Origin of the sequence: Rhizobium indigoferae (genome assembly GCF_034554815.1) — a bacterium.
In the GTDB taxonomy this organism is placed as follows: Bacteria; Pseudomonadota; Alphaproteobacteria; order Rhizobiales; family Rhizobiaceae; genus Rhizobium; species Rhizobium leguminosarum.
Genome location: NZ_CP140635.1, coordinates 4,532,501 through 4,647,843, shown reverse-complemented (window position 1 = coordinate 4,647,843; position 115,343 = coordinate 4,532,501). Strand labels below are relative to the sequence as shown.

Below are 115,343 nucleotides of genomic sequence, written 5' to 3'. Positions count from 1 at the left end.
CGCCTCTCTTATAAGGCCGAATTGCGGGATGAGCTCTTCCGGCGGGGCGGAGCGGTTCGCCTTATAGGCGTCGTAGAGATCCTTGCGAAACGTCTTGGCGGAATAATCGAAGATGACGGCAAGATGTGTCGGCGTCACACCGACATCGGTATTGCGCGCATCCCTCAGCAGCTTCCACAGCATGTTGCAGAAACCGGACACGGCGCCGATCGGCAGGCCGTCGGTCTTGCGGGTCAGCGGCGGCAATGCATGAAACGCCCGGAAGATGAATCCGGAACCATCGACTAGGAAGAGGTGATCGCCTTTTTTCATGCGTGCATGGATAGCGCGGGCATCGGACGAGGTCCATATAGAGTTCGGCATAAAATTCGGCGCGCGAAAAGGATTATGGCGTTCGGAGCGTCACACAGCGCCGCGCGTCTTTTCGGACGCGCAAAGGACGCTGAGCACTTGGCGTTGCTGCATAATTTTATCCTTCCATCGATTCCGATCTCAGGAATTGTGCGGCAGCGATTCCAGCTCACCAAACTGTTACCGATTTGTAACGATCGCCCTCCCTTGAAAAACCACATTCTGAGCCACAAATCCATGTCACCGGCGCTTGATTGCGTCGCGGGTCTGATTACCGGCTTGTCCCCCGCCGCGTCAGGCTTGGACAAAGGCCTATCCCCCTCTCCGGGCCTTTGTCCCCACTTTAAAGTCGCCATGGCCAACCTCCAGGCCATGGCGACTTTTGTTTTTTCGAGGCACTCGAAATTATCATCACGGCTTGCATGTTAAGGAGCATCGTATGCGATTTGCTGCATTGTCTCCGGCATGGTTTTGAGCCTAACTTGCAATCATGGGATTTAACCGCATGGATTCGGGAGCCTACCTTGCCAGCCAGCTGGCGAAGGGTTTTGCCCGCTCGCTGCACCAGCGCGCGGTCGGGCTTGGTTTTTCTCCGGGCCAGTTCCCCATCCTGCTGGAACTCTGGGCCGAGGACGGGCTGACCCAGAAACAGCTTCTCGAGCGGGTCGATATCGAGCAGGCGACCATGGCCAATACGCTTTCGCGCATGGTCCGCGACGGGCTGATCGAGCGCCGGCCGCATCCGTCCGACAAGCGGGCGCAACTGCTCTTCCTGACGCCGAGGGCGCGCGCCATGGAGGCCGAGGCGATCGAGACCGCGCGTGAGGCCGACCTTGCGCTGTTTAAAGGTTTCCGGGTTTTCGAGCGCGAGCTGACGCTCGAATATATCCGCCGGCTGCTGGAAAACGCCAAGGCGCTCTGACCGCTGCATAATTTTATCCTTAAATCATAATCGATTTAACGATAAAATTATGCAGCAATTCAAAGTGTTACAGCGTTTTTTGCGCGTCTGAAAAGACGCGCGGCGCTGTAAGATCACTCGCCGGCACGCTGTGCGCGTCGCAATAGGGACACGCCGGTTTCGATCTGCATGGTCAGGACGTTTTCGTCGGCGGCAAGCTTGACGCTCGGCTCGATATCCGGCTTGCCGAGTAAAAGGCCCTGCACTTGCGTGCAGCCTTCCTCGACGACGATCCGGCGCTGTATCTCGGTTTCAACGCCCTCCGTCACGACAGGCATGCCGAGGCTATGACCAAGGCCGATGATGGCGCGCACGATCGAGCGTGCCGACGCATCATGTTCCAGCACGCCGGTGAAACTGCGGTCGACCTTGATCTTGTCGAAAGGGAATGAACGCAGGTTGGACAGCGAGGAAAAACCGGTGCCGAAATCATCCATGACGATGTGCACGCCGAGCTTGTGCAGCCGCAGCAGCGTCGTCATCACCCGGTCGCGATCGCGAATGAGGGCCGCCTCGGTGATCTCGAGTTCCAGCCGGCTGGGCGCAAGCCCGGTTTCGGCGAGGATCGACTCGATCCGCTCACAGAGGTTCGGCAGCATGAATTGCACCGGTGAGAGATTGACGGCGATCATCAGCGGCAGCGGCCAGCGCACGGCCTCCCTGCAGGCCTGCAGCAACACCCATTCGCCGAGTTGGACGATCGAGCCGCTTTCCTCGGCGATCGGGATGAAGATATCGGGCTCGGTCAGGCCGTAACCTGGCCGGTTCCAGCGCATCAGGGCCTCGTAGCCGCCGATCTCGCCGCTCTGCGCATCGAGGATCGGCTGATAGCTGACATGGATCTGGTTGCGGGAGATCGCATGGCGCAGTTCGCTTTCGATCTGGCGGCGGTTCCGTGCCGCCTTGTCCATTTCCGCGTCGAAGAAACAGACCTTGCCGCGACCGTCATGCTTGACGCGGTAGAGTGCAGTATCGGCATTGTTGCAGAGTTCTTCAGCGGCAGCGCCATCCGCGGGATAGAGTGCGATGCCGAGGCTGACGCCGACGGCTGTGGGGTCACGCGCCGTGTCCATTTCGGCGGCGAATTCGTCGAGGATATCAGCCGCAAGCTTCTGCGCCGCCGCCGGCTGTTGCCCGGCGGGCTGAATGATGGCGAATTCATCGCCGCCGAGGCGGGCGACCGTATCGCTCTCATCGGCCACGCGGCGCAGGATCGAGGCGACCTTGCGGAGAATGCGGTCGCCTTCGGCATGACCGAAGATGTCGTTGACGGCCTTGAAGCGATCGAGGTCGAGATAGAAGAGGGCAACCTCGCTGTTCTTTCGTTCAGCCATCTGCAGCGCCTGCCGGATGCGGGTGTCGAACAGCGACCTGTTCGGCAGATCGGTGAGCACATCGTGGTGGGCGAGATGCTCGATCATCTCCTCGGCCTGCCTGCGCTCGGTGAGGTCACGCACCGCCAGCACCTCGCAATTGTGCCCGCGATAGACGATCCTGCTCGCGGTCACTTCGACGGCGATCTCCCTGCCGTTCCTGGTGTTGAGCAGCGTCTCGCTGGGTCTGTTCTGCCCAGTTCCCTGAATAGCAGACAAAACAGCCGAGGGCGCCTTGCCGGCGAGATCGGCAAGCTTCCAGCCGGAAAGCCCCTGGAAGCGTTCATTGGCATCGATGATCCGGCCTTCCCGCAGGATCAGCAGCCCTTCCTGCGAGGCATTCGCAAGCCCCCTCAGATCCGTCAGGTGGCTTTCGATAAAGACCACCGCGAGGGCAATCAGAATGAGCGTCGTCGCCGCCACCACGACGATCACAGCAAGCAGGCTGGCGTCGAGCACCGTTGCCGGAACTTGCTTGCCGGGATCCGGCACGAGTGTGATGCTAGCCATCGAGATGAAATGGAGAGCGCAGATCGCGAGGACGAAAGTGATTGACGAGGCGAGGAGCCGCCTCAGTCCCTTCAATTGGAAAAAGGCGTGGAAGGCGGCGCCCGACAACAGCGCTCCTGCGAGAACCGCACTCAGCGTCATCAAGGGATCATAAAGGATGACCGCCTGCGTTTCGATCGCCTGCATGCCGGTCAGGTGCATAGAGGCGATGCCGAGCGCCATCAGGACGCCGCCGCGTATGCGAGAAAATCTGCCGCGGCTTTCCGAAGCGACGAGGATCGCCGCCCACGAACCGACAACCGACAGGAGGAAAGAAAGCGTCGTCAGGCCCAGTTGGTAGCCGATCGGCATGCCGCCGTCATAGGCCAGCATCGCGATGAAGTGCGTTGCCCATACGCCGGTACCGAAAGCGAAAGCCGAGGCGCCGATCCAGAGCTTGCGCCGCCCGGCATCGCATTCCTGGGCGCGGGAAAGCAGCAGCATAGCCGCCGTAGCGCCGACCAGGCAGACCGCGGCGGCCGCAAGCACCAGCCGCCAATCGTGGTTGTCCCGAATACATGTAATGACCGAAAACATCCGAACCTCGCACAGCTGAATTCGGTCAGGCTATTTAGGTTATGCTAAATAACGGTAAATTGAATTAGAATTCTCTTCTATATTATCCAGCAAATCTTCTTGATATTAGTCTATGCCCCGCCGGTCTTTCGCGCCGCCGATTTTTTGTTTTTCCGCCTCGCCTGCCTATCTGGTTTGGTCTATCGTCCGGCCGAATTTCAAAAAGGAGTCGAAAATGACCGATGTACGTCAAGTGCTTGCGCGCGCGGATCAGAATCTTCCATCGAGCCTCGACAAGCTGTTCGAGCTTCTGCGCATCCAGTCGATATCCACCGATCCCGCCTACAAAGCCGAATGCCGAAAGGCTGCGGAATGGCTCGTCGCTTATCTCGGGACGCTCGGTTTTACGGCCTCGGTGCGCGATACACCAGGCCATCCGATGGTCGTCGCCCATCATGCCGGCGCGTCCGCCGATGCGCCGCATGTTCTCTTCTACGGCCATTACGATGTTCAGCCGGTCGATCCGATCGAACTCTGGGAAAACGACCCGTTCGAGCCATCGATCAAGGATGTCGGCGAGGGCCGCAAGATCCTGACCGGCCGCGGCACCTCCGACGACAAGGGCCAGTTGATGACCTTCGTCGAGGCTTGCCGCGCCTATAAGGAGATCAACGGCGCGCTTCCCTGCCGCATTACCATTCTCTTCGAGGGCGAGGAGGAATCCGGTTCGCCATCCCTGAAGCCTTTTCTCGAAGCCAATGCCGCCGAGCTCAAGGCCGACTATGCGCTCGTCTGCGATACCGGCATGTGGGACCGCGACACGCCAGCGATCGCCGCAGCATTGCGCGGCCTCGTCGGCGAGGAAGTGATCGTGACGGCGGCGGACCGCGACCTGCATTCCGGTCTCTTCGGCGGCGCGGCGGCCAATCCGATCCATATTCTCGTCGAGGCTCTTGCCGGCCTGCATGACGAGACGGGCCGCATCACGCTTGACGGCTTCTATGAAGGCGTCGAGGAGACGCCTGACAACATCAAGGCGTCATGGGAGACGCTCGGCAAGACCGCAGAGAGCTTCCTCGGCGAAGTCGGCCTTTCCATTCCATCCGGCGAGAAGGGCCGTTCGGTGCTGGAACTCACCTGGGCCCGGCCAACCGCCGAAATCAACGGCATCTGGGGCGGGTATACCGGCGAAGGCTTCAAGACGGTGATCGCCGCCAAGGCTTCGGCCAAGGTTTCGTTCCGGCTTGTCGGCACGCAGGATCCGGCCGCCATCCGCGAGGCTTTCCGCAGCTATATCAGCTCGAAGATTCCCGCCGATTGCTCGGTGGAGTTCCATCCGCATGGCGGCTCGCCGGCAATTCATCTCTCCTATGATTCGCCGGTTCTGACCAAGGCGAAGAACGCGCTTTCCGACGAGTGGCCGAAACCCGCCATCGTCATCGGCATGGGCGGGTCGATCCCGATCGTCGGGGATTTCCAGAAGATGCTCGGCATGGAATCGCTGCTCGTCGGCTTCGGCCTCAGCGATGATCGCATCCACTCGCCGAACGAGAAATACGAGCTTATCTCCTACCACAAGGGCATCCGCTCCTGGGTGCGGATTCTTCAGTCGCTCGCTGCCTGATGGAAAAGGCGCACCTTCCATCAAGATGCGCCACGCAAAGTCGCGACAAACAAAAAGGCCGGTTCGACCCGGCCTTTCGTCATCCGCTCATCTCAGTGCCAGTTCATCCGTGGTCAAGGAGCAAGCGGGTATTGCAATGAGACTGCCGCCGAAAGGTTAACGGACCGTTAACAGTGCCCGCCCTTGCCGGAAGCACCACTCGCGGCTCAAGGGCGCTGACAGACATTTCGCCGTTCAAGCTACGTTCATCGCGAGCGACATATAAGCCATTGAAAGATAAGACGAATGATAACACCCTAAACACCTGCGGGCGATCCGTCTATCTTTTGTTTCAGTGGCATATGCCAAGGAAACGCGGCCCAGCGCTGCCTGAAAAACGTGCCAACAAGGACTGAGAAGCGTGAGAAATCTCTTTGTTAAAATCGCAGCGGTCGGCCTGCTTATGCTGGCGCCTGCCGTAGCGCAGGCTGCCGAGGGCTACTCGACGGCGAACGTCAACATGCGTGCGGGTCCGAGCACCCGTTATCCTGCCGTCGCGGTCATCCCGGCTGGTTCTTCCGTCGAAATCCGCGGATGCCTTTCCGACGTCAACTGGTGCGACGTGGAATTCTACGGCGGCCGCGGCTGGGTTTCCGGCCAGTACGTGCAGGCCTCCTACCAGCAGCGCCGCGTCTATGTCGGCCCGCAATATTACCGTCCGCTCGGCATTCCGATGATTCGCTTCAGCGTCGACAATTATTGGGACCGCTACTACCGCAACCGCGATTTCTATCGCGACCGTGACCGCTGGAGCCGCGGCCCGGACTATTACTATCGCGACCGCGACAATCGGGATCGCGATCGCGATCGGGATAACCGGGATCGCGACCGTAACTGGCGCGAGCGGGATGGCGACCGAGATGGGCGCGACCGCAATCGTGACTGGCGCGACGACAATCAAAGGGACGATCGGCAGAGGGGCGATCGGCAAAGAGGTGAACGGCAGAGGGACGACCGGAGAGGCGATGATCGCAGGCCCGACCGCAGGGACTTTGATTGCCGCCCCGGCGATCCCTCCTGCGACGAATGAAACAGAAAGGGGACGGCAGCGCCGTCCTCTTCCGAGGCTTGAAGCCAAGGGAAAACACCCAAGAAAAAGCCCGGCGCTCCCATGAGGGATGCACCGGGCCTGATGTCGATCGGCGCGTGTTGAGGGGAGACGGCCGATCATGCGCGGGACGTGAGGGGTTGTCCCGCTTGTACTTAAACAATCGCGGAGCCTATTGGTTCCGCCTCCTGCATAATTCCTTAAATCGGAATCGAATTTAAGGACGAAATTATGCAGTAATTCAAAGTGTTACAGCGTCCTTTGCGCTTCTCGAAAAGACGCGCGGCGCGGTAATCCACGTCGTATCGCACGTAACTCACGCCACGCACTTCGGGGCCTTTGTTTTCACGACGCGCGCCGCTTCGCCGGCGAGCGCAAGACAGGAACCGCGGGGGAAGCATCGATCCTCGAATGCGCTCACCGACAATTTGATGTGAAGCCATCGCGAGGCTCTTGTTTTGCAGGATTCTTTATTGCAGTTTTGTGAAGTTGCGGATTGATTTTAATCCGTTCGAGGCTGGACCCTGATGACGCAAGACTACCTGGCTTTCTTCGGGCTTTTCGCCCCTCGGGCAGCCGCCACAGATGTTACCGTTTGGCATAAACACAACCCTATCCTGCCTGTGCGCCTCACCGATGGGGCGAGCCTCAACCCTTCCGGCCAGATCTGGCGCCGCTTTCATCTGGGCGAGTGGGAATATAAGCAGGACCCGGAAACGCTCGACGATTACGAGGCCCGGCAGTTCTGAAGGCCAATGCTGTCTCCCGGCGCGATCTGCTTTACTTTCCATTATTAACACCCCGTTAAATCGCCGCATTTACAGTTCAGTCGGATGATCACGGCGGCACTCAAAGTGCTCCAGCGTCCTTTGCGCGTCTGAAAAGACGCGCGGCGCTGGAGAAGAGCACCGTTATGCGAAGCTGGCTTCGCGATCGAACATGGGGTGTGACCGGTCCGCGATGGCAGGCAGAGGCAGATCAGGCGACAGAATAGAACCGTCCTTCAGCGGCCGCCCGGCGCGCGACGATGACGAATTCTCGCTCGATGCCGACGATCGCATTGCCGGAGGCCGATCCCAGCGCCGCGGCGGCTCGAAACCCCCGCCGCAACGTGCAGCCCCCCGGCGGCGGCGCGAGCCGCGGGAGCGTGAAGGCGGCGGGTTTTTCGGATTCCTGCGCCGCGTCATCTACTGGTGCGTCGTGCTTTTCATCTGGGCGGGCATCGGCGTTGCCGGGCTTGTGGTCTATTATGGCTCGCGCATGCCGAGCGCCAGCACATGGGCGATCCCGGAACGGCCGCCGAATGTGAAGATTACCGCCGTCGACGGCAGCGTCATCGCCAATCGCGGCGCGACCGGCGGCGAGGCGCTGTCGCTCGAAAACATGTCGCCCTATATTCCGGAAGCCGTCATCGCCATCGAGGATCGGCGTTTCTATTCGCATTTCGGCGTCGATCCGCTCGGCCTCGGCCGGGCGATCGTGACCAACTTCACGGCCGGCCACATGGTGCAGGGTGGCTCGACGCTGACGCAGCAGCTTGCCAAGAACCTCTTCCTCTCTCCGGACAGGACGCTGGAACGTAAGGTGCAGGAGGTGCTGCTCGCGCTGTGGCTGGAGCAGAAATACACCAAGGACCAGATCCTTGCGATGTATCTCAACCGGGTGTTCTTCGGATCGAACGCCTATGGCGTCGAGGCGGCATCACGCCGCTACTTCAACAAATCGGCGCGTGACGTGAACCTCGGCGAGGCCGCGGTGCTGGCCGGCCTGCTCAAGGCGCCGTCGCGGCTTTCGCCGGCCCGCGATGCCGACGCGGCGAATGCCCGCGCCCAACTCGTGCTCGCAGCAATGCGCGAACAGGGCTTCATCACCGATTCCGAGGTCAAGACGGCGATGTCACAGACCCCGGCCTCGGCCAAGAGCTACTGGTCGGGCGCCGGGCACTATGTCGCCGACATGGTGATGGACGAGCTGCCGGGTCTGATCGGCGACGTCAAGGAAGACGTCATCGTCGATACGACGATCGACAAGTCGCTGGAAAAGAAGGCCGAGCAATCGCTGGTCGACGTGCTCGACAAGGAGGGCGGGAAGCTCGACGCCTCGCAGGCGGCCCTCGTCTCGATCGACGGCACCGGCGCGATCCGGGCGCTCGTCGGCGGCAGGGACTATGCGACGAGCCAGTTCAACCGCGCCGTCAAGGCCAAACGCCAGCCGGGTTCCTCGTTCAAGCCCTTCGTCTATGCCGCAGCACTCGAGAAGGGGCTGACGCCCTATTCGGTGTTCAACGACGCGCCGATCCGGATCGGCGACTGGACGCCCGAAAATTACGAGAAGAAATACAATGGCGAAGTGACGCTGGCGACCGCGCTGGCCAAGTCGCTGAACACGGTGGCCGCCCAGCTGGTGATGTATGACGGGCCGGATCAGGTGATCAAGCTTGCCCACCGGCTCGGCATCGAAAGCGAGCTGCAGCCGAACGCCTCGATCGCGCTCGGCACGTCCGAGGTGTCGCTGATGGAACTTACCGCCTCCTATGCCGCCTTCATGAACGGCGGCTACAAGGCGACGCCGCACGTCATTCGCCGGGTGACGACTGCCGAGGGCAAGGTTCTCTACGAAAATACCTATGACAGCCCGCCGCGCGTGCTCTCCGAGCAGATCGTCGCCGAGATGGATGCCATGATGATGGGCGTCATCGACAACGGCACCGGCAAGAGCGCCAAGATCCCCGGCTGGCAGGCGGCGGGAAAGACCGGCACAACGCAGAATTCGCGCGACGCGCTCTTCGTCGGCTTCACCAGCAATCTCACCACGGGTGTCTGGTTCGGCAATGACGACGGCAAGCCGATGAAGAAGGTGACCGGCGGCGGCCTGCCCGCCAAGGCCTGGAAGGAATTCATGATCGCCGCCCACAAGGGTCTTTCGCCGGCACCGCTCTTCGGCAACGGCCAGTTGATCGGCGATCCGAACAATGGTCAGCCGATGGCGCAGGCAGCCCCTGGTGATGGACAAACGGGCGATGGGCAGCTGGGCAGCGGGCAACCGATGACGGCCGAGGCGCCGCCGTCGACGATCGGCGGTATCATTTCCGGCGTCTTCGGCGGCGACGACAATGCAAACCGCTATCCGCAAGCGCCAGTCCGGCAGCAGGCGGCAAGCTCCGGCAATGGCCCGGTTCCGCCAGCAGACATTGCCGAAGGCGGCGGCTCGAACTATGAGGGCGTGGTGCCACCCGGGGATGTCGGAGGCGCGCAGACAACCTCTTCCGTCCAGCCGCGGCGCACGACGCTGCTCGATCTGATCATGGGCCAGTGAGATCTTTGCTGCACGTCCAACACAAGCCCAATGCTCTAAAGCGCATTGCGATCTTTCAGAGTCGCTCCTCGCGCTTTAGGTCTTTGTTTTACGCATGTCGTCGTCGCAAGACCGCTTCACAGTTTTGCGCGACATGCTCTAAAAATCGGCCGCTTTCCGGACATGGGGCGACCTCTTTCCCGGCTACTGTAAAAATTGAACGCAACACATTCGTTTTGCTGGATTCCGGGGCATTTCTCGCCTTGCAGTCCAGAAAACCGCTCCTTATATACGCCGCATCACCGCAATCACGATTGCGTAATCGCAAGTAGACCCATCCCGTAAGGGGCTGTCAGGGAAATGCCTTCTCGGGGTTCCGACAGCTTGCTTCAAGGAGAGAATGACATGGCAAAAGTAATTGGTATCGACCTTGGAACGACGAATTCCTGCGTCGCAGTCATGGACGGCAAGGACGCGAAGGTTATCGAGAATGCGGAAGGTGCACGCACGACCCCTTCCATGGTGGCATTTTCCGATGATGGCGAACGCCTCGTTGGCCAGCCGGCCAAGCGCCAGGCAGTCACCAACCCGACGAACACGCTCTTTGCGGTCAAGCGCCTGATCGGCCGCCGCTACGAAGATCCGACCGTCGAGAAGGACAAGCACCTCGTTCCCTTCACCATCGTCAAGGGCGACAATGGCGACGCCTGGGTCGAAGCCAATGGCAAGGGCTATTCGCCCGCACAGATTTCCGCGATGATCCTTCAGAAGATGAAGGAAACCGCCGAATCCTATCTCGGCGAAAAGGTCGAGAAGGCCGTTATCACCGTTCCCGCCTATTTCAACGACGCGCAGCGCCAGGCAACCAAGGATGCCGGCCGCATCGCTGGTCTTGAAGTTCTGCGCATCATCAACGAGCCGACCGCTGCAGCCCTCGCCTACGGCCTCGACAAGAAAGAAGGCAAGACAATTGCCGTCTACGACCTTGGCGGCGGCACCTTCGATATTTCGATCCTCGAGATCGGCGACGGCGTCTTCGAAGTGAAGTCCACCAACGGCGATACTTTCCTCGGCGGTGAAGACTTCGACATGCGTCTCGTCGAATATCTCGTTGCCGAGTTCAAGAGGGACAACGGCATCGACCTGAAGAACGACAAGCTTGCCCTGCAGCGCCTCAAGGAAGCTGCGGAAAAGGCAAAGATCGAGCTTTCGTCCTCGCAGCAGACCGAAATCAACCTGCCGTTCATCACGGCCGACGCCTCCGGCCCGAAGCATCTGACGCTGAAGCTGACCCGCGCCAAGCTCGAGAGCCTGGTTGACGATCTCGTCCAGCGCACGATCGCGCCGTGCAAGGCAGCGCTCAAGGATGCCGGTGTCACCGCTGCCGAAATCGACGAAGTGGTTCTCGTCGGTGGCATGAGCCGCATGCCGAAGGTACAGGAAGTCGTCAAGCAGCTGTTCGGCAAGGAGCCGCATAAGGGCGTCAACCCGGATGAAGTGGTGGCGCTTGGTGCTGCCATCCAGGCCGGCGTTCTGCAGGGCGACGTCAAGGATGTCCTGCTCCTCGACGTGACGCCGCTGTCGCTCGGCATCGAGACCCTCGGTGGTGTCTTCACCCGCCTCATCGAACGCAACACGACGATCCCGACGAAGAAGAGCCAGACCTTCTCGACCGCCGAAGACAACCAGCAGGCCGTGACCATCCGCGTTTCGCAGGGCGAGCGTGAAATGGCTGCCGACAACAAGCTGCTCGGCCAGTTCGACCTCGTTGGTCTGCCACCGTCGCCGCGCGGCATGCCGCAGATCGAAGTCACCTTCGATATCGACGCCAACGGCATCGTGCAGGTTTCGGCCAAGGACAAGGGCACCGGCAAGGAACAGCAGATCCGCATCCAGGCTTCCGGCGGTCTTTCCGACGCCGACATCGAGAAGATGGTGAAGGATGCCGAAGCCCACGCCACCGAAGACAAGAAGCGCCGCGAGGCCGTCGAAGCCCGGAACCAGGCTGAAAGCCTGATCCATTCCTCGGAAAAGTCGCTGAAGGATTACGGTGACAAGGTTTCCGAGGCCGACCGCACCGCGATCTCGGATGCGATCGCTGCGCTGAAGACGGCGTCGGAAGCGTCGGAGCCCGATGCCGACGACATCAAGGCCAAGACCCAGACGCTGATGGAAGTGTCGATGAAGCTCGGCCAGGCGATCTATGAAGCACAGCAGGCCGAAAGCGGCGCTGCTGGCGATGCCTCCGCGGAAGGCGGCGACAATGTCGTCGATGCCGACTACGAGGAAATCAAGGACGACGACCGCAAGAAGTCCGCGTAATCCGCGACGGCGTGGTTATGCTTCAACACCTGATCCGGCTGCTCACCATGGCAGCCGGAAAATCCATTTCCGGGGTTTAATCCTTAATGGCAAAAGCGGACTTTTACGAAACTCTGGGTGTAGCCAAGTCGGCGGACGAGAAAGAGCTGAAAAGCGCCTTCCGCAAACTGGCGATGAAATTTCATCCGGACAAAAACCCGGATGACAAGGACGCCGAACGGAAGTTCAAGGAAATCAACGAAGCTTACGAGATGCTCAAGGACCCGCAGAAGCGGGCGGCCTATGATCGCTATGGCCATGCGGCTTTCGAGCATGGCGGTATGGGCGGTGGTGGAGGCGGATTTGCCGGCGGCGGTTTCTCAGACATCTTCGAGGATATCTTCGGCGAAATGATGGGTGGTGGGCGCGCTCGCCAGCGCTCGTCGGGCGGCCGCGAGCGTGGCGCCGATCTTCGCTACAACATGGAAATAACGCTGGAAGAATCTTTCTCCGGCAAGACGGCGCAGATCCGCGTTCCCACCTCGATCACCTGCGACGTCTGTACGGGTTCGGGCGCCAAGCCCGGCACGCAGCCAAAGAACTGCGGCACCTGTCAGGGAACGGGGCGCGTGCGCGCGGCACAGGGCTTCTTCTCGATCGAGCGGACCTGCCCGACCTGCCACGGCCGCGGCCAGATCATTCCCGATCCCTGCCCGAAGTGCCACGGCCAGGGCCGGGTGACGGAAGAGCGTTCGCTCTCGGTCAATATTCCTGCGGGCATCGAGGACGGCACGCGCATCCGGCTGCAGGGCGAAGGCGAAGCCGGCGCCCGCGGCGGACCAGCGGGCGATCTCTATATCTTCCTGTCCGTCAAACCGCATGAATTCTACCAGCGCGACGGAGCCGATCTCTATTGCGCCGTTCCGATCTCGATGACGACGGCCGCGCTCGGCGGAACCTTCGACGTAGCGACGCTTGACGGCACCAAGTCGCGCGTAACCGTGCCTGAGGGCACGCAGGTCGGCAAACAGTTCCGCCTCAAGGGCAAGGGCATGCCGGTGCTGCGTTCGGTCCAGACGGGCGACCTCTACATCCAGATCCAGATCGAGACGCCGCAAAAACTCACCAAGCGCCAACGCGAACTGCTTCAGGAATTCGAGCAGCTTTCCTCCAAGGAGAACAATCCGGAATCGACGGGCTTCTTTGCCCGCATGAAGGAATTCTTCGAAGGCTGAGCCGCAATCGACACGCCCATTTCGAAAGCCGGGGACGGAAACGTCTCCGGTTTTTTTGTTCCAGGAATCCTGATTTGCGACATTCGCCGCCCGCGCCGGCCAATCTGTCCCGGATCGATACGGCGGCAGGCGGGAAGACGGCTTGCGTTAACGCAGCCAGATGATGCCGCTTGCAAGTTTTCCAAATGAATTCAGTCTCTGCGGTCAGCGCATAACTCCGAAGATCGGAATCTCCTTTTGGGGTTATGCACCAAATCAAAGCGATAGAGCGTCCTTAGCGCGGCGCTCTAGCGGGGGACAACCAAACCAAGGGTATCGACCATGGCGCCAGCCTTTTCCTCTCAGTCCGAAGACGTCGACGTTCTCGCCGGCGCCATCTACACTTGGTGCGCCGAGCGCAACATCAAGCTTCGCAGCCAGCAGGGCCTTTCAATCGCCAACATCGCGATCGACCTCTATCATGCCGGCCACCAGACGCAGGACGATCTGCTGATGGCGCTGCACGAATGCGAGATTCACTGAAGCGCGCGGCATTGAACCTGAACCGGGCGACCTGCTTCCCGGTCTTCGCCTTGAGGCACGTCGTCCTTCCAAAACCGCTGTACACCCGCATCGGTCCGAGATCATCCAGACCTTGAACAGGTCGTGCTTTCGGTGGGAATCCATTGCCCGCTGCATAGCTTCTTAAATCGGAACCGATGCAGGGATAAAATCATGCAGCAATTCAAAGTGCTAGAGCGTCCTTGCGGCTCTCGAAAAGATGCCCGCCGCTGTCGTGGAATCAAGCGGCGGTTTCGGCCACTTCGCCAGTCATGAGGGTGACGATGGTCTTGACCGCTTCCTTGCCTGCCGGTGAGTTCAGCTTGTCGTAGCTCAGCGCAAGCGCATAGGCGTCGGGGCTGAGTTCGACACGGCTGCCGAATGGTGACATGCCGGCGCCCTCGAAAAGAGCAGAGATCTCAACGTCGAGAAAAACCGCGATCTGATGCAGCTTGCTGGCGGAAACGCGGTTCGTTCCCTTTTCGTATTTCTGGATCTGCTGGAAAGTCAGTCCGAGTGCTTCGCCAAGCTCAAGTTGGGAAACACGGCGAAGGGCGCGAAACTGTCTGACGTTGCGACCGACGATAATATCAACCGGATCTGGCACTTCATCACTCTCTTATACATAAACGTTCCGTTTACCATATCGTCTGCACCAGATAACTCAACCCTGAAGTTGCAAAATTCAACCGACTTTTTTTGGGCTTTACGTTACGTCAATAGCCTTAAAGGATGGCAGCAAACCCTGAATATCCGGAGCTGGGAGGCATTGACAATAACTGTCGACAGTATCGGCTTGGCGATGTCAGACCATCTCCGGTGGTTGTATTTTTAGCAGAATTTCGAAAGTGTCATGGCTACCGTTACACTGGGAAGATGTCGGACACCAGGACTTCGGTCACGGGATCACTGGAATATATGTCCTGGGTGGCGCCAGCCGCCGCGTCCCTGACTTGCGGCAGCACCGACGGTACGATCCCACGGCCAAAAAGCTGCCAGCCTTGCCATCAGCGCCGCTTCGGCTTAGCTGTCACGCTTTACGATTCCGGACATTCGATGCCGCACAAGGTTTCTCTTTCCCGTCTGAAGCTGACAGACTTCCGCAACTATGCGGCGGCGGCCCTTACCCTTGACGGTCGGCATGCCGTACTGACGGGAGATAACGGCGCCGGCAAGACCAATCTCATGGAGGCCGTCTCCCTGCTTTCGCCTGGCCGCGGCCTGCGCCGCGCGGCTTATGGCGATATTACCCGGGTCGGCGCGGCCGGCGGCTTTTCGATCTTCGCCGCGCTCGACGGCATGGAGGGCGACGTCGAGATCGGCACCGGCATCGAAACGAGCGAGGAGACCATCGCCCGCAGGCTGCGCATCAATGGCACGACGGCAAAGACTGCGGACGAACTGACCGACCATCTGCGCCTTCTCTGGCTGACACCGGCGATGGACGGGCTCTTTACCGGCGCCTCCTCCGACCGGCGCCGCTTTCTCGACCGGCTGGTTCTGTCACTCGATCCCGCTCATGGCCGCCGCGCCAGCGATTTCGAGCGCGCCACGCGCAGCCGCAACAAATTGCTGGACGAAGGCCGCTTCGATCCGTCCTGGCTTGCCGGCATCGAGGAGCAGATGGCAAGCCTCGGTATCGCCATGGCGCTCGCCCGGCAGGAGATGCTCGGCCTCCTGACCCGGCTGATCGAGGAAACACGGGGGAGCTCGCCCTTCCCTTCGGCATCGCTGCAGCTCTCGGGCTTCATGGACGGTCAGTTCTCGCGCCCCTCGGTCGACCTCGAGGATGACTACGCGGCGATGCTGGCAGAGAGCCGCTACCGCGATGCCGGCGCAGGGCGCACGCTCGAGGGGCCGCACCGGGCCGATCTCATCGTGCATCACCGCGAAAAGGCTATGGAGGCGGAACGTTGCTCCACCGGCGAGCAGAAAGCGCTGCTTGTCGGCCTGGTGCTTGCGCATGCGCGGCTCGTCGGCAATCTCACCGGCCATGCGCCGATCCTGCTGCTCGACGAGATCGCAGCGCATCTCGACGAGAACAGACGCGCCGCGCTGTTCGACCTTATCGACGGGCTCGGCGGCCAGGCCTTCATGACCGGAACGGATCGCGCGATGTTTTCAGCACTCGGCGACAGGGCGCAGTTTTTCACGGTTTCCGACGGAAGGGTGTTCGAATGACGGAGGCGGCTTTTCCCGGCGTCGGGCGTCATGATAACATCGGCGCCATGGAACCGCTCAGCCCGGAAGAAATAGCGCGGTATCACCGCCACATCCTGCTCCCCGAGATCGGCGGCGCCGGCCAGCAGAAACTGAAAGCCGCCCGCGTTCTGGTGATCGGCGCCGGCGGCCTCGGTGCACCGGTCCTGCAATATCTGGCCGCAGCCGGCGTCGGCACGCTCGGTATCGTCGACGACGACCGGGTGTCGCTGTCGAACCTGCAGCGCCAGGTGATCCATGATTCCGGCACGATCGGCGAGCTGAAGACGGAGAGTGCCGCCTTCGCCATCGCCAGGCTCAATCCGCATGTCCGACTGATCCGCTTCGAGGAACGCTTTTCCCCGGAGGCCGCCCGCCGTCAGCTCTCCGGCTTCGATCTGCTGATCGATGGCTCCGACAATTTCGACACGCGTTATGCCGCCGCCGATGCGGCGGAAGAAGCGCGCATCCCGCTCGTCAGCGGCGCCGTCGGGCGTTTCGATGGTTCGCTGACGGTTCTCAAGCCCTATGAGACGGCTGAGGACGGAACGTCCAACCCTAGATATCGCGACCTGTTTCCGGAAGCGCCGCCGGCGGGTCTGATTCCCTCCTGCGCCGAGGCCGGCATCATCGGCGCGCTCACAGGCGTCATCGGCACGATGATGGCGATGGAGGCGATCAAGCTCGTCACCGTCACCGGCGAACCGCTGGTCGGACGGTTGCTGCTCTACGACGCGCTCTCGGCCCGCTTCGACACGGTTCGCTACAAACGACGCCGTACAACACAAAGACCAGCCGGATGACGATTATTCGTCTTGATCATAGCTTCACGCGCTGGGACGAACTGCTGACGCTCGTCCTTTCCGCCTTCGCCTCGATGAACGGCAGGATCGACCCGCCATCTTCGGCGCTCAAGCTGACGACGGAGTCACTGGCCGAAAAGGCCAGGGCCGAGATCGGCCATGTCGCCATCGACGGCGAAAAGCTGATCGGCTGCCTCTTCCTGCGGCCGGAGGCCGATTGTCTCTATGTCGGCAAGCTCGCCGTCCTGCCTGAGATGCAGGGCAAGGGCCTCGGCAAGCGGCTGCTGGCGATTGCCGAGGAAACGGCTGCGGCGCTCGGTCTTCACGCTTTGCGGCTGGAAACGCGGATCGAACTCACCGACAATCACGCCGTCTTTGCCGCCTGTGGATTTTCCAGAACCGCCGAAAAGGCGCATCCCGGCTTTGCCAGGACGACATTCGTCGAGATGCGCAAGGTCCTTGCGCCTCCAATCTGCGTCGCCTGATTTACAGCGTTTTTCAACGACCCGGCAGCACGCGGTTCGGCGGCCTGTGACCGTCGATGAAGGTGCGGATGTTGATGATGACCTTGTCGCCCATGTCGATGCGGCCTTCGATCGTCGCCGAGCTCATATGCGGCAGCAGCACGACCTTGCCCTCATTGGCGAGCTTGACCAACTTCGGATTGACGGCAGGCTCGTTCTCGAAGACGTCGAGGCCGGCGCCGGCGATCCGGCCCTCCCTCAGGCATTTGATCAGCGCAGCTTCGTCGACCACGTCGCCGCGCGCGGTGTTGACGAGATAGGCCGTCGGCTGCAGCAGCGCCAGACGGCGGGCCGAGATCAGGTGGAAGGTCGCCGGCGTCGACGGACAATTGATCGAAACGATGTCGACACGGGCGAGCATCTGGTCGAGGCTTTCCCAATAGGTCGCCTCCAGTTCGTCCTCAACAGCCGGATTGACGCGCTTGCGGTTGTGATAGTGGATCGACAGGCCGAAAGCCTTGGCGCGGCGGGCCACCGCCGTGCCGATGCGGCCCATACCGACGATGCCGATTCGCTTGCCGTGAATGCGCCGACCGAGCATCCAGGTGGGAGACCAGCCTGCCCATTCACCCGGCTTGTCGGTCAGCACGCGCGCACCTTCGCCGAGCCTTCTCGGCACCGCGAGAATCAGCGCCATGGTCATATCGGCGGTGTCTTCGGTCAGGACGTTCGGCGTGTTGGTAACGGTGATGCCCTTGCGCGCCGCCGCCTCGACGTCGATGTGATCGGTGCCATTGGAGAAGCTTGCAATCAGCTTCATCTGCGGTCCCGCCTGCTCGATCAACGCCGCGTCGATGCGATCGGTGACGGTCGGCACCAGCACGTCGGCGGTCTTGACCGCGGCGATAAGCTCGGGAACGGAACGCGGCGCGTCGTCGATGTTCAGCTCGGCGTCGAAGAGTTCACGCATGCGGGTTTCGACGGCATCCGGCAGCTTGCGGGTGATGTAGACCTTCGGTTTTTTCTTCGCTGTCATGGCTGCCTGTGGTGCCTTGTTCAGAGGTCTTTAACCAAGAGGGGTGATAATTTTCCCATTCCGGGCATTTTCTACCAGACCCGCACGCGAAGACAAACAAAACTCGCGGTGCAGCCGGGGAATGTCAAAGCCCGGACCGCGAGCAGGCCGGGCCTGCCCGCGAATTCGAGCAAACGGAAACTTCCATGAGCAGCAAAGTCCTGAAGTCCTTCCTCGCCCTTGCCATCGCACTGGCCGCATCCATGGGAAGTGTCGAATTCGCCCATGCGCAGGCGGCCAAGGGGCCAAGCGGACTGCCGTTGCCGCGCTTCGTCACGCTGAAATCCAAGCGCGTCAACCTGCGCATCGGTCCGGGAACGGATTACGCCGTTTCGTGGATGTACCTGAAATCCGGCCTGCCGGTGGAGATCATCCAGGAATACGACAACTGGCGCCGCATCCGTGATGCTGACGGCACCGAAGGCTGGGTCAACCAGTCACTGTTGTCCGGCCAGCGCGCGGCGATTGCCGCCCCGTGGATGAAGACCAAGGGCAAAGGCGTCTATGTCAATCTGCGCCGCGAGGCGCAGCCCTCTGCCTCGATCGTTGCCAAGCTAGAACCCGGCGTGATGATCACCATTGGCGAATGCAACGGCGACTGGTGCCGCGCCGAAACCGACGGCGCCTCGGGCTGGGTGGCGCAGTCGGAGATCTGGGGCGCCTATCCTGGTGAAGCCTTCAAATAAGCCCTGCCCGTTTGGCTGCCTCGGAAAGCGAGGTCATCGGGCGCGGGCCGATCTGCTGGATGACGATGCCGGCAGCCAGGCAACCGAGCTTGCCGCAATCTTCCAAAGAACGTCCCTGGGTGTAGCCATAGAGGAAGCCAGAGGCGAACAAATCGCCGGCACCCGTCGTATCCACAACTTCCTTGATCCGGATCGCATCGACGTAAAAACGCTCACGGCCCTTCAGGATGACGGCACCATTCTCGCTCATCGTCACAGCGGCGATTTTGCAATCGGCGGCGATCCTGTTCAGCGCCTCCTCGAAATCGTCGGTCTCGTAGAGCGACAGCGCTTCCTGGCGATTGGCGAAGACGATATCGACCTTGCCGGAGCGCATCAGATCGAGGAATTCGCCGCGATAGCGGTCGACGCAGAAACTGTCGGACAGCGTCATCGACACTTCGCGGCCGTTTTCATGGGCGATGCGGGCACAATCGAGGATGGCTTCCTTGGCGCGCGGCGGATCCCAGAGATAACCTTCGAAATACGTGACCTTGGCGTTGGCCACGACGTCGGTCTCGACGTCTTCCGGGCCGAGCTCGACGCAAGCGCCCAGATAGGTGTTCATCGAGCGCTCGCCATCCTCGGTGACGAAGATCATCGAACGTGCCGTCGGCGGGAAGGTGCCCTTGGGCCGGGTCTGGTAGTGGACGCCCTGGGCGCGGATGTCGTGCGCAAAGATATCACCGAGCTGATCTTCGGCGACATTGCCGAAATAGGCAGCCTTGCCGCCGAGGTTAGCCACGCCCGCCGCCGTGTTGCCGGCGCTGCCGCCGGAGGCTTCGAGCGCCGGTCCCATGCGCGAATACAAGAGTTCAGCGCGTTCGGCATCGATGAGGTTCATCGCCGCCTTGGTGATCTGGTTGTCAATGAGGAACTGGTCGTCGCAACGGGCAATGATATCCACGATTGCGTTGCCGACTGTCAGAACATCGAATCTTGTCATGAAATGGGGGGTCCCGGATTTTGTGATAGCCGGGGTTTGGTCTTAGCGAAATTTCCGCGGTTTGGAAGGATAAATGGTGGATGGCGCATCTATTTCTTCGCAAAAGTGCCGCCTATTCATCATGTCCCTGTCATCTTCCAAATCTAGAAATACTCGCAAGAAGACCGGCATGAGCAGCTTTCAGTTGCAGCCGGGCGCACGAGGGATGATCCCTTCGATCTTACCGGCGCGACGCTGACCACGGATGAACTGGCAGCTTCGTGATCCGGGTTTCCGGCAAGACCGGAGCGGAAAAGCGGGCTATGCCCGCTTTTTTTGTTTTGCCGATGCGCCTGATTGGACGGCGATTGCCTTTTCAATCCAAGCGGTTTGCTGCTACTGCATAATTCCTTAAATCGGAATCGATTTAAGGAATTATGCAGCAATTCAAAGTGCTACAGCGTCCTTTGCGGCTCTCGAAAAGACGCGCGGCGCTGTAGACGTCGAATACTCCCCCGCGCAGAGCAGCCTCCCCCATGTCAGCCATCATTCTCGACGTCCTTCCCATCTTCATCCTGATTCTCATCGGCTGGGTGATCGTCCGCAGCGGATTGATGGCGTCGAATGTCGGCGAAGCGCTCAGCGAATTCGTCTTCAAGATCGCCGTGCCGCTTCTGCTCTTCCGCACCATCGCCGAGGCGGATTTTCATGGCGCCTCGCCCTTCCGACTCTGGATCGTCTATTTTTCCGGCGTTGCCATCACCTGGACGGCCGGCCATATCGCGGCCACACGCCTCTTCGGCCGCGACGAACGGATCGGCGTGCTGGCCGGCGTTTCCTCGGCCTTCGCCAACAATATTTTCATCGGCCTGCCGCTGGTCGAGCGAACCGTCGGCGACGAAGGGCTGGTGGCGCTGTCGATCCTGCTTGCCGTGCATCTGCCGGTGATGATGGTCGCCGGCACGGTCCTGATGGAGCATGCCGAGCGCAAGATCGCCGGCAAAAGCGATCGCAGCATGGTGCTCGTGCTTCGCCAGATCGCGGTCAATCTCGTGCGCAATCCGCTGGTGATCGGGCTTGCGGCCGGCATGGCAATGCACCTTTCCGGTCTCACCATGCCGACGACAGTGGCAACGGTCGTCGGGCAGATCGCCGGCATTGCCGGTCCGGCGGCGCTGATATCGCTTGGCATGGCGCTGGAGAGATACGGCGTCTCCGGCAATCTCGGCATCGCCAGCGTCACCTCGACCCTGAAGCTGCTGCTGCTGCCCGGCTGCGTGTGGGCGGCGAGCCATCTCCTCGGTCTCAGTCCCGAATGGACGGCAGCGATCGTGCTGACTTCCTCCGTCCCGACAGGCGTCAACGCCTGGCTGATTGCCAATCGCTTCGGCGTCGGTCACAGCCTCGCCGCCTCGACGATCACGGTGACGACGGCGCTCGGCGCCATCACGGTCTCGCTCTGGGCCTATTTCCTCGGCGCCTAAAGCGCGTCGTAATGTCGTTAGCGCAAAACCGCTGCACAGTTTTGCGCGACATGCTTTAAGCGGCTCTCTGCACAACGAAAAGCCCGGCTTGCGGGCCGGGCTTCGATGTCATGCGATTGTCTGCCACGTCACTGCGTTGCGGCGTTCGGATCCGGCAGCGGCACCGGCGAATCGGCGAGCGTGTGCAGGTAAAGAATGACGTTGGCACGGTCCTGATCCTTCGCCAGACCGGCGAAGCCCATGGCGGTGCCCGGAACGTCCTTTTTCGGCGCCAGCAGGAATTTGTTGAGAAATTCGAAAGTCCACTTCTCGCTGCTGCCCTTGGAGAAATCCTTCATGGCAGCGGAATAGGCGAAGCCTTCATGCGAGGCGATCGGGCGATCTACGACACCAAAGAGGTTGGGACCGACCTTGTTCGGTCCCCCTTTGGTGCCGTCATGACAGGCCTGACACTTCTTGAAGACCGTTTCACCGGCCTTGGCATCTGCAGAAGCGAGCAATTGCGCGATCGGAACAGCAACGGCAGGCGCAGCCTCACCACCAGCGGCGGGCGCCTCTTCGGCAACGATCGCGAAACCTTCCTTTTCCGGTGCTTCGGAATGGAAGATCCCTTCGGACGCGATGGAGACCGACATCAGAACGAAAATCGTTCCGAGCAGCGCCCCCACGGCCGTATTGACGTATGAATTCATCTGCAATGCTCCCCTTGCAGCCGGCAGACCATAAACCGGACCATCTTGAAATCGCGCGGAACCTATGTCTTTTGGTTGATCGTTGCAACTGTCTAAATGGTCTTGTGCGTGAGACTTTTTGACACTTTTCAGCCCGGAATAGAAGGCCCGAACAATGAGTGATTCAAATTTAGACGGCGTGCTCGTATTGATCCCGGCGCGCATGGCCTCCACCCGGCTTCCGGGCAAGCCGCTCGCCGATATTTGCGGCCTGCCGATGATCGTCCAGGTGGCGCTACGCGCCAGGGAGGCAGCCATCGGCCGCGTTGTCGTCGCCGTCGACGATGATCGAGTGTTCGATGCCGTCGCCGCCGCCGGCTTCGAAGTCGTCATGACCCGCGTAGACCACCAATCGGGTTCTGATCGAATCTTTGAGGCGCTGAAGAAAGTCGATCCGGACGGAAAGGCGAAAATCATCGTCAACGTCCAGGGCGATCTGCCGACGATCGATCCCGAAACGGTGCGCGCGGCTTTGCGCCCTCTCGAGAACGAGGCGGTCGATATCGGAACGCTGACAACCGAAATCGACAATGAGGAGGACAAGTCCGCGCCGCACATCGTCAAGATCGTCGGCTCGCCGATTTCCGACGCCCGGCTGCACGCGCTCTACTTCACGCGGGCAACGGCCCCTTACGGCCAAGGGCCGCTCTACCACCATATCGGCCTCTATGCTTATCGGCGGGCGGCGCTCGAACGGTTCGTCTCGCTCGGTCCTTCGACGCTCGAAAAGCGCGAATCGCTGGAGCAGCTACGGGCGCTGGAAGCCGGCATGCGCATCGACGCCGAGATCGTTGACACGGTTCCGCTCGGTGTCGATACTCCGGCCGACCTCGAAAAAGCGCGGCGCATCCTCTCCGCAAAGTCGAACTGACGGAACCATCATGAACATCAAGACCAACAGGATCGCCTTCCAGGGCGAATTCGGCGCCAATTCCGATATGGCCAGCCGCGACATGTTTCCGACCATGGAGCCGCTGCCCTGTCAGACCTTCGAGGATGCGTTCACGGCGGTCGACAACGGCGACGCCGATATCGCGATGATCCCGATCGAGAACACGATTGCCGGGCGCGTCGCCGATATCCACCATCTGCTGCCGGAGTCGCGGCTGCACATTATCGGCGAATATTTCATGCCGATCCGCTTCCAGCTGATGGTGCTGCCCGGTGTCACCAAGGACGAGATCCGCACGGTGCACAGCCATATCCACGCGCTCGGCCAGTGCCGGAAGATCGTTCGCGCCAACGGCTGGAAACCGGTGATCGCCGGCGATACGGCAGGGGCGGCAAAACTCGTCAAGGAAACCGGCGACCGCTCGATGGCCGCCTTGGCACCACGCCTTGCCGCCGATCTCTACGGGCTCGAGATCATTGCCGAAAATGTCGAGGATACCGAAAACAATGTCACCCGTTTCGTCGTCCTGTCCCGCGACGAGGAATGGGCGCAGCGGAATTCGGCGGAAGAAAAGGTCGTCACCACCTTCGTCTTCAACGTCCGCAACATTCCGGCCGCGCTCTACAAGGCGCTCGGCGGTTTTGCCACCAACAACATCAACATGACGAAGCTCGAAAGCTACCAGCTCGGCGGAAAATTCGTGGCGACGCAGTTTTATGCCGATATCGAAGGCCATCCGAACGATCCGAACGTGCGCCGGGCGTTGGAGGAACTGCGGTTCTTTTCCGAGAAAGTCCGCATCCTCGGGGTCTACAAGGGGCATGCGATGCGAGGCCTGCTGTAAGGCAAGCCCCGCAAGTCGCCTGAATTATTTATCCGGCTCACAGACACGCAGCCGATGCCCATCCGGATCGAGCACGACGAAGGTCGGGCCGAAATCCAGTTCGGTCAGTTCCTGGGCGATCGGCAGACCGCGCTGGCGCCAGTCCTCATAATGTCTGGCGACAGCATTTTCTCCCTCGACCATGAAGGCCACTTCGCCGCGGTTGCCGATGGCGGAGGGCTGCGGTTCGACCTTGCTGCGCCGCCAGAGACCGAGCGTGAAGCCACCCTCGAGCGGAAAAGCGACGAAATTCGGCGCCTCCACGGCCGGTTCGCGATTGAGCAGGTTCCGGTAGAAACTGGCGCTTTCACCGGGGTCCTTGACGTAAAGAATGATGAGATTGGGGCTGGTCATTTCGGTTCTCCCGTTATTTAAGAATGGCGCCGCGAGAGGCCTCGTCTGCTGACAGATTATGGCAGCAGACTACCGAGGGCGTTGCGATCGCAACGCCCCGTTCTCGTCGGGCAGAGTGTTGATAAGGATGGGCGGCCTAAAGCGGTCGCGCATGTCGTTGTCGCAAAACCGCTGCACACTTTTGCGCGATATGCTTTAGAGCGGAAAACGGTCCTCGCAGCGCGGGTCGCGTCCGTCGATGAAGCCGAGGTCGCGCTTCAAGTAATCCGGTGTCGCTTCAAGGTCGAGGCCGGTGCGGTCTCCTCTGCGAAATCGGAAAATGTTCATGACCAGGTCCAGCAGGCCGGACGGCGCTGACTGGCGAACATCGGCAAAAGTCTCGGCCGAAATGACATCGGCAAAGGCCTCGGCCGCAAAACGGTCGTTGGTGAAATGAATGGCTGGAGGCGTTACCATGATCAGTACTCCTTCCTGGTGGATTGGCACTGATAATAACTCCATCTGCTGACAGTTTATGGCAGCAGCGTTCAGTTCTCCATCGGCACGTCCTGCGTCTCGCGCCATTCCTTGAGGAGCACCGTGCGGCGGCGCGGATAACGCCCCTCATGCAACGCCATATCGATGATGCGATCGGTGCGGAAATGGCGAAAATCCTGGCGCAGTTCGCACCAGGCCATGAGGACGCGCACATGCTCGAAATAGCCGAGCGCGAAGGGCCAGACGCGGCGGCGCGAAATACGACCCTGCTCGTCGCCATAATGCAGTTCGAGGATACGCTCCAGGCGGATCGCCCTACGGATGGCCGAGACATCGGCCTTGTCCTCGTCCCTGCGTTTAGGGCCGACGAAAAGCGCTGCCGAATCGATCATCTCGCGCATATCGGCCGGCAGCACGGCGGCAATCTTGGCCAGCGCGTCGGCGCCAGCGCCGGCAAGGCGCGGCTCGGCGGCGCGGGCAACCCAGCGCGAGCCGAGCACCAATGCCTCCAGCTCTTCTTCGGAAAACATCATCGGCGGCAGCATGAAACCGGGCTTCAGCACATAACCGATGCCGGCTTCGCCTTCGATCATCGCGCCCTGGGCCTGCAGGCTGGCAATATCGCGATAGAGCGTGCGCAGGCTGACACCGGTCTCCTCAGCGAGCACCGAGCCGGTCACCGGCCGCCGGTAACGCCGGAGCGTCTGGAGCAGCGTCAGCAGCCGTTCCGAGCGGGCGACCGGCATGGCGCTACCGCTTCCACTCCACCCAGTCACGCATCAGGCGGTGGGCGATCGCCCCTTTCGGCGGCGAGGCCTTGCCTGTCGCGCTCGGGCGTTCCAGCATCTCGATCGTTTCCTCGCGGGTGAACCAGCGGCAATCCTCCAGTTCCGTCTCGTCGCGGCTGATTTCAGTGGATTTCGCCTCGGCGTAACAACCGATCATCAGCGAATGCGGCATCGGCCAGGGCTGCGAGGCGTGGTAGCGGATGCGGCCGGTGCGGATGCCCGATTCCTCCAGCGTTTCGCGACGCACGGCGTTCTCGATGGTCTCGCCGGGTTCGAGGAAGCCGGCAAGACAAGAATACATGCCGGGCGCGAAATGCGGGCTGCGGCCGAGCAGGCAGAGGTCACGCTGCTCATCGACCGTCAGCATGATGACCACGGGGTCGGTTCGGGGGAAGATCATGTGCTCGCAGGCGGCGCAGACACGCTTGTAGCCGCCGATGTGGATCTCCATCGCCGAGCCGCAGCGGCCGCAGAAGCGATTGTCGCCGTTCCAGCGGATGAGGCTTGCGGCCTGGGCGAATTCACCGAGCAACACTTCGTCGATCAGCATTTCGCGAAACAGCGTGCGGCCGTCGGCAGGCTTGTACTGGCTGGTGAGGTCGTCGACATCGATGCCGACGGGAACGGCAAGGCGCGGCTCGCCGGTCTTGCGGTAGCCGAGAAGCACCGTTTCATCCCAATCCGGCTGCAATCCCTGCAGCTCATAGCGGGCAAAGAGCGGGTCGAGCACCTGGCCGTCATGCTTCAGCACCAGCTTATCCCCCGCGAAGGCGAAGATATGGGTGCCTTCCTTTGCCAGCGCCTTTTCGACGGATTGTTCATCGCGATGTTCGGAATCGCGATTGAGGTCGTTGGCGGCAAAGGCCGTGAGATTGCTGGGTTCCGGATGCGGCACATCCGAATCGAAAAGCGAATGACTCATGATGAAAGGGCTTCCCGCAGCTTCGCTATAAATTCGTCTCTCTTTCCGTCCTCGTAGGGCTCCGCGCGCCCGAAGCCCCAGACGGGACCCGGCCAGTTGGCATCGCCTTCGAAGCGGGCAATGATATGAACATGAAGCTGGCGGACGATATTGCCAAGAGCCCCGACATTGATTTTTGTCGCGCCGGTGATCTCCTTCAGCGCCTTGGCGACCAGCTCCGTCTCGAAGGCAAGCAGCACCTGGTCGAGCGGCGTCAGCTCGAAGATTTCGGTGATACCAGCCCGGCGCGGCACGAGAATGAGCCAGGGCCAGCGGGCATCCCTCGACAATCTCAGATCGCAGAGACCGGTGACCATGATGCTGACGCTGTCGTTTTCCAGCCGAGGGTCGAGCGCGAAACCTTTCAAAGGGCATTCTCCTCATGTTTTCCAACGACTAGCAGTTTTTTTGCATGTTGGCTTGCTTTTGATGACGATATTGCCGATATGTGCATCCGGGAGGTTGGTGGTGGACGAGCCACTCGCCAACCGGGTCAGGTCCGGAAGGAAGCAGCCCTAACGAGCCCGGCACGGGTCATCGTGCCAGCCTCCCACCTTCTCTCCACGAAGTGCCCGACGATCCGGGCGACAAGCAGGGCGATGAGCGACACCGAGCGACAATCAAAAGATGCCGCCTCGACGGGCACCGGATACCGGGTGCTGGCTCGCAAATACCGCCCCAAGGATTTCACGGACTTGATGGTCGGCCAGGAGCCGATGGTCCGTACCCTCACCAACGCCTTCGAAACCGGCCGCATCGCGCAAGCCTATATGCTGACGGGTGTGCGCGGTGTCGGCAAGACGACGACGGCGCGCATCCTGGCGCGGGCGCTGAACTACAAGACATCGGAAATCGACAAGCCGACGATCGACCTTCGCACGCCGGGCGAGCACTGCCAGGCGATCATGGAAGGCCGGCATGTCGACGTGATCGAGATGGATGCCGCCTCCCATACCGGTATCGACGATATCCGCGAGATCATCGAGCAGGTGCGGTACCGACCGGTTTCGGCGCGCTACAAGGTCTATATCATCGACGAAGTGCATATGCTGTCGACGCAGGCCTTTAACGGCCTGTTGAAGACGCTGGAAGAGCCGCCGGAGCATGTGAAATTCATCTTCGCCACTACCGAAATCCGCAAGGTTCCGATCACCGTGCTGTCGCGCTGCCAGCGTTTCGACCTGCGCCGCATCAGCGCCTCCGACCTCGTCGGGCTGTTCACGACGATCGCCGCCAAGGAAGGCATCGAGGCGGAAGCCGACGCGCTGGCGATGATCGCGCGTGCTGCCGAAGGTTCGGCGCGCGACGGCCTGTCGCTGCTCGACCAGGCGATCGCCCATGGCGCGGGCGTCGTGCAGGCGGAAGCCGTGCGCGGCATGCTCGGCCTTGCCGATCGCGCCCGGATCGTCGATCTCTTCCAGCATATCGTCAAAGGCGATGTGGCCGCCGCACTCGGCGAGTTCCAGAACCAATACGAAGCCGGCGCCAATCCGGTGGTGGTGCTGACCGACCTTGCCGATTTCACCCATCTGGTGACGCGGCTGAAATATGTGCCGGATGCGGCAAACGATCCTTCGCTCAGCGAGGTCGAGCGCACCAAGGCGGCGGAATTCGCCAAGGGCGTTGCGGTGACGACGCTGTCGCGCATCTGGCAGATGCTGCTGAAGGGCATTCCGGAAACGGAAGGCTCGTCGCGGACGGCAGGGGCCGCCGAGATGGTGCTGATCCGGCTTGCACATGCCGCGCATCTGCCGGCACCCGAGGATGCGGCGCGGCGGCTTGCCGAATTTTCCAGCGACAATGCCGGCCCCCGGCCCGCCTCTCCGCCGTCCGGCAATGGCGGCGGCAACGGAACACGGGTTTCCTATCAGAATAGTGTCGCGGCGCGCGCCGCGGAAGCCGCACCGAGCCCGCCACAGCCTTCGGCGCCGGTGGCGATGCTGCGTGCCGTGCCGAGCCGCCAGCCCGAGACGATGTCTGTCGGGCGGATCGAGCCAAAACCGGCGGAAGCCCTGAAGCCGCTCGTCCCGGTCAATACGGTCAATGATATCGTCAACCTCGCCACCGAGAAACGCGATCCGAAGCTGAAGGCGATGGTGCGCACCTTCCTGCGCCCCGTGCGGATCGAAGCCGGCCGGCTCGACGTCAGCCTGGCTCCCGGTGCGCCGACGACACTGCTCAACGAGCTTGCCGTCAAACTGAAGGAATGGACCGGCATCCACTGGATCGTCAGCCTCAGCCGCGACGAGGGCCAGCCGACGCTTGTCGAAGCGGAGGCCAGGACCCGGGAACAGCATGTGATCGACGCGCGCCAGGACCCTGACGTAGCGGCAATCCTTGCGCATTTCCCCGGTGCCAAGATCATTGACGTGCGCGTACGGGCGCCCGAACCGGAGGAGGAAGGCGAGGCGACGCCGCCGGCCGCCGCCGAATCCGAGGAAGGTGACATCCTGCCGGGCGACGACATAGAATTCTGAGGTTTCAAGAAGGAGCGAGACGATGCGCGACATCATGGGCATGATGGGCAAAGTCAAGGAAATGCAGGCCAAGATGGAGCAGATGCAGGCGGAGATCGCCGAGCTCACGGCCGAAGGCAAGGCGGGCGGCGGGCTCGTCACCGTCATCATCACGGGCAAGGGCGAGCTGAAGAGCCTGAAGATCGACCCGTCGCTGTTCAAGGAAGACGACGTCGAGATTCTCGAGGACCTGATCGTCGCCGCCCACAAGGACGCCAAGGACAAGGCCGAGGCGCTGGCCGCCGAAAAGACCAAGGCACTGACGGCCGGCCTGCCGATCCCGCCCGGCTTCAAGCTGCCGTTTTGATCTATACGCCGCCTATGCCCAGTGGTCAGCGCCCGGCTTCCAACAACGCTCTCAGCTTGTAGTGGATCGGTGAGGCGAGATATCGCGCCCAGTCCGCCTCCGAAAGCCGCCGGCCAAGGGTTTTCATCAGCTCCGGCATCGTCACCTTCTCTCCCGTAAAGAGCCGATGGTCGACCGGCATTCCGGCCTCGACCACACCGCCTTTGATGACGCGGCAATAGATGCCGGGACGGGCGGCGTCCGTATAGCGCTTGACGAATGTCGGATCGGCCATCCTGGCCGCGAAGGTGGCGCAGGGAATGCGGCATGACGTGACTTCGAGGACGAAATCGCCGGCGACGAAACGGTCGCCGACTGCGACGCGATTGTCGAGATGCGATATCACCATGTTTTCGCCGAAAGTGCCGGGCTCATAAGGCCTGCCGAGCTCCCTGCTCCACCAGTCGAGTGTCAGCGATCCCTCGACATAAACAGCCTGGTCGACGCCGCCATGGTGTTTGCGGTTGCAGATCGCATCGCCGACAAGACCTTCATCATCGATCATCACCGCGCCATTGACGGGTTGTTTGAAGATGCCGGTCTTGTAGCTTTTGCCCGGCAGTCTTTCGGGATTGCCGGTGCACAAGGCCAGGATTTTCATGGGACGGGCAATCCTTCCGCGATTCCGTTTCCGTTCCATATCAGTTAAGAACGGCGCATGGCAAAACGAGTCACCGGCCCCGAAATCGAAAAACTCATCCAGCTTCTGGCAAAGGTGCCGGGCCTCGGGCCGCGCTCGGCGCGCCGGGCGGCACTGCATCTGATCAAGAAGAAGGACCAACTTCTCGGCCCGCTGTCGAATGCGATGGGCGAGGCCTATGACAAGGTGAAGATCTGCTCGCGCTGCGGCAATGTCGATACGGTCGATCCCTGCATTGTCTGCACCGACACGCAACGCGATCAATCCGTCATCATTGTCGTCGAGGACGTCTCGGATCTCTGGGCGCTGGAGCGGGCGGGCGCGATGAACGCCGCCTATCATGTGCTCGGCGGCACGCTGTCACCGCTCGACGGGGTCGGTCCTGACGATCTTAACATTCGCGGCCTGATCGACCGGGTCGGCGAAGGCGGCATCCGGGAACTGATCATCGCAGTCAATGCCACGGTCGAAGGACAGACGACGGCGCATTACATCACCGACCAGTTGCAGGGGCTCGACGTGAAGATCACACGGCTGGCGCATGGCGTGCCGGTCGGCGGCGAACTCGACTATCTCGACGAGGGCACGCTTGCGGCGGCACTTCGGGCGCGGACGGTGATATGAGGGGTTTGTCTACGCCGAAGAGCACGGGGATATTCGCACTCGCGTTGGCGGCAGCTCTCCTGCCCCTCTCCTGTTATGCGGCCTCTTCGAAAGCCGATGTCGAGGCGCAGTTCGAGAAATGGGTGCAGAGCGACCTCTGGCCGGACGCGAAGGCCAACGGCATTTCGGAGAAGGTCTTTCAAGCCGCTTTCTCCGGCATCACGCTGAACTGGAACTTGCCCGATCTCGCTCCGCCGGGCTTCCCGCCGCCGAAGGAACAGAAGCAGACACAGGCCGAATTTTCCTCACCCGCTCCCTATTTCAACGAAGACCAACTGAAGAAGCTTGCCGCAACGGGACGCGGCTTTGCCGCCCAATATGGCTCGACGCTGAAGCGGATCGAAAAGACCTATGGCGTGCCGGGCTCGATCGTGCTGGCTATCTGGGGCCGGGAGACGGGCTTCGGTGCGGCGAAGATCCCGAATTCGGCGATCGAGGTGCTGGCGACCAAGGCCTTCATGTCGACGCGCAAGGAGATGTTCCGCACCGAGCTGGTGGCCGCACTCCATATTCTCGACGGCGGCGACGTCACACCTGCCGATTTCAAGGGTTCGTGGGCGGGCGCACTCGGCCAGCCGCAATTTATGCCGACGAGCTATCTGAAATATGCGGTGGATTTCGATGGTGACGGTCACCGCAATATCTGGACCTCGGTGCCCGATACACTCGCCTCGATCGCCAATTACCTGGTCAAAAAAGGCTGGCAGCGCGGCCGCGACTGGGGCTTCGAGGTGTCGATACCGGAGGCGGTCTCCTGCGCACAGGAGGGACCCGATCTGGCAAAGCCGCTGTCGCACTGGGCCTCACTCGGCATCGACCGCATCTCCGGCAAGGGCTTTCCTTCAGGCGAGATGAAGGCTGAGGGCATGATGCTGGTGCCGGCCGGCCGCGACGGACCGGAATTCATCGTCACCCCGAATTTCTACATCATCAAGGAATATAATAATTCCGATCTCTACGCGCTCTATATCGGCAATCTCGCCGACCGGATCGCTTATAATGGCGCCGCCTTCCAGGGCAGATGGGGCGATGTCGGCAAGATGCTGCGCTCGGATGTCGCCGCCATGCAGAAGGCGCTGGAACGGCAGGGCTATGATGTCGGCGGTTCCGACGGCCTGCCGGGCTACAAGACGCGGCGCTCGATCGGCCAGTGGCAGGCAAAGAACGGCATGAAGCCGACATGTTTTCCGGAGGCCACGATGAAGGGCAAGCTGAAGTAACCGGCTTCAGAGAATGCGTTTCAAACCTTCATGGCTGGCGACGAAACCGAGCTTCTCGTAGAAGCGGATCGCATCCCCCCGCGTCTTGTCCGATGTCAGCTGCACGAGGCCACAGCCACGCTCGGCGCATTGGGCGATCGCCCATTCGATGAAGTGCGAGCCGAGGCCTGAGCCGCGAAGATCGCTTGCGACACGCACGCTTTCGATCTGGCCGCGCCACATGCCCGTCCTCGAAAGACTGGGAACAAAACTCAGCTGCAGGCAGCCGACGACCCGATCGGCCGCATCGGTTGCGACGGCCAGAAGCTGATTGGCGTCCGCCTCGATCGCCGCGAAGGCCGAGAGATAACGCGCGTCGACGGGATCCGAAACGATCTCCCTGGTGCCGCCGAGATCGTCATCGGCCAGAAGCCGGACGATGGCAGCAAGATCGGACGGGCGGGCGAGCCTGAATTTGTACATGCTTGATCTATGCATAGCTGGTCTCAATGATGCAGATCGATCGGCGCCTTGTGGAAAACGTCGTCACCCGGTGGAATGGCCTGGCGTTCGATCATCCGGTGGACATGCAGCGGACCTTCACCGCGGTGAAGCGCACGAAGCCTGTCGGTGTTTTCGGCATCGGCCTGCGTGCGCCGCTGGTTGTGTCTTATGTATTCGACCCAGGTCGGCGTGTGGTAGGTTTCCGTCCAAAGGCTGGGGTTTTCGAGATCACGCATCAGCGCCCAGTTGCGGGCGCCGTCGCGGATGCGGATACGGCGGCGCTCGCCCATCAACTCCATGAACTCGGCAAGGTCCTCATCGGCAATCTCGTAATCGACCTGGATGACGATCGGCCCGCTGCGTGGCGTGATATCGAGACTGAGAGCCGGCTCGGTGAAGCGGTTCAGCGGGTCGAGATTGAGCGAGGCGAAGGCCGGCATCGAAAAACGCAGGCCGATGGCGATGCCGAGCAGCATGACGACGGATGACATCAGCAGCGCATCGGCAACGCCATAGCGATCGGCGGCAATGCCCCACAGCCAGCTGCCGCCGGCAATGCCACCGAAGGTGACGGTCTGATAAAGCGACAGCGCCCGGCCGACCACCCAGCGCGGCGTCGAAAGCTGAACGATGGTGTTGAAGAGCGAAAGTGCGGAGACCCAGCAGGCGCCGGAGACGAGCAGCCCGGCAGAGGTGAGGACGGCACTCGGGCTGAAGGCTGCGATGACAGCACTCAGTGCAAAGCCGGCAAAGGAGAGGCGGATGATCATCTCGCTGGAAAGCACCTCGCGAAGCCTGGCATTCAGCACGGCGCCGCCGATCGCGCCGATGCCGAAGGCGCCGAGCATGAAACCATAGGTCAGCGGCCCGCCGGCAACGAGATCGAGGGCGACGACCGGCAGCAGCGCCAGGATCGAGCTGGCGCCGATGCCGAAGAGCAGCCCTCTGACGAGAACCTTTTCGAGATTGGGCGACATCGAGACGTAACGCAGGCCGGCGAAGATGGCGCTGCCGAGCGCCTCGCGCGGCAGGGTCGAGACGGGCGCGGCTGGCCGCCAGCGCAGCAGGGCATAGATCAAGGCGAGGTAACTCAGCGTGTTCACCGCGAAGGCCGCGGCCGCGCCGGCAGCCGCCACGATGACGCCGCCGATTGCCGGGCCGACGCTGCGGGTGATGTTGAAACCCATGCTGTTCAGCGTGACGGCGGCCGGCAGATCGGCGCGCGGCACCATGTCGCCGACCGAGGCCTGCCAGGAGGGATTGTTGAGCGCGGTGCCGCAGCCGATCAGGAAGGTGAAGAAGAGCAGCAGCCAGGGCGTAATCCAGCCGAGGAGGGCGGAGGCCGTCAGCAGCGCCGAGGCGGTGAGCATCATGCACTGCGCCGTCAGCATGACCCGGCGGCGGTCATAATTGTCGGCCAGCGCGCCCGATATCAGCGAAAACAGCATGATCGGCAGCGCCGTCGAGGTCTGCACCAGTGCGACCATGTCCTCCGAGGCGGTGATCGTCGTCATCATCCAGGCGGCGCCGACCGCCTGGATCAGGCCGCCGAAATTCGAAGAAAGGCTCGCAAACCAGATGGTGCGGTAGGTATCGTGCCGCAAAGGCGCCAATGTCGACGAAGTGTAGGCCACGATTTCTCCCGCTTTTGTTATTGCGCGCCAACGGCAATATATGCGCAAGACCGGCGCTGGCCATAGGCCTGTTCACGTCGCCGGAAGCGAATTGGCCGAATCGGTCGCAGACCTTGCAATTTCGGAAAAACCCGACTATATGCCTCTCAAATTCTTGATCGCTTGATGAAGAGTGGGCCGCAAGGACCCGCTCTTTTTTATTACCGCGATCGCTTAAACAGCATGAAATTGCGAGGAGCGCACCGCTTGTCGGACATGACAAACGCAGACAACGAACTTGAGCCGCGGCTGATTACCGAAACAGGGCTCGACCAGCGTCTTGCCGATATCATCGAACCCGTTCTCGTCGGCATCGGCTTTAGGCTTATCCGCGTCCGTATGCTGAACCAGAACGGCGCGACGATGCAGGTTATGGCCGAACGCAACGACGGCACGATGTCGGTTCAGGATTGCGAAGAAGTCTCGATGGCGATTTCTCCCGTCCTCGATGTGGAAGATCCGATCGATAAAGAGTATCATCTGGAAGTGTCTTCGCCCGGCATCGACCGTCCGATGGTGCGGAAATCCGATTTCGTCCGCTGGCAGGGCCACCTTGTGAAATGCGAGACGTCGATCTTGATCGACAATCGCAAGCGCTTCCGCGGCAAGATCGTCGAAGCAGGCGCAGATGGTTTCACGCTCGAGCGTGACCAGGTTGCCTATGGGGAAGAGCAGAAGGTCACCATTCCCTTCACGGCGCTTAGCGATGCGAAGCTCATTCTGACCGACGACCTGATCCGCGATGCGTTGCGCGCCGATAAGCTGGCGAAAGCCCAGGCCGCCAACCAGAACGAAGCAGAAGACGAAGAATAACCGATCAACAGACCGCTCTAGGGACGGGAACCCGGCGAGTAAAGACGGAGAAACAAGACAATGGCAGTCAGTGCGAACCGGCTCGAACTTCTGCAGATCGCAGATGCAGTGGCGCGCGAAAAAGTCATCGACCGCGAGATCGTGCTGGCCGCAATGGCCGATGCCATCCAGAAGGCGGCACGCTCCCGTTACGGCACCGAGTCCAACATCCGGGCCGACATCAATCCGAAGACCGGCGAAATCCGTCTGCAGCGCCTGCTTGAAGTCGTCGAGAAGGCCGAGGATTATTCGACGCAGATCCCGCTGGAGCTTGCCCGCGACCGCAACCCGGACGCCGCACTCGGCGACTTCATTGCCGATCCGCTGCCGCCGATGGATTTCGGCCGTATCGCCGCACAGTCGGCCAAGCAGGTGATCGTGCAGAAGGTGCGTGAAGCCGAGCGTGACCGCCAGTTCGACGAATTCAAGGATCGCGTCGGCGAAATCGTCAACGGTACCGTCAAGCGCGTCGAATACGGCAACGTCATCGTCGATCTCGGCCGTGGCGAAGGCATCATCCGCCGCGATGAAATGATCCCGCGCGAAAACGTCCGCTATGGCGATCGCGTCCGTGCCTATGTCTATGATGTCCGTCGCGAGCAGCGCGGCCCGCAGATCTTCCTGTCGCGCACGCATCCGCAGTTCATGGTGAAACTCTTCACCATGGAAGTGCCGGAGATTTACGACGGCATCATCCAGGTGAAGTCGGTCGCCCGCGATCCGGGTTCGCGCGCCAAGATTGCGGTGATCTCGAACGACAGCTCGATCGATCCGGTTGGCGCCTGCGTCGGTATGCGCGGCTCGCGCGTTCAGGCCGTCGTCGGCGAGCTCCAGGGCGAGAAGATCGACATCATTCCATGGTCGCAGGACCCGGCGACGTTCGTCGTCAACGCCCTGCAGCCGGCCGAAGTCGCCAAGGTCGTTCTCGATGAGGATGCAGAGCGTATCGAAGTCGTCGTTCCCGACGAGCAGCTGTCGCTTGCGATCGGCCGCCGCGGCCAGAACGTCCGCCTCGCCTCACAGCTGACCGGCTGGGATATCGACATCATGACGGAGGCCGAGGAATCGGAACGCCGCCAGAAGGAATTCAACGAGCGCACCAACCTGTTCATGGATTCGCTTGATGTCGACGAGATGGTCGGCCAGGTTCTGGCTTCGGAAGGTTTTGCCGCGGTTGAAGAACTGGCTTATGTCGATCTCGACGAAATCTCTTCGATCGACGGTTTCGACGAGGAAACGGCGCAGGAAATCCAGCAGCGCGCCCGCGAGTTCCTCGAGCGTCTCGAAGCCGAGATGGACGAGAAGCGCAAGGCGCTCGGTGTTCAGGACGAACTGCGTGAAATCAACGGCATGACCGCCCAGATGATGGTGGCGCTCGGCGAAGACGGCATCAAGACGATCGAGGACTTTGCCGGTTGTGCTGCCGACGATCTCGTCGGCTGGACGGAGCGCAAGAACGGCGAAACGAAGAAGTTCGAGGGCCTGTTCTCGAAGTTCGACGTGTCGCGCGTCGAAGCAGAACAGATGATCGTCCAGGCCCGCCTTTCGGCCGGCTGGATCACGCAAGAGGACCTGGATAAGGGGACCGAAGAAGAGGTCACCGAAGCCGAACAAGAAGCATGATGACCGCGCATGAACCGGACGCTCCTCTCGAGGACGACGATCTTGCAGGTTATGACGTGAACGGACGCATGTGTATCGTGACGCGCGAAAGCGGATCGCCGGAAGAGCTGATCCGCTTCGTCGCCGCTCCCGATGGTACAGTTGTCGCCGACCTGAAGCGCGAGCTTCCGGGACGTGGATGCTGGGTGAAGATCGACCGGTCGCTGGTCGACAGGGCAGTGGCGAAGAAGCTCTTCGCCCGTGCACTGAAGACGGATGTAAAGGCGGCGGACGATCTCGGCGCGAGTGTCGATCGGCTGCTCGCGGCGCAACTGATGCAGATGATGAATATGGCGCGGAAAGCCGGCCAGTTCGTCAGTGGATCCTCGAAAGTGGATGCCGCGGTTAGAAGCGGAGCAGCCCTTGCGGTGTTCCACGCGACTGGGGCAGCGGACGACGGCGTCCGGAAAATCGACCAGGCCCGCAAGGCCTGGCACCTCGGAATGGAGACCGAGGAGGAGATACCTTCCTTCCGTCTCTTCTCGGAGAGCGAAATGGAAGGCCTGATGGGCCAGAATGCTTTTATCCATGCCGCAGTGCTTGCAGGGCAGGCGGGTGAAGGTGTAGTGAAGCGCGCAAAGATGCTCGAACAGTACCGTATTGGCGGTCAGTCCCGGGCAGCGGGCGGCGCTGGCCGGCAAAAACAATGAGGCGGTCACCGGCATCGGCCGGTCCCATACTCATTGATCGACAGTATTGAACGACAGGGTCTGATCTAGTCATCGCTCCCTGTCCGAAGGAACGGGAACGAATGACCGATAGTAACGACGACAAGACAATCAGCGTAGCGGGCAAAAAGACACTCACCCTGAAACCATCGGGGATGAGCCAGGGCACCGTTCGCCAGGATATGGGTCGAGGTCGCACCAAGGCGGTCGTCGTCGAGACCCGTAAGCGGCGCCCGATGCGCCCGGAAGATGAAAAGCCGATCACGCCCGTCGCTCCGGCGGCCCCCGTCCGCGCAGCCGAACCGGCGCCCGCACCCGTGCAGGCGCGTCCGCAGCAGCCGACGCCGGCTCCGCGGGTTCAGCAGGGCAACAACAACCAGACGAACCAGCGTCCGCCGCAGCAGTCTCACCAGCCGCCGCGCCAGAACGATCGTCCGCGCCCGGTGGTGCTGAACCATCTGTCGCCGGAAGAGATGGACGCCCGGCGCCGGGCGCTTGCCGACTCCCAGGCGCGTGACGCCCAGGATGCGATCCGCCGCGCCGAGGAAGAAAAGCGCCGTGCCGCCGAAGAGGTGATCCGCAAGGCCGCCGAAGCGGAAGAAGCTGCCCGCAGGGCCGCTGAAGAGGCTATCCGGCAGGCTGAGGCACCCGCTGTCGCAGAACCCGCAGTCGCAGAACCGGCTCCGACCGAAGCACGCTCCGACGCGCCACGGCCGCCGCAGCCCGCATCGTCGGCACCGGCTGCACGCCGGTCCGATGCGGCTGGAGCACCGGCTGCCCGTCCGGCACCCGGCGCTGCCGTCCCCGGCGCCGTTCGCGGCCGTCGCGAGGAAAAGGAAGACGACGATCGTGGCGCAGCGCGCGGCGGTCCGGTCCGTGGCCGCGTCGTTCGCCCGGAACCCGCAAAGCCGGTCACCACGCGTCCGAAGACGGACGAAGAGCGCCGTCGCGGCAAGTTGACGATCACCACTGCCAACGTGGACGGCGAGGACAATGCCCGCGGTCGTTCGCTCTCGGCGATGCGTCGCCGGCAGGAGAAGTTCCGCCGCGGTCAGATGCAGGAAACCCGCGAGAAGATCTCCCGCGAGGTGGTTCTGCCCGAGACCATTACCATTCAGGAACTGTCGCAGCGCATGTCCGAACGCGCCGTCGACGTCATCAAGTACCTGATGAAGGAAGGCCAGATGATGAAGCCGGGCGACGTCATTGACGCCGACCTTGCCGAACTCATCGCCGGCGAATTCGGCCATACGGTCAGGCGCGTGTCGGAATCCGACGTCGAACTCGGCATCTTCAACGTCTCCGACGAGGATGGCGAACTGGTTTCGCGCCCGCCCGTCGTTACCATCATGGGCCATGTCGACCACGGCAAGACCTCGCTGCTCGACGCCATCCGCCATGCCAACGTGGTCTCCGGCGAAGCCGGTGGCATCACGCAGCATATCGGCGCCTATCAGGTGGAGCAGAACGGTCAGAAGATCACCTTCATCGATACGCCCGGCCACGCCGCCTTCACGGCAATGCGTGCCCGCGGTGCGCAGGCGACCGACATCGCGATCCTGGTCGTCGCAGCCGACGACAGCGTGATGCCGCAGACGATCGAATCGATCAACCACGCCAAGGCGGCCGGTGTTCCGATCATCGTGGCGATCAACAAGGTCGACAAGCACGAGGCTGATCCGCAGAAGGTCCGTAACCAGCTGCTGCAGCACGAAGTCTTCGTGGAATCCATGGGCGGTGAAGTGCTTGACGTCGAGGTTTCGGCCAAGACCGGCAAGAACCTCGACAAGCTGCTCGAGGCAATCCTGCTGCAGGCGGAAATTCTCGATCTCAAGGCCAATGCGAACCGGACCGCGGAAGGAACGGTTATCGAAGCCCAGCTCGATCGTGGCCGTGGTTCGGTCGCGACCGTGCTCGTCCAGAAGGGCACGCTGCGTCCGGGCCAGATCATCGTCGCCGGCGACGTCTGGGGCCGTGTGCGCGCTCTCGTCACCGACAAGGGCGACCATGTGAAGGAAGCCGGTCCGGCAACGCCGGTCGAGGTTCTCGGTCTGTCCGGTACGCCGCAGGCGGGTGACAAGTTCGCCGTCGTCGAAAGCGAAAGCCGCGCCCGCGAAATCTCGGAGTATCGTCAGCGTCTGGCCCGCGACAAGGCGGCTGCCCGCCAGTCGGGACAGCGCGGTTCGCTGGAACAGATGATGATGCAGCGCCAGAGCGTCGGCATCAAGGAGTTCCCGCTGGTCATCAAGGGCGACGTGCAGGGCTCGATCGAAGCGATTGCCGGCGCGCTGGAGAAGCTCGGCACCGACGAGGTCCGCGCCCGCATCGTCCATTCGGGTGCCGGCGGCATCACCGAGTCGGATATCTCGCTCGCCGAAGCCTCGAACGCGGCCATCATCGGCTTCAACGTTCGTGCGAATACGCAGGCACGCCAGTTCGCCGAACGCGAAGGCATCGAAATCCGCTACTACAACATCATCTACGACCTCGTGGATGACGTGAAGGCAGCGATGTCGGGCCTCTTGTCTCCGGAACGGCGCGAAACCTTCATCGGCAATGCCGAGATCCTCGAGGTGTTCAACATCACCAAGGTCGGCAAGGTCGCAGGCTGCCGTGTCGTCGAAGGCAAGGTCGAACGTGGTGCGGGCGTCCGCCTCATCCGCAACGACGTTGTCGTTCACGAAGGCAAGCTCAAGACGCTCAAGCGCTTCAAGGACGAAGTGTCCGAAGTGCCGATGGGTCAGGAATGCGGCATGGCCTTCGAAAACTACGAAGACATGCGCGCCGGCGACGTCATCGAGTGCTTCCGCGTCGAGCATATCACGCGCACGCTCTAAACTGCTGCGCCTGAGCTTTCCGAAAGCCATCCGCCACCGGCGGATGGCTTTCGGGCATCTGCCGCCTTGACCTTTTCGCCCAAAAGAGTCATGGACGCTCTCCTTTGACGGGTTCGATTCCCAGCCGCATCGGCAAATAGAGATAACAATGACCAGAGCAACTTCTTCCGCGCCTTCGCAGCGCATGCTGCGCGTTGGCGAACAGGTTCGCGCCGCTATCACCCAGGTGCTGCAGCGCGGCGAAGTGCGCGACGACATTATCGAGGCGACCGTGATCTCGATCTCGGAAGTGCGCATGTCGCCGGACCTCAAGATCGCCACCGCCTATGTGACGCCGCTCGGCGTTTCAGACCACAGCATCGTCATCGAGGCGTTGAACCGTAATGCAAGGTTCATCCGCGGCCGGCTCGGGCAGCAGCTCCGGCAGATGAAATACATGCCGGAGGTGCGCTTCCGCGACGATACCAGCTTCGACAACTACAAGAAGATCGACGAGCTGCTGCGTTCGCCCGAGGTGAGCCGCGACCTCGACGGCGATAATGACGAACAATAAACAGAAGAGACGCATGTCCAAACCACGCAAACCCAAGGGCCGGCCGATTTCCGGCTGGCTGATCCTCGACAAGCCGGTGGATTTCGGCTCGACGGAAGCCGTTTCCAAGATCAAGTGGCTCTACAAGGCGCAGAAGGCCGGTCATGCCGGCACGCTTGATCCGCTCGCCTCCGGCATGCTGCCGATCGCGCTCGGCGATGCGACCAAGACCGTTCCCTACGTGATGGATGGCCGCAAGATCTATGAATTCACGGTGAGCTGGGGCGAGGAGCGCGCGACCGACGATCTCGAGGGCGAGGTAACTGAGAGTTCGGACAAACGCCCGAGCGAACAGCAGATCCGCGATATCCTGCCTCGATATATCGGCACCATCAGCCAGGTGCCGCCGCAGTTTTCCGCTATCAAGATATCGGGTGAACGCGCCTACGATCTGGCACGTGAAGGCGAAACCGTCGAAATCCCCTCACGTGAGGTCGATATCTTTCGGCTGACCTTGCTTGCCTGCCCAGACGCTAATAGCGCACATTTCGAAGTGGAATGCGGCAAGGGCACCTATGTCAGGGCGCTGGCGCGCGATTTCGGCCGCGAACTCGGCTGCTACGGACATGTGTCCGGGCTGCGGCGCACCTTCGTCGCGCCCTTCGCGGAAGAGGCCATGGTGCCGCTCGCAGATCTCGTGGCACTGGAGGCGATCGAGGATATGGACGAGCGGCTGGCGGCCCTCGACGCGCTGCTCATCGACACCTGCGAAGCGCTATCGGCCCTGCCCCATCTCGTCATCAACGACGACCAGGCGCACCGGCTGAAGATGGGCAACCCGATCCTGGTGCGTGGCCGCGATGCGCCGGTTGCCGAAAGCGAAGCCTATGCGACCGCCCGCGGCAGGCTGATCGCGATCGGCGAGATCGGCCAGGGCGAGTTTCGCCCGAAGCGTGTTTTCGCCTGAACTCACAACGATAGCGATTGTCAGCCGGTAACGATGCGATATCTTCCCTGTCGGGCCGCCATAGCGGCCCGAGGGGCCATGGTGGTCCGACAGGGGAAAGAATATGCGCGTAACTGCTATCGGAATACTGACGTTCTTTTCGATGTTCCTGACCGTGGCCAACGCTCGATCCGCTGAGCGCTGGGCCGAGCTCCCGGCCTTTCCTTCGATGCCGGCGGCAAAGACGAGCGGCATGGCTGAAGTGAACGACATCAAGATGTATTACGCCGAATACGGCGAAGGCGACCCCATCCTGTTCATTCACGGCGGACTTGGAAATGCCGAGGTCTGGGGTCATCAGGTCGCCGATTTTGCCAAGGACCACCTGGTCATCGTTGCCGACAGCCGCGGCCATGGACGCTCGACGCGCAGCCAGCAGCCCTTCGGTTACGACCTGATGACATCGGATTATGTGGCACTTCTCGACTATCTGAAGATCGACAAGGTGACGCTTGTCGGATGGTCGGACGGTGGCATCATCGGCATCGACATGGCGATGAAACATCCGGAGAAGCTGACGCGGGTCATTGCCCAGGCAGCCAATGTCACGACAGAGGGCGTCAAACCAGACGTGTTGAACGACAAGGTCTTCAACGACTACATCAACGTCGCCGGCGAATATTACAGGAAGCTGTCGCCGACGCCGAACGAATACGACGCCTTCGTCAAGCAGATCTCCGAAATGTGGGCAACCCAGCCGGCCTGGACGGCCGCCGATCTTGGCAAGATCTCGGTGCCGGTCACACTTGCCATTGGCGATCATGATGAAGCCGTAAAGCTCGACCATACGGAAATGATGGCAAAACAGATTCCGGGCGCTAAACTCGTCATCCTGAGAGATGTGAGCCATTTCGCCATGCTGCAGGATCCTTCAGCCTATGACGGGATGATCCGGGGCGCCATGGCGGGCCGTTGAAGCCGCCAAGGACGACCCCTCTTTCCATCGATCCATATTTGGTTTATAGGCAGCGCCAGCATCGGGTACGCCCGTTTGCATTCACGGCCAAAGCTGGACGACATCCCGGCTTTTGGCGACTCTATCTCCTCCTCTTAGAAAGGATCACCCGATGTCGATCACTGCTGAGCGCAAGTCTGCGCTGATCAAGGAATATGCGACCGTTGAAGGCGATACCGGTTCTCCGGAAGTCCAGGTCGCGATCCTGACCGAACGCATCAATAACCTGACCGAACACTTCAAGGACCACAAGAAGGATAACCATTCCCGCCGTGGCCTGCTGACGATGGTTTCGAGCCGCCGCTCGCTTCTTGATTATCTCAAGAAGAAGGATGAAGGCCGCTATTCCAAGCTGATCACCAGCCTGGGTATCCGCCGCTAAGATTATCCGGCGGGCGCTTTCCCAAGCGTCCGCCGGATGTGTTTCGGGACACGGCTCCCGATGAAATGTTCCAGCCGCGCCCTATTTTACGCGATGGAAAGACCGGCAGACCCGGATGGGCCGGATCTGCCAAACCAACCGTTGACCTGTCATGGGGCAGGATTGCCGGATGCTTTCGGCCAAGGCTTATCAATGAGCTTTGGCCCGGTTTCTCAAGAACTCCTGAGGAAGCCGAGGATGAAAAGCCTCCCGTTGTCTTGCCCGTGATACGTCACATTGATTGCGGTCGACTGTGCGCTGCGCCTTGATATCGGCGATGGCGCGTGCTCCCGCATTGAAGGACAAGAGATGTTTGATACACACACAGTGGAAATCGAGTGGGCCGGCCGCCCGCTGAAGCTCGAAACCGGCAAGATCGCCCGTCAGGCCGACGGCGCGGTTCTCGCCACCTACGGCGAAACCGTCGTTCTCGCCACCGTCGTCTCGGCCAAGTCGCCGAAGCCAGGCCAGGATTTCTTTCCGCTCACCGTCAACTACCAGGAAAAGACCTACGCGGCCGGCAAGATCCCCGGCGGCTATTTCAAGCGCGAAGGCCGCCCGAGCGAGAACGAGACCCTCGTTTCCCGGCTGATCGACCGCCCGATCCGCCCGCTTTTCCCGGAAGGCTACAAGAACGACACGCAGGTCGTCGTCACCGTTATCCAGCACGACCTTGAAAACAATCCCGACGTGCTGTCGATGGTTGCCACCTCGGCAGCGCTGACACTATCCGGCGTTCCCTTCATGGGCCCGGTCGGCGGTGCGCGCGTCGGCTACATCAACGGCGAATACGTTCTCAACCCGCATCTCGACGAGATGGACGAATCGAGCCTCGACCTCGTCGTCGCCGGCACCTACGACGCCGTGCTGATGGTGGAATCCGAAGCCAAGGAACTCAACGAAGACGTCATGCTCGGTGCCGTCATGTTCGGCCACAAGGGCTTCCAGCCGGTTCTCGACGCGATCATCAAGCTCGCCGAAGTTGCCGCCAAGGAGCCGCGCGACTTCCAGCCGGAAGACTACTCCGCTCTCGAAAGCGAGATGCTCGGCCTTGCCGAAGGTGAACTTCGCGAAGCCTACAAGATCACCCAGAAGGCCGACCGCTACGCCGCCGTCGACGCCGTCAAGGCGAAGGTGAAGGCACACTTCCTCCCCGAGGAAGGCGACGCCAGGTATACGGCCGAAGAAGTCGGCGCGATCTTCAAGCACCTGCAGGCAAAGATCGTCCGCTGGAACATTCTCGACACCAAGAGCCGCATCGACGGCCGCGACCTCGAAACCGTTCGTCCGATCGTTTCGGAAGTCGGTCTTCTGCCGCGTACGCACGGTTCGGCGCTGTTCACCCGCGGTGAAACGCAGGCGATCGTCGTTGCCACCCTCGGCACCGGCGAAGATGAGCAGTATGTCGACAGCCTGACGGGCATGTACAAGGAGCGCTTCCTGCTCCATTACAACTTCCCTCCCTACTCGGTTGGCGAGACCGGCCGCATGGGCTCCCCGGGTCGCCGCGAAATCGGCCACGGCAAGCTCGCATGGCGCGCGATCCGTCCGATGCTGCCGACCGTCGAGCAGTTCCCCTACACGCTGCGCGTCGTCTCCGAGATCACCGAGTCGAATGGCTCGTCCTCGATGGCAACGGTCTGCGGTACCTCGCTCGCTCTGATGGACGCCGGCGTTCCGCTGGCAAAGCCGGTGGCCGGTATCGCCATGGGTCTGATCCTGGAAGGCGATCGCTTCGCTGTCCTCTCCGACATTCTCGGTGACGAAGACCACCTCGGCGACATGGACTTCAAGGTCGCCGGTACCGCCGACGGCATCACCTCGCTGCAGATGGACATCAAGATCGCCGGTATCACCGAAGAGATCATGAAGGTCGCCCTTGGCCAGGCCCAAGGCGGTCGTGCCCACATCCTCGGCGAAATGTCCAAGGCCATTACCGAAAGCCGCGGCCAGCTCGGTGAATTCGCCCCGCGCATCGAAGTCATGAACATCCCGGTCGACAAGATCCGCGAAGTCATCGGCTCCGGCGGCAAGGTCATTCGCGAAATCGTCGAAAAGACCGGCGCGAAGATCAACATCGAGGACGACGGCACCGTCAAGATCGCTTCGTCCTCCGGCAAGGAGATCGAAGCGGCCCGCAAGTGGATCCACTCGATCGTCGCCGAGCCTGAGATCGGCCAGGTCTACGAAGGCACGGTCGTCAAGACCGCCGACTTCGGCGCCTTCGTCAACTTCTTCGGCGCCCGCGACGGTCTCGTCCACATCTCGCAGCTCGCTTCTGAGCGTGTTGCCAAGACGCAGGACGTCGTCAAGGAAGGCGACAAGGTCTGGGTCAAGCTGCTCGGCTTCGACGAACGCGGCAAGGTTCGCCTGTCGATGAAGGTCGTCGACCAGGCCACCGGCCAGGAAATCCCGAACGAGAAGAAGAAGGAAGAAGCGGCCGAATAAGCCGCCTTCCAAATTTAATATCGGGCGCGGGAATGCTTCCGCGCCCTTTTTTGTATCCTAAAGCGTGGCGCGATCTTTCAGATTCGCTTGCCACACTTTAGGGCCTTGGTTTTGCGCATGTCGTGATCGCAAAACCGCTGAACACTTTTGCGCGACATGCTTTAAGACGAGACGAGGCCCATGAGCAGCGAGACGCTGAAGACCCTGTTCCATCCCTTTGCCAGCGGCACAGTCGAGGCGCCCGGCGAGGGCGAGCGCGTGCTCTTCCTCGGCGCCGAGGCAGGCTTTGCGCTGCCGGAAGGCTTTGCCGCCTCGCTCAGCGCCGTCCAGGGCTTCCGGCCACTCTATCGGCAGCTGCTGGCGCAGCGCATCGAAGCGAAGCCGGAGATCGACGGCGAGGACTACGATGCGGCTCTGGTGCTCTGCACCAAGCACAAGGGTGAGAACGAGGCCAATCTTGCTGCCGCTATTGCCCGCACACGGGTCGGCGGCCTGATCGTCGTTGCCGGCGCGAAGGAAGACGGCATCCAGCCGCTGCGCAAGCGGATGGAAGGTTTCAATCTCGCCGTCGACCATATGCCGAAATATCACGGCGTCGCCTTCTGGTTCGGCCGGCCGGCGGATGCCGATGAGATTGTCTCCAAGCTGGCAAAAGGGCCGGTGCGCGTCGACGGCCGTTTCAATGCAACCGCCGGCATGTTCTCGCATGACCGCATCGATGCCGGATCGGAACTGCTGGCCTCGCGCCTACCGCAGGACTTCACCGGCGACGTTGCGGATTTTGGCGCCGGATGGGGCTATCTCTCCGTCGAGCTGGCCCAGAAGTCGCGTGGACTGACGCGCCTCGACCTCTACGAGGCCGATCACGCGGCTCTGGAGGCTGCCAGGGATAATCTGGCGGAGAACTGCCCGAACGCGCCTGCGCGCTTCTACTGGCACGATCTGGCGGGTGAGCCGGTCAAGGACAAATACGATCTCGTCATCATGAACCCGCCCTTCCACGAGGGGCACGCAGCCGAGCCGGCACTCGGCCAGGCAATGATCAAGACTGCCGCATCCGCCCTTCGCGGCGGCGGCCGCCTGATGCTCGTCGCCAATCGCGGCCTGCCTTACGAGCCGGTTCTGGCGGCGAATTTCAGGGAAAGCGGCGAAACCTGCCGCAACGCCCGCTTCAAGGTGCTGTGGGCGAAGAAATAGGGCTCAAGCAGCCTCGATCCGATCATTCTTATCGATAGAAAAAGGCCGTGCGCATCATCTGCGCACGGCCTTTGAGTTTCGATCGAATAATGTTTATTCGACGTCCGCTTTGCGCAGCGTTTCCAGCGTCGGCATGGAGGTGACGTTGAAGCCGGCGTCGACGAAATGGATTTCGCCGGTGACGCCGGAGGAAAGGTCGGAGAGCAGGTAGAGAGCCGAGCTGCCGACCTGATCGATGGTCACAGTCTTGCGCAGCGGCGCATTGCGCTGATTCCAGGAAAGGATCGCGCGCGCATCGGAGATGCCGGCGCCGGCAAGCGTGCGGATCGGGCCGGCGGAAATGGCATTGACGCGGATGCCGCGCGGGCCGTAGTCGGCGGCGAGATAGCGCACCGAAGCCTCAAGCGCTGCCTTGGCAACCCCCATGACGTTGTAATTCGGGATGACGCGCGTCGAGCCATTGTAGGTCAGCGTCAGCATCGCACCGCCATCTTCCATCAACGGAGCGCAGCGCTTGGCGATCTCGGTGAAGGAGAAACAGGAAATGACCATTGTGCGGCTGAAATTTTCACGCGTCGTATCGGCGTAGAGACCCTTGAGCTCATTCTTGTCGGAAAAGCCGATGGCATGGACGATGAAATCGAGTTTGCCCCAGCGCTCCTTGATCGCGTCGACCACGGCATCGACCGAGGCGGTGTCCTCGACGTCGCAGGGCAGCACGAAATCCGAGCTGACCTCGGCAGCAAGCGGCTTGACGCGCTTGCCGAGCGCATCGCCCTGATAGGTGAAGGCGAGTTCCGCACCCTGTGCGGCGAGAGCTTTTGAAATCCCCCAGGCGATCGAGTGGTTGTTGGCGACGCCCATGATGAGCCCGCGCTTACCCTGCATAATTCCCGTCATATTATTATCCGTTATAGCGCTGGAAGACGAGCGTGGCGTTGGTGCCGCCGAAGCCGAAGGAATTGGAGAGGGCAATGTCAATCTTGGCGTCATCGATGCGCTTGCGCACGATCGGGACACCTTCGAATTCGGGATCAAGCTCGGTGATATGAGCGCTTTCGCCAATGAAGCCTTGCTGCATCATCAGCAGGGAATAGATCGATTCCTGCACACCGGCAGCGCCAAGCGAATGGCCGGTCAGCGACTTGGTCGACTGGACATGCGGAATCTTCGAGCCGAATACCTCGCGGATGGCGCCGATTTCCTTGCTGTCGCCGACCGGCGTCGACGTGCCGTGGGTGTTGATATAGTCGACGTCACCTTTGACGGTGGCGAGCGCCTGGCGCATGCAGCGGATAGCGCCCTCGCCCGAGGGGGCAACCATGTCGTAGCCGTCCGAGGTTGCGCCGTAGCCGACGATTTCGGCATAGATCTTTGCACCGCGGGCCTTGGCACGCTCCAGCTCCTCGAGCACCAGCACGCCGGCGCCGCCGGCGATGACGAAACCGTCGCGGTTGACGTCATAGGCGCGCGAAGCGCTGTCCGGCGTGTCGTTATATTTGGAGGACATGGCGCCCATGGCGTCGAAGAGATTCGACATCGTCCAGTCGAGGTCCTCGTGGCCGCCAGCGAACATCACGTCCTGCTTGCCCCACTGGATCATCTCGGCGGCGTTGCCGATGCAATGCGCCGACGTCGAGCAGGCCGACGAGATCGAATAATTGACGCCGTGGATCTTGAACCAGGTGGCGAGTGTGGCCGATGCGGTCGAGGACATCGCCTTCGGCACGGCGAAGGGGCCGATACGCTTCGGGCTGTTGTTCTTCACAGTGATTTCGGCAGCCTCGATGAGGGTGCGGGTGGACGGGCCGCCGGAGCCCATGATGATACCGGTACGCTCGTTGTTGCCGATGTCCTTGTCCTCGAGACCGGAATCGGCAATCGCCTGCTTCATGGCGACATGGTTCCAGGCGCCGCCCTGCGACAGGAAGCGCATGGCGCGGCGGTCGACCAGTTCGGCAAGTTCCGCCGAACCGAGCTTCGGACTGCCCCAAACCTGGCACTTGAATCCATGTTCGGCGAAATCGCTCGAAAAGGAGATACCCGACTTTGCCTGCCGCAAGGATTCGGTGACTTCGGCCGCGTCGTTTCCGATCGAGGACACGACACCCAGACCCGTGACAACTACCCGTCTCATCTAATCAAACCTTTGTTGTTTTCGTCAGCCGCTCGAAATGCGGTTTCAGGCCGTCTTGTCTTTCGATAGACCGACGCGAAGGTCGGCCGCCTGATATATGGTCTCGCCGTCCGCCTTTAGCCAGCCGTCGGCCGTGCCGAGGACCAGACGGCCGCGCATGACACGCTTGAAGTCGATTCCATATTCGATCAGCTTCGTCTCTGGCCGGACCATGCCCTTGAATTTCACTTCGCCTGTTGAAAGCGCCATGCCACGGCCTGCCTCGCCGAGCCAACCCAGAAAGAAACCGGTCAACTGCCACATGCCGTCGAGACCGAGGCAGCCTGGCATGATCGGATTGCCTTCGAAATGGCAGGGAAAATACCAGTCATCCGGGCGAACGTCATATTCGGCCCGGAGGTAGCCCTTATCGAAGGTGCCGCCCGTTTCGGAAATCTCCGTGATGCGGTGAACCATCAGCATAGGCGGCAGGGGCAGCTGCGCATTGCCGGGGCCGAACAGCTCGCCATGGGCGCAAGCGATGAGTTCTTCATACGAGAAGCTGGACTGTCTGGTCGTCATAAAGTTTCTTTTCCCCCCGCATCAAGCCGATGGATGTGAACGTGTAGTCCAAGTTCTTCAGAAAATGAAGCACAAGCAAGGCAGCTTCATTCATCGCCCCGGACCAGGCTTGCGCCATTATTTGGTGGTCGCATACAGGAAGGCTAGGGCCGGGACCAGACCTATTTGCGTCAAAAGCCCGTTTTTGCCGCGTTTATCAGGCTCCTGTCCCCATTGAACTATTGAAAGGCTCCGATGCAAAAGTTATACCCCTTAAAGAAACATGATTGCTTTATGCCAGAATAACTGGAGTTGGTTTTGATGACGGGTGCACTCCCGATCGCAATAGAGGTAAGGCTGCGCGGTGCAGGCCTGCGCCCCACCCGCCAGCGCGTCGCGCTCGGCGACCTCCTGTTTGCCAAGGGCGACCGGCATTTGACCGTCGAGGAACTGCATGAGGAGGCGGTTGCCGCCGGCGTGCCGGTGTCGTTGGCAACCGTCTACAACACGCTGCACCAATTCACGGAAGCTGGTCTCATCCGGGTTCTCGCCGTCGAGAGCGCCAAGACCTATTTCGACACCAATGTTTCCGACCATCACCATTTCTTCGTCGAAGGCGAAAACGAGGTGCTCGACATTCCCGTCAGCAACCTGACGATCGCCAATCTGCCGGAACCGCCGGAAGGCATGGAGATCGCCCATGTCGACGTGGTGATCCGCCTGCGCGCGAAGCAGGGCTGACGACACCTCTAGAGCCGCGCCGGATCGGCCTCATGCGACGCCCTTTAGATCTTTTTTTTATGCATGTCGGTGTCCCAAAACCGCTGCGCACTTTTGGGCGACATGCATTAGGCTTCACATGACATCGTCCGGATGCCGGCCAGGCTTGTGCCTGTAGGTCGGGAAGGTCCAGCCGAACCACAGGGCTCCACCGCGCACCGCAAAGGCCGCCACGACGCCGCAGGCAGACGCCAGATAGAGCTGCATTCCGAGCGCATTGGCGAGCGTGAAGACGCCGGCGCCGATGAGGGCTGCGGTCACGTAGATTTCCGGCCTCAACAACACCGAAGGCTCGTTTGCCATCAGATCGCGCAGGATGCCGCCAAAGGTCGCCGTCAGCGTGCCGGTGACGATCGCGATGGTCGGCGAGCCGGTGGCGGCGAGGCCCTTGGCGGCGCCGATCACGCAATAGGCGGCAAGGCCGATCGCATCTAGCCAGATCAGCAGGCGATAGCGCGATTCCAGCAGGTGGGCGGTGAAGAAAACGATGACGCCCATGACGCAGCAGACGAGGATATAGGCCGGGTTCAGAACCCAGAAGACCGGCACGCGGCCGAGCACGATATCGCGCACCGTGCCGCCGCCCGTTCCCGTCACCATGGCGAAAAACAGAAAACCGATCAGGTCCAACTGCTTGCGCGAGGCGGCGAGCGCGCCCGTCGCGGCAAACAGCGCAATGCCGGCATAATCAAGATAGACGAGCAAGGACATGCGAACCTCGGAACCGGCAGAAGTTTCAGAGCATGATGCTGAAAAGTGTCAGCAGTTTTCGGACGACATCATGCTCTACCTATTCTCGGGAAAGAACCACGGCGGCAAGGGCGGCGCAAGGCGGCGGCGTCATAAAGCGAAGGTCTTTATTTGATGCATGTCTTTGTCCCAAAACCGCTGCACACTTCTAGACGACATGCATTAGAACAGGATGATTTTAGGCCGGGTCGACCAAAAATCTGAATCCTGTTCTAAATTATGTAGTTAGAGCATGATGTCGTCCGAAAACCGCTCACACTTTTCGGCATCATGCTCTAGGCTACAGAGCCTTTATCCAAAAGAGGAAAGCCGTGAAAACGCTGGTGCTCGCCGTTCTGAATATCGTCCTGCTGCTTGTCATGCCGGCTGTCGCCTTCGGCCAGCAATCGTTGATCTCGGATCCTGAGATCTACGAGAAGAAACACTTCCAGGAGCAGTGCAAGACGGCCGAATTTGCCGACGGCTTCATCACCCGGCAGGACATCAACAATGATGGCCTGATCGATGCGGTGGTCAACGAGGGCCAGCTGACCTGCGACGGGCAGAAGGGGCCGCAATGCAATGACGACGGCTGCACCTATAATTTCTACCTGCAGGTTGCCGAGGGCGGTTATTTCATGATCGCGACGGCGCAGATCTATGGCTACGATTTCGTCCAGCGCTTCGGCAACATGGTGCTGGCGATGAAGATGCATCCGCGTTTCTGCGACCGCACCGAAGGTGATCCCTGCATCGTGACGGCCCGCGTCCGCGGCACGAAATTCGTCACCATCTCGAAGAAATAGCTCAGCGCAAGACCCGAAATCGGAATCGATTTTCGAGTCATTCGCAAATTCAAAGTGATAGAGCGTCCTTGGCGCGTCCTGTTGGACGCGCGGCGCTCTATTGCGGATAAAGTTCCGATGTGCGACCGGCGACATAATATCCTACCAGGCCGTACCATTCGCGGATCGCCGTCGCCAGGTTCTGCGCGTTGAGGTTCGGCTGGGTGAAATCGAGCCCGAGCCTCACCTGGCCATCGGTGCGATAATCGGTCGGCCAGGGCACGATATCGATGCCGAGCTTGCGGAAGATGCCGACGGACCGCGGCATGTGGAAACCCGACGTGATCAGCAGGCAATTGGAAAGCCCCTGGCTTGCCAGGAATTCCTTGGTGTTAACGGCGTTTTCAAAGGTCGTGCGCGATTGCCTCTCTTCGATCAGGCGATCCCTGCCAACGCCGAAGAGCGGGAAGAAGCGCTCGGATGCCGCCGCATCGCCTTCGTAGATGCCCGAAATGGAGCCGTCGCCGCCCGATACCAGAATGCGCGACTGCGGAAATTTCTGCGCAAGCCGCAAGGCTTCGATGAAGCGGTCGGCCCCGCCGTTTAATTCTATGCCGTGGCGCGCCGTGTTCACCTCATTTTCGAAGGCGCCGCCGAGCACGATCATGCATTGCAGGCTACCCGGATCAGCGGCGGGCTTTGCGAAGCGCTGCTCGAGACCCTGCATCAGAAGGTTGCCGGCCGTGGTGTAGAGCGTGACGAAAAGGATGAGGGCCGCACCCGTTGCGCCGAGGATATTTAAGGTACGCCAGCGCAGAAGACCGGCAAGCAGGGCAAAAAAGACGAGGAAGAATGCCAGCGACAGCGGTTGAGCGAAAATCCAGACAAGCTTCGAAATCAGGAACAAGACCCACTCCTTGGGGATTGGCGGCGGTCCTTTCTATCCGATTCGACGGTAACAGGAATGCGACGGTTCTATTTCACGCGCGCAGCGGCCGATCGATGTGGCGCGATCTTCTGGTTGAAGCGCCGCTGAAGCGGCCGCGGGATGAACATGGCAGCAAGTGCAAGCACCATGGCGAAGAGGGAGACCAGCCACAGTGCATGCGCGCCCGTCAGCCGCGTCAGGACGGCGCCGACGATCGCGCCAAGCATCATGCCCCCCCAGGGCACAATCTGGATCGTCCATTCGATATGGCGGTCGCCGATGATCCAGCGGCCGATGCCGCGGCCGAAGCGCGACAGGGCGCCGGTCACATAGGTTAGGCCGATCGGCAGGCCTTCGATGTGTTCGACGGCAGCGTTCACCATGCCCATGGAAAAAACGATCATGTAGAACCGAGCGAACAGCATGTTCTGCACCGTCATCATCGACGCGAGCGCCAGGACGAGACCGACGCAGCCGAGCACCACGAAGATGCGGCGCTCGGAGACATGAGCGATGACGACCCCAGCCGCGTTGCCGAGCACGAAAACGACGATGGCGGAGATCAGGACCGCCGCGTGATAAAGATTGCCCTCACTCAAGGCCAGTGCCGCCCGCGTCGTGTTGCCTGTCATGAAGGAGACGAAATCGCCGGTCAGCAGAAGACCGGTCGCATCGGTCATGCCAGCCAGAAACGAGATCGAGCCGACGAGGGCGAGCCCGGTCAGGGTTCGTCGGGTCCGGATGATGCGACGGCGTCTTGATCTGGTCATTGGCTGAGGGTCCTGGAGCCGAATCGCTGAGATTCCAGCAACGAACATACATCCTCTCATTGAGGAATTGGCAAAGGCGATCGGAAGCGGATGGGGGCGGACTTGAATGGCAACACATTTTCGGCCATAGAAACGGCGTTGCTTCAGATCGAAGCTCCGTAAGCGTTTACGTCAATCAACGCGCAACCCGCCGATCGGCGCTGCGCAATTGTCTGATCGGCACCTTACGGAGATCAAAATGCCCAAAGGCAAACTCCCCAGACGTTACAATACGATCGTCATGCCGCTTATCCTCTCGCTGTTGATGACATCCATCGTCTCAGCGATCAGCATCGTGAGAGCACAAGGCCGCCTGACTGCGCCTGCACTTGCCATGTGGCCCTCCGCATGGGCGCTCTCCTGGGCGATCGCCTTTCCCGTCCTGCTCTTGGTGCTGCCGGTGGTCAAGCGGGTGACGGCTGTTATCGTCGAGATGTGAGCGCAAGGCGCCGGCGGGCTGCGCAGGCGGCCTGCCGGAGTTGCGGTCGGGGCGATCAGAGTCTTTTCTTTGCGAATGTGCCAAGCATATCCGCAGAATTTAGCTGTTCGGTTTTCGCACGGGAGCATGTGGTGCTTAATCGGAATCGGTCTTTTAATTGGTCAGGCGACCGGGATCCCAATCAAGCTAGACTAATCTCTTGCTGGCAAAAGCCCTGCCAGAATGCGATTTCAGATATTTTTCGAATTCAAGGGCTTTGTGCTTGTCGGGAAAGGCACAATACCAGAGCAAATTCCATGGTACGAATTTGGCAGTGTGGGTGGATTTTCCGGCATTGTGAGCCGCAAGCCGCTGTTTCAGATCTGCGGTAGACCCGGTATATTCCTGATCGGGAAAATCAACGCTGCGGAGAATATAAACATACCACATCAGCGTTTCAGCCCGTCGTCGCCCTTCGGGCTATGCCGGGCACTGCTTCGGCCTAACGGTTTCTCGCGGCGGTGCCACGCGAAGCCCGTAAGGGCGAAGCGTGGTGGAGCTAAGCGGGATCGAACCGCTGACCTCTTGCATGCCATGCAAGCGCTCTCCCAGCTGAGCTATAGCCCCATCAAGGTGGTCCGGCTCGAGGCCGGTCCTGGGATACTCCTCAAGGCGTGCCCTGCGGAGTGGCGGCTTATTACTTCCGGTTTTCAGAGATAGCAAGCCTAAAAAAATGCGGCCCGGAGAATTTTTTCCTCGCCGGGCCGAAATGCAGTCGTCAGACTTCGTCGTCGTCGCCGGTCACGCCGATGATGTCGCTCATGTCGTCATCGTCGTCGTCTTCGTCCGGTGTGAGGAAGGTATCGTCGTCGTCGTCGCCTTCGATTTCAACATCGTCATCGCCGATATCGGGAATGTCGTCGCCGCCGGCGGCTTCATCGGCATCTTCCAGCGAAACCAGTTCGACTTCGGTGTTTTCAGTATCGACTTCCGCGACCTCGTCTTCTTCGGCAACTTCGGCGATCGCCGAGGTTTCTTCGAAGAAGGACAGAGGATAGGACTTGCCGGTATAAGGAGAAACGATCGGATCCCGGTTCAGATCATAAAACTTCTTGCCGGTTTCCGGATCGGTACGCTTGGTTCCAAGTTCCGCTTTCGCCACTATAAGCCTCGTGTGAATGACCGAATAAGAGATTCGGCAAATGCCGATCAAGCCGGCGTTCCATCGGAATTTATAAGCCGGTCCCCTTAATCGCTGTGGCTTCCCATGTCAAAGCCAAACTTTGCGATCGGAGCCCGGGGTTTTTGGCAAGCCGACGGATGACCGCCCGGCGCGTTTGTGTTAACGAGCCGCAACAGCTGCAGAAGCGGACGGGAATTGCGACCGGCCAAGCCTGTCTTGTGGCAAAAATAGACTGCATTTGCAAAGGATTACGCATGTTGCAAGGCTCTGCGCCCAGGCCCGCCACCGCCCGCAAATCCGCCGGTCTTACGGGCAGCGTGCGTATTCCGGGCGACAAGTCGATCTCGCATCGTTCCTTCATGTTCGGCGGGCTTGCTTCCGGCGAAACCCGGATCACCGGCCTGCTCGAAGGCGAGGACGTGATCAATACCGGCCGGGCAATGCAGGCAATGGGCGCCAGAATCCGCAAGGAGGGCGAACAATGGCTGATCGAGGGCACCGGCAACGGCGCGCTGCTTGCACCTGACGCGCCGCTCGACTTCGGCAATGCCGGCACCGGCGTGCGGCTGACCATGGGCCTCGTCGGCACCTACGACTTTCGCTCCACCTTCATCGGCGACGCCTCGCTTTCGAAACGGCCGATGGGCCGCGTGCTCAATCCGCTGCGCGAAATGGGCGTGCAGGTCAGCGCCTCCGAGGGCGACAGGCTGCCGGTGACGCTCAGAGGCCCGGGAACGCCGAGCCCGATCCGCTATCGGGTGCCGATGGCATCCGCCCAGGTGAAATCGGCCGTGCTGCTTGCCGGCCTCAATACGCCGGGTGTCACCACGGTCATCGAGCCGGTGATGACGCGCGACCATACCGAAAAGATGCTGCAGGGTTTCGGCGCCGCCCTTTCCGTCGAGACGGACGAGGAGGGCGTCCGCACGATCCGGCTCGAAGGCCGGGGCAAGCTGGCGGGCCAGGTGATCGACATTCCCGGTGATCCTTCTTCCACCGCCTTCCCGCTGGTTGCAGCGCTGCTTGTCCCCGGCTCCGACATCACCATCGTCAACGTGCTGATGAACCCGACCCGTACCGGGCTGATCCTGACGCTGCAGGAGATGGGGGCTGATATCCAGGTGCTGAATGCGCGTCTTGCCGGCGGCGAGGACGTGGCGGATCTGCGCGTGCGCCATTCCGAGCTCAAGGGCGTGACCGTTCCCGAAGATCGCGCGCCGTCGATGATCGACGAATATCCTATTCTCGCCGTCGCCGCCTGTTTCGCTGAGGGCGTCACCGTCATGAAGGGGCTTGAGGAATTGCGCGTCAAGGAGTCCGACCGTCTTTCCGCTGTGGCCGACGGACTGAAACTCAATGGGGTGGATTGCGACGAAGGCGAGGATTTTCTCATCGTGCGCGGCCGGCCTGACGGCAAGGGCCTCGGCAACGCTACCGACGGCAAGGTCAGCACACATCTCGACCATCGCATCGCCATGAGCTTCCTTGTCATGGGGCTTGCCTCGGAGCATCCTGTCACGATCGACGACGCGGCGATGATCGCGACCAGCTTTCCTGAATTCATGCAGCTGATGACCGGCCTTGGAGCAAGGATCGACGAGGTGCCGGAATGATCTACCCGCCGCGGCAATTCCGCGAAGACAAACTCATTCGCGGTTTCGGCGCGGCGCCGCAGGATTGATTTGATGACAAACAAGACCTTCATTATCGCCATCGATGGCCCGGCGGCAGCCGGCAAGGGCACGCTTTCACGCCGCATCGCCGACCAATACGGCTTCCATCATCTGGATACCGGCCTGACCTATCGCGCCACGGCCAAGGCGCTGCTCGATGCCGGCCTGCCGCTCGACGACGAGGCGGTAGCGGAAAAGATCGCAAGAGAGGTTGAACTCGCTGGATTGGATCGCGATATACTTTCCAAACATGAGATCGGCGAAGCCGCCTCGAAAATTGCCGTCATGCCGGCGGTGCGCCGGGCTCTGGTCGAAGCGCAACGGCGGTTTTCGGCGAAAGCGCCGGGAACCGTGCTCGACGGGCGCGATATCGGCACCGTCGTCTGCCCGGATGCGCCGGTGAAACTCTATGTAACGGCGTCGCCGGAAGTTCGCGCAAGGCGCCGTTATGACGAGATCCTCGGCAAGGGCGCTGCGGCAGATTTCGATGCGATCTTCGAGGACGTCAAGCGGCGCGACGAACGCGACATGGGACGGGCCGACAGCCCTTTGAAACCAGCGGTCGATGCGCACTTGCTTGATACGTCGGAAATGAGTATAGAGGCCGCGTTTCAAGCTGCTCAATCGATCATCGATGCGGTCTTGAGCCGAAATGCCTAAATTCAAGCGATTTTGCGTGCTCTGAGCATGGATCGCTTCTAATATAGCAAGCCTGAAATTCCGTCCAAGCGCCGGATTGCCTTCGTAAGAGAGGGCGGACTGGGTTCAGGCCCGTTCAACGCAAACCAACCGGCGCATACGTGTCCGCTTCCGTTTCAGGACACGCAGGAGATTTTATGTCAGTAGCTACCCCCTCCCGCGAGGATTTCGCGGCTCTTCTCGAAGAGTCCTTTGCCAAGAACGACCTGGCCGAAGGCTATGTCACCAAGGGCATCGTCACGGGCATCGAGAAGGACGTCGCCGTTGTCGACGTCGGCCTGAAGGTTGAAGGCCGCATCGCGCTCAAGGAATTCGGCGCGCGCGCCAAGGACGGCCTGTTGAAGGTCGGCGACGAAGTCGAAGTTTATGTCGAGCGCATCGAAAACGCGCTTGGCGAAGCCGTTCTGTCGCGCGAGAAGGCTCGCCGCGAAGAAAGCTGGGTCAAGCTCGAAGCCAAGTTCGAAGCTGGCGAGCGCGTCGAAGGCGTGATCTTCAACCAGGTCAAGGGCGGCTTCACGGTCGACCTCGACGGTGCGATCGCCTTCCTGCCGCGTTCTCAGGTCGATATTCGCCCGATCCGCGACGTGACCCCGCTGATGCACAATCCGCAGCCCTTCGAAATCCTCAAGATGGACAAGCGCCGCGGCAACATCGTGGTTTCGCGCCGTACGGTTCTGGAAGAATCCCGTGCCGAACAGCGTTCTGAAATCGTTCAGAACCTCGAAGAAGGCCAGGTTGTTGACGGCGTCGTCAAGAACATCACCGATTACGGTGCGTTCGTTGATCTCGGCGGCATCGACGGCCTGCTGCACGTCACTGACATGGCATGGCGCCGTGTGAACCATCCGTCGGAAATCCTGAACATCGGCCAGCAGGTCAAGGTTCAGATCATCCGCATCAACCAGGAAACCCACCGTATCTCGCTCGGCATGAAGCAGCTCGAGAGCGATCCGTGGGATGGCATCCAGGCCAAGTATCCGGAAGGCAAGAAGATTTCCGGTACCGTTACGAATATCACCGACTATGGTGCATTCGTCGAGCTGGAGCCAGGCATCGAAGGCCTGATCCACATCTCGGAAATGTCCTGGACCAAGAAGAACGTTCACCCCGGCAAGATCCTGTCCACGAGCCAGGAAGTCGAAGTCGTCGTTCTCGAAGTCGATCCGTCCAAGCGCCGTATTTCGCTCGGCCTCAAGCAGACGCTGGAAAACCCGTGGGCAGCATTCGCCCGCAGCCATCCGGCTGGCACTGAAGTCGAAGGCGAAGTCAAGAACAAGACCGAATTCGGCCTGTTCATCGGCCTCGACGGCGATGTCGACGGCATGGTGCACCTCTCCGACCTCGACTGGAACCGTCCGGGCGAACAGGTCATCGAGGAGTTCAACAAGGGTGACGTCGTCAAGGCCGTCGTTCTCGACGTCGATGTCGAGAAGGAACGCATCTCGCTCGGCATCAAACAGCTCGGCAAGGATGCAGTCGGCGACGCCGCTGCTTCTGGCGACCTGCGCAAGAATGCAGTCGTTTCCTGCGAAGTCACCGCGGTCAACGACGGCGGTGTCGAAGTGAAGCTCGTCAACCACGAAGACATCACTTCCTTCATCCGTCGCGCCGATCTCGCCCGCGACCGCGACGAACAGCGCCCTGAGCGCTTCTCGGTCGGCCAGGTCTTCGACGCCCGCGTCACCAACTTCTCCAAGAAGGACCGCAAGATCATGCTGTCCATCAAGGCTCTGGAGATTGCGGAAGAGAAGGAAGCCGTTGCCCAGTTCGGTTCGTCCGACAGCGGCGCTTCGCTCGGCGACATCCTGGGCGCAGCCCTGAAGAACCGCGGCGGCGAATAAGCCTCGCATCCGCCTTTGAATTGAAGAACCCGCCGGAGCGATCCGGCGGGTTCTTCATTTTCAGGCGATCAAAGTGTTATTCCCAGCCGACCATGCGCTGATAGAGCGCATAGACCGGGTCGTCGGCCGGGCGGCCGGGCTGATAAGCCAACGGTTCGGCATCGATCATCCTCGGCGTCCTCCGCTCGGGTGCCGCGTCGGTCGTTTCGGCATCGGGCTCGGCATCCTCGCCACCGGACCGTGCCTGCTGCTGATCCTCGGACGCGTCGTCGCGGTGGTTCTGATGCTGGTGGTGCGTTTCGCCCGCCTTCTCGTTCGATGGCGTATCCTTGGCGAATTGGTAGGGCAGCTGGCTATAGGCAAGGCCCTCCGGCATCTTTGCCGCCAGCGGCACATAGGAGGCCTCGGCCGTCTCGGGGATCGGCATCATCTGCGGTAGCGCGGAGATTTCTTTCGGCTGACGGGCTGCCGCCGCCGCGGCCTCAATATCCATCTGCGGTGGGCGGAGTGCTGCTGATTGGCGGGGATCGGGTGCTGTGAATTCGGCCGGCTGCCTCAAGGTCGCGGTCGCATCGCTGATGACGGCGTCGTCGAGGATCGCATCAATCTCCACTGCCGCCTCGACAGCAACATCCTCCAGCACGGTTTCGACGTCTTGCTCGCGGATGATCGTGGCGATCAGCTCGGAGACTTCTTCGGTCATGGAGGCAACGATTCCTGCCCAGTTCCTGGGAATGACAGGATCGACCTTTTCCGACGTCGCGTGGGGTTGGATGGCAGGCGGCTCCGGCGTTTCCTGCGTATCGTCGGCCGCTGCGGCTTCCGTCGACGAGGCTTGCCGGGTTTCGATCTCCTTCGACCCAGACATTTCCGGGGCGACCTCGCTTGCCGTCGCCGGGGTGGACTGAGCCCGGTTTTCAGCCTGCGACGTTTCCGGATCGGCAGCTTCCACGGATTCGGCGATAAGCGCTTCTTCGGTGGTCGTCAGAGCTGCGGCCTCGATCAGCGAATCGGCCGGCGCGGCCACCTTGTCTGCCGGCTGGCGCATGGCGGCAGGCAGGCTGTCCTCATGCAGCCGGATCTCGGGGCGAGCTTCGGCGCGCATCGGCGAAGCGTCATTCTGGCCATAGGAGCGGACGACGGCGCGGGCGGCGAGGTCGCGATCCTTGTAGCGGACGATTTCCAGATAGGCGACGATGCGGGCGGCTTCAGGGCCTGTCGGGTTCTTCAGGGCCTCGGCGATTGTCCGGAGCGGCACGCTATGCCCCTGCTCGGTGAGCTGGCGCTCAACCTCGTCGATCCCAGCGGTTGGCAGCTGCCGGATGGCATCGGCCAGCCGAGAGGCGAAGGCAAGATTGCTCTCGTCCTCGCCACGATCCAGCGAGATCGAGCGGCCTGCCGCATCGATGACATCGAAAAGGGCTTCGACCATGCGCTCGCGCGCCGCAAGGAGCAGAATATTGAGCTTGCCGGCAATGGCGGAATTGAGGTCTGCGGCTTCGACGGCGTTGACAGGCGGGGGGGCAATCACGGAGTGGCCGAGACCGCTGGCGACGATCGCCGCTGTCTGACCCTGGGACGAAAAGCTTGCATTGGACGCTGCACGAACGGGAGTCAACATGGCATGCTCCTTTCGTAAAGTGACGATGAAAGCAGGCTCTAGAAAAGGACCGCGCTCATCCGGCCCCCTTGCATCCCAGCAGATCCTCCTGTCCGCATGACGCAGTTTCGGCGTCATCGAATGCATAAAAATTAACAGGAATGTTAATAAACAGGCGTTAATGAACCGCTAACGGCCGTGGACAAGTCTGCCGCACGGTTATTAGCAAACGCAGAATGAAAGCAATTCGCTCAGCTGTGGGCGAAGATATCGGCCTCTTCCCAGCCGAGCAGGTCGAGCTTGGCGCGGGTCGGCAGGAATTCGAAGCAGGCCGTCGCATGATCGTAGCGGCCGTCGCGGATCAGGCGTTCCGTCAGCTTATCGCGCAACGCATGCAGATAAAGCACGTCGGACGCGGCATATTCGAGCTGGGCCGGAGACAGCGTCTCGGCCGCCCAATCGGAAGATTGCTGCGCCTTGGAGACATCGACGTCGAGCATCTCCTTGAGATTATCCTTGAGGCCGTGACGATCCGTATAGGTCCGGATCAGGCGCGAGGCGATCTTGGTGCAGAAAACCGGGGTCGTCGTGACGCCGAAAGTATGGAAGAGCACGGCAATATCGAAGCGGCCGTAATGAAAGATCTTCTGATGGGTGGGGTCTTCGAGCAGGGCGACAAGATTTGGCGCCTGCTTCTGGCCGGCGGCGATGCGGATGATATCGGCGGTGCCGTCACCCGGCGAAAGCTGGACGACGCAGAGCCGATCGCGGCGCGGCACCAGGCCGAGCGTTTCGGTGTCGATTGCTATCGCGCCGGTGTAGCGGGCGGCATCGGCCGCGGAAATATCGCCTTCGTGAAAACGTATGGTCGCCGCCATGAGACTGTCTTTCGTTCGAATGCATCCCCTACAGCGCCGCGCGTCTTTTCGAGAGCCGCAAAGGACGCTGTAGCACTTTGAATGGCTGCATAATTTTATCCTCAAATCGATTCCGATTTAAGGAATTATGCAGCAGCGCTATAGCGCAAAGGCGCAGAATGCGAAACCGCTTTCCCTGCCACTAGAGTGGCGTGCGTCCTCTCGGACGGATTTAGGACGCTCTACCTCTCTTAATCTTCGCATCGTGCTGGCGGTTCAGAAAGTCGGCGGCGTGTTAATCCAGAGAAGCACGGTTTCGCCATCGTGGCGATTGCGCCAGGAATGGTCGCGGCGGCTTTCGAAATAAAGTGAATCGCCAGGCCCGAGATCGAAGAATTGATCGCTGTCGAGCACCAGTTCGAGCCGGCCGGACAGAACATGCATGAATTCCTCGCCCTCGTGGCGATAGGCGCCTTCGCTGGCAGCACCCGGCGCCAGCACGAAACGATGGCAATCCATCATCCTGCGGCCTTCGGCAAGGAGCTGCACCGTGACACCCGGCGTTGTTTCCGGCCACTTGCGCCATTCGCCGGCGCGCACCAGCACCGGCACGTCCCCGCTTTCTTCGCCGGAAAGGCGGGAGACGGTGGTGCCGTAATATTCGGCAAGATCATGCAGCGTCTTGAAACTGACGCCCTGCGAGGTGCGCTCCAGCGTCGAGAGCGTCGACGAGGTGACGCCGATGTCGCCGGCCACCTGATCGAGCGTCTTGCCGCTCGCATGGCGCAGGCTGCGCAGCTTGCGGCCGAGACCGTTGTCCTGGCTTGCCTCGGCGCTATCAGCGGAGGGCTCCTCGCTCTCCAGCGCCTCGCGGATTGCCGCGGGATTGAGGCCACGCTCGACACGATACCAGGAGATGCGCTTCAACCGCGCCACGTCGTCGGCGCTGTATTGCCGATGACCGGTTTCCGAACGGCCGGGAACCACCAGACCCTGGCTTTCCCAGAGGCGCAGCGTCGAGGCCGAAACGCCTGCCAGCCGCGCGGCTTCCGCCACCTTGTAGCGTACAGGTCCATTATCGTTCATCCGAAAGTATCCCCGATTCCAATCGCCCCAGAGCCTTCATCAAAAAGCGCGATGTTTGAAGCAAAAAATGTCGCTTGATTTCTTGCAGGAAAAATGTAGGAACTTTCTACACATCTTGCAGAACTTATGCAAGATAGTTCTGAAGCCCCTTTTCAGCGCAGGAGCGCGCATCGATGAACGCGATCAACCTTACGGACCGGAAGAACGCTGCGATTTCACGCGGCGTCGGCATGACGACACAGATTTATGCGGATCGCGCAGAGAATGCGGAGATCTGGGACAAGGCGGGCCGTCGTTACATCGATTTCGCCGCCGGCATCGCCGTTCTCAACACCGGCCACCGCCATCCCCGGGTCATCGCAGCGGTCAAGGATCAGCTCGATCGCTTCACCCATACCTGCCATCAGGTGGTGCCCTATGAAAGCTACGTCCATCTGGCCGAACGGCTGAACGTGCTGGTGCCCGGCGACTTCGAGAAGAAGACGATCTTCGTGACGACAGGCGCCGAAGCGGTCGAGAACGCCGTCAAGATCGCGCGCGCCGCAACCGGCCGCTCGGCCGTCATCGCCTTTGGCGGCGGCTTCCATGGCCGCACCTTCATGGGCATGGCGCTGACCGGCAAGGTCGTGCCCTACAAGGTCGGTTTCGGCGCGATGCCGGGCGATGTGTTCCACGTTCCCTTCCCGATCGAGCTGCACGGCGTCACCGCCGATCAGTCGCTGGCGGCGCTGAAGAAGCTTTTTGCCGCCGATGTCGATCCGCAGCGCGTCGCCGCCATCATCATCGAGCCGGTGCAGGGCGAAGGCGGCTTCTATGCGGCCCCCGCCGCCTTCATGAAGGCGCTGCGCGAGCTCTGCGACCAGCACGGCATCCTGCTGATCGCCGACGAGGTGCAGACCGGTTTTGCCCGCACCGGCAGGATGTTCGCAATGGATCACCACGAGGTGGCGCCTGACCTGACAACGATGGCAAAGAGCCTGGCCGGCGGCTTTCCGCTCGCCGCCGTCACCGGCCGCGCCGAAATCATGGATGCGCCGGGACCGGGCGGGCTCGGCGGCACCTATGGCGGCAATCCGCTCGGTATCGCGGCCGCCCATGCCGTGCTCGACGTCATTGTCGACGAGGATCTCTGCAACCGGGCCAACCAGCTCGGCGGGCGGCTGAAGCAGCGGCTGGAATCGTTGCGCGAGACGGTGCCGGAGATCGTCGACATCCGCGGGCCGGGTTTCATGAACGCGGTCGAATTCAACGACCGGACGACGGGACTGCCGAGCGCGGAATTCGCCAACCGGGTGCGGCTGACCGCGCTCGACAAGGGTCTGATCCTGCTCACCTGCGGCACCCACGGAAACGTCATCCGCTTCCTCGCACCGATCACCATCCAGGACGAGGTCCTCGGCGAGGCGCTCGATATTCTCGAAGCCTCAATGCTGGAGGCGAGCGCGGGCAAGTGACCGCACCGAACCCGGATTTCAGCGGGCTGCCGGCAACCGGCAGCCGCACTCCCAAGGAGGATATGACATGGCTTTCACCACCGCACTGACCAAGCACGTTCCCTTCTCCTCGCCGCTGCTGCGCGATGCCGGCCATATCGGCGGGGTCTGGACATCAGGCGATGCCACTCGGACATTCGACGTTCTGAACCCGGCAACCGGTGAGCTGCTCGCCTCGCTGCCCGATATGGGTGCGGCCGAGACGCGGGCGGCGATCGATGCGGCTCATGCCGCCCAGCCGGCCTGGGCAGCCCGTCCGGCCAAGGAGCGCAGCGCGATCCTGCGCAAATGGTTCGACCTGATGGTCGCCAATGCCGACGAACTCGCCGCAATCCTGACCGCCGAAATGGGCAAGCCGTTCCCGGAAGCGCGCGGCGAGATCCTCTATGCCGCGGCCTATATCGAATGGTATGCGGAAGAAGCCAAACGCATCTATGGCGAGACGATCCCCGCGCCTTCCGACGATAAACGGATGATCGTCATCCGGCAGCCGGTCGGCGTCGTCGGCACGATCACGCCGTGGAATTTCCCGGCGGCGATGATCACCCGCAAGATCGCTCCGGCGCTTGCCGTCGGCTGCACCGTGGTCTCGAAGCCCGCAGAACAGACGCCGCTGACGGCGATCGCGCTTGCCGTACTCGCCGAGCAGGCCGGCATTCCGGCCGGCGTCTTCAACGTCATCGTCGGTGTCGACGGCCCGGCAATCGGCCGCGAGCTCTGCGGCAACGAAAAGGTGCGCAAGATCAGCTTCACCGGTTCGACGGAGGTCGGCCGCATCCTGATGCGGCAGTGCGCCGACCAGATCAAGAAGGTGAGCCTGGAGCTCGGCGGCAACGCGCCCTTCATCGTCTTTGACGATGCCGATCTCGACGCTGCCGTCGAAGGCGCGATCGCCTCCAAATACCGCAATGCCGGCCAGACCTGCGTCTGTGCCAACCGTCTCTATGTCCAGTCGAACGTCTATGACGCCTTCGCCGCCAAGCTGGCCGCCAAGGTCGCCGAGATGTCGGTCGGCGATGGCTTCAAGCCGGGTGTCGTGATCGGGCCGCTGATCGACGAGCAAGGCCTTGCCAAGGTGGAAGATCATGTCAGCGACGCGCTCGCCAAGGGCGCCAAGGTGTTGACCGGCGGCAAGCGCATCGACGGCGCCGGCACCTTCTTCACGCCGACGGTGCTGACCGGCGTTGCGCGCGGCATGAAGGTGGCGCGCGAGGAGACCTTCGGGCCGGTGGCGCCGCTCTTTCGCTTCGACACGGTCGAGGATGTCATTCAACAGGCTAACGACACGGAGTTCGGCCTCGCCGCCTATTTCTACGCCGGCGATCTGAAAAAGGTCTGGCGGGTGGCGGAAGCGCTGGAATACGGCATGATCGGCATCAATACCGGCCTGATGTCATCCGAGACGGCGCCCTTCGGCGGCATCAAGCAATCCGGCCTCGGCCGCGAAGGCTCACGGCACGGCGCCGACGACTATCTGGAAATGAAATATCTCTGCATCGGCGGCGTCTGATTCACCATCCTAATGAGACGGGCACGCGGCATTGCGCCGCGTGTCGTCAATAATGCGGCGGGCGGGTGATGCCAGGCGCCTCCAGTGACTGCTCCTCGAGCGACAGGAAGCGTTCGGTCAGCCGGTCGAGCTTGGTGCGCATCTGTTCGACCGTTTTCCATTGCTCGGCGAGCTGATCGGAAAGCTCTTCGATCGTCTTTGCCTGGTGGGCCAGCATTTCTTCCAGTTGGGTGATGCGGTTCGTCTCGTCGGACATTAGAGCCTTTCCGGGTTAGATTGCAGGATTCTGCCGGAGCAGATTTTCGTCAGGGCAAAGGCGATTGGCGAAGGGCATACCTCTTGGTACGTCCGAGCCAAATCGCCTTTGCCCTGGCGGAAAGATGCCCGGCCCTTCGGGTTGGCTGAAACGGGCCAGCTGATTGACCGGCCGGCTTGGCCGTAGAACTGGGCTACGACGCGCGCCGGCCGGTCGACCATCCGACTCCGTTTGAGCCAACAGAATGCTACAATCTAACACGGAAAGGCTCTAGACCCTCCTTTGCCGAAACCGGCAGAACAGATGGTTCTGCAAAGCGGAAATAGGCCGCCGCGTCAATGCTTTCCCTACTCGGCGCAGCCATGCGCAAAACTGTACCGTTTGGTTACTAAAAGACCTTGCCGTGCCTGATTTTGTGGGGTAGGCCCTTAGCCATCAGGGAGGAATACTGATGGATGCAGGAAACGGCTTTCTTCATCCGGACCGGCTTTTCCCGGCTGATCCGGCAACACGGACCATCGCGCGAGACCTCTACGAGACAGTACGCAATCTTCCGATCGTCAGTCCGCACGGGCATACTGAACCTTCCTGGTTCGCCGACGACAAGCCCTTTGAAGACGCGGCCTCGCTGCTGGTCATTCCCGATCACTATCTCTTCCGCATGCTGCACAGCGTCGGCGTCACTTTGGACGAACTCGGCGTGCCGCGGCTCGACGGCAAGCCGGTGGCTGAGGGGCGGGCGATCTGGCGGACATTTGCCGCACATTATCATCTCTTCCGCGGAACGCCTTCGAGCCTCTGGGTCGACCACGCCATGTCGGCCGTACTCGGCTGCACCGAGCCGCTGACGGCTGACAATGCCGATGCGCTCTACGATCATATCAATGCCCAGCTTGCCCTTCCCGAATTCCGCCCGCGGGCGCTGCATCAGCGATTCGGCATCGAAACGATCGCGACGACGGATGGGGCGCTCGATCCTCTGGCGCACCACCAGAAGATGGCGGCCGACGGATGGATCGGCAAGGTGCGCACCACCTACAGGCCGGACAGTGTCACCGATCCCGACGCCGTCGGCTTCCGCGACAATCTTGTCAAGTTCGGAGAGATCACCGGCACCGACGTGACGCGCTGGGACGGTCTTATCGAGGCGCATCGGCGCCGACGCGCCTATTTCCGCCAGTTCGGCGCCACCGCGACCGATCACGGCGTGCCCACAGCCTTTACATCAGATCTGCCGCTTGCCGAAAAGCAGGCGTTGCTCGAGAAGGCGCTGAAGGGACCGCTTTCGGCCGGGGAGGCCGAGCTCTTCCGTGGCCAGATGATGACCGAGATGGCCGGGCTTTCGGCTGAAGACGGCATGGTGATGCAGATCCATGCCGGCTCCAGACGCAACACCGACCGCGGACTTTTCTCGACCCGAGGCCCCAATATGGGCGCCGATATCCCGACAAGCACCGACTGGGTCGGCGGCCTGAATGCGCTGCTTTCCAGATACGGCCATGCGCCGGGGCTGCGCGTGCTGCTCTTCACGCTCGACGAGACGACCTATGCGCGCGAGATGGCGCCAATGGTCGGCCATTGGCCCTGCCTGATGATCGGCCCGCCCTGGTGGTTCCACGACAGCCCGAACGGCATCCGGCGCTACCTCGACCAGGTCGTCGAGACGGCCGGCTTTGCCAATATGGCGGGTTTCAACGACGATACGCGCGCGCTGCTTTCGATTCCGGCCCGGCATGACGTCTGGCGCCGCGAAGTCTGCCGTTTCCTCGCCCAGCTCGCCGCCGAGCACCGGATTTCCAAGCGGGAAGCCGAAATCGTTGCAGGCGAGCTCTCCTATGGCAATGCGAAGAAGGCCTACAAGCTGTGAGCGAACGACTGCAGACCCTTTCCGGCCTCGCCCCGACGGCGAAGCTTCCCGCCTATGACCGTAACCAGCTGAAAAGCGGCATCCTGCATCTCGGGCCAGGCGCTTTCTTCCGCGCGCATTTCGCGCCGTTTACCGATGCCGCACTTGCGGCAAGCGGCGGAGACTGGGGCATCGAGGTGGCGAGCCTGCGCACTGCCGATGTCGCCGATCACCTGAACGAGCAGAACGGCCTCTATACGATGCTGATCCGCGATACGTCGGGCACGGTGGCGCAGGTGATCGGCCCCATTCTGCGGGCGCATGTGGCGACACGTGATCCGGCAGGACTGCTCGATCGGCTGGAAGATCCGGCGATCCGCATCGTCAGCCTGACGGTGACGGAAAAGGCCTATGGCATGGATACCGCGACGGGAGGGCTCGACCTCAACCATGCCGATGTGGCGGCTGACCTTGCCAACCGTCATGCGCCGCGCGGCGTCATCGGCTATCTGGTCGAGGGACTTTCCCGGCGCCGGGCGAAGGGCCTCGCCCCCTTCACACCGCTCAGCTGTGACAATCTTCCGAGCAACGGCGCCGTTCTGAAACGACTGGTTCTCGATTTCGCCGAACGCGTCGACCCCTCGCTTCGTCAATGGATCGAGGCAAATGTGCCCTTCCCCTCGACCATGGTCGACCGCATCACGCCGGCGAGCACCGAGGCGACCTACCAGGATGCCGAACGGCTGACCGGACGGCAGGATCTGGCGGCGATCGAGACCGAACCCTTCACGCAATGGGTGATCGAAGATCATTTCGCCAATGGCCGGCCGGCCTGGGAGAAGGCCGGCGCCTTGATGGTCACGGATGTTTCGGCCTATGAGAAGATGAAGCTCCGGATGCTGAACGGCGCGCATTCGCTGCTCGCCTATCTCGGTTATATCGGTGGCTATGAATTCATCCGCGACGTGATGGATGATGCCGGCCTGGCGGCCCTTGCCTACCGCCACATGCATGCGGCCGCAAGAACGCTCGATGCGGTTCCCGGCATCGACCTCGATGACTATGCCAGCGAATTGATAGCGCGCTTTGCAAACAAGGCGATCGCGCATCGCACCTATCAGATTGCCATGGACGGCACGCAGAAACTGCCGCAGCGGCTGCTGGAACCGGCAACCGAGGCACTGGCGCATGGCGACAAGGCGGAGACCTATGCGATCGCCGTTGCGGCATGGATGCGCTATGCGATCGGCGAGCACGGCAACGGCGAGCGCTATGAACTGCGCGATCCCCGTGCAGGCGAAATCGCCGCTCTCATCGCCGATGTCCCGCGCACCGGCCTGGCGATCTCGGCGGCTCTTTTCACCCTTCCCGGACTCTTCCCGGCGGCTTTGACAGGACACCGCGCGTGGACGCAGGACGTCTCCGACAAGCTGGAGATCCTGATTCAGGACGACCGGCTGCCGCTGTTCTAGACTCGCGCTACGCCTTGATGCGCGCCATATCCGGATCGTAGAGTGGCGACAGCGACACCTTGCAGGGGATGCGTTCCCGCGCGACATCAAGTTCATAAGTGCCGGAGAGGACAAAATCCTCGGTCACGCCGTCGGGGCTGCGGACGTAGCCGTAGCCGATCGGCTTGCCCAGCGTATAACCGAAGCCGCCGCTCGACAGCCAGCCGACGCGCTTGCCGTCGCGATAGATCGTTTCACGGCCGAGCAGCACGGCATCGGCATCCTCCGGAATGAAGCAGGCGAGGCGCTTCTTTACCCCGCCCGCAAGCTGCCGTTCGATCGCCTCACGGCCGCGGAATGGAATATTCTTTCGCATCTTCACCGCCCAGCCGAGACCGGCTTCAACAGGCGTATGGTCGGGACCGATATCCGAACCCCAGGCGCGATAACCCTTTTCCAGGCGGCAGCTCTCAATGGCGCGGTAGCCGGCATTGACGAGGCCGAGCTCGCCGCCTGATGCCATCAGCACGTCATAGACCGTGGTCGCATACTCGATGGGAACATGCAGTTCGTAGCCGAGCTCGCCGACATAGGTGATGCGCAGCGCCCGCACCGGGCAGCCCGATATGCCGATGGTCCTGACCTTGCCGAAGGGGAAGGCAGCATTCGAGACATCGCTGTCCGTCACCTTTTCCAGCACAGCGCGCGAATTCGGTCCCATCAGCGACAGCACGGAATAGGCTGAGGTGACGTCGACCAGCTCGGCATGCATTGCCGCCGGGATATTGCGTGCGATCCAGTCGAAGTCATGGGTGGCGAAGCCGGTACCGGTGACGATGTAATATTCGTTCTCGGCGATGCGGGCGACCGTCACGTCGCATTCGATGCCGCCCTTGTCGTTCAGCATCTGCGTGTAGACAAGCGATCCCACAGGCCTTGCGACATCGTTGGCGGCGATCCAGGACAGCGCTGCCTCGGCATCCCTGCCCTTCAGCACGAATTTGGCAAAGGAGGTCTGGTCGAAGATGACGGCCGCTTCGCGCACGGCCTTATGCTCGCGGCCGACGGCGTCGAACCAGTTCTGCCTGGTGTAGCTGTAGACATCCTTCGGCTCTTCGTTGGCGAAGAGATCGGCAAACCAGTTCGGCCTTTCCCAGCCGAGCTTTTCGCCGAAACAGGCGCCCTGCGCCTTCAGCCGGTCATAGAGCGGCGATTTGCGGCAGGGGCGGCCGCTCGAATGTTCCTCGAACGGCCAGGCCATGGTGTAATGTTTGCCATAGGCTTCGAGCGTGCGTGTCCGCACCCAGTCGGTATCGAAATGCGGCCGGCCGAAACGGCGGATATCGACCGGCCAGAGATCATAAGGCGGCTCGCCCTTTGTCACCCATTCGGCAAGCGCCATGCCGGCGCCGCCAGCCGAGGCGATGCCGAAGGCGTTGAAACCAGCGCCGACGAAGAAATTCTTCAGCTCCGGGGCCTCGCCGAGAATGAAGTTACCATCCGGCGTGAAGCTTTCCGGGCCGTTCAGCAGCTGCTTGACGCCGACATTTTCCAGCGCCGGGACGCGGCCGAGTGCCTGTTCCATGATCTGTTCGAAATGGTCGAAATTGCTGTCGAGCAGCGTGTAGTGGAAACCCTCGGGGATGCCGCTCTTTGCCCAGGGAATGGGGTTCGGCTCGTAGCCGCCCATGACGATGCCCCCGACCTCCTCCTTATAGTAGGTCAGGCGATCGGGATCGCGCAGCGTCGGCAGGTTGGAGGGCACGCCGAAGGATTCGGTGATGATGTATTGATGCTCGACGGAGACCAGCGGTACGTTGACGCCGAAGCGGGCGGCGAAGGCGCGCGTCCATTGGCCGGCGCAGACGACGACGCGCTCGCATTCGATGCGCCCTTGCGCCGTGACGACGGCGCGGATCTTTCCCTTGTCGATTTCAAGGTCGAGGACTTCCATATCCTCGAAGATCGAAACGCCTGACATGCGGGCGCCCTTTGCCAGCGCCTGGGTGATGTCGGAGGGATTGGCCTGGCCGTCGGTTGGGAGGAAGGCGGCGCCGACGAGATCGTCTGTTGTCATTAGCGGCCAGAGATCGAAGGCTTCCTGCGGGGTCAGCAACTGCATTTCGAGGCCGAAGGACTGGGCGGTGGTCGCCTGGCGCCTGACCTCGGTCCAGCGTTCCTCGTTGCAGGCAAGGCGCAGGCCGCCATTCATCTTCCAGCCGGTGCCGAGACCCGTTTCCTCTTCCAGCCGCTTGTAGAGATCGACGGAATAGCCGAGAAGCTGGGTGATGTTGGCGCTGGTGCGAAGCTGGCCGACGAGGCCGGCGGCGTGGAAGGTGGTGCCCGAGGTAAGCTTCTTGCGCTCCAGCAACACGGTATCGGTCCAGCCGAGCTTGCCCAGATGATAGGCCGTCGAGCAGCCGATGATGCCGCCGCCGATAACCACAGCTTTCGCCGTCTTCGGTAATTCCTTCGTCATTTATTGATCCCGTTCAAAGGCTTGATAGGCGCGCTCGAAGCGCGCGAGATTTTCGGCCGTGTAGCCGGCGTAATCGAAATCGATGGTGGAATGAATTTCCGAAATCATGCTCCAGAGCGTCTCGCGCAGGAGCGAAGCGCATTTCATCGCGGCATAGCGCCGGCTGAGATCATCGGTCAGCGGCCGGTCGAAATAGATCTCCAGCATCGTGCGCTCGGCCGCTTCCGGGAGTTCGTTGTTGGAGGCCAATCCGCCAAGATCGAAAAGCGGCGTGTTGAAACCGGCATAGTCCCAGTCGATCAGCCAGAGCCGCTTGCCGTCATCGAGAAAGTTGGCGGCCAGCAGATCGTTGTGGCCGAAGGCGATCTCGAAAGGTCCTGCCGCTTCTTCCAACATATCAGCCCTGCCGACGAGCCCCGGCAGCAACGGAAGATAGGCGCTCTTCGACGCCTTCAGATTGGCGGCGTAGTCGCGGATGACGTGGAAGACCCAGAAGATCATCGCCTGGCCGCGGAAATGCCGGGCGATGTCGTGATGGCAAGCGCGGACCAGCGGCACGACCTGGGCCAGCATTTGCGGCCTCCTGATATCCTCCGGCGAAAGCGCTCTCGCCTCGATATATTCGAGCACCAGGACGCCCGGCGAATGGTGGATGACCGCTGGCGAAATACCGGCTGCATGGGCGGCACGGCTTGCGGCAAGCTCGTTCTGCCGGCTGATGTGGTGGATCGGAATATCGGTGCCGAGCCTAACCACGCAGCGCGCGACGGCGTCGCTGACCAGATAATTCCTGTTGGTGATGCCGCCTGCTATCGGCGAGATTTCGATCGGGCCCTGCCAGATACCAAGCGCATGAATCCTATCTTCAGGCGTCATGCTTATCCCCCAGAGCATGATGCCGAAAAGTGTGAGCGGTTTTCGGACGACATCATGCTCTAACTATTTAACTTAGAACAGGATTCAGATTTTAGGCCGACCCGGCCTAAAATCATCCTGTTCTAGCGACCCCTGTCGAAATGATGGGGCAGAGGAGGATCTGATGTCAAGCAGCGGTACGCTTAGATCGTCTTGCCGGCGGCATCGAAGACGTGGCAGCGGGCCGGATCGAAGGAAGCCTTCACATTCGCGCCGCGCTCCACCTTTTGCTGGCCGTCAAGCGCGACGGTCAGGAGCTGGTTATCCGGCGTGGTGGTGTAGAGCATGGTGGCGCCGCCGAGATTTTCAACGAGATCGACGTTGACGGTCGAGAGCGCGATTGCACCTTCGGCCAGCGAAAGATGCTCGGGACGGATGCCGAAGGTGACGTCCTCTCCCGCCCCGCCGTTCAGGCGGCGCGGCAGGCGGACGGAATTGCCGCAGACATGGATGCTGGTTTCGGCCTCGCCGACCTGCTCGATGCGGGCCTTCAGGAAATTCATCTTCGGGCTGCCGATGAAACCGGCGACGAAGCGGTTGGCCGGATTGTTATAGAGATCGAGCGGCGCGCCGACCTGCTCGATACGGCCGGAATTCAACACCACGATCTTGTCCGCCATCGTCATGGCTTCGACCTGGTCATGGGTGACATAGATCATCGTATTGCCGAGGCTGCGGTGCAGGCGGGAGATCTCGACGCGCATCTGCACGCGCAGTTCGGCATCGAGGTTCGACAGCGGCTCGTCGAACAGGAATATCCGCGGCTCGCGCACGATGGCGCGGCCGATCGCGACACGCTGGCGCTGGCCGCCGGAGAGCGCCTTCGGCTTGCGCTCCAACAGCTTCTCGATCTGCAGGATCTCGGCGGCGCGCTTCACCTTCGGCTGGATCTCGGCCTTCTTGTAACCCGCCGTCTCCAGGCCGAAGGCGAGGTTCTTGTAAACCGACATATGGGGATAGAGAGCATAGGACTGGAAGACCATGGCGATGCCGCGCTTGGCGGGCGCCACCTCGTTCATGCGCTCGCTGTCGAGCAAAAGCGCGCCGCCCGATATCTCCTCGAGACCGGCGATCATGCGCAGAAGGGTCGATTTTCCGCAGCCGGAGGGGCCGACGAAAACGACGAATTCGCCGGGATCGATCGTCAGGTCGATGCCATGGATCACATCCATCGCGCCGTAGCGCTTCTCGACCTTCTGAAGAACGACACTGGTTGCCATCTTCTCAAAACCCTCTCGTTTTATTTTGTCGGTTACTTCGTTCTTGCGCGCCAATCGGCGTATTTCGGACTGTCGGGGCCGACCGGCAGCGGCACGTCAGCGCCGCTGTCGGAAGACTGGTAGATGGCGGTGACGAGTTCCAGCGCGCGGCGGGCGTCCCGGCTCGTTACCGGCAGCGGCGCATGGCCGCTCAAAAAGGCATGAAACTGGCCCATCTGCGTGGTGAAACGCGGCGCGACCGGTTGCCAGTCGCCGACCACCCGGTCGATCTGTTTCCGGACGTCGTCATTCGCGGCAATGATCTTCCAGGGATCCTTACCTGGCGTATAGGGCTCGTGGCTGCTTTCGAAAGTGACATTCTCGAAATGCAGCCTGAGCCGGCTAATCTGCTCCTGCGAACCAAGGGTGCAGGAAAGCGAGACAAAGGCGCCGTTTTCCATCAGCAGGCTGGCGGAGGCACAATCCTCAACCTCGATATCATTGACACGGGTGGCGACGCGGCCGAAGACCCTTGCAGCCGGTCCCATCAGATGCATCAGCATGTCGTGCAGGTGCAGGGCATGGGTGACGAGCACGCCGCCGAGTTCCGTCGCCCATTTGCCGCGCCAGGGTACGGCGTAATATTCCGGTTTGCGCAGCCAGAAGGTTTCGACCGAAGCGGTATAGGGTTTGCCGGCAATACCGGCGTCAATGATCCGCTTGGCCTTCTGGATGCCGTCGCCGTAGCGATATTGGAAGATCGGCATCAGCACGCCCTTGGCGGTCTTTTCCGCTTCCATGATGATATCGACGGCAGCAAGCGAGCCCGTCAGCGGCTTTTCGCAGACGACATGTTTACCGGCAGCCAGGGCTGCGACCACCTGTTCCAGATGGATGCCGGGAGGGGTGCAGATATCGATGATGTCGATCGTGTCGTCGGCCAACAGCTCCGCAAAGGAAGTCGTGCGCCGTTCGATGTCGAACTCGTCGCCGACCGCCGCCATGCGCTGCTCGTTCAGGTCGCAGATCGCCACGACCTTGAACTTATCGGAATGCGGCAGATAACCTTCGACGATGTGGGAGCGGCCGATACCGCAACCAACGATCGCGACCGTCCTGATGCTCATGTCGCTCTTTCCCGTTATCGCCATCAACGCTTCATGCCCGTTGTGGCGATGCCCTCGATCAGCAGGCGCTGGAAGAACAGGAAGAAGAAGAAGACCGGCACGAGCGTCAGGGTCGACATGGCGAACAAACCGCCCCAATCCGATGCACTGGTAGAATCCACGAAAGTGCGCAGGCCGAGCTGGATCGTGTAGGTGTTCATATCGTTCAGGTAGATCAGCGGACCGAAGAAATCGTCCCAGGTCCAGATGAAGGAGAAGATGGCGGCCGTTGCCAAAACCGGCAGCGATAGCGGCAGCATGATCTTCCAATAGATGCGCCAAGCGCTGCAGCCATCCATCATCGCCGCCTCATCGAGTTCGCGCGGGATGCCGCGGAAGAACTGCACCATGAGGAAGATGAAGAAGGCATCGCTTGCCAGGAACTTCGGCACAACAAGCGGCAGGATAGTGTTCACCCAGCCGAGGTTGAGGAAGAGCACATATTGCGGGATCAGCGTCACATGGTAGGGGATCATCAACGTGCCGAGCATGATCGCGAACCAGAAGTTCCGGCCGGCAAAACGCAGCCGCGCGAAGGCGAAGGCGGTCAGCGAACAGGCGATGACATTACCCGTCACCACCAGCAGCGAGATGACGAGCGAATTCCAGAAGAACCGGCCGAAGCTGACATCGAGACCGACCCAACCGCGCGCATAGGAGGAGAGATCGATCGACGACGGGATGAGCGAGGTCGACGAGAAGATCTCGTTTTCCGGCCTTACCGATGCCGAAACCATCCACAACAGCGGATAGAGCATGAGAAGAGAAGCGGCGATCAGCAGGGCGTGGATGATGAGCGACGCCGGCAGGCTGCGTTTGGTGATGTCGGATGGCGGCCTGGCCGCAGTCACGGAAGCGGTCATCTCAGTCATCGTAGTGCACCCAATAACGTGAGGTCAGGAAGGAGAAGGCGGTGAAGATCGCGATGATCACCACCAGGATCCAGGCGAGTGCCGAGGCGTAGCCCATGCGGAAATTGCCGAAGGCTTCCTGATAGAGGTAGAGCGTGTAGAAGAGCGTCGAATTGATCGGACCGCCCGTGCCGCCGGAGATGATGAAGGCTGGTGTGAACGCCTTGAAGGCTTCAATCGTCTGGACGACGGCGTTGAAGAAGATCACCGGGGTCAGAAGTGGCAGCGTGATCTTGTAGAATTGCCGGAACTTCGAGGCGCCGTCGAGGCTGGCGGCCTCATACATATCCTGCGGGATCTGGCGCAGGCCGGCCAGGAAAATAATCATCGGCGAGCCGAACTGCCAGACGGACAGAGCCACCAGCGTGTAGATCGAATAGTTCGGATGCGAGATCCAGCTCGGCCCTTCGATGCCGAAATGCGAGAGTGCGGCATTGACGAGGCCATCGCTGGCGAAAAGCTGACGCCAGAGCACGGCGATCGCCACGCTGCCGCCCAGCAATGAGGGGAGATAGAAGATGGCGCGGTAGATCGACAGCCCACGCAGGCCGCGATTCAGGGCCATGGCGACCAGCAAGGCGAAGGTCAGTTTGAACGGCACCGAGAAGACGACATAAGTCAGGGTGACGTGCATGGCGGCCGAGAATTTCGGATCGGCCGTGGCGATGCGCACGTAATTCGCCATTCCCACCCACCTCGGCGACTGCAGCATGTCGAAGTCGGTGAAGGAGAGGTAGAGCGAAATCAGGGCCGGCCCGAGCGTCAGCCCGAAAAAGCCGATGAGCCACGGAAGAAGGAAGAGATAGCCGGGAGCATTGGCATTCCAGAGACGCCTGAAGCGTCCTTCGGCCACAGCCCCTTGATATCTTTCCACATTTATGGCCCCTGCAGGCGTGCGCATCGCATTGCTCATACGGGATCAGCCTCGTGCGAGAATCTGCGTGATTTCATCGACAAGCTGTTTGCCGCCATCGGAAGGAGATACCTGTCCAAAGGCCACCTGTTCGGCGATGTTGCGTAGGGTCAGTTCGCCTTCACCGGCGCCGGCGGGCGGTGGCGGCGGCAATTTGCCGGCGAGTTCGCCAAGGCCGCTGACATAGGCCAGCGCAATCTTGCCGTTCTCGTCGAGCTTCGCCGCGACGACCTCACGCATGGCGCTCGATTCGGGAATGCCGCGTTCGACATCCAGAAGCAGCGCTGCCTCGGGGTCCTTGACGAAGAAATTGACGTAGTCCACGGCCAGGTCCACGGCTTTCGACTGGGCGGAGACCGAGAAGAACATCGACGGCTTGCGGTAGTGGCCGCCCTTCGAATCCGCGTTGACGCGCATGTAGTTGGTCAGCGCCAGCTTGTCCTTGTTCATTGCCTGATAGGCGACGAACTGGTTGGAATGGGCGAAACCAGCGGCCGACTTGCCGAGCGATACCGTGTTGGTTTCGATATCGTTCTTGTCGAGGGCCTGGACATCGGCAGGAACGCAGGCGCCGGCAACCCGGAACTTGGCCCACATGTCGTACCATTCCGAGGCATCGTCCACGCCGAAGGCGATCTTGCCGTCGGCAGTATAAAGCGCCTTGCCGCGCTGACGCAGCCAATTTTCGAACAGTGGTTCACCGCCGCTGCCGTCGGCCATGCCGAACATGCCCTTGCGTTTGCCCGCCTTGGTGATCTCCGCACCAATGCGGCCGAATTCTTCCCAGGTGGTTGCCTGGGTCGGCAGATCGACGCCGGCCTCCTTGAAGGCAGTGGTGTTCAGGACCGTGGCCGCCGAATTCGCCCCGAGGCTGACGCCGTAGAGGTGGCCGTCGACACTGCCGCCTTCGATCTGCGCCTTGTCGAAATCGTCGAGGTTGAGCTTGGCCGGCATATAGGATTCGAGCGGGGCGAGCGCGCCGCGCCGCGCATACTGGACGATATAGCGATAGTCCATCTGGATGACATCGGGCGCGTTGCGGCCGGCGACCTGGGTCGCAAGGCGCGGCCAATAGTCGCCCCAGCCGAGGAATTCGCCGGTGATCGACGTGCCCGGCTTCTTCGTCTGATAGAGCTGCGATACCTTGTTGGTGCGATCGGCGCGCGGCTGCGAGCCCCACCACAGGAGACGCAGGCGCGTTTCCTGTGCCAAAGCGCTGGTTCCCAGCGCCGAGAGCGAAAGAAGCGTCGCTCCTCCCGCAACGAAATTACGTCTGCTTACACGTAGGCTCATTTTTTCCTCCTCCAAAGGGAAGCGCCTCCACACGCTTCCGAACCTAGTTACCCTTGCATAAATAACTAATTGGTTACAAGCTACGGGCAAAGCGGCGAGCGTGTCAAGCGGTGTCGCTCGCGGGCCGTTCAAATTCGGTTTTTACAATTTCGCACCGAAGGCTTATGAGCGCAACATGTGAAGACGGAGGTGGAGAGATGAACGACAGCGGGGAGAAGGGGGCGAAGAAACGGTCTCGACGCCCGGTCGCGGAACGGACGGCCCACCGCGATCCGGAGCGGACACGCGCTGCGATCCTCGAAGCAGCAACCCGGGAATTCGCTGAAAACGGCATGGGTGGGGCTCGCGTCGATGCGATCGCCGAGCGCGCTGGCACCAACAAGCGGATGCTCTATCATTATTTCGGCGACAAGGAGCAGCTCTACCTCAAGGTGCTCGAAGAAGCCTATGTCGGCATCCGCACCGCCGAGCGCGCGCTTCATATCGGCGACCGCAGCCCGGAGGAAGGCATCGGCGAACTGGCACTCTTCACCTGGCGTTATTTTCTCCAGCATCCGGAATTTCTCAGCCTGCTCGGCACGGAAAATCTGCATCGCGCCCGCTGGCTGCGTCAGTCCGTCCGGCTCAAGGAACTGCATTCACATTTGATCGGTGAGCTTTCTCAAGTGCTCGAGCAGGGAAAGAAGCAGGGCGTCTTCATCCAGACCGCCGATCCCCTGCATGTCTACCTGACGATCGCCTCGCTCGGTTATTTCTACCTTTCCAACCAGTACACGCTGTCGACGATCTTCGGCCGCGACCTGATCGAGCCGACCCATCTCAATGCCTGGGAGAGGCATATCGTCCACGTCACGCTCGCCTCGATCAAGCGTTAGAGCCTTTCCTGGTCTCGAAAATCGGATTTGACTATTGACAGCCGCTCCGATCTTCTGCCATCAAGTAACTGATTAGTTACCGGCTTGGGAGGGCCGGGCCAGGATGTCCGCTCCCGCCGCAAAAGATTGCTGGGAGGAAAAAATGGCACGCTTGGGGATCATCTTGCACGGCGTCACCGGCCGCATGGGGTACAATCAGCACCTGGTGCGTTCGATTCTCGCTTTCCGCGACCAGGGCGGCATCACGCTCAAATCGGGCGAGAAACTCGAGATCGACCCGATCATCGTCGGCCGCAACGGCGCCAAGATGGAAGAGTTGGCGAAGAAGCACGGCATCAAGCGCTGGTCGACCGATCTCGATGCGGCTCTTGCCAATCCCGACGACACGATCTTCTTCGACGCCGGCACGACGCTGATGCGAGCCGAGCTGCTGTCCAAGGCGCTCGATGCCGGCAAGCATGTTTATTGCGAAAAGCCGATCTCCGACGATCTGCAGGTGGCACTCGACCTTGCGCGCAAGGCGCGCGGCTCCGGCCTCAAGCACGGCGTCGTGCAGGACAAGCTCTTCCTGCCCGGCCTGCGTAAGCTGGCGCTGCTCAGGGATTCCGGCTTCTTCGGCAAGATCCTCTCGGTGCGCGGCGAATTCGGCTACTGGGTTTTCGAAGGCGATTGGGGCGTGCCGGCTCAGCGCCCGTCCTGGAACTACCGCAAGGGCGACGGCGGCGGCATTATTCTCGACATGCTCTGCCACTGGCGCTACGTGCTCGACAATCTGTTCGGGGAGGTCAAGGCTGTCTCCTGCCTCGGCGCCACTCATATCGGCCGGCGCATCGACGAGCAGGGCAAGCCCTATGATTGCGACACGGACGATGCGGCCTATGCGACCTTCGAGCTCGAAGGCGGCGCGATCGCGCAGATCAATTCCTCCTGGGCCGTTCGCGTCCGCCGCGACGACCTCGTCACCTTCCAGGTCGACGGCACACATGGTTCGGCCGTCGCCGGCCTGACGAAATGCTGGAGCCAGCACCGCGTCAACACGCCGAAGCCAGTCTGGAACCCGGACCAGCCGCAAACGATCGACTTCTACAAGACCTGGGACGAGGTTCCTGACACGCAGCCATTCGACAACGGCTTCAAGGCCCAGTGGGAAATGTTCATCCGCCATGTCGTCGAAGATGCGCCGTGGCCCTATGGCCTGGAAGCCGGCGCCAAGGGCGTACAGCTTGCCGAACTCGGCCTGAAATCATGGGCCGAGCGCCGCTGGCTCGATGTTCCCGCACTGGAGTTCTGAGCCGTGACGACGATCAATCTCCCTCTTGACGGCACGATCGTCCCCTACACGCTGACAGGCACGCCGATCGCGCTCGCCAAGCGCGACGCCAAGGCCTTTCCACGCATCGCCTTTGCCGCGGCCCATGTCGTCGCCGATCCGCTCGCCGACAACGATCCGTGGCTGACGCCGGCAATCGATTGGGAGCGGACGCTCGCCTTCCGCCATCGGCTCTGGGATCTCGGCCTCGGCGTTGCCGAAGCGATGGATACGGCGCAGCGCGGCATGGGCCTCGGCTGGCCGGATGCGCGCGACCTCATCCGCCGGGCGCTCAGTGAGGCGGCCGGGCGCAAGGACGCGCTGATCGCCTGCGGCGCCGGCACCGACCATCTGACGCCGGGACCTGACGTCACTATCGACACGATCCTCAGGGCCTACGAGGAGCAGATCGAAACGGTGGAGGCGGCCGGCGGCCGCATCATCCTGATGGCAAGCCGGGCGCTTGCCGCCGCCGCCAAAGGACCGGACGACTATGTAAGCGTCTATGACCGCATCCTCCGCCAGGTCAGGGAACCCGTCATCATCCATTGGCTCGGGGAAATGTTCGATCCGGCACTCGAGGGTTATTGGGGCAATGGTGATCATATCCAAGCCATGTCCACCTGCCTTGAGGTGATCGAAGCCCATGCCGACAAGGTCGACGGCATCAAGATCTCGCTGCTCTCCAAGGAGAAGGAAGTGGCGATGCGCCGCCGGTTGCCGAACGGCGTGCGCATGTATACCGGCGACGATTTCAACTATGCCGAACTGATTGCCGGCGACGAAGAAGGCCATTCCGACGCGCTGCTCGGCATTTTCGATGCGATCGCGCCGGCAGCCTCGGCAGCCCTCGAAGCGCTCGGCCGCAAGAGCAACCATGAATTCTTCGATCTGCTGGAGCCGACCGTGCCGCTGTCGCGCCACATCTTCAAGGCGCCGACCCGCTTCTACAAGACCGGCGTCGTCTTCCTCGCCTATCTCAACGGCCTGCAGGACCATTTTGTCATGGTCGGCGGCCAGCAGAGCACCCGCTCGCTGACGCATCTGGCCGAACTCTTCCGCCTGGCCGACAAGGCACGGGTTCTGGCAGATCCCGAACTTGCTGCAAGCCGCATGCGTCAAGTGCTCGCCGTCCACGGCGTCAACTGAAGCGCTGAGGTGATGGGAGGAGAATGACATGCAGGTCGAAGGGCTTTCGATCAATCTGGCGACGATCCGCGAACAGTGCGGCTTTGCCCAGGCCGTCGATATCTGCCTGAAACACGGCATCACCGCGATCGCGCCCTGGCGCGACCAGGTTGCCAAGGTCGGTCTCGATGAAGCGGTGCGTATCGTCAAATCCAACGGCATCAAGCTGACCGGGCTTTGCCGCGGCGGCTTCTTCCCGGCGGCAAACGATGCCGACTGGCAGAAAAATCTCGACGACAACAGGCGTGCCATCGACGAAGCGGCGGCATTTTCAGCCGATTGCCTCGTGCTCGTCGTCGGCGGCCTGCCGGGCAGTTCGAAGGACATCGTCGCCGCCCGCCAGATGGTGTTCGACGGCATCGCCGCCGTGCTGCCGCATGCGCAGGCCTCGGGTGTAAAGCTCGCTATCGAGCCGCTGCATCCAATGTATGCCGCCGACCGTGCCTGCGTGAATACACTCGGCCAGGCGCTCGACATGTGCGAGCAGCTTGGGGAGCATGTCGGCGTTGCTGTCGATGTCTATCACGTCTGGTGGGACCCCGATCTTGCCAACCAGATTGCCCGCGCCGGGCGCATGAAACGCATCTTTGCCCATCACATCTGCGACTGGCTGGTGCCGACAAAGGACATGCTGCTCGACCGCGGCATGATGGGCGATGGTGTGATCGACCTCAAAGGCATAAGACGGATGGTGGAGACCGCCGGTTTCTTCGGCGCGCAGGAGGTGGAGATCTTTTCGGCCGAAAACTGGTGGAAACGCCCGGCCGAGGAAGTGATCGCCACCTGCGTCGAGCGCTTCAGGAGCTGCTGCTAAAGCATGTCGCACAAAAGTGTGCAGCGGTTTTGCGACCATGATGTGCGAAAAACCAAAGACCTGAAGCGCGGGCCACGCGAATCTGAAAGATCGCGACGCGCTTTAGGCCTGATTTTCAGTATTTGTTTCATCACGCATGCAGGAGGATCATTCGATGGAAAAACGCCGTTTTGCCCTGATCGGTACGGGAAACCGCGGCACCACCATGTGGGGCAAGGATCTGCTTGCCGGCTGGCGCGAGCACGTCGACCTGACCGCGATCGTCGAGAAGAATTCGCTGCGCGGGGAACGCGCGCGTAACATGATCGGCAGCAATGCACCGCTCTACGAAAACATCGATTCGATGCTCAACGAGCAGAAGCCGGATCTGGTCATCGTCTGTACGCCCGACCATACGCATGACGACATTGTCGTGCGGGCGCTGGAGTCCGGCATCGACGTCATTACCGAAAAGCCAATGACGACCTCGGTCGAAAAGATTCGCCGGATTCTGGATGCCGAAAAGCGCACGGGTCGCCGGGTCGATGTGTCCTTCAACTATCGCTATGCGCCGACGGCTGCGAAGATCAAGGAACTGCTGAATGCCGGCGAAATCGGCCGGGTCACCTCGGTCGACTTCCACTGGTATCTGAACACCAAGCACGGCGCCGACTACTTCCGCCGCTGGCATGCCTATACGGAAAATTCCGGCAGTCTGTTCGTCCACAAGGCGACCCATCATTTCGATCTGCTGAATTGGTATCTCGACAGCGATCCCGACGCCGTCACCTCCTTCGCCGACCTGCAGAATTACGGTCGCAAGGGCCCGTTCCGCGGCCCGCGCTGCAAGCTCTGTCCGCACACGCATGAATGCGACTACTACCTCGATCTCGAGGCCGATCCCTTCCTCGATTCACTCTACGAGGATCCCTCGAAGATCGACGGCTACTTCCGAGACGGCTGCGTCTTCCGCGAGGACATCGACATTCCTGATACGATGGTGGTATCGCTCCGTTACCGCAACAACGTCCATGTCTCCTATTCGCTGAACACTTTCCAACCGATCGAAGGCCATCACCTTGCCTTCAACGGCACCAAAGGGCGCATTGAGCTGCGTCAATATGAGGCCCAGCCCTGGGAAGAGCCGAAGGAGGACACGATCCTCCTCATCCGCAATTTCCCGAACGGCAAAGAGGCGATGGAGCGCATCGTCGTTCCGCATTTCACAGGCGGCCACTACGGCGGCGACGACCGGATGCGCAACATGATTTTCAAACCCGATATTGAAGACAGGCTCGCCCAGCGCGCCGGCACGCGGGCGGGCGCCATGTCCGTGCTTTGCGGCATTGCCGCGCTGACGAGTTCGCGCACCGGCAAGTTGGTCAACATTGCCGATCTCATGCCCGAACTTGCCAATGACGGTTCGCCAAATTCGCTGAGGACGTCGCGCTGATACCTGTTGCCTAAGCCCCTTGACGCGCCTCAGGCGATGTTTTCGAGATTTGCCTGATGGATCTGGTAGAGCAGCGGCTGACCGGTCACGAAGCGCTCGATCTCGTCCACGGCCATCTCGCCGAGGCGCGCCCGTTCCAATCCGATAGCGCCGGCAATATGCGGTGTCAGAAAGACGTTCGGCAGATCGTAGAAAGCAGAACCCGCCTCCGGGATCTCCGGATCAGTGACATCGAGGACCGCGTCGATACGGCCGGTCTTGAGCGCCGAAAGCAGCGCGGCCTCATCGATGAGAATGCCGCGCGCCGTGTTGACGAGCGTCGCGCCGTCCTTCATCAGCGACAGCCTTCGCGCATCGATCATATGCCGCGTCGACGGCAGCGACGGCGCATGCAGGGAAACGATGTCCGCTTGCCGCATCAGTTCGTCGAGATCGACCTTTTCCGTTCCGAGGCCGGCTGCCTCGGCGGCATCAAGCGTCGGATCGGCGAGCAGCAGTCTATAATCAAAGGGTTTCAAGAGCTCGATGACGCGCCGGCCGATGCGCGAAGCGCCGACGATGCCAACGGTGCGGCGGTAATTTCCGATCGCTTCGCGCTGCATCGGATGGGTGCGGTTGCGGTTTCGATCGGCGACGTAGAGATCGCGGAAACGGAAAACGCGCTTGCCGGCGAAGATGATCGCCGCCAGCGTGAATTCGGCCACCGGCACGGCATTGGCCTCGGCCGAATGGCTGACCGGGATACCGGCTTCGAAGATGGCGTCGTCTATGACGCCTTTGACCGTGCCCGCCGCATGGACGATGAGCTTAAGATGCGGCGCGGCGGCGAGGATTTCGGGCCCGACATAGGGCCCGCCCCAGCCGGTGATCAGGATTTCGGCTTGGGCCAGCAGACGTCTCGCACGCTCGTCGTCGAAGCGCTGCAGCGGTTTGGGATCCAGCAGGCGACCGATGCCACTCAGCCGGCGCAGGACCTCATCCGGCAGCACATGCTCCGTGCGCGACGGTTGCATGGCAAAGACGATGGCCGGCTGGCTCATGGCATCTGTCCCGGCGCTTCGATGGCGCTGACTGTCACGCCCTTTTCCTTCACCAGGGCCTCCAGCGCTGCAATGTCAGGCGCTTTCGGCGGGTTCGTCCAGACAGACGAGACAGCAGCGGGATCGTCAAGTGCCAGCACTGCCGTCACCAGGATGGTTTCACCGGCCGAAATCTGCCCGCGCAGCTGCGGCACGAGGGTTTTCGCGACGATCACATTGGTGTTGGGCATTGCCTTCTGGACAAGCCCCGAACGTTTGACCGAAGAGCCGAGATCGAGAATGCCGGTGAAATCGGCTTCGCCGATCGCATAGGCAACCCCATTCGACGCGGATAGCGTATCCAGCTCGAAATCCCGGCGGCCGATGGCAAATCCGCCTTCGGCAATCCGCAACGGCCGGCTTGTCCTGATCCGGTGGAAGCGGATGTGCCAGGGTGCGACCGGCACGAGCCAGGTTTCGACGTCGACATCTGGGAAAGGCGACCACTTCGCATAGAGCACGTCGCCTGCGAGCCTGGCTTCCTCGTTCGTTTCGCGCACGCGGTAGTGAAGGCCGTCATCGCTGAAGGCAAGCGCTGAATCGAAGGCGGCAAGCGCAAAGGCACGCTCATCGGCCTCGACACTGAAGCCGTATCGAGCGGAATAAGCAAACTTCGCATATTTTTCCGTGCCGCACCGCATCTGCAGGTTTTCCTGGCCGGAAGACAGCGCCACGACATCGCCGCCCGCCCGCATGATCACCATGCCGGGATGACGCTGGGGAACGATGTCAGGCGCCTGCTCCGGCACTTTTTCCTTCGCCGTCCAGAATGGGTGATCCTCAGCGATCGCCAGCGGCAGGAAGGCCTTGAAGGCCCAGTAGGGCGAGCCGGCGGAATTGTAACTCTCCGACATCAGCAGGTTCGGATAGCCGAAGCCGATCGACAGCACGCCGTCGCGATCGGCAATCGGCTTGTCCTTCCACCAGCGCAGATGCTGCAGGCAGAGATGCTTGACCTCGCCCCAGGGCAGAGCCTCGACATCGGCAAAGGCGAGCGCGGACCAGAAGCCGGCGCAGGCAAAACGATAGGTCAGGCTGCGGCCGAAGGGGATCGTCGCCCCGTCAGCGGCAAACCAGTGCCGGAAATCCCGGGCGAAGAGGACCGCGCGCTCGCGGTAGCGCTTTGCATAATCGTCATCGACGAGCTTCGAATAGATCAGGCCATAGAAATGCATGGCGAAGGGAATGTAGTGGTCGATACGGCGCACGTTTCCGTCGCGATACCAGCCGTCGCCGATATAAAAGCCTTCGAGCTCCTCAAGATATTGCCGCGTCAGGCTGCGGTCGAAATCGGCGCCGAGACGATCGAGCGCGATATCGACGAAGATCCGGAAGAATTTCCAGTTGTTGTCAGCATAATCGAACTGCCTGACATGCTTGAGATAGGCGACGACATTGCTGCGGGCGCGCGCATCGAGCGGTTCCCAGATTTTTTCGGGCACCAGTGCCAGGGCAAAACCGAGAGCGGCAAGCTCGACCATCCGCTGATCGCGGCCATTGACCGTTCCCCAATATTCCGGATGGGCGGGATCGGTGCCATTTGCGAGACCTTCGGCGAAACGATGCCAATGGGCGAAGTCGCCATTGCCTGCGCCAAGCGGCGCCAATCCCCAGAGCGGGCGGGCGAACCCTTCGAGATCGGCCGCTGCCCGGTCGAAATGGGCGCCGCCGCCATTGAGGGTGACGCGGGCATTACCGTCCGAGAAACAGGCAAGCAGCGGATCAAAGAGCGCAAGCAGCGCACGGCTCATATCGGCGCGGGTTTCCAGCGGATTGCCTGCGAGCGGGTTGGCGCTGGCGGGATCATAGGTCATCGGCATCACTCACGGGTTTTCGATGTTCGGAACGGTTCCTCCCGGAATGGGAATGACCGCCTGGCAGATATGGCGCGCAGCGGCCGTCCTGTTGCGGAAGCGGGACAGCATCAGCGAAACGGCTTCGCGCCCGAGGGCAGCGCGGTCGACGCGCATGGTGGAAAGCTGCGGACTTGTCATCAGCGCGCAGGGCAGATCGTCGAAACCGACAATCGCGAAATCCTCCGGCACACGCAGCCCGGCCTCGGTGACGGCTTCGAGCACGCCGACGGCGATAAAATCATTCATACAGAAAGCGGCGGTAAAACCGGCATCCTCGGCAAGTGCGGCGGCGGTGCGTTCATGCGCCTCCCGGCTGGCGCTGCCGTCAAGGGTCAGGGACACGAGACGGCCCTCTGCGCCGGGGACAGCAGCGATCGCCGCCTCGAAGCCCCGCACGCGCTCCCGGATCGTGTGGCGGTGGGAGCCGCTCAGATGCAGGATCCGACGATGGCCGGCCTCGGTCAGCCGGCGGGTGGCCTCGTAGGCGCCAAAGAAATTAGCCGGCGAAACGCCGTCAAACTGCATCCTTGGATCAGTGCCGTTGACAAGAACGGTCGGTGTCATGCTGGCTTGCAGCCAGCCACGCAACGTCTCGTTCGGATCGATACCGACGAGAAAGAGACCTTGAGCTCCCGCGGTCTGCATATAATCGCGCACGGCATCCGGGGTGATACGATCTTCGCGGACCAGCCGGACGTCGAAGGGCATGCCCGCTTCCGCAGCGCCAGCGCGCAGGCCGTCGACGATCGCTTCATAGAAGACGCTGAGAGTGCCGGTGACGCCGTCGCTGGCAATCAACGCCAGCCCGCCGGCAACGGCTTCGGAAGCCGGTTTGACGGGATAGCCGTTCTCGGCTGCCACCTTCAATATCTGGCGCCGGACGGTTTCGCTGATACCAGGTTCGTTGGCGAGCACGCGCGACACCGTGGAAACGGAAACGCCGGCCAATGTGGCTATATCGGCCTGACGCGGCCGTCTGATCTTTTGGTCGTTCATAGGCAAACATTATGCAAATAATGCAAATTTGCAAGAAAATGGTTGCTTCTTGCAATAAAATTTTTTTTGCGTAATCTGTTTGCCGAAGTGCTCGATAATGCCGTTGGAGGATGGCAGCGGGCAGTTGGGACAAGGAGGAATATCATGCAGGTCAATCGCCGTTCATTTCTGATGGGTTCAGCCGGTGCGGCCGCCGGTCTCGCCCTCGGTGCCGGAAGCGCCATTCCGGCCTTTGCCGAAGACGCACAGCTGCGTGCCATGTGGTGGGGGTCCAACGACCGCGCCAAGCGTACGCTCGATGTTGCCAAGCTTTATCAGTCGAAGACGCCTGGCGTCACTCTGGTCGGCGAATCGCTGTCGGGCGACGGCTACTGGACGAAACTCGCAACGCAGATGGCCGGCCGCTCGATCGCCGACATCTTCCAACTCGAGCCAGGAACAATCTCAGACTATTCGAAGCGCGGCGCCTGCCTGCCGCTCGATGAATTCGTCCCCTCGACGCTGAACGTTCAGTCCTTTGGCGCCGACATGCTGAAACTGACCACCATTGACGGCAAGCTCTATGGTGTCGGCCTCGGCCTCAACTCCTTCGCGATGTTCTTCGACACAGTCGAATTCGAAAAGGCAGGCATCCCGTTGCCGACGCCCGACCTCACCTGGGATGAGTACGCCAAGCTCGCCGTAGAACTCGCCAAGTCTTCCGGCAAGGGCGGCGGCCCCTATGCGGCGCGCTACAACTATGTGTTCGATGCCTGGCTGCGCCAGCGCGGCAAGAGCCTCTTTGCGAGGGAAAGCGTGGGGCTCGGCTTCACGGCCGACGATGCCAGGGAATGGTTCGACTACTGGGAGAAACTGCGTAAGGCGGGCGGTACCGTTGCTGCCGACGTGCAGACCCTCGATCAAAACACCATCGACACCAATTGCCTTGGTCTCGGCAAATCGGTGATCGGCATGGCCTATTCAAACCAGATGGTCGGCTATCAGCTGATCATCAAGAACAAGCTTGGCATCACCATGCTGCCGCGTGAAAAGAAGGGCGGACCATCCGGCCATTATTACCGTCCGGCACTGATCTGGAGTGTGGGCGCTACAACCAAGCAGGGCGAAGCTGCCGCGAAGTTCATCAGCTTCTTTGTCAATGATCCCGAAGCCGGCAAGATTCTCGGTGTGGAACGCGGCGTGCCAATGTCGCCTACCGTCCGTGAAGCCATCCTGCCGCAACTCAACCCGACGGAGCAGGAAACGGTCAAATACGTGAACCTGCTCAAGGATCAGGTCGGCGAGTATCCGCCGCCGGTGCCGATGGGCGCAACCCAATTCGACCAGCGCGTGCTGCGCCCGATTTGTGACGAACTCGCCTTCGAACGGATATCGCCCGCCGATGCGGCGACCCGGCTCATCGAAGAGGGTAAGGCAACGATCAAGGGATGATCGGTCGCCCGACATGAGGAGAGGCCCGCAACACCCCGGCGGGCCTCTCCGTTTTTCAGGCCTCTGTTTTCCGGACTATCAGTTGCTGTCCAGGTTTTCGACCACGCGCCAGTCCGGCCGGCCGAGATCGAACGGCCATGCGTGCACATCCCGGTCGTTGAAATAGACGACTTCCTGCAGATTCGGGAAGGCGCTCTGCTTCAACGTGGCAGTTTCGATCCACGGCCTGATATAGGCGTCGCCGCCTTCATAGCCGAGCTCCGCCACCCAGATGGGCTTTCCGTAACCGGCGACGAGATCATACCCCTGCTTCAATGCTTGCGAGAACGTCCGGTGCTCATTGTAGGCAAGCTCGTCGTAGCGCTGCAGACCGAAGACCGAGAGCCCGACGAGATCGACATAATCGTCGCCGGGATAATAGGCCTGGAGGCCAGGCTCTCCCTTCGGCGACCACATGAGCTCTGTGCCGGGCGCCTCCTGGCGGACAATGTCCATCATCCGCTTGTAGGCCGTGATATAGTCCTGCGGGCTCCAGCCGGACCATGAGAACCGCCCTGACTTGTCCTCCATCTCCTGTCCCCAGCGGAGGATCACCGGGCTTTTCAGCTCGGATATCATATGCGCAATCGAACGCATGTTGACATCGTAGTCACCGCGCAAAACCTTGGCGCGAAGCTGTGCCGAGGTGAGCCGCCAATCGACGTCCCAGGACCATGGCTCCACAGTGATCAGCAGGTTGCGGCCTCTAGCCAGCGCATAGGCATCGGCGACGCGCAACGTTTCAAGGTCGACGTCCTCCCACGGCAGGAACAGGGCTTCGGTCGCGACATTCGCCTGCGCGCCGAAATCGCCGTGCGGATCGTAGGCCCCGAACTTGATGCCGTCGGCATGAAGGACGGGGCGCTTGTCGATAATCGTCTGCACGGCCGCCGCCGGGTTTGGCGCAATGCCCGCATATTGCACTTCGCTTCGGCCCGGAAGATCCGCGAGACACAACAACAGCAGCGCAATCGCGGTGGTCGAGAGGTTGTTTTTCATAAGCTTCTTCATGGCTTCACCCTCCTTTTCGGGCTATTTCCTGGCTCAGCAGGACCTGCTTCAGTTCGCGCGCCTTCGCGCTGACCGTATCGACGGGAACGAGCTTGCGGAACTCGTCATCCGGGAGCACCGATGCATGACGGAAGACGTACCACTTGCCGTCCGGCTGGCGCCGCTGATAGATCGTGTTGCCGATCTTGCGGTGACCGAAACAGGTGCTGGCGCGGGCCGCACCCTCGGCATTCGTCCAGGTGGCACGCATGCAGAGCTGGCCGAGATCGTCGACCACCCATCTGCCTTCGGCGAAGGACGGCTTGCCCTTGTCATTGCTCCAGGCGATAAATCGCCGGCCGTCATCGAAAAAACGGCCGCCGCCGGTGTTCCAGGTCCAGGTCTTGTCGCCATAGATACGATAGAGCTCATAGGCGCTGACCGGCGTCGGCGCTTTCTGTTTGGCGACCTCGGCGCCGTGTGCCGCCATGGGCAGACACAGGCTGAGAGCGAGGGCCGCTCCGTATAGTCTCGATCCGATACTCATTACATCCTCCTACTCGACACTTGCCGGTTCCGCCGGCTCAGACACCTTGTTCGTCCCGCCCCGTGCTTCCGAACCCATTCCATCTGAGGCGGAACTTCACGATCCTGGTCTTGCCGCCGCCGACACCGGCACCGGCTACGGCAAACTGTGATTGGCTGAAACTGATGAACGTCTGGCCGTGGGAAAGGGCTTCGAGGCTATGCAGACCATGGCTGCCCGCCTGCATGCCGCCGGTGATGCAGATCGCAAGCCCCGTGGCCGTCGCAAGCCACAGGCCGCGTGATTGCGGCAGCCGCGGCAGATCGTTCTCGATCGCATGGCGAATGACGATCAGCACCGTCAGCGACAGATAGATCGAGAGATTCATCGCCGCGAAAATATAAAAGCCTTGGGCGGCAGCGGCCTCACTGGCCAGTGCCATGGCGGCTGCGCACAGTCCGGCGAGCGCGATATAGGGCGCGATGACGCGCAACGGCAAAGACCGCTGCTGCTGCCTTCCCTTCGGCGTGATGCGGAAATCGACGAAGGAGCCGTAGATATAGTCGCGAAGCGCAGCGAGGCTGCCGGCAAGCGACCACGGCCAGCGCAGGAAGATAAAAGCAAGCCCTTCCCAGCCGAACAGTTTCGCATCGTGCGGCCTGAAGGTTCCCGTTGCCCGCCAGAAGAAGGCAAACAGCGTCAGCACGACCGATATCGGCGTAAAATGCAGCAGGAAATCCGGATAGGTCACATTGACGAAGACTTGGCCCGTCATCAAGGCGGCAACCGGCAGCAGGAACATCACGGCCATGAAGGCGGAGAAGAGCGGATACCACAGCTGCGAGAACACGAACTGAAATCTCAGTCGCCAAGGCAGGTGCATGATGTGACGGCGGGAATGTTGCAGCAGGATCGTGACGAGGCTGCGCGACCACTGGAATTCCTGGACGACGAGATCGGTGAAGTTTGCCGGTCCGTCGCCATGAGCGATCGCATCGACGGCATGCACGCCACGCCAGCCGCCGGCATTCATCATCAGCGTTGTCGAATGGTCTTCCGCAAGTTCCGGGCCGAGGCCGCCGATCTGACGAAGGGCCGCCGTGCGAACCGCATAATGGGAACCGATGCAAAGAGGCGCCCAGCCATTATTGTAACCCGTCTGCAGCGAACCGTGCAGGCTTGCCTCGGCATAGAGCCTGCCACGCGCCGCCCAGCTTTCGCCGGCATTGGCATCGCAGATGCTGGGAGCGGAGACATAGCCGATCTTAGGGTCGGCGAAGGGGCGCAGGATTTCACGGAGGTAGGTCGGCGTCGGCACATGGTCGGCATCGAACTGGGCGACGAAATCGTAGCGCGCATAGCCGAAATGGTCGTAGAAATAGGCGAGGTTGCCTTCCTTGCAACGCGTCCGGCGCGGCCAGGTGGTGCGATGATACTCCGCCACGCCCTTTCGGGTGGAGATCAGCACGCCGTGCGCCGCACACCAGCGCCTGGTTTCCTCCGAAGGGTCCTCGTCGGCCAGCCAGACATCGAAATCGACGTCGATCTGGTCAAGCATCGCCTGCAGCGTGGCGCGGACGACGGCAAAGGGCTCGGACGGCGCCTTGGTGACGACCATTGCCACCCGCCCTTCCGGCAGCCGTGCCGCAGGATTGACCGTCCTCGCATCGAGGAAGATCAGGATGAAATAGGCCGGCACGAGCGTGATCCAGGCAAGCACGAGGGTGATAAGCACGAAGGCGGCCCAGGAAATGATATGGGCGGACTGGCACCACCAGATCCAGAAATAACCGAGTGCTGTCAGCCAGCAGAGGATGCCGAAGCCATAGGCGACGCGGTTCCAGCCAGCGAAAACAGGATCGAATGCCTCAGCTGCGGCGGCCTTCGCCGTCCTGGCGCTGTGACCGACTTGCAGTGCGTCGCTCATGCCGTCAGCTCCAGTCCGAAGGTGGGGCCGGCGGTGCGGATGATCGTATCGATATCCGAGAAAACCGGCGAGAAACCGAGCTCCGCCTTCGCCCTTGCGGTGTTGGCAAAGAGGACCGGCGGATCGCCAGCGCGGCGAGCGCGATAATTCACGGGGACTTCACGGCCGCTCGCGCGATAGATCGCCTCGAGAATCTCGCGCACCGAGGTGCCCCGGCCAGAGCCGAGATTGACGCTGAGCGAGCCGCCGCCCGCCATCAGATGATTGACGGCGGCGAGATGCGCCTGCGCCAGATCGCTGACATGAACATAATCGCGAACACAGGTTCCATCCTCGGTCGCATAATCGGTGCCGAAGATATCGAGCCGCTCCAGCCTGCCGGCGGCGGCAAGAAGGGCGCGAGGGATGAGATGGGTCTCGGGGTGATGCCGTTCGGCAAGCTCGCCATCGGGATCGGCGCCAGCCGCATTGAAATAACGCAGTGCGGCAAAGCGGATGCCGTAGGCAGCGGCAAAATCCTCGAGCGCCATCTCGAAGATCAGCTTGGTGCGCCCATAGGGATTGACCGGGTGCTGCGGGCTTTCCTCCCGTATCGGCAACGAGGCGGGAACGCCATAGGTGGCGCAGCTGCTCGAAAAGACGATCCGGTCGATATCCTGATCGAGGCAGGCCTCGAGCAGGGTCAGGCTGCCAACGACGTTATTCCGGTAATATTTCCTGGGCATGTCGACGGATTCGCCGACATAGGCATTGGCACCACAATGGATGACGCAATCGGGCGAAAACTCTTCAAGGGTCCGGCGCAGTGCGGCGGCGTCGGCAAGCTCTGCCCGGATAAGCGGGCCCCAGCGGACGCTGTCGGCATGTCCCGTCGAGAGATTGTCGTAGGTGACCGGGATCATGCCGGCGCGCGACAGCGTTTTGCAGATATGACTGCCTATGAAACCGGCGCCGCCGGTGACGAGAATGTAGCGGGGCATCTCATACGACCTCCGCCTTCTCTGTGCCGGCCAGCAGGCCGTCGAAATATTCGACGGTGCGAGCCAGGCCGGTTTCGAGCCCGATGCGGGGCTGCCAGCCCAGCTCGGCCATGGCCCGGGAAATATCCGGCCGCCGCTGACGGGGGTCGTCGGTGACCGCAGGCAGGTGGACGATCCGGGAACGCGAGTTCGTCAGGTCCCGAATGATTTCCGCCAGGCGTCGAACGGTCATTTCGGCTGGATTGCCGAGGTTGATCGGGCCGTTGCAAGCACTGCCGGCAGCCGAAAAACGCAGGAAACCGTCGACGAGATCGTCGACATAGCAGAAAGAACGGGTCTGCTGGCCATCGCCATAGATCGTCAGATCGGCATTGCGCAGGGCCTGCACGATGAAATTGGAAACCACCCGTCCGTCGTCCAGGCGCATGCGCGGCCCGTAGGTATTGAAGATGCGGCCGACCTTAATGTCGACGCCGTAAGTCCGGTGGTAATCGAAGAACAGCGTTTCGGCGCTGCGCTTGCCTTCGTCGTAACAGCCGCGCGGTCCGATCGGGTTGACATTGCCGCAATAGGATTCGTGCTGCGGGCTCTGGTTCGGGTCGCCATAGACCTCCGACGTCGACGACTGAACGACGATTGCACCGGTCTTTCGCGCGCAGTCCAAGGTGTTGACGGCGCCGAGCACATTGGTGAGCAGTGTTCCCACCGGATCCCGCTGATAATCAGGCGGAGAGGCGGGGGAGGCGAAATTGAAGATGAGCGACGCGTCGATATCGAAGGGCTGGCGAACATCGTGCTCGACGATGCGGAAGCGGGTGTTCGATGTGAGATGATCGACATTCGTACGGCGGCCGGTCAAAAAATTGTCGAGGCATATGACGCTGTGGCCGCGCTGCAGGAGCCTTTCGCAGAGATGTGAACCGAGGAAGCCGCCCCCGCCATTCACAAGAACGGTGCGTCGCCCTTGGAGCACCGGTATGCCTGACACTTCAGAATAGCCTTCGTTGGGAACGAAACTACGCATTACAAACTCCTTCCCATGTATTTAGTCTTTTGATTATTTATGCACTGCATGCCTCCGTTATCCGCTCCGGATATTCATGAAACTGAGCGTCCATACATGAATAACTTTGTAGTTACTCTCCAGATACCGAATTACTATTAAACCAATACAACGACTATCGCCAAGGTCAACTTGAAAAATTCCAGCTATCCAAAATAATTACGCAAGTATTCTTCAAAGTAACAAATGATTAATCACTTTCAACGCTTTACCACCAATACGCCTCTCATCCGCCTCTCAAGCTTCACTCAATGAGCTAATATACGAGGGAAGTCGGGGGATCGGCCGCGCTCAACGGCACGGCCGGTCTTGCATCCGGAAGCGCCATATGCGAGGGGTTTGGGCTATGTTGAAAAAACAAGATGCAGCGCAGCTGAAAGGCCGGCGTCTTCGCTTGGCGATGTTCGTCTGGGGAACGGCGCTTATGGCGATCGGACAGACGGCCTGCACGGTCGTTGATGACGATATCGCGGTCGTCGCGAAGAAGAGTATCGTCGAGGCGCCGCGCGTCTCCAAGGCCTATGCCTATCCGGAAAATCGCGCCGGGCGCCCGGCCGGGGTCACGGCCCGCACTGTCGCCTATCACGGCTCAGCGCCTTATATCTGCTCCCCAAGCGGCTTCGGACAGAAGTCACGCTGCTTTGCGCGTCCCTCTATCTGAAGCAAAACAGATCGTTACATCAATTGCGCCACCGGCCGGACATATCGTCTTCGCCGGCAGGGTGTTCATTGAAGAAACGGGATGCCGCTTCCGTGCGGTTTCGGACGTTCATCTTCTTGTAGATGTTGCGGACGTGAACCTTCACGGTGTTTTCGGAAAGATGCAGCTTGTCGGCGATGATCTTGTTCTGCGTCCCCTTGCATATGAGATCCAGGATCTGAACCTCCCGGGTGGTCAAAGCGGAGATACTGTCGCGTCTCAGCTTGAGCGCATTGTTGCGCGCCGCATCGACCGATTTTGTCTGATAGAGCGAAGGTTCCAGCTGGGTGTTCTTGTTGTTGAGACGGTTTAGAAGTGCCGACGGAAAATGTTCGCCGCCCTTCATCAGTAGATCCACAGCGGCCATGAAGACGTCGAGTCGGAGGTTGAGCGGCAGGACGCCATCGATGATCCTTGCCTCCACCAGCCGGCTGACATAGGGCTCGAGCATGTCGATAGCTTCGACGACAAGTCCGATCGAGGTTTCAGGGTGGTTTTCGCGGGCAGCCTGCAGCGCTTCTTGAAGCTCAGGGCCAGGTATATGATAGAATAAAACGAGCTTCATTTCGCTGGTATCTTTTTCCAGCATCGGCTTTGTGCTCGTTATGCTTGCTACTTCACAGTTCGGAAATTTCTTCGCCAGTGCTTCTACCATACATTCCGAAAACAGATCCGCCTTGGCTACCACTAGTATAGTATCTCCAGACGAATTCAACTTCCTTCCTTGGTCCGCATTCTCCATTCCAGACCCTGTCATGAACATATACGCCTCCCCTAGCGTTACACTTTACTCAAACGTGGAGCGATGGCGGGTATTAAATAGTATGAAATGTCGATCCCGAATGTCATCGCCTTATTTTTTAGACATTTCTTAATTATGTTAATACGGATTGAGAAGGAAGGAAATGGCCCAAAGTGATTAGTTTTAGCGGGGGAAAAACGATACGATACAAAGCCTTGGTTGTATTTTCACTTCGATAGATACTTCAAGGTTATATTTGCTCTGACTATAGCTGAACAGCTTAATGTAATATTTCAGTACAGATTGCCATAATTTCGTCATGCAGGGTGGCCGGATACAGGACGGGGAAGGCGCCCCTCAAACCCGGCAGCGAATGCCGGGATCCCCGGATTCTCGTTGCCCGCCGACGCTCCCGCCGACGAGATCTTAAAGCTCCAACGACAGGGGCTATCCAGGGCTAACCGGGCATGGCAGATCCGCCTTAGCCCGAATTGATGTCTATCGGATCCGCATTTTTTCCAGCAATCTGTGATCGTCGTCCAAGTGGCGACATGGAAAACCCATGTACTGTTTTGCGTTTTAATACATGGCCTCCATTTAGGGCAACCCACGAAAAGTAAGCGTGAATACTCCTTATCCGCTTCAGGATTCGGAGCCGGATATGTGCGGCCTTGTACTGAGTGCGTACGTTCCCAATACCAACGGTTTGATCAACAAATCGCGAAGAAGCCGCAGATGACTAGTATCGAATACATCTGCCGATGTTAACCGCATCGGAGCGAGCGCGAGTAAAATCCCATTTGAGATGAGAGGGATTTCGAAAAGCTGCTCCGGTTTTTTTCTGGAGAAACTTGAATGTCTGACGACATCGAAATCACGAAGGTCGGGGCGCTTGCCGACGGCTTTGCCAACAGCGCTATCAATTCAACTGAAGTTGACGACGGCTCGACCGGTTATGTCGGCGGCGTCGCCAATGGCGACAATCGCGACAATACCGACAACAGCGTGGATGTGGACGTCAAGGCCGAGCTCTCCGCAAATAATGGCGACAACCGCGACAACGAATATGACTGGAGCTACAAGTCCGACGACGATACGAGCACCAAGACCACGACGATCACCGACTCCAATAACGACTACGACTGGAGCTATGACAGCAAGTCGTACAGCGACAACGACACCGACACCAAGACGATCACGGACACCGATACGAAGACCGTGACAGACACCGACATCAAGACCATTACGGATACGGATACCAAGACGATCTCCGACAGCAACAACACGGCCGACAGCTTCAACAAGACGGATACCGACTTCGCCGTCATCGAAGACGTCAAGGACTTCGACAATCTCGGCGTTGCCGGCCACGACCTCACCTTCAACCTCGGCGACGACTTCTCGTTCACTCTCGACGTTGACAGCATCCTCAACAATTCGCTGTCCGGCGCCGGCAACGACAGCGGCTTCAGCGCCGTCCAGGCGAACCATTTGGCCGACCAGGATAATGCCTGGAACACCACGATGAACAACCAGGCGGCCGAGAACCATCTGAAGGCCGATGGCGGTCACGCCGATAGTGCAGAAGGCATTGAGATGGACGGCAAGGGCTGGGATCTCAAGGCTGGCGACGATGCCAATGGCTCGAGCACGGCCGACGCTTCGGCAATCCTTGCCAATTCCGGCTTCCACCTCGAGCTTGTTCAGGGTGCGAACCTGCTCAGCAACACAATCGACTCCAGCGTCATCGGCGGCAATTCTCATGTTTCCGACGTCGGCGAGGATACCAGCACCTGACACGGACCTCCAACGACCAAGACGAGCTGCACCGGCCCCGGCCGGTGCAGCTTGATTGCTTGAAAACGGTTTGACGACCACACCGCAGCTCCCAGCGAGGGGCGCCCAGAAGGCCGATCGTCATTTCGAATGGGAGGGCCGAACCATGCATATCGAGAAGATTTCGGAAATCATCGCGCACTTCATCGGTCTCTTCGAGATGACGACCGACGAGATGCGGTTGCGCACCAACTATGCTGAGGGCGCAGGACCGGGCGCGGATGGACCCGTTCTGCCGGATCAGGATGCCTATACGGCTGCCTTCTCTTCCGATCTTCAGCTCAAGGATTACGATCCGGGCGTCATTTACAAAAGCGGCAGCTACGAGATCGAATATGGTCCGGCACGCCATTTAGGCCGCGTCTTCGAAGAGAGCCTCGAGAAGCTGGCGGCGATTGCCGCAAAGGACATCCCGTTACCGCATTTCGGCGATCCGACCGATATCGTGCTCACGGATGAGCCGGAACTGACCGTCTTTGCCGGGCCTGGCTCGACGATCAGTCATGTCCTCCAGGTCAACGTCCTCTACGACGACGATTATCTCGATATGACGAACGGCGTCCATGCGCCGCGAGACACGACTTTTGTCATCGAAAAGCTCGCGGACTTCAGCACCAAGGCTGAGATCTTCACGCCTTTTTCGAGCCTCCACCGAACCGACACCTATGATGGCGCGCTGAAGATCGCCCAGGATCTCGAAAGCTATATCCAGAATGCCCAGAATACCGAGGACAGCGGGACAACCTCGCCCAGCACCGACGCGACGCATCATTTCGTCAGCACCCATCACGCGGGCGACGGCCCTATCGTCTACGTCAATGGCAAGGCCGAGACCGATATACCCGTCCTCGACGACTTCCTGCCCGACCGCGGTCTCGCCAAGCTCCAGGAAGAACCCGACGACAGCAATTCGTCCGTCGAACAGACAGATCCCAGCGGCAGTAGCCTTGATGTGACCGCCGGTGCAAATCTCCTTGTCAACGTCGCCTCAGTGATCAACACCGGCGTCATTACTTCGGTCACCGCGGTAATGGGCAACTACCACCAGATCGACGCGATCTCCCAGGCCTTCGTCTACAGCGATCACGACGAGATCGCCTCGGCGCTGCGCTCATCCGGCCATTCGGCCGAGGAGGCGGGAACGGTCGCCAAGAATATCGCCGTCTTCGAACACAGCACCTTCGAAGCATCGAGCCACGCCGACAGCGATGCTGCCGAGCCGACGTTCCCGAACAGCTGGCGGGTCAGCGTCATCGATGGCGACGTTTCCTTCGTACAGTGGATCGAGCAATATCACTTCGTCAGCGACAACGACACGATGACGGTAACCACCTCGGGATCCGAAGCCACCGTGCTGACGGGCGGCAATACCTCCATCAACTTCTCCTCCTTTTTCGGGATGGGCATGCAGTATGATCTGGTGATCATCGGCGGCAATGTGCTCGACATCAACAGCATCACGCAGATCTCGCTGCTCTACGACAATGACTGGGTGCGGGCGGAAGACGGCGTCGATCCCGGCGCCGACATCCAGACCGGCAACAACCTGATCTGGAATTTCGCCTCGATCCATAATGTCGGGACGGACAGCCCCTTCGCGGCCATGCCGGACTATATGGTCGAGGCGCAGAAGGCGATCGAAGATCGCGATCCCAATATGCCGGAAGGGCTGTCGTTCGATGTGAGTTTCCAGGGATATGCCGGTCTCAACGTGCTCTACATCACCGGCAATCTCTACGACATGACGATCATAAAGCAGGTCAGCATTCTCGGCGATTCCGATGATGTGACCCAGGCGGCATCGACCATCCTCGACAACAATCCCGATGCAACGGTTACGATCGACACAGGCAGCAATGCGGTCATCAACATCGCCGAGATCGTCGACTACGACAGTTTCGGCCAGACGACCTATCTGGCGGGCCAGCTCTATTCAGACGCCATCCTCATTCAGGGCGGGCTGGTGGAGCATGACACGACGCAGCCGCAGCCGGCCGACGACAGGCTCGCCAACGAAGTTATTGCCTTTCTCAACAACGACGATCCGGCGGGCAGCGATTCTGCGGACGGCGTCATCAATGCCGGACATGATTTTTCATGGTCGTCGGCGCACCCTGCCGACGTAATGCAAGCCATGGTCGCGTGACCTTGAGTATTGCGGAGGAACCACGATGAACCAGATTTCAAAACAAATCTTTGCGGCAGGCAGCGCCCTCGATCTGAGGTCGGGCAATATTCCTTCCGCTGCCCCCTCGGACGCTGCGATGAGCGATGTGTGCATTTCCGCGATCGACCAGGCGGTCGAGAATCTTCGCAGGCTCAGCGGCGCCGTTGCTTCGTCTCCCGACGGCGGCAAGGAGACGGTCGAAGTTGCGGCACGCGAGGCTGCCGATATCGGAGGCGCAAGTACAACTCAGCCGCCCGTGACGCAGAAAACGGTGACGGCGGAAGGCTCGGATGTGAAAACTCCTGCCGCCGTGGCGCAGAGCCCGGCGACAGCAAAACCGGTGGAAGCGCCGGCCCAACCGCGGATCGAGGCGCGGGTGCCCCCCGAACTGCCGAAAGAGAAGACCGAGCTCAAATCGAGCCCGACGATGCCCTTCGGCAAGACCATCGACGGCGAAAGTGGCCCGATCAGCGAGAGTGACAGGCGGCTGCGCACCGGCGGCGGCGGAAATGGCAAGGATTCCGATCCCGGGGGCGGCGGGGGCGGGGGCGGAGGAAGTGGCGGCGGTTTTCACAAGCGCAGCGAGCCTGTGAATTTCGCCGCCAGCCTCTCGCGGGGCATGGCGGCGGTGCGACGCAACATGGTGGTCGTCATGATGTTCACGATCGCCATCAACGTCCTTCTGCTGGCAATCCCGCTCTATCTCTTCCAGATATCCGACCGGGTGCTGACGAGCCGCTCCATCGATACGCTCGTCATGCTCTCGATCGCCGTGATCGGCGCTGTGCTGCTGCAGGCCTTCATGGACTCGGTGCGGCGCTTCATCTTGATGCGCACCGCGGTGGAACTCGAAGTGCAGCTCGGCGCGCCGATCCTCAGCGCCGCGGCGAGGGCATCGCTGCATGGCAGCGGCAAGGATTATCAGACGCTGCAGGACCTGCAGCTTTTGCGCGGCTTCCTGACATCCGGCACGCTGATCGCGTTTCTCGATGCGCCGCTGATGCCGTTCTTCGTGGTCGTTGTCTATTTCGTGCATCCGCATCTCGGCATCATCATCATGACCTGCTGCGCGGTGCTTTTCGTGATCGCCTATCTGAACCAGAAATTCACCGCCCGGCAATTTGCCGAATCCAACGGCTACCTCAGCCGGGCAAATTTCCACCTCGATTCCATGTCGCGCAATTCGCAGATCATCAACGCAATGGCGATGATCCCCGAAGCGGTGAAGATGTGGGGCCGGGAAACGGCGGGCTCGCTGAAATCGCAAGTCGAGGCGCAGGACCGCAACATCATCTTCTCCGGCATATCGAAGGCCTGCCGTATGATCACCCAGGTCACTCTGCTCGGCTGGGGTGCGCACCTGTCGCTTTCGGGCGAGCTGACGGGCGGCATGGTGATTGCCTCCTCGATCATATCGGGACGCGCGCTGGCGCCGATCGAAGGCGCCATCGAAGGCTGGCACCAGTTCAACCGGTCGGCCGCCGCCTATGGCAGGATCAAGAGCCTGCTCTTGAACTCGCCGTTGAACTTCCCGCGCCTGCGCCTTCCCAATCCCGAAGGCCGGCTCGATGTCGAACGTATTCTCTTCGTGCCGCCGCCGCAGAAGAAGGTCATTCTCAACGGCATCTCCTTCTCGCTCAGGAAGGGGGAATCGCTTGCGATCATCGGCAATTCCGGGTCCGGCAAGACGACGCTCGGCAAGATGCTCGTCGGCTCGATCGTCCCGACATCGGGAAATGTTCGCCTCGATCTGATGGATCTGCGCAACTGGGACCAGCGCCAGTTCGGCGAAAGCATCGGCTATCTGCCGCAGGACGTGCAGCTCTTTCCCGGTACGATCAAGGCCAATATCTGCCGCATGCGCGACGACGTCGACGATCATCAGATCTACGAAGCCGCAGTGCTTGCCGACGTGCACGAGCTCATCGCAGGCTTCCCCCAGGGTTACGAAACCATCGTGGCGGCCGATGGCGCTCCGCTTTCCGGCGGCCAGAAGCAGCGCATTGCGCTGGCTCGCGCCTTTTTCGGCAACCCCAAATTCGTCGTCCTCGACGAGCCGAATTCAAACCTCGATACCCAGGGCGAGGCAGCGCTTGCCAGGGCGCTGATCCATGCCAAGAAGCAGGGCATCACCACCGTGACCATCACCCAGCGCCCAGCCCTTCTCCAATGCGTCGACAAGATCCTCGTGCTCAAGGAGGGCACTGTCGCCATGTTCGGGGAAAGGATCGAGGTGCTGCAGGCGCTTTCCAAGAACAACGGCAATAACGGTCAACAAGCACCGCGCATCGAAGGATGAACGACATGGGACGGAAAAAGCAGGAGACGACCGGTCCGGTGCAGCTCGAATGGTATAGCGACGTGCCGCGCTCGATCCGGATGCACAGCATCGTCGGCCTGACGGTTCTCTTCACCTCGTTCGGAGGCTTCGGCTTCTGGGCGGCGACGGCACCGCTTGCTTCCGCTGTTATCGCGCAAGGAAGCTTCGTCGCGACCGGCAACAACAAGATCGTCCAGCATCTGGAAGGCGGCATCATCAGGGAGATGCGCGTCAGCGAGGGCGATACGGTCAAGGAAGGCGATATCCTGCTGACCCTCGACCCCACGGCGTCCCGCTCGAACGAGCGGATGCTGCAGCTTCGTCGGCTGCGCCTGGAAGCTGTCGTCGCAAGGCTCCGCGCCGAAGCGCAGGGCCTGCGCGAATTCCAACTTCCCGATATCGTGATGAAAGAGGCAAGCGATCCCGACATCAACGCGATCATCCAGAGCCAGAACGTCGTCTTCCACAGCAAGCAGATCAAGCTCGAGGAGCAGCTAAATCTGATCGAGAAGAACATCAAGTCGCTGGAATACCGTTTCGCCGGCTATAAGGGCCAACGAGAATCCTTTGAAAGGCAATTGTCGTTGCTGACCGAGGAACGCGATTCCAAGGCCCGACTGGTCAAGGTCGGCTATATGCGCAAGACGGATCTCCTGGCCATCGAACGGGCGATCGCCGATGCGATGGGCGACATTGCTCGACTGAACGGCGAGCTCAACGAGAGCGAGGCGGAGATCGCCAAATTCCGCCAGGAAGCCGTCATCGCCGTCAACTCCAACAAGCAGGCGGCGCTCGATGCGCTCGAGACCGCCGAAACCGATCTGGACAGCGTGCGCGAACAGATGCGCGAGGCCGCCGGCGTGCTCGAACGCACCACCATCCGTTCGCCGGTGTCGGGCACGGTCGTGCGCTCCTATTTTCACACAGCCGGCGGTGTCATCACGACAGGCAAGCCGATCATGGAGATCCTGCCCGCGCATGTGCCGCTGATCCTGGAAGCGCAGGTGCTGCGCACCTCGATCGATCAGCTGCATGAGGGCGAAACGGCCTCGATCCGCCTCACGGCGCTCAATCGGCGCACGACCCCTGTTCTGCAGGGCAAGGTCTTCTATGTCTCAGCTGATTCGATCGAGGAAAATTCGGGAGCTTCAGTCAAGGACGTCTATATCGTCCGCGTCGGAATACCCGATTCCGAGATTGCACGGGTGCACAATTTCCATCCCGTTCCCGGCATGCCGGCCGAAGTACTGATCCAGACGTCGGAACGCACCTTCTTCGAATATTTGAGCAAACCAATCACCGACAGCATGTCGCGGGCTTTCAAGGAACGCTGATCGCCCGCGATCCGGTAAATGCGACGGACTTGCCCGTTGTTCTGATGTAATGTCCATATGCCATCCTTCATGGATGGATCCCCTCCGGGGAGAAAGGGTCAAGCATGGCGGCGATGTCCGATGTCCTGCTGCGGGTCGGCCGGCTGAACTATGTCTGGACGAACACCGAAAGCCTGCTGATCTACATCATCGCCCATCTTCTCCGGGTCGAAAAGGAAGCAGCAATCGTCGTGTTCCTGACGCTCAACACGACGCGCGCCCGGATCGATCTCATCGAACGGCTTTCCAAGCTCGCTTCGACCTCTCCTTCCGACCGCAAGGCGATCCTTTCGGCCATGTCACGGCTGAAGAAGGAATCCAAGACACGCAACAAATACAATCACTGCATCTATTCCTTCGACGATAAGGGAGAGATCTCGAGCACGCAGCTGATGCGGCTCGTCGAGGACGACAAGGAGATCCGCTACGGCAAGATCGAGCAGATGGACGCACGCGAGATCGACCTTCTGGAAAAGTCGATCGCCGAAATCGTCGCCATCAGCCGGACGCTCTGGGCCTTCATCCATGCGAGCCCGCAGATCGCCGGTGAGCTCTGACCTAATCCTTATGTATGCATGTTCTCAAAACCGCTGCACACTTTCGGGCGATGTACATTGAAGCGCGCCGTCCTCCAAGAGGCGCTACGCTCTATCACTCTGAATCTATGCATGATTTCCACCAAAAACGGGTCGCGATTTTGGGTTATACGCCGGCTCCGGACTAATCACATTTAGGTCCTGCAAATCATCCGGACGGTTTATTTGAAGATCGGTGTTTGCCATTAGAATGAAATCTCCCGAGTGACGTATGGGGTATTGGGGGGCGGCATGCGCATAGATATCATCGACACCATTGCCGGGCTCGAGGCGGTACGCGACAACTGGGATAAGGTCTTCATGGAAGACCCCGACGCGCAGCATTTCCTCTCCTGGATCTGGCTGAAGAATTATCTGTCCCGCCGACGCCGCTGGTTCATCCTTGCTCTGCGCGAACGCGACCCCGAAGCACCTTATGTCGCCTTCTTTCCGCTGCGCCTCATCACGCATCTGAACGAGAAGACCGGGCTCTTCTACGACGAGATCATCATGGCCGGGAATTTTGCGGCCGATTATACCGGTCTCATCGTCAGACCGGATTACGAGCATCATGCCATTGCCGGCTTTGCTTCGTTTCTCAAACATCAGAACTGGACCGACCTGAAGCTCGAATATTTCAGCGGCCCTGCCGGCCGGCGCGAGAAGATGATCGAGGCGCTGCAGGGACCGGAGGTGATGTTTCGCGACAGCTCGCCCAAGAACAGCGAGAATATCGACAATACGATCTGTCCCATCGTCCCCCTGCCGGCAAGCTTCGACGACTATCTCGAGCAGCGGATGAGCAGCCAGACGCGCCAAAAGCTCCGGCGGTTCCTGCGCAAGGTCGAAGGCGACGATATTTACCGGATCACGATGGCAACTCCCGAGACCATCGATCGGGACATGGACATCCTCTTCAATCTCTGGCGGATCAAATGGAGTGCCCGCAAAGGCGCCGAGCGGACCGAGCGGCTGATCATCACCACGCGCGAGATGCTGATGGACAGCTTCCACTGCGGCAATCTCGAGGTGCCGGTCTTTTGGCATGGCGACCAGCCGCTCGGCGCGCTGGCGAATATCGTCGACCGGCAGAGGAAGGCCATCCTCTTCTATATCACCGGCCGCGACGAGAATTGGAAGACGCCGTCTCCCGGCCTCATCCTGCATGGATACTGCATCCGGCGAGCTATTGAGCACGGCTTCAAGACCTATGACTTCCTGCGCGGAAACGAACCCTATAAGTACATGTTCGGGGTAGAGGAAAGGCGGATCAGCTGCACCCTGTTCCGCACCCGCAGCGGCCAGAATCTGCATGGCGCGCTCAACCCGCGCAGCATTCGTTTCGTCTATGAACAGGCGCTCGACATGTACCGCAATGGGGCCCGGAGCAAGGCGGAGATCGCCTTCAACCAGGTCCTGCAATCGGCTCCAGGCCATACCGGCGCGGAATTCGGGCTCGCCAATCTGCTGTTCGACCGGGGCAAGCTGACGGAGGCACTGGCTGCCTACAAGGCCCTCGTCGAGCAAGCGCCCGATCCGACGCCGATCCATATGCGGCTTGGCGACACGCAGCTTGCGCTACATCAATATGAGCAGGCCGCCGAGACCTTCCGCCGGGTCGGCGAGATCGGGCCGCATCTCATCCAGGCGCATTACAAGCGCGGTATCGCCCTTGCGGCCAGCAGACGGCTGGCCGAGGCGGAGACCGTCTTCGCCGCGATCCAGGAGGTGCATTCGGACGATCCGGCCGCCCTCGACTATGCCGCCAAGGCGGGTGTTGCCCTTGAACGGATCCGCATGAGTGCCGAGGCCGCCGCTCGCAAGACGGACGTCGTGCCGGAGACCCTCGCCCGCTGGAGCCGCGGCCGTCATCTGAGCGAGCGGCGCCGCCTGCGGCTGCATTGACGATTGTTGTGGACGCGCGATGCCCAGTGTCCAAACACACGAAAGCCCGCACGAGGCGGGCTTTCGTGTATCTGGTTGCGGGGGCAGGATTTGAACCTGCGGCCGGCCTGGTGATTGGCCGGCTGCCGGGCCGGGAAACGCCTCGCTCAAAGCGTCCGGGTCCGACCGAATGTCCGAAGCAGAAGGTTGATCGAGACAGCGACTTTGTCAATGTCACGAACGTCCTGGGAGTAACGCCCGGTATAAAGTTTCACGATCATTTTATCGCGGGGCGAACCGCTAAGATTGAAAAAAAGGTGCAGGTAGAAGGCCTCCTTGTCGCCTGAGCGGGCAATGCTCCTTCGTCTTTGGGTGACCGTCCTTAGTTCGGTCTTGAAGGGCGAGAACCCCTCGAGTGACAGCGTGACATCGGCGGATGCAAAGCGCGTCTCCGGTGGCACAGCAACGACTGCCTTGTCGAGCGCCAGACTGACTATGCGGCCGGAAACACCGTCGACGTGAACCGCTTCGTCAAGTTTGAACGCATCGAAGAGCCGTCGCGGTTTTTCGAAGCAGATCAAGGACGCAATAGCGAGAACGAGAATGTTGATGCCCGACCAGCAAACCGCAATCGGCGAGAACTGCGCCTCGATATGGGAGGTCTCAGGGACAATATTGATGACAAGACCGATGGCCGTCGCCACGATCAACGCCGCTATCCAGGCAAGGCTGTATCCATCAAATCCGATCGCCTCGTTGCCGCTGCCCTTCGGGGTCACCCTGAATGGCTTGCCGAAGGGACGCACCACACTGGAAATAACGGTTGGCAACATCCGAAACGTCGAAAAAGCCCCGACGGCACTCGATACGACAGGCAAATATCGGGTCGGTGTTATCCAGAGCATCAAAAGGAAATAGGCCGTCAGCAACGGCACCTGATGGGAGATATAGTCTGCAGCGTTGGTGAAGTAGAGCGGCAGCAAGCCGAACCAGAGATATATGATCGGGATGATCAATATCGTAAAGCGCACCAGATACTGCACCAACCACGACAGCGGAAGGAACATGATGCGTTGAAAAAGCGACAGACCAGGTCCCCGCAGTGGGCCGTTGTGAAGATAAAGTGTTTGAATTCCCCCCTGACACCAGCGCTCACGCTGTACAAAATAGCCAGTCAGATTCTCAGCGGCCAATCCCATCGACAGGCGCTCATTCAGGTAACGGGTCTTGTAACCCTTGTTGAGCATGGAAAGGGTGGTCAACAGATCCTCTGTGATGGATTCCGTTGGAAACCCCCCAATCTCATCGATCGCCTTGCGTCGCGCGATTGAGCATGACCCACAGCAGAAACTGACGTCCCAGATATCTCGGCTCGGTGCAATTTCATCAAAGAACAAACGCTGCTCGTCCGGCCAGATATTTTCGAGACCGAGATTTGTTTGCACCGGATCGGTATTGAAGAAATGCTGTGGCGTTTGAACGATGCCGATGGTCGCATCGGAAAAGAAGGGAAGCGTCCGGCGCAGGAAGTGACGATAGGGCACGAAGTCAGCATCGAATATCGCGATGAAGTCGCCGGAGCTGACCTTCAGACCATTGTTCATGTTGCCGGCTTTGGCATGGCTGTTGTCGGGCCGTGTGACGTGGATTGCTCCCTTCTCCTCGCAGTAGGCCTTGAGCCAATTACGACGTTGATCGTCGAGCACGTAGACTTTCAGCTTGTCTTGCGGATAATCGAGCGCAAGCGCCCCTATGATCGTCCGTTCCAGGACGTCGAGCGGCTCGTTATAGGTAGGAATGAACACATCCACCGTGGGCAATTCATCCTCGTCACCTCTAAAGAAGTCTGGCGCGAGCCTGTCTGCTTCTGCGCTCCGGTCCACGTATCGACTCATCAAAACCAGGAAGAGCACGACTTCGAAGAATGCGAGGATTTCTATGATGAACAGAAACCAGACCCAGTAGAAGTTGAGGCCATTGTTGGGATAGGGAAGTACCGTCTCGAATAACCGCCAGAGTATATAGCGCAACGCAATGGCGCCAACGACCACGCATGTGATTGCGCGCGTCGAGCTATAGTTACGCGACCAGTTGAAAGGCCCAAGCAAAAAGAACGCCAAAACCGAAAATGTCGGAGCCAGTGCTATGAGATACTGAACCACAGGCTCTCTACCCAGTTCCATATGTGGATGTTAGGTTTGGGAAGGCGCACCTGAACAGAACGCCCCACCTGACAAAAGTTCGCATAATCCGTATTGAGAGCGGAGGGAGCCAGACCGACGCGTATTCGATCGTTGCGTTTGGTTGTTTCGGGCTGATTGGCTGCCAGCGTGTCCTTCTCGGCGACCGCGGAACTGCCTCTTACCGATAGGACAACGCCTTTGAAGGCCTCGCCTCCGCCTAACAAGCGCACCTCCGCAGCAAGGCCTGGATAAATCTCTTGGTAATCGACCTCCGGAACAAGGATATCGACGAAAAGATCGCTGCAATCGAGGATGCGCATCAGCTCGGTATTGAGGATGACGTTCGAGCCGTTGACGATGTTGCTACTCCACACGACTCCGTCGAAAGGTGATGGATCTGATGCCGAAGTGAGACTGCGGACGCGGTTTTCCTCCTCAATCAGCTGCATCTGTACCTGCGCGCCCCGTGTTTCGTTTTCGGCGATGCGCGTATTGAGATCGTTGATCCGAACGATGACCTCATCCTGTCGCTGGCGAGAATAGGGCACGTCGTTCTGGCCGTCACCGAAAACGAAAACACCCTTGCGAACGGCTTCCAGCTTTTGTTCGAGCTGGGCTACGGTCAAGCCACTGATTTCGAGTTCGCCCCCCGCCGCTTCCCAGGCGGCTCGGGCGGACTCGACCATCTTGGTGGACAGGATACCCTTCGCCTCAAGCGCGAGCCGCCGGTCAAAGTCGACTTGCGCGACATTGTCCTGCGCCTTGGAAACCTTGACCCGTTTGTTTAGAATTTCAACTTGTCGCTCCAAGTCGGCAACGGTTGTGCGCGTAAAGACTTCCATGCGTGCGCCCAATTGATCACGAAGGCGTACAAGCTCATCGCGTTCCCGCTTTAGCGCCGCAACATGTTCGACAGCAGTCATGTGGTCGGCCTGCAGCGAAGTCAGTATTGCGCGGTTCACGCGGGCATTGTGTATCACGGCGAGCGGCGCTCCTGCCGACACGCGCGCACCAACTTTTGGGGGCGTTTCTGCGACTTCGCCGTCGATAGGAGCGTTCACGATCGCAAATCGCGCATTGACTGTACCGTCGAGACTTGTAAAGCCAGTCAGGCCGGGCAGTAAAAGTACGATGGCAAGCGCGAACAGTGATATGCCGATCAGAATGCGGGTAATGCGGTGGTTCCAGATCATTGGCAATTCCAAAATCATCAACCGCAAGGCACTCGTGTGGGACCTGCGTAACTGCAACCATATCTTGTAGAGATGTAGGCGCACCATGGCCATAGACAAGGGGACGAGCTGGCTGCACTCGATACGTTCGGTAAAAAGTCGCAATAAGGCTAACCTGGGATTAGCTATGTACTGCAGCGGAGGCTCGTTTTGTATGATGATGGACCGCGCCGACGCCCTGAGGAGGCGTTAACCTCGCCCCGTTACCAAACGCACAAAGCCCGCACGAGGCGGGCTTTTCTTTAGACCATCGCCAGCTGGAACCGGGGCCGTCATCTCAGCGAGCGACGCCGACCGCGTCTGCATTGACGATTGTTGCTGCGATGTACCTTAGACTAGACGCCAAAAAGCCCGCCGGAGTGAACTGACCCCAATAAGTTGGACGGTTTAAAGGCTGGTTAGATTTAAGGGCTGAGTTCTGTATTGCACAGGGCTCAGCCCTTTGAGTTTCAACTTGATGCGCTGATGATTGTAGTAGTGGATGTAGTCGTCGATGCCGTCTTTCAGGCTTTTGATGCTGACGAAGCGATTGGGATGAAAGAGCTCGGATTTAAGGGTGGCAAAGAAGCTTTCCATGGCGGCGTTGTCGAGGCAATTGCCTTTGCGTGACATGCTCTGGGCGATGCCGCATTTTTGAAGCTGTCGCTGATAGGCTGGCATCTGGTAGTGCCATCCCTGATCGGAGTGCAGGATCGGCTTGTCATTGCTCCCCAGCCGGCTCAAGGCTTTGTTCAACATGCTTTCCACCAGTTTGAAGACCGGCCTTGTGGTCGTCTCGTAGGCGATGATCTCGCCATTGTAGAGGTCCATGACCGGCGAGAGATAGAGCTTCTCGCCGGCGACCTTGAACTCGGTGACGTCGGTGACCCATTTCTGATTGGCTGCCTGCGCAGTGAACTGCCGTTTGACGAGGTCGGGGGCTGTGCGCCCGACGTCACCTTTGTAGGAGCGGTATTTCTTCGGCCGTACCAGCGATTTCAATCCCATCTCGACCATCAGGCGCTGGACCGTCTTATGATTGACCGTCTGCCCGAGCTGGCGGATCGCCGCCGTCACCCGGCGATAGCCGTAGCAGCCCTTGTGAGCCTCGAAGATGGCTTTGATCCTGTCCTTGAGCGCAGCATGCCTGTCGGCCAGCTGCGACATCCTTTGCCGGTAGTAGAACGTGCTGCGGGAAAGGCCCGAAAGCTTCAGCACGTCGTCAAGCGGATAGAGTGGCCTTAACGCCTGGACGACTTGCGCTTTTTGAGCGCTGGTTGCTTGCGCGTTAAGGCCTCGAGTTTTTTTAGGTAGTCGTTCTCCATGCGCAGATAGTTCAGTTCCGACAGCAGTTCTTCGCGGCTCTTCGCCTCGTCGCTCTGCAAAGCTTGCGGCTCCCGGGGGATCGGCGGCTCGGACATCGATCGGGGGCCTCCTTTGCGGCGTGAGGTCAGTGCATCAATCCCACCAGTCTCGTAGCGTCGCTCCCAATCCGAAAGGCAACCCTTATTGCGGATGTCGAACAGCGCCGCCGTCTGGCGGTAGGAGAGCCCATCCTTCCACATCCGCTGGAGAACCGATAGCTTGAATGCTGCATCGTAGTGGCTGAACTTCTTCGCAAGACCTGGAACCCCATGCGCCTCATAGCTTGCTACCCATTTGCGAACCGTCCCATGGTCTACCGCGAAGTGCGCGCCGACCTCCCGAGCACTACGCTCGCCCTTCTCATAAAACTCCACAACAGAAAGCTTAAAAGCCAGGCTGTGATTGGACATGCAAAACCCCCGAAGGTGGATGTCCAACTTTCGGGGGTCAGTTCAGAGTGGCGGGCATTTGTGTGTCAATGTTCGTATATTTGGGATTTGGTTGCGGGGGCAGGATTTGAAGTTTCTGTCCCGCTGCGTCGGCTTCGCCTTCTTGGCGGGCCCCTGAGGAGGCGTTAAATCCTCGACCCGTTACGAGATACACAAAAGCCCGCACGAGGCGGGCCTTTGTGTATTTGGTTGCGGGGGCAGGATTTGAACCTGCGGCCTTCAGGTTATGAGCCTGACGAGCTACCGGGCTGCTCCACCCCGCGCCATGAGCAAATCGCTGGGATTTGCTGGTGTATTATAACACGAAAGGCCGCTTTGTGAGCGGCCCTTTTGTTTCGGCTTTGGGCCGTTTGTTTAGTGATGAGAAGATTGATTAGTTGCGCTTTGCAGACCTGGCAGCGACCTACTCTCCCGCGTCTTAAGACGAAGTACCATGGGCGCAGGGGCGTTTCACGGCCGTGTTCGGAAAGGGAACGGGTGCAGCCACCCCGCCATAACCACCAGGTCGGCAAAGCGCAACTATATGTTTTGAGAAGCTGGAGGATGAGGCAATAGGCATCTGCCAACAGGCAGAAGTGATATTGTCATCGCATTTTGAACACGTCTTTGAAGCGAATGCGGAGTGGCTATTGCCGACTGCCTATTCCCTTCTGGCACATCGATCCGGACGACCGCTTTGCGGTCGCCTTGAGATGAGCATAGTCAATGAGAACGATCAAGCCGATCGAGCTATTAGTACCGGTAAGCTTCATGCGTTGCCGCACTTCCACACCCGGCCTATCAACGTGGTCGTCTTCCACGGCTCTGATAGGGAATACTCGTTTTCAGGTGGGTTTCCCGCTTAGATGCCTTCAGCGGTTATCCCGTCCATATATAGCTACCCTGCTATGCCCTTGGCAGGACAACAGGTCCACCAGAGATATGTCCATCCCGGTCCTCTCGTACTAGGGACAGATCCTGTCAATATTCCTACACCCACGGCAGATAGGGACCGAACTGTCTCACGACGTTCTGAACCCAGCTCACGTACCGCTTTAATTGGCGAACAGCCAAACCCTTGGGACCTGCTCCAGCCCCAGGATGCGATGAGCCGACATCGAGGTGCCAAACAACCCCGTCGATATGGACTCTTGGGGGTCATCAGCCTGTTATCCCCGGCGTACCTTTTATCCGTTGAGCGATGGCCCTTCCACGCGGGACCACCGGATCACTATGACCGACTTTCGTCTCTGCTCGACTTGTCAGTCTCGCAGTCAGGCGGGCTTATGCCATTGCACTCGACGACCGATTTCCGACCGGTCTGAGCCCACCATCGCGCGCCTCCGTTACTCTTTCGGAGGCGACCGCCCCAGTCAAACTACCCACCATACACTGTCCCGGACCCGGATAACGGGCCGCGGTTAGACATCCATGACGATAAGGGTGGTATTTCAAGGATGGCTCCACGGAAACTGGCGTCCCCGCTTCAAAGCCTACCACCTATCCTACACATGCCGACACGAATGCCAGTGTAAAGCTATAGTAAAGGTGCACGGGGTCTTTCCGTCTGACCGCAGGAACCCCGCATCTTCACGGGGAATTCAATTTCACTGAGTCTATGTTGGAGACAGCGGGGAAGTCGTTACGCCATTCGTGCAGGTCGGAACTTACCCGACAAGGAATTTCGCTACCTTAGGACCGTTATAGTTACGGCCGCCGTTTACTGGGGCTTCGATTCAAAGCTTGCACCTCTCCTCTTAACCTTCCAGCACCGGGCAGGCGTCAGACCCTATACGTCGTCTTGCGACTTCGCAGAGCCCTGTGTTTTTGATAAACAGTCGCTACCCCCTGGTCTGTGCCACCCCATAATAGTTGCCTAGCATGGGGTCACGCTTCTTCCGAAGTTACGCGTGCAATTTGCCGAGTTCCTTCAACATAGTTCTCTCAAGCGCCTTGGTATACTCTACCTGACCACCTGTGTCGGTTTCGGGTACGGTCTATACGGTGGAGCTATTTCCTGGAACCGCTCCGCTGCCCATCCAATCCAATTAGAATGAACAACTTGTGCAATCCGTCACTACCACCAGGCCCACGAATATTAACGTGGTTCCCATCGACTACGCATTTCTGCCTCGCCTTAGGGGCCGGCTAACCCTGCTCAGATTAACTTTAAGCAGGAACCCTTGGTCTTTCGGCGAGAGGGTCTCTCACCCTCTTTATCGTTACTCATGTCAACATTCGCACTTCCGATACCTCCAGGAGCCCTCACGGGTCTCCCTTCATCAGCTTACGGAACGCTCCGCTACCACTTGCGATTGCTCGCAAATCCTCAGCTTCGGTGCATGGCTTCAGCCCCGTTACATTTTCGGCGCAAAGACCCTTATTTAGACCAGTGAGCTGTTACGCTTTCTTTAAATGATGGCTGCTTCTAAGCCAACATCCTGGTTGTTTTGGGATCCTCACATCCTTTCCCACTTAGCCATGACTTGGGGACCTTAGCTGGAGGTTAGGGTTGTTGCCCTTTTCACGACGGACGTTAGCACCCGCCGTGTGTCTGCCGAGTAGTACTCCCCGGTATTCGGAGTTTGGTTAGGATCAGTAAGACGGTGAGTCCCCATAGCCCATCCAGTGCTCTACCCCCGGGGGTATTCGCTCGACGCTCTACCTAAATAGATTTCGCGGAGAACCAGCTATTTCCGAGTTTGATTGGCCTTTCACCCCTAGCCACAAGTCATCCCAATCTATTGCAACAGATGCGGGTTCGGTCCTCCAGTTGGTGTTACCCAACCTTCAACCTGCTCATGGCTAGATCACTCGGTTTCGGGTCTAATGCAACAAACTAAATCGCCCTATTCAGACTCGCTTTCGCTTCGCCTACACCTACCGGCTTAAGCTTGCTTGTTACACTAAGTCGTTGACCCATTATACAAAAGGTACGCCGTCACCCTTGCGGGCTCCGACTGTTTGTAGGCATCCGGTTTCAGGTTCTATTTCACTCCCCTTGTCGGGGTGCTTTTCACCTTTCCCTCACGGTACTTGTTCGCTATCGGTCATGCACGAGTACTTAGGCTTGGAGAGTGGTCTCCCCATGTTCAGACAGGATTTCTCGTGTCCCGCCCTACTCTAGGACAATCATGATATCTACGCGTACGGGGCTGTCACCCACTACGGCCGCACTTTCCAGAGCGTTCCACTTTAATCACAATTGCCACTGGCCTGGTCCGCGTTCGCTCGCCACTACTTGCGGAGTCTCGGTTGATGTCCTTTCCTGCAGGTACTTAGATGTTTCAGTTCCCTGCGTTCGCTTCTTACACCCTATGTATTCAGGTGTAGATACCTTATCACAATACCTAGAAACCTGTTTTGTCCTCACGGCCAAAGGCCTGCGGACGGCGCGCCGGATAACCGGCGACGCGCTTTGCGCTACGAAGGAAGTCCCTCGCAGCCAAAGCAACAAAACAGATTTTCTAGGTATTTAAGGTGGGTTGCCCCATTCGGAGATCCATGGATCAAAGCTCATTCGCAGCTCCCCACGGCTTTTCGCAGCGTATCACGTCCTTCATCGCCTGTGCATGCCAAGGCATCCACCAAATGCCCTTACGACACTTAATCGTTCTCATTGCCAATGCTCATCGTCTTTGTTTGATTTGGCAGACCTTGTCCGCTTCGCTTTCGCCTCGCGGGGTGCCAAATCCGACCATCCGGACAACCTTGCGATTGCCGTGCAGTCGGGCCAAACATGCGTGATTACCTTTTACAATCACGCTTTCTAACAATGCCATTAACGTGTTCGACAGGTCTGCTTTATTGGAGCTACGCCGAGCAGCTCGCTTGCAGCCTGTCTTA

The 115,343-nt window shown here is 60.5% G+C and carries 98 protein-coding genes, 2 tRNA genes, 2 rRNA genes and 1 other RNA gene (1 of these 103 cut by a window edge); 54 read left to right on the top strand and 49 right to left on the bottom strand.

Features of this window, described 5'->3' with window-relative positions:
* A protein-coding gene (polA, locus tag U5G49_RS22745; protein ID WP_193446478.1) for a DNA polymerase I crosses the window boundary here: on the bottom strand, nt 1–312 show its 5' end (the start). Its footprint begins 2,688 nt before the window's first position; the window shows 312 of its 3,000 coding nt (coding positions 1–312); its start codon is at nt 310–312; its stop codon lies beyond the left edge, outside the window.
* 544 nt (nt 313–856) lie between these two features.
* On the opposite strand from polA, the gene U5G49_RS22740 reads away from it, so the two are divergent.
* Nucleotides 857–1,273 (top strand): MarR family winged helix-turn-helix transcriptional regulator, encoded by a 417-nt coding sequence (locus tag U5G49_RS22740; protein WP_003544385.1) that lies wholly within the window; start codon nt 857–859, stop codon nt 1,271–1,273.
* Between the two features lie 113 nt (nt 1,274–1,386).
* Here the strand turns inward: U5G49_RS22740 and U5G49_RS22735 are convergent, their stop codons facing one another.
* The gene (locus tag U5G49_RS22735; protein ID WP_193446479.1) at nt 1,387–3,771 is read right to left on the bottom strand and encodes a bifunctional diguanylate cyclase/phosphodiesterase; all 2,385 of its coding nucleotides are present in this window, start codon (nt 3,769–3,771) and stop codon (nt 1,387–1,389) included.
* A gap of 214 nt (nt 3,772–3,985) precedes the next feature.
* Between U5G49_RS22735 and U5G49_RS22730 the strand changes: the two genes are divergently transcribed.
* From U5G49_RS22730 to U5G49_RS22700, 7 genes are all read left to right on the top strand, one after another.
* On the top strand, nt 3,986–5,374 hold the full coding sequence (locus U5G49_RS22730; RefSeq protein WP_026188576.1) for a M20/M25/M40 family metallo-hydrolase: 1,389 nt from the start codon (nt 3,986–3,988) through the stop codon (nt 5,372–5,374).
* A gap of 400 nt (nt 5,375–5,774) precedes the next feature.
* The gene (locus U5G49_RS22725) at nt 5,775–6,443 is read left to right on the top strand and encodes an SH3 domain-containing protein (RefSeq protein ID WP_193446480.1); all 669 of its coding nucleotides are present in this window, start codon (nt 5,775–5,777) and stop codon (nt 6,441–6,443) included.
* Nucleotides 6,444–6,988: 545 nt separating this feature from the next.
* Nucleotides 6,989–7,210 carry a hypothetical protein gene (locus tag U5G49_RS22720; RefSeq protein ID WP_018244288.1) on the top strand — a complete coding sequence of 74 codons (222 nt, stop codon included), beginning with the start codon at nt 6,989–6,991 and terminating at the stop codon, nt 7,208–7,210.
* A gap of 211 nt (nt 7,211–7,421) precedes the next feature.
* Nucleotides 7,422–9,776: a transglycosylase domain-containing protein gene (locus U5G49_RS22715; protein WP_193446481.1), complete on the top strand. Its 2,355-nt coding sequence runs from the start codon at nt 7,422–7,424 to the stop codon at nt 9,774–9,776.
* 384 nt (nt 9,777–10,160) lie between these two features.
* Nucleotides 10,161–12,077, top strand: coding sequence for a molecular chaperone DnaK (gene dnaK, locus U5G49_RS22710; RefSeq protein ID WP_018244286.1), 1,917 nt, complete (start codon nt 10,161–10,163; stop codon nt 12,075–12,077).
* 86 nt (nt 12,078–12,163) lie between these two features.
* Complete coding sequence (gene dnaJ, locus U5G49_RS22705; protein ID WP_018244285.1) at nt 12,164–13,291, top strand: molecular chaperone DnaJ; 1,128 nt, start codon at nt 12,164–12,166, stop codon at nt 13,289–13,291.
* Between the two features lie 321 nt (nt 13,292–13,612).
* Complete coding sequence (locus tag U5G49_RS22700) at nt 13,613–13,813, top strand: hypothetical protein (protein WP_018244284.1); 201 nt, start codon at nt 13,613–13,615, stop codon at nt 13,811–13,813.
* Between the two features lie 259 nt (nt 13,814–14,072).
* Here the strand turns inward: U5G49_RS22700 and U5G49_RS22695 are convergent, their stop codons facing one another.
* On the bottom strand, nt 14,073–14,438 hold the full coding sequence (locus tag U5G49_RS22695; protein WP_018244283.1) for a helix-turn-helix domain-containing protein: 366 nt from the start codon (nt 14,436–14,438) through the stop codon (nt 14,073–14,075).
* 449 nt (nt 14,439–14,887) lie between these two features.
* Here U5G49_RS22695 and recF point away from each other — a divergent pair, with 449 nt between their 5' ends.
* The 3 genes from recF to U5G49_RS22680 are packed head-to-tail and all read left to right on the top strand — an operon-like array spanning nt 14,888 to nt 17,318.
* Nucleotides 14,888–16,012, top strand: coding sequence for a DNA replication/repair protein RecF (gene recF / locus U5G49_RS22690; protein ID WP_193446482.1), 1,125 nt, complete (start codon nt 14,888–14,890; stop codon nt 16,010–16,012).
* Nucleotides 16,009–16,833, top strand: a complete 825-nt coding sequence (locus U5G49_RS22685) for a molybdopterin-synthase adenylyltransferase MoeB (RefSeq protein ID WP_130653387.1) — start codon at nt 16,009–16,011, stop codon at nt 16,831–16,833. The genes recF and U5G49_RS22685 overlap by 4 nt, the downstream gene beginning before the upstream one ends.
* The gene (locus U5G49_RS22680) at nt 16,830–17,318 is read left to right on the top strand and encodes a GNAT family N-acetyltransferase (RefSeq protein ID WP_193446483.1); all 489 of its coding nucleotides are present in this window, start codon (nt 16,830–16,832) and stop codon (nt 17,316–17,318) included. The genes U5G49_RS22685 and U5G49_RS22680 overlap by 4 nt, the downstream gene beginning before the upstream one ends.
* 13 nt (nt 17,319–17,331) lie before the next feature.
* Here U5G49_RS22680 and U5G49_RS22675 read toward each other — a convergent pair whose 3' ends face one another.
* Nucleotides 17,332–18,333: a 2-hydroxyacid dehydrogenase gene (locus U5G49_RS22675; protein ID WP_018244279.1), complete on the bottom strand. Its 1,002-nt coding sequence runs from the start codon at nt 18,331–18,333 to the stop codon at nt 17,332–17,334.
* Between the two features lie 185 nt (nt 18,334–18,518).
* Between U5G49_RS22675 and U5G49_RS22670 the strand changes: the two genes are divergently transcribed.
* On the top strand, nt 18,519–19,058 hold the full coding sequence (locus tag U5G49_RS22670) for an SH3 domain-containing protein (protein WP_193446484.1): 540 nt from the start codon (nt 18,519–18,521) through the stop codon (nt 19,056–19,058).
* On the opposite strand, the gene U5G49_RS22665 is transcribed toward U5G49_RS22670, so the two are convergent.
* Entirely contained in the window at nt 19,051–20,043 is a 993-nt protein-coding gene (locus tag U5G49_RS22665; protein WP_018244277.1) for an adenosine kinase, read from the bottom strand. The two genes, U5G49_RS22670 and U5G49_RS22665, sit on opposite strands and share 8 nt — an antisense overlap.
* A gap of 515 nt (nt 20,044–20,558) precedes the next feature.
* Between U5G49_RS22665 and U5G49_RS22660 the strand changes: the two genes are divergently transcribed.
* Nucleotides 20,559–21,506, top strand: coding sequence for an AEC family transporter (locus U5G49_RS22660; protein ID WP_003555804.1), 948 nt, complete (start codon nt 20,559–20,561; stop codon nt 21,504–21,506).
* A gap of 128 nt (nt 21,507–21,634) precedes the next feature.
* Here U5G49_RS22660 and U5G49_RS22655 read toward each other — a convergent pair whose 3' ends face one another.
* Complete coding sequence (locus U5G49_RS22655; protein ID WP_018244276.1) at nt 21,635–22,198, bottom strand: c-type cytochrome; 564 nt, start codon at nt 22,196–22,198, stop codon at nt 21,635–21,637.
* A gap of 154 nt (nt 22,199–22,352) precedes the next feature.
* On the opposite strand from U5G49_RS22655, the gene U5G49_RS22650 reads away from it, so the two are divergent.
* Nucleotides 22,353–23,108: a 3-deoxy-manno-octulosonate cytidylyltransferase gene (locus tag U5G49_RS22650; protein ID WP_018244275.1), complete on the top strand. Its 756-nt coding sequence runs from the start codon at nt 22,353–22,355 to the stop codon at nt 23,106–23,108.
* A 10-nt stretch (nt 23,109–23,118) separates the two neighbouring features.
* Nucleotides 23,119–23,973, top strand: coding sequence for a prephenate dehydratase (locus U5G49_RS22645; RefSeq protein WP_018070385.1), 855 nt, complete (start codon nt 23,119–23,121; stop codon nt 23,971–23,973).
* A gap of 24 nt (nt 23,974–23,997) precedes the next feature.
* On the opposite strand, the gene U5G49_RS22640 is transcribed toward U5G49_RS22645, so the two are convergent.
* The 5 genes from U5G49_RS22640 to U5G49_RS22620 all read right to left on the bottom strand — a co-directional run bounded on the left by U5G49_RS22640 (nt 23,998) and on the right by U5G49_RS22620 (nt 26,960).
* Entirely contained in the window at nt 23,998–24,366 is a 369-nt protein-coding gene (locus tag U5G49_RS22640; RefSeq protein WP_003555800.1) for a VOC family protein, read from the bottom strand.
* 195 nt (nt 24,367–24,561) lie between these two features.
* Nucleotides 24,562–24,822 carry a hypothetical protein gene (locus U5G49_RS22635; RefSeq protein ID WP_018244273.1) on the bottom strand — a complete coding sequence of 87 codons (261 nt, stop codon included), beginning with the start codon at nt 24,820–24,822 and terminating at the stop codon, nt 24,562–24,564.
* Between the two features lie 71 nt (nt 24,823–24,893).
* Nucleotides 24,894–25,589 carry a helix-turn-helix transcriptional regulator gene (locus tag U5G49_RS22630; RefSeq protein WP_018448015.1) on the bottom strand — a complete coding sequence of 232 codons (696 nt, stop codon included), beginning with the start codon at nt 25,587–25,589 and terminating at the stop codon, nt 24,894–24,896.
* Between the two features lie 4 nt (nt 25,590–25,593).
* On the bottom strand, nt 25,594–26,553 hold the full coding sequence (gene nudC / locus U5G49_RS22625) for an NAD(+) diphosphatase (RefSeq protein WP_018244271.1): 960 nt from the start codon (nt 26,551–26,553) through the stop codon (nt 25,594–25,596).
* Nucleotides 26,550–26,960 carry an HIT domain-containing protein gene (locus tag U5G49_RS22620; protein ID WP_026242289.1) on the bottom strand — a complete coding sequence of 137 codons (411 nt, stop codon included), beginning with the start codon at nt 26,958–26,960 and terminating at the stop codon, nt 26,550–26,552. Before U5G49_RS22620 ends, nudC begins: the two co-directional genes overlap by 4 nt.
* A gap of 89 nt (nt 26,961–27,049) precedes the next feature.
* Here U5G49_RS22620 and ffs point away from each other — a divergent pair.
* The 3 genes from ffs to U5G49_RS22605 all read left to right on the top strand — a co-directional run bounded on the left by ffs (nt 27,050) and on the right by U5G49_RS22605 (nt 29,415).
* Nucleotides 27,050–27,146, top strand: an RNA gene (gene ffs, locus U5G49_RS22615) — signal recognition particle sRNA small type.
* A 45-nt stretch (nt 27,147–27,191) separates the two neighbouring features.
* The gene (locus U5G49_RS22610; RefSeq protein ID WP_193446485.1) at nt 27,192–29,069 is read left to right on the top strand and encodes a DNA polymerase III subunit gamma/tau; all 1,878 of its coding nucleotides are present in this window, start codon (nt 27,192–27,194) and stop codon (nt 29,067–29,069) included.
* Between the two features lie 22 nt (nt 29,070–29,091).
* Nucleotides 29,092–29,415, top strand: a complete 324-nt coding sequence (locus tag U5G49_RS22605; protein WP_018244269.1) for a YbaB/EbfC family nucleoid-associated protein — start codon at nt 29,092–29,094, stop codon at nt 29,413–29,415.
* Nucleotides 29,416–29,440: 25 nt separating this feature from the next.
* Here U5G49_RS22605 and U5G49_RS22600 read toward each other — a convergent pair whose 3' ends face one another.
* Nucleotides 29,441–30,055, bottom strand: a complete 615-nt coding sequence (locus tag U5G49_RS22600; protein WP_193446486.1) for an MOSC domain-containing protein — start codon at nt 30,053–30,055, stop codon at nt 29,441–29,443.
* A gap of 57 nt (nt 30,056–30,112) precedes the next feature.
* Here U5G49_RS22600 and recR point away from each other — a divergent pair, with 57 nt between their 5' ends.
* Both recR and U5G49_RS22590 read left to right on the top strand, forming a co-directional pair.
* Nucleotides 30,113–30,718 carry a recombination mediator RecR gene (gene recR / locus U5G49_RS22595; protein WP_003555792.1) on the top strand — a complete coding sequence of 202 codons (606 nt, stop codon included), beginning with the start codon at nt 30,113–30,115 and terminating at the stop codon, nt 30,716–30,718.
* A complete protein-coding gene (locus U5G49_RS22590; RefSeq protein WP_193446487.1) occupies nt 30,715–31,977 on the top strand; it encodes a lytic murein transglycosylase in 1,263 nt (420 codons plus the stop codon). The genes recR and U5G49_RS22590 overlap by 4 nt, the downstream gene beginning before the upstream one ends.
* A 6-nt stretch (nt 31,978–31,983) precedes the next feature.
* Here the strand turns inward: U5G49_RS22590 and U5G49_RS22585 are convergent, their stop codons facing one another.
* The gene (locus U5G49_RS22585; RefSeq protein WP_193446522.1) at nt 31,984–32,439 is read right to left on the bottom strand and encodes a GNAT family N-acetyltransferase; all 456 of its coding nucleotides are present in this window, start codon (nt 32,437–32,439) and stop codon (nt 31,984–31,986) included.
* Between the two features lie 23 nt (nt 32,440–32,462).
* Nucleotides 32,463–34,142 (bottom strand): MFS transporter, encoded by a 1,680-nt coding sequence (locus U5G49_RS22580; RefSeq protein WP_193446488.1) that lies wholly within the window; start codon nt 34,140–34,142, stop codon nt 32,463–32,465.
* Nucleotides 34,143–34,340: 198 nt separating this feature from the next.
* Between U5G49_RS22580 and rimP the strand changes: the two genes are divergently transcribed.
* The 10 genes from rimP to U5G49_RS22530 all read left to right on the top strand — a co-directional run bounded on the left by rimP (nt 34,341) and on the right by U5G49_RS22530 (nt 46,711).
* Nucleotides 34,341–34,946, top strand: coding sequence for a ribosome maturation factor RimP (gene rimP, locus U5G49_RS22575; RefSeq protein ID WP_018244264.1), 606 nt, complete (start codon nt 34,341–34,343; stop codon nt 34,944–34,946).
* A 60-nt stretch (nt 34,947–35,006) separates the two neighbouring features.
* A complete protein-coding gene (gene nusA, locus U5G49_RS22570; protein ID WP_018244263.1) occupies nt 35,007–36,608 on the top strand; it encodes a transcription termination factor NusA in 1,602 nt (533 codons plus the stop codon).
* Complete coding sequence (locus tag U5G49_RS22565) at nt 36,605–37,297, top strand: RNA-binding protein (RefSeq protein ID WP_017989926.1); 693 nt, start codon at nt 36,605–36,607, stop codon at nt 37,295–37,297. Before nusA ends, U5G49_RS22565 begins: the two co-directional genes overlap by 4 nt.
* Nucleotides 37,298–37,398: 101 nt before the next feature.
* Nucleotides 37,399–40,152 carry a translation initiation factor IF-2 gene (gene infB / locus U5G49_RS22560; RefSeq protein ID WP_018244261.1) on the top strand — a complete coding sequence of 918 codons (2,754 nt, stop codon included), beginning with the start codon at nt 37,399–37,401 and terminating at the stop codon, nt 40,150–40,152.
* 148 nt (nt 40,153–40,300) lie between these two features.
* Nucleotides 40,301–40,705, top strand: coding sequence for a 30S ribosome-binding factor RbfA (gene rbfA / locus U5G49_RS22555; protein WP_112905651.1), 405 nt, complete (start codon nt 40,301–40,303; stop codon nt 40,703–40,705).
* Nucleotides 40,706–40,718: 13 nt separating this feature from the next.
* The gene (gene truB, locus U5G49_RS22550) at nt 40,719–41,651 is read left to right on the top strand and encodes a tRNA pseudouridine(55) synthase TruB (protein ID WP_018244259.1); all 933 of its coding nucleotides are present in this window, start codon (nt 40,719–40,721) and stop codon (nt 41,649–41,651) included.
* Nucleotides 41,652–41,754: 103 nt separating this feature from the next.
* Nucleotides 41,755–42,606 carry an alpha/beta fold hydrolase gene (locus U5G49_RS22545; protein WP_193446489.1) on the top strand — a complete coding sequence of 284 codons (852 nt, stop codon included), beginning with the start codon at nt 41,755–41,757 and terminating at the stop codon, nt 42,604–42,606.
* Nucleotides 42,607–42,757: 151 nt separating this feature from the next.
* On the top strand, nt 42,758–43,027 hold the full coding sequence (gene rpsO, locus U5G49_RS22540) for a 30S ribosomal protein S15 (protein WP_003544317.1): 270 nt from the start codon (nt 42,758–42,760) through the stop codon (nt 43,025–43,027).
* A 348-nt stretch (nt 43,028–43,375) separates the two neighbouring features.
* Nucleotides 43,376–45,514: a polyribonucleotide nucleotidyltransferase gene (gene pnp / locus U5G49_RS22535; protein WP_026188572.1), complete on the top strand. Its 2,139-nt coding sequence runs from the start codon at nt 43,376–43,378 to the stop codon at nt 45,512–45,514.
* 180 nt (nt 45,515–45,694) lie between these two features.
* The gene (locus U5G49_RS22530; RefSeq protein WP_131631159.1) at nt 45,695–46,711 is read left to right on the top strand and encodes a class I SAM-dependent methyltransferase; all 1,017 of its coding nucleotides are present in this window, start codon (nt 45,695–45,697) and stop codon (nt 46,709–46,711) included.
* Between the two features lie 93 nt (nt 46,712–46,804).
* Here U5G49_RS22530 and fabI read toward each other — a convergent pair whose 3' ends face one another.
* From fabI to fabA, 3 genes are read right to left on the bottom strand one after another with little or no spacing between them, the layout of a single operon-like run.
* Nucleotides 46,805–47,611 (bottom strand): enoyl-ACP reductase FabI, encoded by an 807-nt coding sequence (gene fabI, locus U5G49_RS22525; protein ID WP_193446490.1) that lies wholly within the window; start codon nt 47,609–47,611, stop codon nt 46,805–46,807.
* Nucleotides 47,612–47,615: 4 nt separating this feature from the next.
* Nucleotides 47,616–48,848 (bottom strand): beta-ketoacyl-ACP synthase I, encoded by a 1,233-nt coding sequence (gene fabB, locus U5G49_RS22520; protein ID WP_028731865.1) that lies wholly within the window; start codon nt 48,846–48,848, stop codon nt 47,616–47,618.
* A gap of 45 nt (nt 48,849–48,893) precedes the next feature.
* Nucleotides 48,894–49,409 carry a 3-hydroxyacyl-[acyl-carrier-protein] dehydratase FabA gene (fabA, locus tag U5G49_RS22515; protein ID WP_193446491.1) on the bottom strand — a complete coding sequence of 172 codons (516 nt, stop codon included), beginning with the start codon at nt 49,407–49,409 and terminating at the stop codon, nt 48,894–48,896.
* Nucleotides 49,410–49,709: 300 nt separating this feature from the next.
* On the opposite strand from fabA, the gene irrA reads away from it, so the two are divergent.
* A complete protein-coding gene (irrA, locus tag U5G49_RS22510) occupies nt 49,710–50,129 on the top strand; it encodes an iron response transcriptional regulator IrrA (RefSeq protein ID WP_003555773.1) in 420 nt (139 codons plus the stop codon).
* 114 nt (nt 50,130–50,243) lie between these two features.
* Here irrA and U5G49_RS22505 read toward each other — a convergent pair whose 3' ends face one another.
* Nucleotides 50,244–50,879, bottom strand: a complete 636-nt coding sequence (locus U5G49_RS22505) for a trimeric intracellular cation channel family protein (protein ID WP_018244251.1) — start codon at nt 50,877–50,879, stop codon at nt 50,244–50,246.
* Here U5G49_RS22505 and U5G49_RS22500 point away from each other — a divergent pair.
* Nucleotides 50,878–51,033: a hypothetical protein gene (locus tag U5G49_RS22500; RefSeq protein ID WP_165447373.1), complete on the top strand. Its 156-nt coding sequence runs from the start codon at nt 50,878–50,880 to the stop codon at nt 51,031–51,033. The two genes, U5G49_RS22505 and U5G49_RS22500, sit on opposite strands and share 2 nt — an antisense overlap.
* A gap of 196 nt (nt 51,034–51,229) precedes the next feature.
* A complete protein-coding gene (locus tag U5G49_RS22495) occupies nt 51,230–51,703 on the top strand; it encodes a hypothetical protein (RefSeq protein ID WP_193446492.1) in 474 nt (157 codons plus the stop codon).
* Nucleotides 51,704–51,800: 97 nt separating this feature from the next.
* Here U5G49_RS22495 and U5G49_RS22490 read toward each other — a convergent pair whose 3' ends face one another.
* Both U5G49_RS22490 and U5G49_RS22485 read right to left on the bottom strand, forming a co-directional pair.
* The gene (locus U5G49_RS22490) at nt 51,801–52,589 is read right to left on the bottom strand and encodes a YdcF family protein (protein WP_131631162.1); all 789 of its coding nucleotides are present in this window, start codon (nt 52,587–52,589) and stop codon (nt 51,801–51,803) included.
* A gap of 68 nt (nt 52,590–52,657) precedes the next feature.
* On the bottom strand, nt 52,658–53,380 hold the full coding sequence (locus tag U5G49_RS22485) for a YoaK family protein (RefSeq protein ID WP_065276738.1): 723 nt from the start codon (nt 53,378–53,380) through the stop codon (nt 52,658–52,660).
* A gap of 238 nt (nt 53,381–53,618) precedes the next feature.
* Here U5G49_RS22485 and U5G49_RS22480 point away from each other — a divergent pair, with 238 nt between their 5' ends.
* A complete protein-coding gene (locus U5G49_RS22480; RefSeq protein ID WP_193446493.1) occupies nt 53,619–53,858 on the top strand; it encodes a DUF2798 domain-containing protein in 240 nt (79 codons plus the stop codon).
* Nucleotides 53,859–54,044: 186 nt separating this feature from the next.
* On the opposite strand, the gene U5G49_RS22475 is transcribed toward U5G49_RS22480, so the two are convergent.
* The 3 genes from U5G49_RS22475 to U5G49_RS22465 all read right to left on the bottom strand — a co-directional run bounded on the left by U5G49_RS22475 (nt 54,045) and on the right by U5G49_RS22465 (nt 54,999).
* On the bottom strand, nt 54,045–54,287 hold the full coding sequence (locus U5G49_RS22475) for a GIY-YIG nuclease family protein (RefSeq protein ID WP_018244245.1): 243 nt from the start codon (nt 54,285–54,287) through the stop codon (nt 54,045–54,047).
* A 101-nt stretch (nt 54,288–54,388) separates the two neighbouring features.
* Nucleotides 54,389–54,464, bottom strand: a tRNA-Ala gene (locus U5G49_RS22470).
* A gap of 151 nt (nt 54,465–54,615) precedes the next feature.
* Entirely contained in the window at nt 54,616–54,999 is a 384-nt protein-coding gene (locus U5G49_RS22465) for a TIGR02300 family protein (RefSeq protein WP_003544290.1), read from the bottom strand.
* Nucleotides 55,000–55,274: 275 nt separating this feature from the next.
* Here U5G49_RS22465 and aroA point away from each other — a divergent pair, with 275 nt between their 5' ends.
* From aroA to rpsA, 3 genes are all read left to right on the top strand, one after another.
* A complete protein-coding gene (aroA, locus tag U5G49_RS22460; protein ID WP_193446494.1) occupies nt 55,275–56,633 on the top strand; it encodes a 3-phosphoshikimate 1-carboxyvinyltransferase in 1,359 nt (452 codons plus the stop codon).
* A 72-nt stretch (nt 56,634–56,705) separates the two neighbouring features.
* Nucleotides 56,706–57,353, top strand: coding sequence for a (d)CMP kinase (gene cmk, locus U5G49_RS22455; RefSeq protein ID WP_047617636.1), 648 nt, complete (start codon nt 56,706–56,708; stop codon nt 57,351–57,353).
* A 176-nt stretch (nt 57,354–57,529) separates the two neighbouring features.
* Nucleotides 57,530–59,233 (top strand): 30S ribosomal protein S1, encoded by a 1,704-nt coding sequence (rpsA, locus tag U5G49_RS22450; RefSeq protein WP_193446495.1) that lies wholly within the window; start codon nt 57,530–57,532, stop codon nt 59,231–59,233.
* Nucleotides 59,234–59,309: 76 nt separating this feature from the next.
* Here rpsA and U5G49_RS22445 read toward each other — a convergent pair whose 3' ends face one another.
* From U5G49_RS22445 to U5G49_RS22435, 3 genes are all read right to left on the bottom strand, one after another.
* Nucleotides 59,310–60,854 carry a hypothetical protein gene (locus U5G49_RS22445; protein ID WP_193446496.1) on the bottom strand — a complete coding sequence of 515 codons (1,545 nt, stop codon included), beginning with the start codon at nt 60,852–60,854 and terminating at the stop codon, nt 59,310–59,312.
* A gap of 230 nt (nt 60,855–61,084) precedes the next feature.
* Nucleotides 61,085–61,711, bottom strand: a complete 627-nt coding sequence (locus U5G49_RS22440; protein ID WP_028731874.1) for a ribonuclease D — start codon at nt 61,709–61,711, stop codon at nt 61,085–61,087.
* 255 nt (nt 61,712–61,966) lie between these two features.
* Nucleotides 61,967–62,776 (bottom strand): MerR family transcriptional regulator, encoded by an 810-nt coding sequence (locus tag U5G49_RS22435; RefSeq protein ID WP_018448043.1) that lies wholly within the window; start codon nt 62,774–62,776, stop codon nt 61,967–61,969.
* Nucleotides 62,777–62,949: 173 nt separating this feature from the next.
* Between U5G49_RS22435 and U5G49_RS22430 the strand changes: the two genes are divergently transcribed.
* Nucleotides 62,950–64,230: a 4-aminobutyrate--2-oxoglutarate transaminase gene (locus U5G49_RS22430; RefSeq protein ID WP_193446497.1), complete on the top strand. Its 1,281-nt coding sequence runs from the start codon at nt 62,950–62,952 to the stop codon at nt 64,228–64,230.
* Between the two features lie 67 nt (nt 64,231–64,297).
* Complete coding sequence (locus U5G49_RS22425; protein ID WP_193446498.1) at nt 64,298–65,779, top strand: NAD-dependent succinate-semialdehyde dehydrogenase; 1,482 nt, start codon at nt 64,298–64,300, stop codon at nt 65,777–65,779.
* 46 nt (nt 65,780–65,825) lie between these two features.
* Here the strand turns inward: U5G49_RS22425 and U5G49_RS22420 are convergent, their stop codons facing one another.
* Entirely contained in the window at nt 65,826–66,035 is a 210-nt protein-coding gene (locus U5G49_RS22420; RefSeq protein WP_012759624.1) for a SlyX family protein, read from the bottom strand.
* A gap of 451 nt (nt 66,036–66,486) precedes the next feature.
* Here U5G49_RS22420 and uxaC point away from each other — a divergent pair, with 451 nt between their 5' ends.
* Nucleotides 66,487–67,902, top strand: a complete 1,416-nt coding sequence (gene uxaC, locus U5G49_RS22415; protein WP_018244236.1) for a glucuronate isomerase — start codon at nt 66,487–66,489, stop codon at nt 67,900–67,902.
* Complete coding sequence (locus U5G49_RS22410; RefSeq protein WP_193446499.1) at nt 67,899–69,353, top strand: mannitol dehydrogenase family protein; 1,455 nt, start codon at nt 67,899–67,901, stop codon at nt 69,351–69,353. Before uxaC ends, U5G49_RS22410 begins: the two co-directional genes overlap by 4 nt.
* 7 nt (nt 69,354–69,360) lie before the next feature.
* On the opposite strand, the gene U5G49_RS22405 is transcribed toward U5G49_RS22410, so the two are convergent.
* From U5G49_RS22405 to U5G49_RS22375, 7 genes are all read right to left on the bottom strand, one after another.
* The gene (locus U5G49_RS22405; protein WP_193446500.1) at nt 69,361–71,811 is read right to left on the bottom strand and encodes a GcvT family protein; all 2,451 of its coding nucleotides are present in this window, start codon (nt 71,809–71,811) and stop codon (nt 69,361–69,363) included.
* Complete coding sequence (locus U5G49_RS22400; RefSeq protein ID WP_193446501.1) at nt 71,812–72,687, bottom strand: phosphotransferase; 876 nt, start codon at nt 72,685–72,687, stop codon at nt 71,812–71,814.
* Between the two features lie 182 nt (nt 72,688–72,869).
* Nucleotides 72,870–73,946, bottom strand: coding sequence for an ABC transporter ATP-binding protein (locus U5G49_RS22395; protein ID WP_018244232.1), 1,077 nt, complete (start codon nt 73,944–73,946; stop codon nt 72,870–72,872).
* 32 nt (nt 73,947–73,978) lie between these two features.
* Nucleotides 73,979–75,076, bottom strand: a complete 1,098-nt coding sequence (locus tag U5G49_RS22390; protein WP_193446502.1) for a Gfo/Idh/MocA family protein — start codon at nt 75,074–75,076, stop codon at nt 73,979–73,981.
* Complete coding sequence (locus tag U5G49_RS22385; protein ID WP_027682265.1) at nt 75,076–75,963, bottom strand: carbohydrate ABC transporter permease; 888 nt, start codon at nt 75,961–75,963, stop codon at nt 75,076–75,078. The genes U5G49_RS22390 and U5G49_RS22385 overlap by 1 nt, the downstream gene beginning before the upstream one ends.
* A complete protein-coding gene (locus U5G49_RS22380) occupies nt 75,956–76,915 on the bottom strand; it encodes a carbohydrate ABC transporter permease (RefSeq protein ID WP_018244229.1) in 960 nt (319 codons plus the stop codon). The genes U5G49_RS22385 and U5G49_RS22380 overlap by 8 nt, the downstream gene beginning before the upstream one ends.
* 6 nt (nt 76,916–76,921) lie before the next feature.
* On the bottom strand, nt 76,922–78,208 hold the full coding sequence (locus U5G49_RS22375) for an ABC transporter substrate-binding protein (protein WP_193446503.1): 1,287 nt from the start codon (nt 78,206–78,208) through the stop codon (nt 76,922–76,924).
* Nucleotides 78,209–78,405: 197 nt separating this feature from the next.
* Between U5G49_RS22375 and U5G49_RS22370 the strand changes: the two genes are divergently transcribed.
* From U5G49_RS22370 to U5G49_RS22350, 5 genes are all read left to right on the top strand, one after another.
* Nucleotides 78,406–79,083 (top strand): TetR/AcrR family transcriptional regulator, encoded by a 678-nt coding sequence (locus tag U5G49_RS22370; RefSeq protein ID WP_018448053.1) that lies wholly within the window; start codon nt 78,406–78,408, stop codon nt 79,081–79,083.
* A 142-nt stretch (nt 79,084–79,225) separates the two neighbouring features.
* Nucleotides 79,226–80,374 carry a Gfo/Idh/MocA family protein gene (locus U5G49_RS22365; RefSeq protein ID WP_130769256.1) on the top strand — a complete coding sequence of 383 codons (1,149 nt, stop codon included), beginning with the start codon at nt 79,226–79,228 and terminating at the stop codon, nt 80,372–80,374.
* A gap of 3 nt (nt 80,375–80,377) precedes the next feature.
* Nucleotides 80,378–81,541 carry a dihydrodipicolinate synthase family protein gene (locus U5G49_RS22360; protein ID WP_183619923.1) on the top strand — a complete coding sequence of 388 codons (1,164 nt, stop codon included), beginning with the start codon at nt 80,378–80,380 and terminating at the stop codon, nt 81,539–81,541.
* Nucleotides 81,542–81,569: 28 nt separating this feature from the next.
* Nucleotides 81,570–82,394 carry a sugar phosphate isomerase/epimerase family protein gene (locus U5G49_RS22355; protein WP_065276725.1) on the top strand — a complete coding sequence of 275 codons (825 nt, stop codon included), beginning with the start codon at nt 81,570–81,572 and terminating at the stop codon, nt 82,392–82,394.
* A gap of 154 nt (nt 82,395–82,548) precedes the next feature.
* Nucleotides 82,549–83,826 carry a Gfo/Idh/MocA family protein gene (locus U5G49_RS22350; protein WP_193446504.1) on the top strand — a complete coding sequence of 426 codons (1,278 nt, stop codon included), beginning with the start codon at nt 82,549–82,551 and terminating at the stop codon, nt 83,824–83,826.
* A gap of 29 nt (nt 83,827–83,855) precedes the next feature.
* On the opposite strand, the gene U5G49_RS22345 is transcribed toward U5G49_RS22350, so the two are convergent.
* Genes U5G49_RS22345 through U5G49_RS22335 form a run of 3 tightly spaced genes read right to left on the bottom strand, consistent with a single transcriptional unit; the run spans nt 83,856 to nt 87,757 of the window.
* Nucleotides 83,856–84,866, bottom strand: a complete 1,011-nt coding sequence (locus U5G49_RS22345) for a hydroxyacid dehydrogenase (RefSeq protein ID WP_131605370.1) — start codon at nt 84,864–84,866, stop codon at nt 83,856–83,858.
* Complete coding sequence (locus U5G49_RS22340) at nt 84,863–86,719, bottom strand: DUF2264 domain-containing protein (RefSeq protein WP_193446505.1); 1,857 nt, start codon at nt 86,717–86,719, stop codon at nt 84,863–84,865. The genes U5G49_RS22345 and U5G49_RS22340 overlap by 4 nt, the downstream gene beginning before the upstream one ends.
* Before the next feature lie 9 nt (nt 86,720–86,728).
* Entirely contained in the window at nt 86,729–87,757 is a 1,029-nt protein-coding gene (locus U5G49_RS22335; RefSeq protein WP_028731886.1) for a LacI family DNA-binding transcriptional regulator, read from the bottom strand.
* Between the two features lie 144 nt (nt 87,758–87,901).
* On the opposite strand from U5G49_RS22335, the gene U5G49_RS22330 reads away from it, so the two are divergent.
* A complete protein-coding gene (locus U5G49_RS22330) occupies nt 87,902–89,188 on the top strand; it encodes an ABC transporter substrate-binding protein (protein WP_193446506.1) in 1,287 nt (428 codons plus the stop codon).
* A gap of 78 nt (nt 89,189–89,266) precedes the next feature.
* On the opposite strand, the gene U5G49_RS22325 is transcribed toward U5G49_RS22330, so the two are convergent.
* From U5G49_RS22325 to U5G49_RS22305, 5 genes are read right to left on the bottom strand one after another with little or no spacing between them, the layout of a single operon-like run.
* The gene (locus U5G49_RS22325; RefSeq protein ID WP_193446507.1) at nt 89,267–90,238 is read right to left on the bottom strand and encodes a glycoside hydrolase family 26 protein; all 972 of its coding nucleotides are present in this window, start codon (nt 90,236–90,238) and stop codon (nt 89,267–89,269) included.
* A gap of 4 nt (nt 90,239–90,242) precedes the next feature.
* On the bottom strand, nt 90,243–90,764 hold the full coding sequence (locus tag U5G49_RS22320) for a DUF995 domain-containing protein (RefSeq protein WP_018244217.1): 522 nt from the start codon (nt 90,762–90,764) through the stop codon (nt 90,243–90,245).
* A gap of 37 nt (nt 90,765–90,801) precedes the next feature.
* Nucleotides 90,802–92,670, bottom strand: a complete 1,869-nt coding sequence (locus U5G49_RS22315; protein WP_193446508.1) for a glycosyltransferase family 2 protein — start codon at nt 92,668–92,670, stop codon at nt 90,802–90,804.
* Nucleotides 92,667–93,650, bottom strand: coding sequence for a UDP-glucose 4-epimerase GalE (gene galE, locus U5G49_RS22310; protein WP_065276717.1), 984 nt, complete (start codon nt 93,648–93,650; stop codon nt 92,667–92,669). The genes U5G49_RS22315 and galE overlap by 4 nt, the downstream gene beginning before the upstream one ends.
* A 1-nt stretch (nt 93,651) precedes the next feature.
* Entirely contained in the window at nt 93,652–94,674 is a 1,023-nt protein-coding gene (locus U5G49_RS22305) for a UDP-glucuronic acid decarboxylase family protein (protein ID WP_047617667.1), read from the bottom strand.
* Between the two features lie 385 nt (nt 94,675–95,059).
* On the opposite strand from U5G49_RS22305, the gene U5G49_RS22300 reads away from it, so the two are divergent.
* A complete protein-coding gene (locus tag U5G49_RS22300; protein WP_018244213.1) occupies nt 95,060–95,374 on the top strand; it encodes a hypothetical protein in 315 nt (104 codons plus the stop codon).
* A gap of 19 nt (nt 95,375–95,393) precedes the next feature.
* Here the strand turns inward: U5G49_RS22300 and U5G49_RS22295 are convergent, their stop codons facing one another.
* Entirely contained in the window at nt 95,394–96,176 is a 783-nt protein-coding gene (locus U5G49_RS22295; protein WP_193446509.1) for a helix-turn-helix transcriptional regulator, read from the bottom strand.
* An 834-nt stretch (nt 96,177–97,010) separates the two neighbouring features.
* On the opposite strand from U5G49_RS22295, the gene U5G49_RS22290 reads away from it, so the two are divergent.
* The 6 genes from U5G49_RS22290 to U5G49_RS22265 all read left to right on the top strand — a co-directional run bounded on the left by U5G49_RS22290 (nt 97,011) and on the right by U5G49_RS22265 (nt 106,331).
* Entirely contained in the window at nt 97,011–97,952 is a 942-nt protein-coding gene (locus U5G49_RS22290) for a hypothetical protein (protein WP_028731891.1), read from the top strand.
* 145 nt (nt 97,953–98,097) lie between these two features.
* On the top strand, nt 98,098–100,137 hold the full coding sequence (locus U5G49_RS22285) for a hypothetical protein (RefSeq protein ID WP_193446510.1): 2,040 nt from the start codon (nt 98,098–98,100) through the stop codon (nt 100,135–100,137).
* A 25-nt stretch (nt 100,138–100,162) separates the two neighbouring features.
* Nucleotides 100,163–102,457, top strand: a complete 2,295-nt coding sequence (locus U5G49_RS22280; RefSeq protein ID WP_193446511.1) for a type I secretion system permease/ATPase — start codon at nt 100,163–100,165, stop codon at nt 102,455–102,457.
* Between the two features lie 5 nt (nt 102,458–102,462).
* A complete protein-coding gene (locus U5G49_RS22275; protein WP_026188567.1) occupies nt 102,463–103,812 on the top strand; it encodes an HlyD family type I secretion periplasmic adaptor subunit in 1,350 nt (449 codons plus the stop codon).
* A 104-nt stretch (nt 103,813–103,916) separates the two neighbouring features.
* Nucleotides 103,917–104,408, top strand: a complete 492-nt coding sequence (locus U5G49_RS22270) for a hypothetical protein (RefSeq protein ID WP_018244207.1) — start codon at nt 103,917–103,919, stop codon at nt 104,406–104,408.
* 270 nt (nt 104,409–104,678) lie between these two features.
* On the top strand, nt 104,679–106,331 hold the full coding sequence (locus U5G49_RS22265) for a GNAT family N-acetyltransferase (protein ID WP_193446512.1): 1,653 nt from the start codon (nt 104,679–104,681) through the stop codon (nt 106,329–106,331).
* A 146-nt stretch (nt 106,332–106,477) separates the two neighbouring features.
* Here the strand turns inward: U5G49_RS22265 and U5G49_RS22260 are convergent, their stop codons facing one another.
* The 6 genes from U5G49_RS22260 to U5G49_RS22235 all read right to left on the bottom strand — a co-directional run bounded on the left by U5G49_RS22260 (nt 106,478) and on the right by U5G49_RS22235 (nt 115,109).
* On the bottom strand, nt 106,478–108,472 hold the full coding sequence (locus tag U5G49_RS22260) for a glycosyltransferase (RefSeq protein ID WP_018516412.1): 1,995 nt from the start codon (nt 108,470–108,472) through the stop codon (nt 106,478–106,480).
* Entirely contained in the window at nt 108,454–109,686 is a 1,233-nt protein-coding gene (locus U5G49_RS22255; protein WP_018244204.1) for an HlyD family secretion protein, read from the bottom strand. The genes U5G49_RS22260 and U5G49_RS22255 overlap by 19 nt, the downstream gene beginning before the upstream one ends.
* A gap of 426 nt (nt 109,687–110,112) precedes the next feature.
* Nucleotides 110,113–111,479 (bottom strand): IS3 family transposase gene (locus U5G49_RS22250; RefSeq protein ID WP_370090368.1). Its coding sequence is split into 2 segments (ribosomal slippage): nt 110,113–111,002 and nt 111,002–111,479, totalling 1,368 coding nucleotides; the frame shifts between segments, so codons are not numbered across the junction.
* Nucleotides 111,480–111,704: 225 nt separating this feature from the next.
* Nucleotides 111,705–111,781 (bottom strand) — tRNA-Met (locus tag U5G49_RS22245).
* 127 nt (nt 111,782–111,908) lie between these two features.
* Nucleotides 111,909–112,023: ribosomal RNA gene (gene rrf / locus U5G49_RS22240) — 5S ribosomal RNA — on the bottom strand.
* Between the two features lie 206 nt (nt 112,024–112,229).
* A 23S ribosomal RNA gene (locus U5G49_RS22235) occupies nt 112,230–115,109 on the bottom strand.
* Between the last annotated feature and the right edge of the window lie 234 nt (nt 115,110–115,343).

Bases quoted from the DNA above. Each gene is read 5' to 3' on its own strand.
- U5G49_RS22400 (WP_193446501.1), bottom strand. From the start codon at position 72,687: ATGACGCCTGAAGATAGGATTCATGCGCTTGGTATCTGGCAGGGCCCG.
- U5G49_RS22685 (WP_130653387.1), top strand. From the start codon at position 16,009: ATGACGGAGGCGGCTTTTCCCGGCGTCGGGCGTCATGATAACATCGGC.
- U5G49_RS22635 (WP_018244273.1), bottom strand. From the start codon at position 24,822: ATGGTAACGCCTCCAGCCATTCATTTCACCAACGACCGTTTTGCGGCC.
- U5G49_RS22325 (WP_193446507.1), bottom strand. From the start codon at position 90,238: ATGAAGAAGCTTATGAAAAACAACCTCTCGACCACCGCGATTGCGCTG.
- U5G49_RS22590 (WP_193446487.1), top strand. From the start codon at position 30,715: ATGAGGGGTTTGTCTACGCCGAAGAGCACGGGGATATTCGCACTCGCG.
- U5G49_RS22405 (WP_193446500.1), bottom strand. From the start codon at position 71,811: ATGACGAAGGAATTACCGAAGACGGCGAAAGCTGTGGTTATCGGCGGC.
- U5G49_RS22285 (WP_193446510.1), top strand. From the start codon at position 98,098: ATGCATATCGAGAAGATTTCGGAAATCATCGCGCACTTCATCGGTCTC.
- U5G49_RS22435 (WP_018448043.1), bottom strand. From the start codon at position 62,776: ATGAACGATAATGGACCTGTACGCTACAAGGTGGCGGAAGCCGCGCGG.
- U5G49_RS22585 (WP_193446522.1), bottom strand. From the start codon at position 32,439: ATGTACAAATTCAGGCTCGCCCGCCCGTCCGATCTTGCTGCCATCGTC.
- dnaJ (WP_018244285.1), top strand. From the start codon at position 12,164: ATGGCAAAAGCGGACTTTTACGAAACTCTGGGTGTAGCCAAGTCGGCG.
- U5G49_RS22485 (WP_065276738.1), bottom strand. From the start codon at position 53,380: ATGACCAGATCAAGACGCCGTCGCATCATCCGGACCCGACGAACCCTG.
- recR (WP_003555792.1), top strand. From the start codon at position 30,113: ATGGCAAAACGAGTCACCGGCCCCGAAATCGAAAAACTCATCCAGCTT.
- uxaC (WP_018244236.1), top strand. From the start codon at position 66,487: ATGGATGCAGGAAACGGCTTTCTTCATCCGGACCGGCTTTTCCCGGCT.
- U5G49_RS22300 (WP_018244213.1), top strand. From the start codon at position 95,060: ATGTTGAAAAAACAAGATGCAGCGCAGCTGAAAGGCCGGCGTCTTCGC.
- dnaK (WP_018244286.1), top strand. From the start codon at position 10,161: ATGGCAAAAGTAATTGGTATCGACCTTGGAACGACGAATTCCTGCGTC.
- U5G49_RS22385 (WP_027682265.1), bottom strand. From the start codon at position 75,963: ATGACTGAGATGACCGCTTCCGTGACTGCGGCCAGGCCGCCATCCGAC.
- U5G49_RS22665 (WP_018244277.1), bottom strand. From the start codon at position 20,043: ATGACAAGATTCGATGTTCTGACAGTCGGCAACGCAATCGTGGATATC.
- U5G49_RS22335 (WP_028731886.1), bottom strand. From the start codon at position 87,757: ATGAACGACCAAAAGATCAGACGGCCGCGTCAGGCCGATATAGCCACA.
- U5G49_RS22475 (WP_018244245.1), bottom strand. From the start codon at position 54,287: ATGTGGTATGTTTATATTCTCCGCAGCGTTGATTTTCCCGATCAGGAA.
- rpsO (WP_003544317.1), top strand. From the start codon at position 42,758: ATGTCGATCACTGCTGAGCGCAAGTCTGCGCTGATCAAGGAATATGCG.
- recF (WP_193446482.1), top strand. From the start codon at position 14,888: ATGCCGCACAAGGTTTCTCTTTCCCGTCTGAAGCTGACAGACTTCCGC.
- U5G49_RS22610 (WP_193446485.1), top strand. From the start codon at position 27,192: ATGAGCGACACCGAGCGACAATCAAAAGATGCCGCCTCGACGGGCACC.
- U5G49_RS22255 (WP_018244204.1), bottom strand. From the start codon at position 109,686: ATGATCTGGAACCACCGCATTACCCGCATTCTGATCGGCATATCACTG.
- U5G49_RS22315 (WP_193446508.1), bottom strand. From the start codon at position 92,670: ATGAGCGACGCACTGCAAGTCGGTCACAGCGCCAGGACGGCGAAGGCC.
- U5G49_RS22500 (WP_165447373.1), top strand. From the start codon at position 50,878: ATGCGAACCTCGGAACCGGCAGAAGTTTCAGAGCATGATGCTGAAAAG.
- U5G49_RS22365 (WP_130769256.1), top strand. From the start codon at position 79,226: ATGGCACGCTTGGGGATCATCTTGCACGGCGTCACCGGCCGCATGGGG.
- U5G49_RS22295 (WP_193446509.1), bottom strand. From the start codon at position 96,176: ATGTTCATGACAGGGTCTGGAATGGAGAATGCGGACCAAGGAAGGAAG.
- rbfA (WP_112905651.1), top strand. From the start codon at position 40,301: ATGACCAGAGCAACTTCTTCCGCGCCTTCGCAGCGCATGCTGCGCGTT.
- U5G49_RS22645 (WP_018070385.1), top strand. From the start codon at position 23,119: ATGAACATCAAGACCAACAGGATCGCCTTCCAGGGCGAATTCGGCGCC.
- U5G49_RS22265 (WP_193446512.1), top strand. From the start codon at position 104,679: ATGCGCATAGATATCATCGACACCATTGCCGGGCTCGAGGCGGTACGC.
- U5G49_RS22600 (WP_193446486.1), bottom strand. From the start codon at position 30,055: ATGAAAATCCTGGCCTTGTGCACCGGCAATCCCGAAAGACTGCCGGGC.
- pnp (WP_026188572.1), top strand. From the start codon at position 43,376: ATGTTTGATACACACACAGTGGAAATCGAGTGGGCCGGCCGCCCGCTG.
- U5G49_RS22530 (WP_131631159.1), top strand. From the start codon at position 45,695: ATGAGCAGCGAGACGCTGAAGACCCTGTTCCATCCCTTTGCCAGCGGC.
- U5G49_RS22275 (WP_026188567.1), top strand. From the start codon at position 102,463: ATGGGACGGAAAAAGCAGGAGACGACCGGTCCGGTGCAGCTCGAATGG.
- U5G49_RS22305 (WP_047617667.1), bottom strand. From the start codon at position 94,674: ATGCGTAGTTTCGTTCCCAACGAAGGCTATTCTGAAGTGTCAGGCATA.
- U5G49_RS22735 (WP_193446479.1), bottom strand. From the start codon at position 3,771: ATGTTTTCGGTCATTACATGTATTCGGGACAACCACGATTGGCGGCTG.
- U5G49_RS22630 (WP_018448015.1), bottom strand. From the start codon at position 25,589: ATGCCGGTCGCCCGCTCGGAACGGCTGCTGACGCTGCTCCAGACGCTC.
- U5G49_RS22345 (WP_131605370.1), bottom strand. From the start codon at position 84,866: ATGAGCCAGCCGGCCATCGTCTTTGCCATGCAACCGTCGCGCACGGAG.
- galE (WP_065276717.1), bottom strand. From the start codon at position 93,650: ATGCCCCGCTACATTCTCGTCACCGGCGGCGCCGGTTTCATAGGCAGT.
- U5G49_RS22280 (WP_193446511.1), top strand. From the start codon at position 100,163: ATGAACCAGATTTCAAAACAAATCTTTGCGGCAGGCAGCGCCCTCGAT.
- U5G49_RS22565 (WP_017989926.1), top strand. From the start codon at position 36,605: ATGATGACCGCGCATGAACCGGACGCTCCTCTCGAGGACGACGATCTT.
- nudC (WP_018244271.1), bottom strand. From the start codon at position 26,553: ATGAGTCATTCGCTTTTCGATTCGGATGTGCCGCATCCGGAACCCAGC.
- U5G49_RS22290 (WP_028731891.1), top strand. From the start codon at position 97,011: ATGTCTGACGACATCGAAATCACGAAGGTCGGGGCGCTTGCCGACGGC.
- U5G49_RS22605 (WP_018244269.1), top strand. From the start codon at position 29,092: ATGCGCGACATCATGGGCATGATGGGCAAAGTCAAGGAAATGCAGGCC.
- truB (WP_018244259.1), top strand. From the start codon at position 40,719: ATGTCCAAACCACGCAAACCCAAGGGCCGGCCGATTTCCGGCTGGCTG.
- fabA (WP_193446491.1), bottom strand. From the start codon at position 49,409: ATGACGACCAGACAGTCCAGCTTCTCGTATGAAGAACTCATCGCTTGC.
- U5G49_RS22730 (WP_026188576.1), top strand. From the start codon at position 3,986: ATGACCGATGTACGTCAAGTGCTTGCGCGCGCGGATCAGAATCTTCCA.
- U5G49_RS22430 (WP_193446497.1), top strand. From the start codon at position 62,950: ATGAACGCGATCAACCTTACGGACCGGAAGAACGCTGCGATTTCACGC.
- cmk (WP_047617636.1), top strand. From the start codon at position 56,706: ATGACAAACAAGACCTTCATTATCGCCATCGATGGCCCGGCGGCAGCC.
- fabB (WP_028731865.1), bottom strand. From the start codon at position 48,848: ATGAGACGGGTAGTTGTCACGGGTCTGGGTGTCGTGTCCTCGATCGGA.
- U5G49_RS22675 (WP_018244279.1), bottom strand. From the start codon at position 18,333: ATGACAGCGAAGAAAAAACCGAAGGTCTACATCACCCGCAAGCTGCCG.
- irrA (WP_003555773.1), top strand. From the start codon at position 49,710: ATGACGGGTGCACTCCCGATCGCAATAGAGGTAAGGCTGCGCGGTGCA.
- U5G49_RS22505 (WP_018244251.1), bottom strand. From the start codon at position 50,879: ATGTCCTTGCTCGTCTATCTTGATTATGCCGGCATTGCGCTGTTTGCC.
- U5G49_RS22715 (WP_193446481.1), top strand. From the start codon at position 7,422: ATGGCAGGCAGAGGCAGATCAGGCGACAGAATAGAACCGTCCTTCAGC.
- U5G49_RS22545 (WP_193446489.1), top strand. From the start codon at position 41,755: ATGCGCGTAACTGCTATCGGAATACTGACGTTCTTTTCGATGTTCCTG.
- U5G49_RS22320 (WP_018244217.1), bottom strand. From the start codon at position 90,764: ATGAGTATCGGATCGAGACTATACGGAGCGGCCCTCGCTCTCAGCCTG.
- U5G49_RS22375 (WP_193446503.1), bottom strand. From the start codon at position 78,208: ATGAGCCTACGTGTAAGCAGACGTAATTTCGTTGCGGGAGGAGCGACG.
- U5G49_RS22330 (WP_193446506.1), top strand. From the start codon at position 87,902: ATGCAGGTCAATCGCCGTTCATTTCTGATGGGTTCAGCCGGTGCGGCC.
- aroA (WP_193446494.1), top strand. From the start codon at position 55,275: ATGTTGCAAGGCTCTGCGCCCAGGCCCGCCACCGCCCGCAAATCCGCC.
- U5G49_RS22655 (WP_018244276.1), bottom strand. From the start codon at position 22,198: ATGAATTCATACGTCAATACGGCCGTGGGGGCGCTGCTCGGAACGATT.
- rpsA (WP_193446495.1), top strand. From the start codon at position 57,530: ATGTCAGTAGCTACCCCCTCCCGCGAGGATTTCGCGGCTCTTCTCGAA.
- U5G49_RS22395 (WP_018244232.1), bottom strand. From the start codon at position 73,946: ATGGCAACCAGTGTCGTTCTTCAGAAGGTCGAGAAGCGCTACGGCGCG.
- U5G49_RS22660 (WP_003555804.1), top strand. From the start codon at position 20,559: ATGTCAGCCATCATTCTCGACGTCCTTCCCATCTTCATCCTGATTCTC.
- U5G49_RS22420 (WP_012759624.1), bottom strand. From the start codon at position 66,035: ATGTCCGACGAGACGAACCGCATCACCCAACTGGAAGAAATGCTGGCC.
- nusA (WP_018244263.1), top strand. From the start codon at position 35,007: ATGGCAGTCAGTGCGAACCGGCTCGAACTTCTGCAGATCGCAGATGCA.
- U5G49_RS22445 (WP_193446496.1), bottom strand. From the start codon at position 60,854: ATGTTGACTCCCGTTCGTGCAGCGTCCAATGCAAGCTTTTCGTCCCAG.
- infB (WP_018244261.1), top strand. From the start codon at position 37,399: ATGACCGATAGTAACGACGACAAGACAATCAGCGTAGCGGGCAAAAAG.
- U5G49_RS22370 (WP_018448053.1), top strand. From the start codon at position 78,406: ATGAACGACAGCGGGGAGAAGGGGGCGAAGAAACGGTCTCGACGCCCG.
- U5G49_RS22650 (WP_018244275.1), top strand. From the start codon at position 22,353: ATGAGTGATTCAAATTTAGACGGCGTGCTCGTATTGATCCCGGCGCGC.
- U5G49_RS22355 (WP_065276725.1), top strand. From the start codon at position 81,570: ATGCAGGTCGAAGGGCTTTCGATCAATCTGGCGACGATCCGCGAACAG.
- U5G49_RS22425 (WP_193446498.1), top strand. From the start codon at position 64,298: ATGGCTTTCACCACCGCACTGACCAAGCACGTTCCCTTCTCCTCGCCG.
- U5G49_RS22350 (WP_193446504.1), top strand. From the start codon at position 82,549: ATGGAAAAACGCCGTTTTGCCCTGATCGGTACGGGAAACCGCGGCACC.
- U5G49_RS22480 (WP_193446493.1), top strand. From the start codon at position 53,619: ATGCCCAAAGGCAAACTCCCCAGACGTTACAATACGATCGTCATGCCG.
- U5G49_RS22270 (WP_018244207.1), top strand. From the start codon at position 103,917: ATGGCGGCGATGTCCGATGTCCTGCTGCGGGTCGGCCGGCTGAACTAT.
- U5G49_RS22340 (WP_193446505.1), bottom strand. From the start codon at position 86,719: ATGACCTATGATCCCGCCAGCGCCAACCCGCTCGCAGGCAATCCGCTG.
- U5G49_RS22740 (WP_003544385.1), top strand. From the start codon at position 857: ATGGATTCGGGAGCCTACCTTGCCAGCCAGCTGGCGAAGGGTTTTGCC.
- U5G49_RS22380 (WP_018244229.1), bottom strand. From the start codon at position 76,915: ATGAGCAATGCGATGCGCACGCCTGCAGGGGCCATAAATGTGGAAAGA.
- U5G49_RS22680 (WP_193446483.1), top strand. From the start codon at position 16,830: ATGACGATTATTCGTCTTGATCATAGCTTCACGCGCTGGGACGAACTG.
- U5G49_RS22720 (WP_018244288.1), top strand. From the start codon at position 6,989: ATGACGCAAGACTACCTGGCTTTCTTCGGGCTTTTCGCCCCTCGGGCA.
- U5G49_RS22640 (WP_003555800.1), bottom strand. From the start codon at position 24,366: ATGACCAGCCCCAATCTCATCATTCTTTACGTCAAGGACCCCGGTGAA.
- U5G49_RS22700 (WP_018244284.1), top strand. From the start codon at position 13,613: ATGGCGCCAGCCTTTTCCTCTCAGTCCGAAGACGTCGACGTTCTCGCC.
- U5G49_RS22670 (WP_193446484.1), top strand. From the start codon at position 18,519: ATGAGCAGCAAAGTCCTGAAGTCCTTCCTCGCCCTTGCCATCGCACTG.
- U5G49_RS22390 (WP_193446502.1), bottom strand. From the start codon at position 75,076: ATGGCGATAACGGGAAAGAGCGACATGAGCATCAGGACGGTCGCGATC.
- U5G49_RS22440 (WP_028731874.1), bottom strand. From the start codon at position 61,711: ATGGCGGCGACCATACGTTTTCACGAAGGCGATATTTCCGCGGCCGAT.
- fabI (WP_193446490.1), bottom strand. From the start codon at position 47,611: ATGACGGGAATTATGCAGGGTAAGCGCGGGCTCATCATGGGCGTCGCC.